This window comes from Peptoniphilus gorbachii (assembly GCF_016908115.1).
GTDB lineage: Bacteria > Bacillota > Clostridia > Tissierellales > Peptoniphilaceae > Peptoniphilus_A > Peptoniphilus_A gorbachii.
The window spans coordinates 1-115,343 of record NZ_JAFBDH010000006.1; the positions used below are offsets into that span (position 1 = coordinate 1).

A 115,343-nucleotide genomic window follows, 5' to 3' on the forward strand; every position below is an offset into this window, starting at 1 on the left:
TACAACTGTACACATTCTTTTTTAAATTCATAACTATATTTCATAAAAAATACCCTCCTTACTGGTTTGTCCAGTAAAGAGGGTACATATCATTTTGTTACTTACAGCTTTCTTTTATTTTAAAAATTCTCTTAGATCTTTATTATTTTTTTGTCTTATTTTATTTATCTCTCTTCTACTTTCGTATCCGTCAATTACTTTTTTCTCTTCAAGACTTTCCCCAATAATTCCAGGAATTTTTCCTGGCTCAGTACCCTTACACTTAAAAGTCAAAAAGCAAAAGGCAGCCACTTCTTTTTCACCTGTCATTGGAGCTTCCTTGGTAAACTTTGTAAAAACTTCAACGGAAGAATTGCCAACGCCAGAAATAAAAGTTGTTGCAGTTAAAAAGTCTCCTTGATTTATTGGCTTTAAAAAAGTAAAACTGTCACAAGAAATTGTTGCAACTCTTCCCCTAGTGTGTCTAATGGCGCAAGTTCCTGAACTGTGGTCAGCAATTTCAAAGAGCCTTGGTCCATACATAGTGCCACCAGTATTTAAATCTGTTGGCATTACTCCATAGGTAAAAATTACTTTGGATTCAGAAACTTTTTTTGTCTTAGTAAAGGTATTTTGCAACTTCAGCACCTAATCTTGCATTATTTTTTACAAGGGCAATATTTGCTTCAAGAGATTTTCCTTCAGTTACTTCAAGAACTTTAGAAAGTAAGAAAGGAGTTGTTTCTTTTCCGTGAATTCCCTTTTCATCAGCTTCAACTAAAGCTTTTTCAATTGCAGTATTGATTTTTTCTTCATCCATTGAATCACTTTCAGGAATTGGATTTGTAAGAAGGATTCCACCTTGAAGTCCTAATTCCCATTGAGTCTTAGCTGCTTCTGCTGCTTCCTTTGGATTTTTTATATTGTAATCAACTTTAAATTCGCTCTTTCTTGCGAAGAAAGCTGGCATATAATCTGTTTGATAACCAAATACTGGAACACCTTTAGTTTCAAGATATTCAAGAGTATGTCCAATGTCTAAGATTGACTTACAACCTGCACAAACTATCATGATGTCATTTGCTGCTAATTCTTCAAGGTCTCTTGATATATCAAATGTAGTTTCAGCATGTCTGTGAACGCCACCAAGTCCACCAGTTACGAAGATTTTAATTCCAGCAAGTCTTGATGCAATAATTGTTGATGCAACAGTTGTAGCACCATTTAAACCACGAGAAACTATATAAGCAAAGTCTCTTCTTGATGTTTTTATGATGTCCTTTGATGTTGCCATAAATTCTAATTCTTCATCAGAAAGACCAATTTTAATTTTTCCGCCGATAATAGCAGTTGTTGCAGGAACAGCACCCTTTTCTCTAATGATTTCTTCACAAGCTTTAGCTGTTTCAATATTTTGTGGATAAGGCATGCCATGAGAAATAATTGTAGATTCAAGAGCAACTACTGGTTTTCCTTCTTCCATAGCTTTTTTTACTTCATCGCTATATTCAACATACTTTTTTAACATTTCATTACTAATCATAAAATCTCTCCCTTTAAATTATTTTCATTCATATCTTTTGAACATGAGTTAACACTTTTTAGTGCAATTCTTGCTGCAGCTTCAGCTGCTTTCATTCTCTTATCTATTTCAAAATCCTTGTAAAGACCGTAGGCATAACCAGCCATAAAGGCATCTCCTGCTCCACTGGCATTTGCAACTTTAACAGCTTCTGGCTTTCTCATCATTTTAAAATCTTTTTCAAAATAGAAGGCGCCTTTTCCTCCACAAGTTATGACAAGACTTTCTAAACCTTTTGCTATTAAGTCTTCTCCAAGTCTATCGATGTTTTCTGTTTCAAGACCTGAAAGAGCTTGAGCCTCGTAAATATTTACCTTTAAGAAATAAATTTTATCTAATAAATTTCTTATTTTCATTACCTTTTTTGTGGAAACTCCATCAATTAAAAACTTGCCCTTTAAATTTTTTAGGACATAGTCTAAAGTTTTCTCTTCTAGATTTGTATCCATTATTGTAAATTCTGCATTTTCAATAATTTTCTTGTTTCTGTCAACATAATCTTTATCAATATTTTTTAAGAGATCCATGTCGCTAATTGCCACAAACATATCCTTGTCTTCATCTAAAATTGCAAGATAGTGAGGAGTTATGCCGTCAGCAAATAAAATTTTGGAAGTATCCACGTTAATTCTATTTAGTTCTTCTAAAATATTTTTGCCAGCGTCATCCTTTCCTAAAACCGAAAGAAAAGTTGTGTTGACATCAAGCCTTGCCAAATTTTCGCAAATATTTCTTCCAACGCCGCCGCTAGAATATTCAATTTTCCCTGGATTTGAATCTCTTTCCTTTAAGTTATCAAAGGAATAACCAGTGATGTCCATGTTGCAACCACCAAGAACTGCCACATAAGAATCTTCTCTAAGAATATATCCTCTACCCAAAATATATCCAGAAGTCATCAAATTATTGATGTGAGTGGATACACCAGATCTTGTGATATTTAATTCATCAGCAATTTCTTGTTGTGAGATTCCTGGATTTTTCTTCAAAAGATTTATAATTTCTTTCTCTCTTGGAGTCAAAAAAATCACCTCTAATCATTTAATTATATTTTAATCAAATGATTAGAGGCTGTCAATACTTTATAAAAATTTTTCTTGGTTTTCTTTTAATTTATCTTCATGAATAGCTTCCCTATAACATGATCTACATAGTGGTTCATATTCTTCTACTGCTCCAAGTTCCACTCTCTTGTCACTTTTAATTTTTCTGTGAGACACCCAGGCATCTGTGCCACATCTCTTGCAAACTGCGTGATGCTTGTTTAAATAATCAACCTTGGGCATTATTTCCTTAACAATTTCAAAAGGTTTAGCCATATAATCCATATCAAGACCAGCCATTACAACTGTTATTCCCATTTCAAGAATTTTTTCTAAATTTTTCTCAACTTCATCCGGTGAGTCCTTTAAAAATTGAACTTCATCAATTCCTATTACTTCAGGAGAATTTTTCTCAGCAAATTCTAAAATTTCAGCACTAGATTCTACCTCTATTGCCTCTAAAGAAATCTTATCATGAGTTACAATTTCTTTTCTTGAATATCTTTTATCAATCATAGGTTTAAAGGCAACAACCTTATAATTTGCTATAGAAAATCTCTTTAAATCCTTTTCTAGGGAGCTGGTCTTTCCTGAAAACATTGAACCAGTGTGTAAAATCATTCTTCCTTTATATTGATGCATAATTTATCCTTGGAAGTCTCTTACTATTGCTTCTTCAATTACAATGTCAAATACAGGTTTATCCATAAAGCCAACCTTTGCCTTTGCAATATCATCAACTACATCCATTCCTTCAAAAACTTGTCCAAAGACAGTGTGTTTGCCGTCAAGCCAGAAAGCTCCGCCAACTTTTTCATAGGCATCAACAATTTCTTCTGGATAGCCTCTATCTTCTCCTGCCTCTCTCATTTGTAATAAAATATCGTCACTTAGTTTATCCCCTTGGACAATAAAAAATTGTGAGCCATTTGTATTTGGTCCTGCATTTGCCATAGATAAAGCTCCCCTAAAATTTCTAAAATTTGGATTAAATTCGTCTTTAAAGGGTTTTTTCCACTTACTTTCGCCACCGCGACCAGTTCCAGATGGGTCTCCACCTTGAATCATAAAGTTTTCAATAACTCTATGGAATATTATTCCGTCATAATATTTATCTTCAATTAGTGAAATGAAATTTTCAACAGCAAGAGGTGCTGCTTCTTCAAATAATCTAATTTTTATTTCGCCCTTATTAGTTTTTAATACTGCAATTTTTTCTCCAAGTGCAGGTTTTTCAAATTGTTTTAACATGCTTTCTCCTTTCAAACATAAGTCTTAATATTTATTCTAAAGCCATCTGTCCTTTTACGCAAATATAAATAAATTAAAGATAAAAATATTCCCTTTAGGACTGAGGATAAACTCATGGCTATCCAAATCCCATTTGCTGCGAAAATTGGTATAAAAATAAATGCAAGTGGAATTCTTGATATATTTAGAATCATGGCATTTATGGCAGGATATTTTGTAAGTCCAAGACCATTTAACATACCTGTTGTTCCAATTTCAAGAGCCATAAAGTACTGTGAAATTGAAACAATTTTTAAATAGTCGATTCCCTTTATTATAGCTTCAGGATCTCTTGGAATAAAAAGAGTAAATAAATTTTTAGCAAAGAAAAATAATAAAAGTGAAGTGGAAATCCCAATTATATTTACTATTTTCATTGCCTCTCTTCTTCCATGGTGAAGTCTTTCATAGTTTTTTGCTCCAAAATTTTGACCAAAGAAGGCAGAAAATGCTACAGAAAATCCGTCAGCTGTCATCCATGAAATTGACTCTATTTGAGATCCTATAGAATAAACTGCAATGTAGAGAGCTCCAAAACTTGCAATGTATTTATTTAAAACCATGCCTACCATAGCGTGAATTAAAGATTGTAGTGAAGCTGGAAATCCTAAACTTAAAATTGACCTAAAATATTCTTTTTGAGGAATAGTAAAATAATTAGTCCTCACAAAAATTTCTCTATCTTTATATCCAACATATAAATATAAAAGTGTTGAAATCATTTGTGCAAATACAGTTGCTAGAGCTGCTCCCCTTATGCCAAGTTTTGGGAAAATAGAAAGTCCAAAAATTAAAAAGGGATCAAGTATTAAATTTACAAAAAGTGAAATTATTGAAATTTTAAAAGTAGTAATAGAATTTCCCTTAGAAAAAAATGCAGCTGATAAAACTGGATTTAAAAAAGTAAAAATTAAGCCTGCACTTACTATTAAAAGATAGTCTGCTGCCATTTTGTGGACTTCACTATCAAGATTATAAATACCAATTATTTTATTTCTCATAGAAATATATAAAATAGTTAAACTTAGGCAAAAAATTAAATTTAAAATAAATCCTGATACCCAAACCTCTTTTGCACTTTTACTATCTCCTCTTCCATAGGCTTGTGAAAGTCCAACGGAAATTCCTGTCTTTGCAATAAGAGTAATAGATTGGGCAATCCAAACAAGAAAGGAACAAGTACCTACAGCAGCAACAGCTCCTGTGGAAAGTCTCCCCAGCCACATTAAATCAACTAAGGAATAAGCCATTTGCACAAAGGCAGTGCCCATTAGGGGCAGAGCCATCTTTAGCAGTGCAGAAAAAATATCCCCCTTTAATAAATTGACTTCCCTCATTATCAACAATCGCCTTGATCAGTAATAATTATTGGTCCGTCCTTTGTTATGGCAAGTTGATGTTCATATTGTGCAGAAAGAGAGCCATCGAGAGTTCTAGCTGTCCAACCATTATCATCAATTGTAAGTTCCTTTTTTCCCATGTTAATCATTGGCTCAATAGTAAATACCATACCCTCTTGAAGTCTTAGTCCACGACCAGCCTTACCATAGTGAAGGACTTGTGGATCTTCGTGCATTTCTTGACCAATACCGTGACCAACAAATTCTCTTACAACAGAATAACCATTTTCTTCTGCGTGTTTTTGAACTGCTGCACCAATGTCTCCAAGTCTATTTCCAATTACTGCCTTTTCAATTCCCTTGTACATACATTCACGAGTTACGCGCAAAAGTTTTTTTGCTTCTTCTGAAACTTCTCCTACTTCATAAGACCATGCAGAGTCTGCAAGCCATCCATCAACATTAACAACCATATCAACAGTTATTATATCCCCATCTTTAAGCACATATTCAGAAGGAAAGCCGTGACAAATTTCATCATTTACTGAAGCACAAATTGAATAAGGATAACCTTCATATCCCTTTTGTTCAGGATAAGCCCCTCTTTCCTTTAAATAATTTTCTACAAATCTATCAATTTCAATAGTTTTTACACCAGGTTTAATAAAATCTCTAAGCTTGTGGTGCACATCAGATAAAACTTTACCTGCAACTTGCATCTTTTTTATTTCTTCTTCTGTTTTAATAATAATCATTTTAACTCCTTTACAATATCACATAAATCATTGTCCGTCTTTGCCCACTTATAGGCATCCTTATTTATTTCTATTGCTATTTTTAATTCTTCCTTTGCCCTTTTTTTATCATTTAATAAAGAAAAAGAGCAAGCTTTATTATAGTGTAGATTTACAGAATTTGGAAAATCCAAAAGTCCTCTATCTAAAATATTTATAGCAGATTTATAATTTTTTTCTTCAATATATACTGCAGACATATTTAAAAATAAAAAGGGGTCTTCAAATTTGTCAATTGCCTCATAATAATATTTTAAAGCCAAAGAATTGTCGCCCTTCTTTTTTGATAGAACGCCCATATTGTATAGGGCTCTGCCATAATCTGGATTTATCTCCAGAGATTTTTTTACAAATTTTTCTGCCAAAGCATTTTTGTTTTCTATTTCATAAATTGAACCTAAATCATTATAAGTTACAAAATCATATTCGTCTATAGCGAGAACTTTTTTAAATTCCTCTATAGCAAGATCTGTCTTTCCAATTTTATCGTAGGCATGGGCCAGATAATAATGGGCTCTGTCATAATTTTCATCAAGTTCAATTGCCCTTTTATAATTTTTTATAGAATAATCTATATCTCCCTTAGAAAAATCATTTGTAATGGCAAGACCATAATAGGCTCCCGCCATTTCTTTTAAGCTTAAAATTTTTTCAAAATAAATTTTTGCCTCATGGTAATTTTCTTTTTTTAGATATATGTCAGATAATTCAAAATAGACAGAAATTTTCTCGTCAATATCTTTTTCACATGTGAATTTTAAAGATTTAAGCAATAAATCCTTTGCTTTATCTAAGTCTTTATCTAATAAAAATTCTTCTGCTAAAATTAAATAATTTTTAAACTTTAAGTCCATATAAACCTCAATTCTTATTATATTATATAGTATTTTTAATAATTTCAAAGTCATGGAAATAATTTTTAAAAGAATATATAATATATTTGGTGATTTAATGAGAAGATTTTTATCCTTTAATGATTTTTTTCGTGAATATTTTTCTGGGAAAAGTGTAAAACTTTCTTTAGATGCTGGTTTTTCCTGTCCCAATAGAGATGGAACTTTATCTGATATTGGCTGTATTTTTTGCTCTGATGAGGGAAGTGGAGAATTTGCTGCATCTAAAAATTTATCCTTAGCTAATCAAATAGATTCTCAAAAAATTTTTTTGGAGAAAAAATGGAAGGCAAAAAATTATATTGCCTACTTTCAAAATTTTACCAACACCTATGCTTCTCTTGAATCTTTAAAAAATATTTACGATGAAATTGCTAATAGAGACGATATTTCTGCAATCTCAATTGCTACAAGATGCGATTGTCTCGACAAAGAAAAAATTAAATATTTAAAGGAAATTTCTTACAAAAAAACACTGTGGCTTGAACTTGGCATGCAAAGTGTAAATGAAAAAACTATTAAACTCATAAATCGAGGATATTCTCATAAAATTTTCAATGAAACTATAGAAAAATTAAAGGATGAAAATTTATTATTTTTAATTCACGCAATTATTGGCCTGCCCTTTGAAGATGAAATTGATTATAAAAAAACTGTTAAATATATAAAAGATCTTGTTCCCTTTGGAGTTAAATTTCACAATTTGTATATTTTAAAAGACAGCCCAATATATAACTTGTATCAAAATAAAAATTTTAAAATACTGTCAAAAAAAGAATACGTGGATTTTTTAATATATGCCATAGAAAATATAGATCCTAAAACTGTAATACATAGAATTACAGGTGATCCACCTAAGAAAAAACTTTTTGAACCGAAATGGTGTGCAGATAAACTTTCTGTTATTTCTGAAATTGAAAAAAACTTAAAAGATATTGATAGAAAAATTGTAAATAAAGATGACATTAGAGAAATTGTCTCCTATTGGAAGGATAAAGACAATGCATTTTCCTGTAAAAGTTAAATAATTTTATTCTCTAGTGTATAATATAAGTTAATTTATAGACCTATTGTGAGGAGAAAAATGAAAAATATTTCTAAAGATATACTAAAAAAATTAAATGTAAAGTTTGTAATTCTTGGCTCTGATGAAAATGCCTATGGTATTGCTCGTATATTAAATGATAATTACGATTTAATTTCCAATGTTTTCTGCCAAAAAGCTTTACCAGCCACTGACAATTCAAAAATTTTAAAGAGAAAAATCATTGAAAATTTTTCTGATGATAAAATTTTTGTAAAAGAAATGATAAATTTTGCAAAAGAAAATAAAGATGCAACTCTAATAACAATCCCTTGTGGAGATGAATATTCAAAGCTACTTTCTAACAATAAGGAAAAAATTAAAGAGTATTATAGATTCAACACACCTTCAACAGAATTAAATGAAAAATTAGAAAATAAAATTGATTTTTATAAGTCTTGCCAGGAGCTTGGCATTCCTTATCCAAAATTTGCCATCATAAATAATTCTAAAGAAATTGAGTGTCTTGATTTACAATTTCCACTAATACTAAAGCCCAATGATTCTATTTCTTATGTGAAATTATCTTTTCCTAATAAGTATAAAGTTTATACAATTCATAATTTTGAAGAACTAAAATCTGTTGTAGAAACAATTTATGACGATAACCATTATGAAGGCACAATGTTAGTCCAAGAATTTATACCAGGACCTGCATCAAATCAAGCATCTTTTAATGCTTATTGTGACAAAAATGGAAAAGTACGAATGATGGTTTATGGACAAATTCTTCTTGCAGACCCTCTTCCACTTAGAATTGGAAATAACGATGCAATATATACAAAATATATGCCTGAACTTTTTAAATTTTATAAGGAAAAACTTGAATCTATTCATTATACAGGTTTTTCAAATATTGATTTAAAGTTTGATCCAAGAGATAACACTTACAAGGCCTTTGAAATGAATTTAAGACTTCCACAAAGCCATTATTTTATGGCTGTAGGTGGAGTAAATGTTTTAGATTTTTATTTAAGAGACCTTTTAGATTTGGGTTTTGAAGAAGAAGTTTATTATCACAAAGATACTTCAAAAATTTGGATGAATGCTCATCCAAAACTTTTAAAAATGTATACAGATAAAAAATACCACAAGACAATTGATGAACTTTTAAAAAATGGTTATGAGTTTACAATTAATAACAATAAAGACTTCAGTGTAAGTAGAAAAATTACTTATCTAAAGAGAAAGTACGGATCAATTAAACATTACAAAATGTATTATAAGGACGAAAAATAATAAATTTAAGTAATAAAAAAAACCAGTTTACATAACTGGTTTTTGTCATCTTTAAATTTTTAAATTATTTTTTAATTAATCTCTTGATTGAATGATAAAAGCTGAGCCATAATTTATTTTTATTGTCGCCTTATCGCCAAGCATAACATTGCTTACAGCTCTACTTGAATTTAGGGAATTTATTTCAAGATCTTCGACTTCATAATAAAGACCCTTAGTAGTAAAACTCATTTTATCTCCTGCATTTATAAGAGAAAAATATTTTTTATCAGACTTTTCAAATTCATAGACGCCTTCTTCTGCATATATGACTTCATTGTAATCGTCAATGATTTTTGCAGAAACTCCTAATTTATAAAGCATTTTTAAGTTAAATAAATTTGCAAGTTCGTGGTCAAGCCTTGTGCCAAGTGCACCAATAATAACTATATCCTTATAGCCTTCCTCTAAAAGATAATCCACACAAAGTGCAGTGTCAGTAAAATCTTTTTTTGTAGGAAATTTCTTTATTTTAATATTATGCTCTTTTATATAAGTAATTGCTTCATCATCAATAGAGTCTAAGTCTCCAAGTAGAAGGTCTGCCCCTATTTTATACTTTTTTAAAAGCCTTGCTCCACCGTCAGCTACTATAATGAATCTATCTGTATATTTTTCAATTAATTCTTTTGAAACCTGTCTTCCAGCTGAAATTAAAAGTGCCTTTTTCATAATATTTCCTTAAAAGCCTTGATATTTTCTCTAGTTCTGCCCTTTTCAAAAATTCCTGAACCAGAAACTAAAATATCAGCGCCAGCATCTAAAACTTCTTTTGCATTACCAAGTTTAATTCCACCGTCAACTTCTATTAAAGTCTTTAAATTTCTTTTTTCAATTAATTTTTTTACATCACTAATTTTTCTAAGGGCAGATGGAATAAATTTTTGTCCACCAAAGCCTGGGTTGACACTCATAATTAAAACTAAATCAATATTTTCTATATTGTAATCAAGAATATCAAGACTATCTCCAGGATTTAGTGCAAGACCTGCCTTTTTGCCATAAGATTTTATAAGAGATAAAGTTCTATCAAGATGCTTTGTTGTACTTGGATGAATTGTAATTATATCTGAGCCTGCCTCAACAAAGTCTTCAATAAAATTTTCTGGTCTTTCAATCATTAGGTGTGTGTCAAAAAGAATATCAGTTAGAGGTCTAAGCTTTTTTACCACTCCTGGACCGTAGGAAATATTTGGCACGTAATTTCCATCCATAATATCAAGATGAATGAAGTCAACTTTTTCTTCATTCATAATTTTAAATTCCTTTTCTAAATTTGTAAAATCTGCTGAAAGCAAGGAAGGTGAAAGCATTAATATTCTCCTTTTTCTTTTAATTCATTATAAATATATAGATAATTTTCATATCTTGACTTTTCTATTTCGCCCCTACCTACTGCATCTTTAACAGCACATTTGGGCTCTTTTATGTGATTGCAATTATTAAATTTGCAATTGTTAAACTTTTTAAATTCTCTAAAATAATTTTTTAAATCATCAGCTTCTATTTTTAAAGATAAGGAAGAGAAGCCAGGAGTATCAAAAATATAAATATCATCATTATAGAGTATTTCTGTGTGTCTAGTGGTGTGTTTACCCCTCTTAGTTTTTTCAGAAACTCTTCCTACTTCTACTTCTTTATTTAAAATTCTAGATGTAATAGTAGACTTTCCTGCACCAGATACTCCACAAAGGGCAACTGTCTTTCCGTGAAGATAGTCTCTTAAATCTTCTATGTTATCATCCTTATTTGAAATCATAAAAGTTTTAAATCCAGAATTTTTATAGATTTTTGTAAGCTCTTCTGCGCTACTTCTATCTAAGTCTGATTTATTAATAATTATTGCAAGATCAATACCCTGATACTCAGCTTGAATAATGGTCTTATCTATTATTACAAGATTGTACTTTGGATCTAGCACTGGTATAACAATAAGAGCCAAATCTACATTGCTTACCTTTGGTCTTGTGAGCATATTTTTTCTGGGATATACTTTTTCAATATATCCCAGAGTTTTTTCTTCATATTTAAATTCTACATCATCACCTACAATGGGTTCTACTTTAGTATGTCTAAAATTTCCTCTAGCCCTACTTTCAAAAACTTTGTCGCCAGATTTTATATAGTAAAAACCACCTGTAAGTTTAATAATTTTTCCTATCATTATTTTATTTTCTCAGTTTTAACAAGATTTCCATCAACATAAATGTTATATTCGCCAGGACCAATTAATTCAACATTACTGACATCTCCGCCATCAACATTGTAATTCCAAACTGAAGTTGCACCAATTTTATTTCCACTTCCGTCTTTTACTCTTTCAGCTGAAACATTGTGTGTTGATCCATCATCTGGAACTTTAACTTTGACATGGTTTACTTTGTTATAACTATCATCATTTTGTTTATTATCATTTTCATCATTTTCTTCTTGGTCATTTTTTGAACCCTTAGAAATGAAAAGAGTAACTGTTGATCCCTTTTCTACACTTTGATTTGGCTTTGGATCCATGTCATAAACTTGACCTTCAGCAACTTTGTTGCTGTATCCATTTTCAATTACAACGGTAAAGCCAAAACTCTTTAATTGATTTACAACTACATCTTGGTCCATTCCCTTGTAGTCGCTTAAAACAACAGGAGTTTTATCAATTCCCTTTGAAACTATAATCTTTACTGCTGTGCCTCTTTTTACAGAATAACCACCGTCTGGATTTGAATAGATAACTTTTCCTTCCTCAACTTCTTCGTTGAATTCTTCTTCAACAGATCCAAGTTTTAGGGAATTATCTTCAAGAGTTTTTTGTGCTTCTTCTTTAGTTAGTCCTTTAAGAGGTGGAACTGGAACAGAATCAGGAAGCTCATTAATTTCTAGAGTAATAGTTGATCCTTTATCAACTGATGTTCCTTCTTCAGGCTTTTGACCAAGCACAACTCCATCAGGTTCATTTTCATTTTCAACTGTATTTACATCTAAAACTAGTCCCTGTGCTTCAATTAATTCTTTAGCTTCTTCTCTAGTTTTGCCAATGTAATTTTCAACAGCAATTTTTTCTACTACATCGCTATTTTTCATTCCCTTTATAGCTTTAGGAACAACGTAAATTAATAAAGCAATTATTACTATAGCGGAAAAAATTCCTAGTATAGCCGGCGCTGCCGATTTTTTCTTTTTCACAACTTTTTTAGGTTTTTGTCTATCATTATCTAAATTGTTGGAATGATTTCTATTTTGTTTTCTATTAACCACTGGAGTTACGACAGTCCTATCATCTTCTTCATAATCTCTTTTTACAGAAAAAGTTTTGGCTCCAATTGTATAATCTTTTATATCTTTAATTAAATCAAAGACATCTCTATATCTATCATCAGGATTCTTTTCTGTCATTTTTAAAACTAAAGCATCTACAGAAGGATCTATACTCTTAATAAAATCAGATGGCTTTGGCATTTGTGATTGAACTTGCATAAGGGCAACTGAAACAGGATTATCTGCATCAAAAGGAAGTCTTCCCGTTAGCATCTCAAAAAGAACTATTCCTAGAGAATAAATATCTGATCTGTTATCAACTTTTGCACCTCTAGCTTGTTCTGGAGAAAAATAATGGACTGATCCCATTACAGCATTTGTTGCAGTAACAGTTGTATTATCAGCAACTCTTGCAATACCAAAGTCTGTAACTTTAATCCTGTCATCACGAGTTACCATTATATTTTGAGATTTAATGTCTCTGTGAACAATATGTTTTGAGTGAGCAACCTTTAAAGCTTCTGCAATTTGAATGCAGTAGTTTAATGCTCTCTTTTCAGAAAGTCTTCCCTCATCATTTATTAAATCTTTTAAAGTTTTTCCATCAATATATTCCATGACAATGTAATGAACTTCTTTGTCTTCAATTATTTCTGTACCAACATCATAAATACTTACAATATTTGGATGAGAAATACTTGCTGCCGCAAGAGACTCTCTCTTAAATTTTCTAATAAAATTATTGTCTTCGTTGTATTCTAATTTTAAAACCTTAATGGCAACAATTCTATCAAGCTTTCTATCATGAGCTTTAAATACATTACCCATGCCGCCTGTGCCAATTTTTTCTAATATTTCATATCTATTTGCTAAAATTTTATTTATCATTGTGCACCTACTCATTAAATACTAAAATAAATGTAATATTATCCATGCCGCCATTTTCAAGGGCGAGATCCAAAAGTTTATCCTTTACAACTTCAGGAGTATTTTCTTTTACTATTTTGAAAATTTCTTCATCAGGAATCATATTCGTAAGTCCGTCTGAACAAAATAAAAATATGTCATTTTTTTCTATCTTCAAAGTGTTTACTGAAACATCTATATCCTCTGTTGTTCCCATAGCTTTTGTAAGCACATTTTTTTTGGGATGAACTTTTGCCTCTTCTTCAGTAATTTCTCCGATTTCCATTAAATAGTTTACAAAGGAATCATCTCTTGTTATTTGTTCCATATCTCTATTTATCTTGTAAATTCTTGAATCACCAATATTGGAATATACTAAAACATCGCCAAGGATTATTCCACAAGATAAGGTTGTACCCATGCCTCTGTAATCCTCATGCTCTTCAGAGCTTATAAAAATTTTGCGATTGGCATCTCTAATAGAAGATGATAAAATCTCAATAGCATCCTCAATCTTTTTAACTTCCCTGGCATTTTCAAAATCTGATGCGATTATTTCCGTTGCCATCTTCGAAGCCCTTTCACCAGCAAGATGTCCACCCATTCCATCAGCTAAAATATATAAATTTTTTGATTCATTTATTAAATAACTGTCCTCGTTATTTTTTCTGTAGTTTCCTACATTTGTTGCTGACACAACTTTCATTTATTTCACCTCAACCTTGCGCCTTAGTTGTCCACATGAAGCGCTGATGTCTCTTCCGAGTTCTCGTCTAATTGTAACATTAAAGCCCTTCTTCTCAAGTTTTTCTTTAAAAATATTTATTTCAGATTTAGAAGGTCTTTTTTCATCAAATTCATCAATTGGATTTAATGGTATTAAATTAATATGACACTTCATATTTTTTGCAAAATTATAAAGTTCGTCAATATTTTTTTTGCTATCATTTTGATTTTTAATTAAAGTGTATTCAAAGGTTATTCTGTTATTTGTTTTCTTTATATAATATTCCAAAGATTTTTTCAATTCATCTAAATTAAATTTTCTATTAATGGGCATTAAATCTGATCTATCATTGTCATTTGTTTGATGAAGGCTCACTGCAAGATTAATTGGAAGATTCATATCTGCAAGTTCATAAATCTTATCTGCCACGCCGCAAGTGGAAATTGTAATATTCCTATAACTTGTATTGTGTCCCTTTTCATCATGGAGTAATCTTATAAATCTAATAACTTCAGAAAAATTATCTAGTGGCTCACCACTTCCCATTAAAATAAAATTAGAAACCTTAATGCCTAAAGTGTTTTCAATCTCATAAACTTGACCTAACATTTCTGCCGCCGTAAGATTTCTCACCAGTCCAGATTTTGTTGAGGCACAAAAATTACATCCCATTCTACATCCAACTTGAGTTGATATACACTGAGAATAGCCATGCTTATATTCCATGAGAACACCCTCTATTAAATTATCATCTTTTAATTTAAATAGAAATTTTTTTGTCTCATCTAATTTTGAATCGAAAATTTTAAAAATTTCAACTTTATTTATTTCTTCTTTTTTTATTATGGAGATTGCTTTATCTGAAAGATTTGAGTTTTCAATATCATATCTCTTTTTATCATGAAAAAATGTAAAAAGTTGAGAGCCTCTAAAAGCTTTCTCATCCTTATTTACAAAAAATTCACGCAGCTCATCTTCATACATAGAATTTAATTCCATTAAACCACCTATTCATCTTTTCATTATACCATTAGACTACAACAATTAAAAATATAATTAAAAAAATAAATTAAAATTTAAAAGACTGTGAATAAATCACAGTCCAATTTTTTCAAAAAGAGTAATAGAAAAACCATCACTTCCATCTTCTGATGGAAATAGTTTTAAAACTTCTCTGTCTCTTAATTTTTTAATTTTAAAATTTTTATTATTTTCTAAAAATTTATTTACTACATTTTCGTTTTCTATTTTAGATAAAGAACAAGTTGAATATAAAAGATTTCCACCATCTTTTAAATATTTACTTGCCTTATCTAATATTTCAGTTTGGATTTTAGAAAGCTCCCTAATGTCTTCTATGTCCTTATTCCATTTTATGTCAGGTTTTTTTCTGTAAAGTCCAATTCCAGAACAAGGTGCATCTACTAAGACATAGTCAAATTTATTTATAAAGTCCTCATTTAAAATTGTGGCATCATTAACTAGAGTCTCAATATTTTTTACACCAAGCCTTTTTGCATTTTCTTCAATTAACTTTATTTTTCCTTTAGATTTATCGCAGGCAATAATTTTTCCACTATTATTCATAATTTCTGAAAGATGAGTGGATTTCCCACCTGGAGCTGCACATAAATCTAAGACATAGCTATTTTCTTTTGGATTTAAAAAGCTTGCGACTAAAATTGAGCCCAAATCCTGCACATAAAAATATCCCTCTTCAAAGTATTTTGTGTCAATTATACCCTTAGGGTTTAAAATATTTAGGGCATTATCATAAATAGTTTCTTCTATTTCAAAACCAAGTTCAGTTAAATTTTTAATTAAATCACTTCTTTTGGTCTTTAAAGTATTTACTCTAATTGTAAAAGGTGGCTTTTCATTGTTGGCTTTTAAAAGCCTTTTTGTAAAATCTTCTCCATAATTTTTATAAAAATATTCTGTATAAAATTTTGGATGAGAATAATATACTGACAAATTATCTATACTATCTTCAATTTTTACTTGTGGTGCATCTTTTTTCGAAATACTTCTAAGAATTCCATTGGTAAAGGAAATTGAACCTCTATTGCCATAAATCGTTGCAAGATTTACAGATTCATCTACAATTGAATAATCTGGAACCTTGTCCAAAAAATACATTTGATATATAGCCATCTCTAAAATAGTCAAAATAATTTTATGAATCCTTTTAATCTTTACGCTTGAATTTATTTTTATTACATAATCTAAATAGGACCTATTTCGAATTACACCAGTAGTTATTTCTTTTATAAAATTGTAGTCTCTATCGTCTATATTTGATTTTTTTAAAATTTCAAGACTTTCTTCTAAAAATGCCCCCTTGTAGAGGACATCGTTAATAATCTGTAATGCTTTTTCTCTAGTATTTTTCATTAATCTCTTCTTCCAAATATGCTAAGTAATCTCAAAAATTGTCCTATAGCAACTATTGTTGATGCTACATAAGTAAGTGCTGCTGCACTTAAAACTTTTCTTGTACCTGTTAAATCTTCATCAGAAATAATTCCATTGGCAAGCTCTTTTTTTGCTCTATTTGAGGCGTTAAACTCAACAGGAAGTGTAACAATTTGAAATAAAACTGCAAAGAAAAATAAGGCAATGCCCAGTTTTGTAAAAAATACTGAGAAGAAAAATCCAAGTATTATTAAAAAGAAGGAAATTTGTGTTCCCAAATTTGCAAGAGGAACTAAGGCTGCCCTTACTCTTAATGGCACATATTCTACTGAATCTTGAATTGCATGACCTACTTCGTGAGCAGCAATAGAAACTGATGCAATAGAATTTTTATAGTAGACATCGCGAGATAAATTTAGAGTTTTATCTCTAGGGTCATAGTGGTCCGAAAGCTTTCCATCAACCATATTTATTTTTACATAATTAAGTCCATTTCTATCTAAAATTTCTCTTGCAACTTCAGCTCCACTTAAATTAGTGGATGATCCAATTTTACTATACTTTTCATAGGCTGAACTTATCTTCGCCTGTGCATACAGTGCAAGAATTAAACCTGGAAGTATATAAATAAAATAAGTGTAATCAAAACCGTAATAATATGGATACATTATTTTCCTCCAATCACATAATATTCTTCAAATTTATTTCCTCGAAGAAAATCGTCAATTCCCATGGCACGCTTTCCTGGTGCTTGAATTTTTTTTACAGAAATAGCGCCTTCTAAGCTTTTAATAATTAATTCCTTATCTGATTTTAAAATTGTTCCTGGATTTTTATCTGATGAATAATCTATCTCTTCTGCATCAAAAATTTTATAGACCTTGTCATCATAAGTAAACTTTGCTCCATAATGTGGACTAAGACCTCTTATTTGATTTACAATATTTTCTGATTTGTCATAAAAGTTTAAAAGTAAATCTTCCTTTAAAATTTTCTTGGCATAAGTTTTTTTTGAATCATCTTGAGGAGTAAAATTAACTTTATCTTCTTCCACAGCTTTTATAAATTCTTCTATAAGATCTGAACCCATAATAGAAAGTTTATCTTCAAGCTCCCCTGCATTCATATCTTTTATTTCAATTTCTTTTACTGAAGAAACAGCGCCAGAATCAAGACCTTCTTCCACTCTCATTAGGCTAACTCCAGTTTTCTCTTTGCCTTCCATTATAACTCTATTTATTGGAGCCGCTCCTCTAAGGTCTGGAAGTAGTGATGCATGAACATTTACAATGTATTTTTTTGGAAGTTCAATTATTTCCCTCTTTAAAATTTGTCCATAGGCAACGACAACTATTATGTCTGCATTTACTTCTCTTAATTTTTCTACGGACTCATCTGAATTTACATCATGAGGTTGAAAAACTTCAAGACCAAGTTCTTCTGCTTTAACTTTTACTGGAGTTTTTGTGAATTTTTTGCCTCTTCCCTTTCTCTTATCTTCTTGGGAAACTACAAGGACAACTTCACCTAGTTTATGAAGTCTATCTAAAATAGGAACAGAAAACTCTGGTGTTCCCATAAAAATAAATCTCATTATTCTTCACTCTCCGCTTCATACATTTCAATTGCCTTGTCTGTGTATAAAACCCCGTCTAAGTGATCAACTTCGTGTTGAATAATTCTAGCTAAAAAGTCTTCAGCTTCCATAATTTTTTCTTCGCCATCTATATCATTGTATTTTACTTTTATATCTTTTGCTCTTTTTACAGTGCCTTGTTTTCCAGGAACAGAAAGGCAGCCTTCCATAGAAACTTCTTCCCCTTCTTTTTCAAAAATTTCAGGGTTAATCATGTAAAATCTCTTGCCATCTTCTTCATCTCTATTATCTATTACAATAAGTCTTTTCAAAATTCCAACTTGTGGTGCAGCAAGACCAACGCCATAAGCTACATCCATAGTTTCATACATATCGTCAATTAAAACCTTTAGTCTATCGTTAAAATTTGATACATTTTTTGATTTTTTTCTAAGTATTGGATCTCCATCTGTTCTAATTTTTCTAATTGCCATTTAATCACCTAAATTCTATATTTAAAAATACTTTATTATCTTCTTCTATCTTACTGTTAATAATTACCCTTTTAAGCCCATCTATTAACAAAGGTAAATCCTTTGGTCTCACCTTTACTGAAAATTTAGTTCTATTTATGTTTTTTATCTTTGGCAGCTTAATAAATTTTGTAAGCATTAAATCTAAGTTTTTTATGTCAAGAGACATTTGTCTTAAAAATTTTTCTGCCCAAACTTCAGTTAATTTTTCGTCAAAAGATGAAAATTCAAGCTCAATTAATTTTGTATAGGGTGGATACAGAAACAATTTTCTCTCTTCAATTTCATAATTGTAAAAATCTTCATAGTCACCGCTTGCAGAATATTTTATAATTTCGCTATCTGGACTATAAGTTTGAATAATTACCTGTCCTCTTTTTGATGCGCGACCAGCTCTACCAGAAACTTGAGTTATAAGTTGGAAGGTCCTTTCCTTGGCCTTGTAGTCGGAAATATATAAAGACATATCTGCTGCCACAATTCCAACTAGAGTTACATTTTCAAAGTCAAAGCCCTTGGAAACCATTTGAGTTCCAATAATTACATCAGCTTCTCTATTTTTCACAATCTCATAAAATTTATCATAGGAATCTTTTTTTGTTGTTGTATCTCTATCCATTCGAAGAACTCTCGCCTGTGGAAATAATTTTTTTACTTCTTCTTCAACTTTTTGTGTTCCTACTCCAAACTGCTTAATAAATTTCGAACCGCAACTTGGACAAACCTTTGGAAGGGCTTTTGTACTTCCACAGTAATGACAGATGAGCCTATTTTTTGCCTTATGATAGGTCATTGATATATCACATTCGTCACATTTTATAACTTCTCCACAAGATCTACAAGAAATAAAATTAGAAAAACCGCGACGATTTAAAAATAAAATTATCTGCTCTTTATTTTTTAATTTTTCTTCAATTGCACTTTTGAGCTCTCTACTAAAAATAGAAATATTTCCCATTATTAGCTCGTCTCTCATATCCACAATTTTTGTATCTGGAAGAAAGGCTCCCTTTTTTGCCCTATTTTTTAATTCACATAAATTATAAAAATCTTTTTTTGCATAAAAATAGGATTCAACAGATGGTGTTGCAGAACCAAGGACAACTTTTCCCTTATTCTTCATCCTATTTATTGCAACTTCAATGGTGTCGTATTTTAAATTATCGTGAAATTCATAGGATGAGTCATGAGCTTCGTCAATTATTATCATTTTTAGATTTTTAAATGGAACAAAAACTGCGCTTCTTACTCCTACAACAATTTTAACTTCGCCATTTAAGACTTTTCTGTACTCGTCATATCTTTCTCCTGAAGAAAGTTTTGAGTGAATTATTGCAACCCTATCGCCAAACCTTCCTTTAAACCTTTCAATCATTTGGGGAGTGAGACCAATTTCTGGTACAAGAACAATAACCTCTCCGCCTTCTTCAATTATTTTTGATGACAGATTAAGGTAGACTTCAGTCTTGCCGCTTCCAGTTAGTCCATGTAAAAGAGATACAACTTTTTTAGTATTGTTAATACTAGTAAGCGCATTTTGTTGTTCTTCGTTTAAGACCAATTTCTCTCCTGAAAAAATTTTTTCTACTGGATCTCTTTTTATTTCTTTTTTATATTCACAAATTAAATCTTTTTTTATTAAAGTTTTTATTGGGGAATAAGAAATTCCAAGAAGAGACATGACTTCAACACGAGAGACATCTTTTTTTTCTTTTATAAAATTAAAAACTTGAGCCTGCTTTTCACTTAAATCCTCTAAATTTTTTGGGTCAAAATTTTCTGAAACTTTAAGGAAATTTACAAGCTTTGGCTTTACAACAACTAATGAGTCGTAAATGTATTTAATAAAGCCCTTTGCCCTTAATTTTTTTATAATTCTCTTTTCATCTTCATTTAAATCTTCAAAATACTTATTAAGGTTAATAGAATTTAATTCTTCAAGTCCTTTTCCCTGAGGATATTTTTCTACAATAATTTTCTTTTTTATTTTTTGCAAATTTCCTGGCGGTAAAATTGGTGCAAAGGCTTTTGAATAACCAATTAAATATCTATTTTTCATCCAAAGGCCAAGTTCAATTAAATCATTTGAAATAATTGGCTCATCATCTAAGACAGAATGAATTTCTTTTAACTTATCTAAATGATCACCAGAATAATTTTTATGCAAAAAAAGGACGATACCAACTCGGTAAGACTTGCCAAAATTAACAAGAACTCTCATACCTCTCTTAACATCATCATTAACTATATAAGTATAAAGTTTATCTATTTTTTGAAAATTATTTTCTATAAAAATATCTGCGAACATTCTTCACCTACAAAAGAGCTAGATTTCTCTAGCTCATAAGTTTTTTTACTCTATCTAAAATTTCCTTTGCAAGTTCTGATTTACTCATAATTTCTAAATCATCAGTATTATTTTTGCTAATAATAGAAACTATATTGGTGTCAGTCCCAAAACCTGCTCCCTTTTTCTTAATATTATTTACAACAATCATGTCAAAATTCTTTTTTACAAGTTTTTCTTTGGCATATTCATAAATATTTGTTGACTCAGCAGCAAATCCTACAATGACTTGATTTTTTTTCAAACTTCCATAATGAGCAGCTATGTCTGGATTTTTTTCCATTTCAATTAAATTCATTTGACTGTCATTGCCCTTTTTAATCTTTTCTTCACTGTAAGATTTAGGTCTATAATCACTTGGTGCTGCAGCTTTTATTAAAACATCACAGTCATCAAAATATTTTCCTACAGCATCAAACATATCCCTTGTAGTTTTTACCCTAACAAAGTTATCAACTTTTGGAATATCAATTTTTGTTGGACCGGAAATAAGAGTGACCTTAGCCCCTCTTTTTTTTGCATTATCTGCCAAGGCATATCCCATTTTTCCTGAAGAATAATTTGAAATAAATCTAACTGGATCAAGAGGTTCAACAGTAGGACCAGCAGTTATAACTACATGTTTACCTTCTAAGTCCTTTTCCATTAGAGCCCTATCTATCTCGTCAACAATTTCACTTGGCTCTAACATTTTTCCGCTACCATAATCGTTACAAGCCAATAAATCTTCTTTAGTATCTAAAATAATTATTCCTCTTTTTCTTAGAGTTTCCATATTTTTTTGATTGGCTTCAGAATTTAACATAACAGTATTCATGCCAGGTGCAAGCATAACTTTTGACCTTGATGCCATTAAAACTGTAGTTAGCATATCATCAGCTATGCCATTTGCAAATTTGCCAATTAAATTAGCAGATGCTGGTGCTATAACTATTATATCTGCCCATTTAGCTAATGAAATGTGCTCCACATCCATGTTTAGTAATTGATTAAACATTTCTGTGTGGACTACGTTATTTGACATAGTTTGAAAAGTTAGAGGTCTAACGAATTCAGTTGCATTTTTTGTCATTACAACCTTAACTTCAGCTCCTAATTTTCTAAGCAAACTGCAAATTCCCGGAGATTTATAGGCTGCTATTCCACCTGTTACACCTAGAAGGATTTTTTTTCCTTTTAACATTTTATTCCTCTTCTAGATCTTCTGAATTTAATTCTTTTATTTTTTCTTGTTTAATTTTTTCAATTAACTCTTCTTTTTCCTCTGCAATTTTCTTTTCATATTGAGAGTCAGATAATTTATCGCCAAATTTAATTTTTCCAGCCATTATTTCTTCAATTGCAATTGTTACTGGTTTTTCACTATCTGTATCAATAAGTGGTGGGTTTCCGTCAATTAATTTTCTTGCTCTTTTTGAAACTAAAATTGCAAGTTCATATCTAGAATCTGCCACTTCTTTTAATTCTTTAAAAGATGGTATTATCATTTATTTCTCTCCTCTTCTGCTTGAACTTCTTTTTTTATATCCTTGTGCCTTTTTACCCTTAATTTTTCTGCTGCTATAATAGTTTCAATATCCTTAACGGCATTATCTATTACATCATTAATAACAAAATAATCATATTCGCCAACAAAGTCAAGTTCCTTAAAGGCATTTCTATACCTTGTTTCTATTTCATCTTCCGTTTCTGTGTCTCTCTTAACAAGACGTGATTTAAGCTCGTCCATAGTTGGAGGAATTAAGAATATAAAAACTGCTTCCTTATATTTCTTTTTTACCTGTAAAGCCCCTTGAACATCAATTTCAAGAAGAACAATCTCACCCTTTTCAATTTCATCAAATACAAACTTTTTTGGGGTTCCATAATAGTTCGTATGAACAAAGGCATGTTCTAAGAGCTCATCATTTTCTACCATTTCTTCAAACTCTTCTCTTGTGGCAAAAAAGTAATTCTCGCCATTAACTTCACCTGGTCTTGGTGTTCTTGTAGTCACAGAGGTAGAAAAAATTATATCGTCATTGTTTTTCATGAGAGCTTCACTTACAGTTCCCTTTCCAGAACCAGAAGGACCTGATAAAACTAATAAAAATCCGCCGTCCAAATCATCACCATCCTAATAATAACTATTCAACATTTTGCGCTTGTTCACGCAATTTTTCAATTTCAGATTTAAGCATTACAACCTTACTTGTAATTTCGATGTCATTTGATTTTGAACCAATTGTATTAGATTCTCTATTGATTTCCTGAATAAGAAAATCTAATTTCCTGCCTATGGCTCCCTTTGACTTTATTATATCATTAAAATTATCTATATGTATTTTTAATCTAGTAATTTCTTCGTCAATGGAAAGTCTATCTAGCATAATTGCAATTTCAGTCAAAATTCTATCTTCATCTATTTCCTTTGAGTCTAAATATTCAGAAACTCTATCCCTAAGTCTTTTCTCATTTTCTTTAAGAGAAATTGGAGCTCTCTTTTCAATAAATGCAGTTAAATTTCTTATTTCTTCTAGTTTAACTAGAAAGTCCTCTTTAATTTTTTCGCCTTCAATGCTTCTTGCTTCTATAAAATCTTTTGATGCCATTTCAACTACCTTTAGAAGTTCATCTTTTATAAAGTCTCCATCAAATTCTTGTTTCTGAGCTTTAAAAATATTTGAATCGTCCATTAATTTTGAAAAGGAAAGGTCATCTATAACTCCAAATTTTTCCTGTAAATCTTTACTTATACTAATATACTTATTTAAAAGCTCATAGTCAACATCAATTTTTACATCACTAGAATCTAAATATTCAAAATTTATAAATACATCTACTTTTCCTCTTTTGATTTTGCTTTTTATAAAAGACTTTACAGATTCTTCAGCATACATAATAGAATTTGGCATCCTAACATTTATGTCAAGGTATCTATTGTTTACTGATTTCATTTCCACCTTTATATAAAAATCCTCGCTTCTCTTTTCAAAAAGGCCGTAGCCAGTCATGCTATTCATAAAAACTCCTCATAAAGAATGAAAAGCACTGTGTAGTGCTTTTCATTTTATTTTACAACAATATTTACAATCTTATTTGGAATATAAATTTTCTTAACAATTTTCTTTCCTTCAATGTTTTTCGCAAAAAGTTCATCATTTTCTGCAACTTCAAAGACTTTATCTTGTGATGCATCTCTTTCAATTTTTATTGTATATCTAACTTTTCCATTAAATTGAACTGGAATTTCAATTTCATCGTCTATAGTCATTTTTTCATCATATTTAGGCCAAACTTGTTCTGAAAGAATGCCACCTAAATTGCAAACTTCCCACAATTCTTCAGTTATGTGAGGAGCAACTGGATTTAATAAAATTAAGAAAGTTCTAAAATCTTCTTTAGTAATTTTACCTTTAGAATTAAAATTATTTGAAAGTGTCATAAGTTGTGCAATGGCAGTATTTGCTTTTAAATTAGCATAATCTTCAGTAACTTTTTTAATAGTCTTGTGAATTTCAGAAGCTAAATCTTCTGTATACTTATCGCCATCAACAACTATATCTTGTAAATTCCAAACTCTTTCCAAAAATCTTCTACAGCCCTTTACACCATTTTCTGACCATGGAACTGGCTTTTCAAAATCACCAATAAACATTTCATAACATCTAAGTGTATCGGCACCATATTCTCTTACAATGTCATCTGGATTTACAACATTTCCTCTTGATTTTGACATTTTTTCGTTGTTACCACCAAGAATCATACCATGAGATGTTCTCTTTTGATAAGGTTCTTTAGTTGGAACTGCTCCAATGTCATAGAGGAATTTGTGCCAAAATCTTGAATATAATAAGTGAAGTGTAGTATGTTCCATTCCACCATTATACCAGTCTACTGGCATCCAATAATCAAGAGCCTCTTTACTTGCAAGTTCTTTATCATTATGTGGATCTGTGTATCTCAAGAAATACCAAGATGAACCAGCCCATTGTGGCATAGTATCAGTTTCCCTTTTTGCAGGTCCACCACATTTTGGACATCTTGTGTTAACCCAATCAGTCATCTTTGCAAGTGGTGATTCACCTGAATCAGTTGGTTCATAATTTTCAACTTCTGGAAGTAGAAGTGGAAGTTCTTCTTCTGGAAGAGCAACATAACCACATTTTTCGCAGTGAACTATTGGAATTGGTTCTCCCCAATATCTTTGTCTTGAGAAAACCCAGTCTCTAAGCTTATAATTTATTTTTCTATCGCCAAGATTATTTTCCTCTAGGTAATCTATCATCTTAGCAATAGCATCTTTTACTTCTAAGCCATTTAAAATACCAGAGTTAATCATTTTTCCACTAGCAGTTTCTGTGTTTGCCTCTTCACTTACATCTGAACCTTCGATTACTGGGATAATTTTTAATCCGAATTTCTTTGCAAAGGCATAATCACGATCATCATGAGCAGGAACTGCCATAATTGCACCAGTTCCGTAAGTCATAAGAACATAATCTGAAATCCAAATTGGTATTTCTTTATTTGTAAGAGGATTTATTGCTTTAATTCCCTTTATTTCCACACCAGTTTTGTCTTTTTCAAGTTCAGTTCTTTCAAACTCACTTTTCTTAGCACATTCTTCTTTGTAGGCATTTATTTCATCTAAATTTTCTATTTTATCTGCGTGTTTTTCTATTAAAGGATGTTCTGGCGCAATTACCATATAAGTTGCACCATAAATTGTATCAGGTCTAGTAGTAAAAACTTCAAGTTTTTCATCAAAATCTTTTAAGGAAAAGTTTATACTTGCCCCTTCACTTCTTCCAATCCAATTTTTTTGTTGAGTGACAACTCTATCTATAAAGTCTAAATCGTCAAGGTCATTAATAAGTCTATCTGCATATTCAGTAATTTTTAGCATCCATTGACTTTTAACACGTCTTACAACTTCTTCGCCACATCTTTCACATTTTCCACCAACAACTTCTTCGTTGGAAAGTCCTACTTTACAAGAAGGGCACCAGTTTATTGGCATTTCTTTTTTGTAAGCAAGTCCATGCTTATAAAGTTGAAGGAAAATCCATTGTGTCCATTTATAATATTCTGGATCTGTTGTATTAATTTCTCTTGACCAGTCAAAAGAAAATCCAATAGATTTTAGCTGTTCTTTAAAATGTGCAATATTATTTTTTGTAACTATAGCAGGATGAATTTTATTTTTTATTGCATAATTTTCTGTTGGAAGACCAAAGGCATCCCATCCCATTGGAAAAAGCACATTATAACCTTGCATTCTTTTCATTCTTGAAACAATATCAAGAGCTGTATAAGGTCTTGGATGTCCTACATGAAGTCCTTGTCCAGATGGATAAGGAAATTCAACAAGTCCGTAAAATTTTTCTTTTTCCGAATTATTTTCACAGACAAAGGATTGATGTTCATCCCAAAAGTCTTGCCACTTTTTTTCTATTTCACTTGGTGTATATTTATTCATATTAACTCCTAAAATTCAGCATTTCCTACTGTTCTTGGAAATGGTATTACATCTCTAATATTTTTCATTCCAGTTATATACATTACCGCTCTTTCAAATCCTAAGCCATAACCAGAGTGAACAACTGAACCATATCTTCTTAAATCAAGATACCAATCGTAAGTATCCATATTCATACCAATTTTTTTCATTTTATCTTCAAGAACTTCAAGTCTGTGTTCCCTTTGGCTTCCACCAATTATTTCCCCAACACCTGGTACTAAAAGATCCATTGCTGCAACAGTTTTTTTATCTTCATTTTCATACATGTAAAAAGCTTTGATTTCCTTTGGATAGTCTGTTACAAAAACTGGTTTTTTATAAACTTCTTCTGTGATATATCTTTCATGTTCAGTTTGCAGGTCAATTCCCCAGCTAACTGGATAATTAAATTCTCTATCTGCTTTTTCTAAGATTTCAATAGCTTCTGTATAAGTTATTCTTGCAAATTCATTATCAACAACATTTTGTAGTCTTTCTAAAAGACCCTTATCTATAAAGTTGTTGAAAAATTCCATTTCTTGTGGAGCATTTTCAAGAACATAGGAAATAATGTATTTTAACATTTCTTCTGAAACGTCCATATTTACATTTAAATCTGCAAAGGCCATTTCAGGTTCAATCATCCAAAATTCTGCAGCGTGTCTTTGTGTATTTGAATTTTCTGCTCTAAATGTAGGTCCAAAAGTGTAAATATTTTTGAAAGCTTCTGCAAAGGCTTCAGCTTCAAGTTGACCTGATACAGTTAAATGAGTTTTCTTGTTAAAGAAATCTTTTGAGTAATCAACTTCTGTTGGCTCTGACTTTGCAATCTTATCTATATCAAGAGTTGTTACTTGGAACATTTCTCCTGCACCTTCAGCATCTGATGTAGTAATTATTGGAGCGTGAACATATACAAATCCCTTTTCTTGGAAGAATTTGTGAATCGCATAAGCAATTAGTGATCTTACTCTAAAAACAGCATTAAATGTGTTTGCTCTAGGACGCAGATGAGCAATTGTCCTCAAATATTCCATTGTATGTCTCTTCTTTTGAAGTGGATAAGATGGATCAGATGAACAAATAGCAAGGATTTTATTTGCTTGAAGTTCAAAAGATTGATTCTTACCTGGAGATTTAACAATTTTTCCTGTAACTTCTAAAGAAGAAGAAATTGGATACTTTTCAACTTCATCAAAATTATCAAGTTCTTTTCCATAAACTACTTGAATTGGTTTAAAAACTGTTCCATCTGTAAGTTCGATAAAACCAAAATTCTTTGAAGCTCTACTTGTCTTTATCCAACCACTTAATACTATTTCTTTATCTAAAAAATCTTCTGGATTTTTAAAAATATCTCTAATGCTAATTGACATAATTCCTCCTAATTTGTATTCCTTACATAATGTTTAAGTATATAATTAAATCCCACATTTGTCAATTTAACTCACTTTAAAGAGTCAAGATAATTCCTTATATTTATTTCATAACCAATATTTTTAGGCTCATAATATTTATTGCCAATAAAATTATCTGGCATATACTTTTGCTCTACATAAGAACTATCATAATTATGAGGATTTAAATATTTTTCTTTAGTTTCATTTTGGGGATTGTTTTTATCTCTTATAATTTTTGGAATATTTATATTGTTTTCATTTTTTACATCTTCCAGAGCTTTATTTATTCCAAGATAAGATGCATTGGATTTTTCTGAAGAAGCGAGATAAGTTACCATTTGTGCCAAAATAATTCTAGCCTCAGGCATTCCAACAGTATTAATGCTGTTAAAACAAGCTGAAGCCATTATCATAGCCTGTGGATTTGCATTTCCCACATCTTCTGATGCAAAAATTATAAGTCTTCTTGCAATAAATTTTATATCTTCTCCACCTTCAAGCATCTTTGCAAGATAAATTAGTGCTGCATCAGGGTCAGCCCCTCTCATAGATTTTATAAAAGCAGAAATTGTATCATAATGCTCATTATTATTCTTATCATAATTTACATTTTTTATTAAAAGAGAATTTTTTATTACATTCTCATCTACAAAAATTTTCCCATCAACTTCATCAGTTGATAAAATAGCAATTTCTAAACTATTTAATAAATATCTTCCATCACCATTGGAATTTTTTATGAGTATATTTTTTGCAAGGTCTGTAATTTCAATATTTTTACTTCCAAAGCCTCTTTCCCTATCCTTTAATGCCATATCAAGCATTTTATAAAGATCTAAATCTTTAAGCGGAAGTAAATTTATAATTTGCATCCTAGATAAAAGGGCTCTATTAACTTCAAAATATGGATTTTCAGTTGTGGCTCCTATTAAAGTTATTACGCCTCTTTCCACAAAGGGCAAAAGTGCATCTTGTTGACTTTTATTAAATCTGTGGATTTCATCAATAAAAACTATTGTAGAAATATTGTGAAACTTCATAGAATCTTCAGCTTTTTTCAAAACTTCACGCAGTTCTTTTAAATTTGAAGTTACAGCAGAAAGTTTAATAAAATTTTTGTTTGTTGTCTTTGCAATTATTTCTGCCAAAGTTGTCTTGCCAACTCCTGGAGGTCCATAAAATAATATTGAACCCAGTCTGTCACTTTTAATTAACCTTGAAAGGTATTTTCCATCTCCAATTACATGATCTTGACCTGCAAATTCATTTAAATTTCTAGGTCTCATCCTGTCGGCAAGTGGAGATGACTTCATTAAATTTTTTTCCATGCTAAGTTCAAATAAATCCATTTTAATTCTTCTTTTTTACAAAATTTTCAAGCTCATCAACAAAAGATTGAAGGTCCTTAAATTCTCTATAAACTGATGCAAATCTTACATAAGAAACTTCATCTAAATCCTTTAATTCTTCCATTACCATATCTCCTATTTCAAGAGATGTAATTTCTCTTCTCATTGAGTTTTCAATTTTCTTTTCAATATTATTTACTGCTTCTTCTATTTCATCAGCAGAAACTGGTCTCTTTTCACAAGACTTTATCATTCCTCTAACTATTTTGTCGCGGTCAAAAGCTTGTCGATTCCCGTCTTTTTTAATAACCATTACTGGAGATTTTTCAATCTTTTCATAAGTTGTAAATCTTTTTTGACATTTTAAACATTCACGTCTTCTTCTAATTGTATAACCTTCATCTGTAGGTCTTGTATCTAAAACTTTTGAATCATCATATCCACAAAAAGGACATTTCATTGTCTTCACCTCATTTAAGTAGAGTCTCTAGGACTATTTAGATTTATGATATCACTTAAATTTTTAATAATCAATTAATGACTTTATAAAACAAAAATCTATTTTATTAGCTTTAAAATTTTTATATATAAATTTATTTTTAGAATTTTAAAAATATTTTTTTTAATTAATTTTAAGCAAAAAAAAATTAGCAACAATTAAGTTGCCAATTTCTTTTAATTATTTTCTATTAATTCTCAAGAAAGAAGGGATTTTAAGTTCTCCATTATCTTCTTCATCATTTTCTTCAAGTGATGCAATGGGATTTTTACCTGTAAGTTCAGTTTTGTTTTCCTTTTTATCTTTCTTTTCGTCTTTATATTGGTCAAATTCTGTAGCAATAACAGTGATTTTAACTTCATCTTTAAGTGATTCGTCAATTCCTGCACCGAAGATAATATTTGCATCTTCAGATACACAATCTCTAATTAAATCAGCTGCTTCATTAACTTCAAATATACCAAGGTCTGATCCTGCTGTAATGTTTAATAGAACAGATTTTGCTCCTTCAATAGAAGTTTCTAGTAGAGGAGAATTAATTGCAAGCTTAGCTGCTTCAGTAGCTCTGTCATCGCCAGACGCACGACCGATACCCATGTGAGCAACACCCTTATCATACATAATTGTTTTAACATCTGCAAAGTCAAGGTTAATTAAGTTTGGAACAGATATTAAATCTGAGATACCTTGAATACCTTGTTTTAATATATCGTCAGCCATTTCAAAAGCTTGAGAGAAACTTGTCTTTTTATCTGCAATACTTAGAAGTCTGTCATTTGGAATTATAACTAATGTATCAACTTTTCCTTTTAGAGCATTTATTCCTAATTCAGCAGATTTTGCTCTTTTTCTACCTTCAAAAGTAAATGGTTTAGTAACAACACCTACTGTAAGTAGACCTAATTCTTTTGCAACATCAGCAATAACAGGAGCTGCACCAGTACCAGTACCTCCGCCCATTCCAGCTGTGATAAATACCATGTCAGCACCTTCAAGAGCTTCTCTGATTTCATCAATTGATTCTTCTGCTGCTTGTTCTCCTACTTCAGGATTTGCACCTGCTCCAAGACCTTTAGTGATTTTTTCACCAAGTTGAATCTTATTTTCAGCAAGTGAATTTTTAAGTGCTTGTTTATCAGTATTGAAAACTAAAAATTCTACACCCTTTACACCTGCATCAATCATTCTATTAACAGCATTATTTCCGCCGCCACCAACGCCAACAACTTTAATTTTGGCAAATTCGTCTTGGTCCATATCGAATTCCAACATAAACATCCTCCTCGTATACTATATAATTGTTTTTATATTCATTACTATTATTTTATAGAAATACTCTTAAATAGTCAATATATAAAGGTCATTTGCTAACTTTTATTTACTCCTAATCAGTTTTTTCCTTTTCTATATAACTTTTTTCATTGTTTTCTTTATTATATTCTTTGTTTTTTTCCTTACTGCTCCTGTCACTATCCTCTTTTTCACCATCTGTTATAAGAATTGGGCTTTCCCCTTTTTCCATTTGAATAATTACAGCATTTTTATTTGTCTTTTTTATGTCATCTAAAATAAGAGATAACATTTTTAATTTGTAAGAAGAATTGCTATAAGATCCAAATTCAACTTTTATTCCATCAACTGTTGTAAAGGTGGCTATTGAATCCATAAGTTCAATTTCTCTAATATTTCCATGAAGAGAATAATCATCTTTTTTTAATTCAATAAGAAGGTCTCTTTTTTCTTGGTCTTCTGCATTAGATAAGATATAATTTCCAGCTTTAAGATTATCAACATTAAATCCAGTTAAATTAACTAAGTTATCATATTTTTTCTTGGAATTTTGTAAAATTCTAAATTCTTCATCTATTAAAAGGTATCCATTCGAATACATTTGATAATATGGAGTTCTTTCAGTTACATTAACTTTTACATTACCTAAGATGCTGTGAGAAATCTTCGCTTCTTTTATGTAAGGAAGAGACTTAATTCTTTTTAGTCTTTCCCTTTTTGAAATAAGAAAATATTTATTCCCTATCTTTAAATCAGAAACTTTTTTTATTGTAGCTCTGCTTATATTTTTATTCCCTTCAATTGTTACATTTTTAATGTTAAATAAATTAGAATTTTTTAGAGCAAAAATTATCAAAAAAATTAAGGAAAAAAATATAAAAAACCTAGTAAAGATTCTAAAATATTTCCTTTTCTTATTCAGTTTTCTTTTTTTCTTTTCCAATTTTTTCATAAAATCACTTTAAAATTATATCAACTATTTTAGAAACAGCTTCTGGACTTGCTAACTTTTTGGAGTTATCTGCCATAAGCTTTCTTTCTTCTTCATTCTCTAATATTTTATTTATTTCTCTAAGTAGAGATTCTCCATTTAAATCTTTTTCTTCAATTACTGCACTGGCACCCATATTACTGTAACTCATGGCATTATAATACTGATGATTTCCAGCTGTATAAGCCTTTGGAATTAGAACTGATGCTATTCCAATAGCAGAAATTTCTGCCAAGGTCATGGCAGATGATGATGCAATTACAAGGTCTGCACTGGAAAGATAATCATAGACTCTGTGTGTGTAGTCTAATATTTCTACATTTTCTGGAACTTCTTTTAGTTTTTCCATAAAATAGTCATAGTGTTCTCTACCAGTTACATGTGTTAATTTAAAAGGTAATTTTTCCTTTTTGTTTAGAATCTCTAGAATTGCATCGTTAGTAGACTCTTGTCCACCACTACCTCCAAAGGAAAATACAAATTTTTCATTATCCTTTATTTTTAATTCTTCTCTTGATTTTTTTCTATCAAGATGTGAAAAAACGTCTCTAATTGGATTTCCTGTAAAAATAATATTTTCATTGCTTAAATATTTTTTGGCTTCCATAAAGTTTATAAAGACATAGTCTGCTTTTTTTGCCAAAATTTTGTTAGTCTTTCCTGGATAAGCATTTTGTTCTTGGATTGCTGTCTTGATATTTTTTTGTTGTGCCTTAAAAACAATTGGAGCACAAACATATCCACCAGTTCCAATTACAATATCTGGCTTAAATTCATTTAAAATCTTTGTGCACTGTCTCAAACCTTTCATCAAATTATAGAAAGTTATAACTGTGTCTTTATTTAATTTTTTTCTAGGAAGTCCAGAAATATCTATACCTTGAAAATCAAAATTATATTTTTTTGCTAGTTCTTCCTCTAGTGAGTTTTTTTTGCCTACATATAAAATTTTTGCTTCTTTATCTTGTTTTTTTATTTCTTCTCCAATGGCTAAAGCTGGATAAATGTGTCCTCCAGTTCCGCCACCAGATAAAATATATTTCATATAGTGCCTTCTTTCGAAATTTTCAGTAAGATTGCTGTAGATGCAATTGCCATTACTAGTGCAGTTCCACCATAGGATATAAAGGGCAGTGTGATTCCCGTAACAGGAAGTAATTTTGCACATACACCCATGTTAAAAAATGCCTGAATACCAACATAAGTTGTCATACCAATTGCTGTAAATTTATCAAAATAATTTGTAGCCTTAAAAGCAATCATAAAACCTCTATAAATATAAATTATAAAAAGTAAAATAATTATTAAAGTTCCAATAAATCCAAATTCTTCTGCTATTACAGAGAAAATAAAATCTGTGTAAGCTTCTGGAAGATTTGTATATTTTTGACGAGATCTAAAAAGTCCAACGCCAGAATATCCTCCAAGGGCAAAGGCATAAAGAGACTGCCTAGCTTGATATAAACTTGATGATTGATAATTAGTAGAATCAGATACAAAACCTAAAATTCTCTTAATTCTAAACTCATTCTCTGGATCTTTTAGAATTAACCATATGAAGATAATACCCATTACCACTAAAAATAAAAATTGCTTTTTGTCAATTCCAGCTGCAAGAAGTATTGCAAATAATGCGACACCTATAACAACAGCAGTAGAAAAGTCCTTTATCATTATGGGAACAACAGATATACCCATTATAGCAACTGCAATTAAAAAAGTTTTAGCTTCTCTTAGTGAGTAAATATTTCTTGAAAGATATTTTGATAAGTATAGTATTGATGTTAATTTTAAAAGATCTGATGGTTGAAATTTTATAGGTATTACTCTAAAGTCAAGCCATCTTGCTTGCCCCTTTGTAGATGAACCGAGTGGAGTCCATAATAAGAGAATTAATACTACACTAAAGGGAAATAGCCAAGTAATATTTTTATAAATTACAGACCTTGGCACTCTCATTATAAAAATAAAGGCAATTATTCCTAAAATTAAAAATACTCCCTGCCTAATTAGATAATGAAAACTATTCAAATTGTATTTTTTTGCAGTGGGAAAAGATGCTGAGGTTACTGCTATTAAACCAATTACTATTAAAAGTATCATGGTAATTAAAAGCACTAAATCTACATCTTTAATATCCCTTTTTAATTTCATTTATACCAACTCTCTAACTAAATCTTTAAAATGTCTTCCTCTTGCTTCATAATTACTATACATATCCCAAGAAGCACAGGCTGGAGAAAGAAGTACATCTTCTCCTTTAACAGCTAATTTTTTTGCCAGCTCCACTGCCTTGTTTAAATCTTTTACAATGTAAAATTCTACATCTGATTTTTTGCAAGAATTAGAAATTTTGTCAGCAGTTTCACCTAATAAAATTACAGTTTTTAATTTATCCTTTGATTTTTCAATTAAATTATCAAAGTTTGAATTTTTATCATAACCACCTGCAATTAATATTACATCTCCATCCATTGCTGCTATTGCAACTTCTGTTGAGTCAGGATTTGTTCCCTTTGAGTCATTATAATATTTTACACCATTAAGTTCTCTAACAAATTCAATTCTATGTTCAACTCCAGTAAAAGAGCTAATGCTTCTTTTTATAGTATTAGAATCAATTCCAAAAAGTTTGGCTATTATAATAGCAGCCATTACATTTTTTATATTGTGAACTCCAGGAATTTTTAAATCTTTTACATCCAAAATCTCTTCAGTACTTTTGCCGTCATTATAATAAATTTTTCCATCTTCAAAATAAGATCCCCTTTCAGAAATCTTTTCCATAGAAAAATAATACTTTTGAGCCTTAATGTTGTGTTTTTTTGCAAGATTTCTGTCTTCATAATTTAAAATTGCAAAATCATCTTCATCTTGATTTGCAAAAATTTTAAACTTGGCATTTACGTAATTTTCCGTAGTTTTATGCCAATCTAAGTGATCACTTGTTACATAAGTTAAAAGTGCAATATGTGGTTTAAATTTTATTGTATCCTCTAATTGAAAGGATGATGCTTCTATTACAACAAAATCATCTTTTTTTGCTTCTTTAGTAATTTCTAAAATTCCCCTGCCAATATTTCCAACTACAAAGGTCTTTGCCTTTCTTTTTAAAATATCGCCAACAATTGTAGTTGTTGTTGTTTTTCCATTTGTGCCTGTTACCGCAACAACATTATCTGTTTTTAAATATCTGTAGCTAAGCTCAATATCAGAAATTATTTCAATATTTTTTTCTCTTGCCTTTACTAGAAGATCGTCGAAAGGATAAATTCCAGGGCTTTTTACAATTAAGTCAATTTTGTCTAAATCTTCATCTTTGAAAATAATAAAATCTTCATCTACTTTTAAACTTTGAAGATCAATTTTTTTGTCATAAATATAAATTTTTACTGGAAATTCCCTTAAAAATTTCAAGCTTGACTTACCCGTTACTCCAAAACCCATTATTAAGATATTTTTGTTTTCTAACATGTATATCACCTAAAATAAAATTAAATATGAAAGTATACAAAGTATAAGTTCGACTAAGGAAAATACTGCTACAACTTTTTTCTCATGCCAACCCTTTTGTTCAAAATGATGATGTAGGGGTGACATTAAAAATACTCTCTTACCTCTTGTTTTAAAACTTACAACTTGAATAATTACAGATAGAGTTTCTATAAAATATATTCCACCAGCTATAGGAAGAATTAAAGGTACATTTAAAAGAAGTGCTATTGCAGAAATAGCTCCACCAAGTGCAAGAGATCCTGTGTCTCCCATAAATACCTTGGCTGGATATTTGTTGAAAAATAAAAATCCAATTAAAGCTCCAGCAAGTACAAGTGAAAATGCTGCTATTTCATATCTTTGAAACTTTACAGCCACGACATTAAAAAATAATAGACAAATAATTGTAACGCTTGTTGAAAGCCCATCTAGACCATCAGTTAAATTAACAGAATTTACAGTTCCAACTATAACAAAAATTATAAAGGGAATATAAAAAACTCCAATAGATCTATAATCTTTTAAAAAAGGAATATATAAATCTGTGCCCATATGTTTAGAATTATATTGATAAATAATTAAGATTACAGCAGTTAAAATTTGTAAAAATAACTTCTGATAAGCACGGAGTCCTAAATTTCTTTTCATTACAACTTTTATATAGTCATCTACAAATCCAACTGCTCCAAAGGCTAATGTAGAAAAAAGTATCATGAATACAGAAACTTTAAAATTTCCTGTTAATAAAGTTGTAATTATTGCAGAAAATAAAAATATAAGTCCACCAATAGTTGGTGTTCCACTTTTAACCATGTGGCTCTTAGGTCCCTCTTCTCTTATACTTTGTCCTGCGTGCAATTTTTTTAATACTGGAATTAAAATCTTTCCTAAAATTAATGATAGAATTAATCCCAATCCTATATTTACTAAATAATTCATATTACTTCTGTCCTAGTCCTTTTTAATTTTTATCCTCTTTATTAGATTTTTTATTAATTGAATTTTCCTTTAAATTATTTTTATTATTTTTTAACAATTTTTTCTTTTTGTGAGAATTTTTTTCTTTTAAATTCTCATTATTTATAATTTTCTTATTATTTGTTTTTAAATTTCCTTCATTTAAAGATTCTTCTGAAGATTCTTCATAATGAGATTTTTGATAATTTATAGTAATTGTTTCATCGCCAGTTAATTTTTTTCCTGCCATAGGGCTTTGGCTTACAAAGTCGCCATTTCCTTTGATATTATACTCTATATTCATTGAATTTAAAATAGATTCAGTCTCTTTTCTAGTTTTTTTAGATAGATTTGGCATTATTAAAAGTCCGCTATCTTTATCATTAATTGCAAGATCAACTATAGTATCTTTTATTACATTAGATCCCTTAGATGGACTTTGGTTTATTACTACAGAATAATTTTCTACCTTTTCAGCATTTGTATTAAATCTTAAGCCTGCTTTTAATAAAATTTTTCCAGCATCTTCTAAAAGTAAACCTTCAACATCAGGAACTGATATAAAATCTTCCTTCTCATCCACTTCTTCAGTTTTTTGAATCTTCATATAGTTAAGTGATTTACTTAAAACTTCTTGAACTACTGGTGCTGCAACTGCTCCACCGAGGATTCCTCCCTTTGGATTATTTACAACAACTAAAACTGTCAATCTTGGATCATTTAAAGGTGCAACTCCAACAAAAGATGAATTGTAGGCTTCTAAGTATCCTGTTGGTGTTGCAATATTGGCAGTACCAGACTTACCTCCAACTTGATAGCCAGGAACTTGTGCAAGTTTACCAGTTCCCTTATCTACAACTCTTTTCATCATATATTTCATCTTTTCAGATGTTTCTTCTGAAATCACTCTTCTTCTAAGCTCAGTTTTCTTTTTTTCAATTACATTTCCATTGGCATCTACTAACTCTTTTACAAGAGTTGGCTTGTTTAAATATCCACCATTTGATATTGCACTAACTGCATTTATTAGTTGAAGTGGAGAAACTGCAATTGAATGTCCATAAGACATTGTGGCAAGTTTTACTTTACTAATATCCTTAGCTGATGATGGAATAAGTCCAGTTGATTCTCCATATAACTCAATACCTGTTTTTTTGCCAAAACCAAAAGCATTAATATATTTTAAGAATTTTTCAGCTCCTAAATCTCTTCCAACTTGAATCATTGTCATATTACAAGATTCTTCTATTGCCTTAGCAAGGCTCTTCTTTCCTCTAGTATGACTTGTACAAGATAATTTTCTATCGCCAATTTTCATACTACCTTGACAAGTATATTGTGAATCTGGCTGAGATGTATTTTCTTCTATTGCAGCTGCTGCTGTTATTAGTTTAAAAGTTGATCCTGGTTCATATTGATCATTTACATTAAAATCTCTCCAATTTTCATAGAGGACATCCATTTTCTCATCTTCATCAAGATTTTTCCATTCTTCTTCTTGTTTTTCATTAATCGGACCTCTTGGATCATTTAAATTGTAATCATCCTTAGTTGTCATAGCCAAAATTTCACCAGTCATAGTGTCTTGAACAATTACAGAAACTCTGTCGGCTTCATTTTCTTTTTTTGCATTTTCTGCAGCAGTTTCTGCAAATTGTTGGATATTTGAATCAATTGACAAAACTACTGAATAACCTTCTTTTGGAGCATAAGTTTCTTCATCTGTAAGCGGAATTTTATTTTGAGCATTGTCCTTTAAAGAAACACTTTTCCCTGATATACCAGAAAGTTCTTCATCATAACTTGCTTCTATTCCATATTGTCCTACGTTTTCGTCATTAGTAAAACCTATTATATAGGATGCCAGATTGTTAAAAGGATAAAGTCTTCTTGTAACATCATCAATTGAAATAGCCATTAAGTTATATTTTTTATTTTTCTTTTTACTTTGATTTTCTTTTATGATTTTTGTTCTAAAGTCCTTTAATTCATTCGCCTTATTACGGTCAATATTAGTTGCAACTCCTACAACTTTATCTCCTACCATTTTATCTCTAATTTCATCAAATTCTAAACCAGTTATATCAGAAATAATTTTGGCATCTTCATCATAAATTTCTTTTTTTCTATTTTTAAATTCGCTATCACTTTCATCTTTTGATTGTTTCAAGTAATCCATATTATAAAAAACATTGCATTTAGTTATATTAACTGCTAATTCTTTATTATTTCTGTCATAAATTATTCCACGATTGGAATTTATAACTTCTGTTCTTGTAAGCTGATTTAAAGCAGCTATAGTTAATTCTTGTGACTGAACAACTTGAATATATAAAAGCTTAAATATTAGTGCTACAAATAAAAAAGCTAGAAAGATAAAAAATATAAATATGAATTTATTGGCATTATAGGAGTGCCTTATAAATCCACCTTTCTTTTTTCTATCTCTAGCTTTAATTTTATTATTTTTCAATTATATCCTCCTAATCTCTTGTAAAGGATCTAAGGACTGAAACAATAGGACTCAAGAAAACATTGTAATTAATATCTGCAAGATTTTTTTCTTCTCCTGAATCTATATAAACTATTTGATCTTCTGATGGATAAACCATGCCAAGTTTATACATAGCTTCTTCAGCAATTTGTTCAGAAGATTTAATAGCTTTGATTTCTCCTACAAGAGTTATCTTAGTTTTATTTAATTCATCAATTTCAGCCTTTTGTTTTAAAATTTCTCTATCAAGACCTGCAATTTGTGAATACAAAATTAAAATCGCAACAAATACAATTGTAACAATTGCCACGGTGAAAATAAAAGGCTTATTATTTAAAATCTGATTCTTATATATATTATAACTTTTATTTGAAATTTTAGTTAGTTTTTTTGCCATTTTACACCTCTAATTTTTCGGCAATTCTTAGTTTTGCAGAGTGGGATCTATTGTTTTCTTTTAGTTCATCTTCACTTGCAGTAATAGGCTTTCTTGTAATAATTTTTATTTCTCTTTTTTTATCGCATGTGCAAATTGGAGAAGTTGGTGGACATATGCAGTCTTTTTCCAAATATTTAAAGGAATTTTTAACAATTCTATCTTCAAGAGAATGAAAAGTAATAATTGCAATCCTCCCACCAGGATTTAATCTCTTTACAAATTTATCAATAGAATTTTTCAAAACATCAAGTTCTTTATTTACTTCAATTCTTAAAGCTTGGAAGGTTCTCTTTGCAGGATGGGGACCATTTCTTCTTGCTGAAGCAGGAATTGCATTTTTTATTATTTCAACAAGATCAAAAGTTGTGTCAATGCTTTTGTTTTTCCTCTCTTCTACAATAAATTTAGAAATTCTCGAAGCCCACTTTTCTTCACCAAAATCCTTTATAATTTGTGTGATTTCACCTTCACTATATGTATTTACAATTTCTTTTGCAGAAATCTCAAAATTTTGGTCCATTCTCATATCTAGTGGTGCATCAAACCTGTATGAAAACCCTCTCTCTGGATTGTCAAATTGATAAGATGAAACTCCAATATCAAGTAGGACTCCGTCGATCTTATCTATGCCAAGTTCATCAAGAGCTTTTTCAAAATCTATGTAATTTAAATTAAAAAATTCTACATTTTTAAAATCAGAAAGTTTTTCTCTTGCAGCTTTAAGAGCTTCTTCATCTTGATCAATTCCTATTAAAAGTCCAGTTCCATCAAGCTTTTTTAGAATTTCATAACTATGGCCTGCGCCTCCAAGAGTTCCATCAAGATAAATTTTTCCCTTTCTAACATTTAGTCCTTCAATTGTTTCTTTTAAAAGAACACTTTTATGTGAAAAATCCATTATATTCCCAACTCCGACATCTTTTCAGCAAGCTCTTCATAAGAAAGTGCTTCTTCTTCATTGTATTTATTCCAATTTTCTTCAGACCAAACTTCTGCACGATTGGAAAGTCCAATAATTACGCATTTATCCTCAAGATTTGCGTAATCCCTTAAATTTTCTGTTATGAGAACTCTCCCCTGCTTATCTAAGACGCAATCAACTGCACCAGAGAAAAATGTTCTCACAAAGGAACGAACTGCTTTATTAGTCATTGGAAGTTCCTTTAATTTATTTTCAATTTTCTCCCATTGATCCTTTGGATATAAGAATAGGCAATCGTCTAGACCCTTTGTCATTACAAATATAGAAAGGTCATCTCTAAATTTTGATGGAATTGTAATTCGACCCTTTGGATCCAAGTTGTGTCTAAATTCACCTATTAACATTTAACTCTCCACTTTATTCCATTTATATGAATTATTACTCCACTTCGCTCCACTTAACATAATTTTACTACATAAACTATCTATTTTCTAGTCATATAAAAGCTTTTTGAAAATGAGGACTAATGGCATTATTTTTTATTTTTTATTAAATAATGTCTTATATTAAATACATTTTTTATTATTTTTTTAGAGCTAAGAATTTTTATTGAAAAAGAAATTACTTATAAACTTTTTAAATTTCTTGGAAAATAAAATATTAAATAAGAAAATGTTTCTTATTTTATAAAATTTAGGGCATAAAAAAATCGACTATTTCTAGTCGATTCTTAAAAATTATTTTCTATTTATTTGCAATGAAATAAAAATCCGATCCTTCATTTATTTTTGAATGAACTCCATATTTAAATCCGTGAAGATCCATAATAGTTTTTACGATATAAAGACCCAGTCCTGTTCCTATTTCTGGTCTAGTGTGATTATTCCTAACCCTATAAAACCTATCCCAAATTCCTTTTATATCTTCTTCTTTTATTCCTATTCCCTTGTCAATGCAGTGAAATTCAGTTTCCTTTTCATCTCCCCTAATAAGTATTTTAATATTTTTATTAACTGGAGAATAATTTATTGCATTATTAATAAGATTATAAATAACTTGATTTATTTTTGACCTATCTCCTAAAATTCTCGTGTCACCACTTGATTGAATTTCAAATTTATAATCAGAATAGTTTTTATTAATTTTAAATCTGTTAAGGACTTCATTAAGGGAATCCTCTAGGTCAAATTCTTCTTTTCTTATTTCATCAAGATTAGATTCAATTTTTGAAAGATCCAACAAATCATTTACAAGGTCTGTCAAATTATCTGCTTCACTTATTATTGTTTCAAGATGTTTATTTCGTAACTTTTCGTTTGAACCTGAAATATCTCTAATCATCTCTCCATAAGATTTTATAACAGTAAGTGGCGTCTTTAAATCATGACTTACATTTGCAACTAAATCCTTTCTCATTTCAATTGTCTTAGTTAATTCATTTTTTGCATAGTTAAGTGTGTTGGAAAGATCGTCAATTTCGGTGTATTCGCCCTTCCTAAACTGAACTTTATAATCTCCTTTGGCAAGTTCCTTTGCAGTGTTTGACATTCTTACAAGAGGTCTTGAAAGTCTTCTTGAAACAAAGTAAGCAGTAATAGATGCAAAAATAAGTGCCAAGAAAGAAATTATTAATAACATTCTTCTTATAACATCTACTGTGGCATCTACTGGTTTTAAAACAGAATTTATGTAAAGATAATAATCTTCACCATCAGTATTTCCAAGATATCCAGCATAAATAATTGAAGGGTCCTTTAAATTTTCATATCTAACTGTATAAATTTTATAAATCCTATTGTCTCTTTTTAAGGATCCAAAAAACTTGTCAAAATTTTCCCAAATCATTCTCGGTCTTTCCACAAATTCATCAAATAATCTCAAAGGAAAAACCCAGGCTCCTTTTTCATCAAGAACTTTTATCTCAAGACCTTTTGTATTTGCATAGTTTGAAAGTTTTGTCTCAAAATCTTGTGATTTATAATCATTTCTTAATTCGTTACCAACCTTTGTTACTTCACGAATTTTCATAGTTTCATAAAAGCTTGACAAAAAAACTGTTTGAAATAGCCAAATAGAAATTAAAATTAGTCCAGCAAAAAAGACAAAGGACTTCCATAGCTTAAAGAGGATGCTATTTTTGTCGATCTTAACTCTCCTAATTTCTTTAATTTCTTGTATCAAATTTATATCCCACTCCTCTTACAGTAATTATAAATTTTCTGTAGTCCTTAATTGAATTTCTTAGCATTTTTATATGGGTATCAACTGTTCTGTCTTCTCCATAAAAGTCATAACCCCAAACTTGATTTAAGAGTTTGTCTCTTGAAAGAGCTATGTTTTTATTTTTAACCATATAGACTAAAAGATCATATTCCTTTGGAGTTAAATCTACTATTTCATCATCGACAAATACAACTCTTCCGTCTAAATCAATTTTTAAGCCTTCAAATTCCATAGTATTATTTTCTTCAACCTTATTATTTCTATTTACTATAACATTTAATCTTGCCATTAATTCCTTTGGAGAAAAAGGCTTTGTAACATAATCGTCAATTCCAATTTCAAAGCCAAATAATTTATCATACTCCTCATCTCTCGCTGATAGCATTAAAACTGGAATGTTCTTTATTTTTTTTATTTCTTTGTAGGAAGAAAATCCATCTAGTTTTGGCATCATAATATCCATTACTATTACATCAAAATCTTCTTCACGAACTTTATCAATTGCTTCAAGGCCATCTCCTGCCTCCACAACTTCATGACCTTCAAATTCTGCATAAGTTCTAATTACTTCTCTTATGCTTTTTTCATCATCAACAACTAAAATTTTAAACATTTAATCACCTGCTTTATTATAATAAAAATTTGTGAATAATCAATGAAAGCTTTGTTAAGTATAATAAAAAGTATAATTTGTATTTTATTACATTATTATATCAATACTTTTAGGAATTTGAAAAAGAATTTATAATTTAAAAATTATATAAAAAAATAAGGTGCCATCTCGACACCTTTTTAAAAAATTATCTTTCCTTTAATTTTTTAACAAGCATTTCATTTGCAATCTTTGGATTTGCCTTTCCTCTTGATTTTTTCATTACTTGTCCAACTAAAAATCCTAGAGCCCTGTCCTTGCCTTCCTTGAAGTCAATGATTGACTGCTCATTTTCGTCTAGAACTTCATCTACAATTTTTTCAATTGCAGATACATCGGTCATTTGAACAAGACCGAGTCTTTCTATTATTTCTTTAGCTCCGTCGCCTGTTTCAAACATTTGACGAAGAACTTTTTTACCAGCATTGTTGCTAATTTTTTCGCTTTTAATTGAATTTAAAAGTTCAATAAATTCTTTATTTTCAAAAGGAAGCTTAAACTCTTCTTCATCAGAAATTTCAACTCTTCTTAAAATTTCTGTTTGAATCCAATTTGAAAGAAGTGTATAGTCTTTAAAATTCTTTGCAAGGTCTTCGAAGAATTTGGCTAGTTCTCTTGATGATGCAAGAACTTCAGCATCTTCTCTTGTTATGTCATAATCTTTTACAAATCTTTCAATCATTTGATCTGGAAGTTCTGGCATTTTATCTACAATTTCCTTTATCTCTTCGTCAGTAATATGAACTATGGGAAGATCTCCTTCAGGTGCAAATCTGTAGTCGCTTGCAGTGTATTTAACTCTCATTAAAATAGTTTCATTTTTTGCATCGTCCCATCTTCTTGTAGTTCTAATTTCTTCTTCATTATTTTCAAGAAGTTTTATATGTCTTTCAACTTCAAAGTCAATTGCTTTTTCTACTCCTCTAAAGGAATTTAGGTTTTTAACTTCAGTGATGGCAGTTTTTTCTCCTGTCTCCATATCTTTAATGTTGACATTTACATCACATCTTAAAGAGCCTTCTTCCATTTTACAGTCAGAAATATTTAAAAATCTTAAAGTTGATTTTAATTTTTCAAGAAATACGCGGGCTTCTTTACCACTTGAAATATCTGGTTTAGTTACAATTTCAATTAGAGGAACACCACATCTGTTGTAGTCCATAAGTGTTTCATTTTCTTCTGTGTGAAGGCTCTTTGCAGTGTCTTCTTCCATTTGAATTTGGAAAAGTCCAATTTTTTTAGTTCCTTCATCACCTTCAATTTCAAGATAACCATCAGTACAAATCGCATTATCATTTTGTGTTATTTGAAATCCCTTTGTTAAATCTGGATAGAAATAATTTTTTCTGTCAAATTTTGATTTATTGTTAATTTTGCAGTTAAAGGCAGTACCAGCCATTACAGTGTAATTTACTACATTTCTATTTAAAACTGGCATACCACCAGGTAGTGCCAAGCAAACTGGGCACACATTTGTATTTGGTTCATCTCCAAAGGAGTTCTTGCATGAACAAAAAGCCTTTGTCTCTGTGGAAAGTTCGACGTGAATTTCCAAACCTACAATTGTTTTATATTTCATTTATTTAAACTCCTTTCAAAAGCAAATGACGCTTGAAGTAAATCTTTATCCTTAAATCTCTTTGCACTAAATTCAATTCCAACAGAAAGTCCGTCATCTCCAGCTGGCATTGGAAGTGAAATTGATGGTGATCCAACCATATTTGCAGGAATTGTAAATAAATCTGCTTGATACATTTCTATTGGACTCATGTCATCATCAATTTTAAAAGGAAGAACTGGGAAAGTTGGACAAATCATAAAGTCGTAATCCTTAAACATCCTGTCCATGTCTCTCTTTATAAGTCCCCTAACCTTTAGGGCCTTATAATAAAATTCATCGGCATTTTCCATGGAAAGTATGTGAGTTCCAATCATTATTCTTCTCTTAACTTCTTCGCCAAAGCCTTCTTGTCTTGATGCACGATACATTTCTTCAACTGTATCAAATTTTTTGTCTGTCCTATGACCGTAACGAATGGAATCAAATCTAGCCAAGTTAGATGCAATTTCGCCATTTACTAAAATATTATAAGTTTCAATAGTGTGATTAAGTGAATCAATATCGTAGGCTTCTACTTTTGCTCCATTGTCCTTTAAAATTTCAATTGCCTTATCAAGTTCTCCTCTTACTCTTTTATTTAAATCCATATCTAAATAAGTTTGAGGTATAGCAAATTTTTTGCCCTCAAGATTTTTTATTGCATCTTCAGAAAAATCAAAATCAAATTTTAGTCCAGGATTACCAACAGAAGTTGCATCTTTTTCGTCACGGCCTTCTATAACATTAAACATCATAGCAAGATCTCTTACATCATTGGCAATAACACCTGCTTGGTCAAAAGTATTTGCCATTGATGCCACGCCAAATCTTGAAATAGAACCATAAGTTGGTTTCATACCAACAGTTTTACAAAAACTTGAAGGTTGTCTAACTGATCCACCTGTATCTGTTCCTATAGAAATTGCTGCCATATTTGCACTAACTGAAGCTGCAGATCCACCTGATGATCCTCCAGAAACTCTTCTAGTATCAAGTGGGTTTTTTGTAACTCCAAAATAAGAAGTTCTAGTTGTTGCACCCATGGCAAATTCGTCCATGTTTACCTTGCCAAGGATTACTCCATCCTTATTTTTTATTTTTTTTACTAAAGTTGCATCATAGGGTGAAATATAATTTTCTAACATTCTTGATGCACAAGTCATCTTTACATCCTTAACAGAAATATTGTCCTTTATAGAAATTGGAATTCCAGCAAGGGGAGATACTTCTTCTCTGTTGTGAAATTTTTCATCAACTTCTTTAGCCTTTTTCATTGCCATTTCTTCAGTAACAGTGATGTAGGCATTTATTTCGTCATCTTTTTCTTTTATATTATCTAAAAATTCTCTAGTAACTTCCTCACAAGAGAAATCTTTATTTCTATATCCTTGGGCAATTTCCCAGGCTCTTAAATTGCTAAAAGTCATGAGTCCCTCCTAATCAACAAACTTAATAAGTTTAAAATAACCGTATTTTTTAGTAGCGGCATTTTCAAGTGCCTCTTCCTGTGAAAGAGACTCTCCAGTTTTATCTTCACGAATATTATTTTCTGTTCCATTGACTTGAAAAACTTTTTCAACACCTTCTGTGTCAATTTCTTTAATTTTATTTACAAGTTCAATATTTTCATCAAAGCTTGGTGCAAATTTGTCAAGCTCTTCATCAGTAAAATCAATTTGAGCAATATCTGCAATATGCTTTATATCTTCCTTATTCATTTAAACCTCCTACTAATTTATAAAGTTCATCTAAACTTAAAATTTTTATATCTAGGGACTTAGCCTTGTCATACTTTGATCCAGGATTTTCGCCAGCAACTACATAGTCTGTCTTTTTGCTGACAGATCCTGTTACTTTAGCTCCAAGAGAAATTAATTTCTCTTCCAATTCTTTTCTCGGTATATCTAGGCTGCCAGTTATAACAATAGTCTTGTCAAGAAGTGGCTTTGGAATGTCTTTATCATCTTCATAATAAGGACTTACACCTAATTCAAAAAGTTCATCTACAGCTCCAACAATTCTTTCATCATTAAAAAATTGAACAATTTCTTCTGCCGTTATATTTCCAATATCACCAATTGAAATTAATTCTTCTTCCTTAGAATTTTTTAACTTTTCAAAATCTTTAAAGTGATTCGCTAAATCTCTTGCAGTTTTTATTCCTACATTGGGAATCCCAAGTGCATAAATAAAATTTGAAAGATGAACATTTTTTGAAGCTTCAATTGCTTTTAAAAGATTATTTGTCCTCTTTTCCTTAAATCCCTCAATTTTTATAATGTCCTCATACTTTAATTTATAGATGTCAGGGATTTCTTTTAAATCAACGGTTTCCATTAATTTTTCAATTGTCTTTTCGCTAAAGCCATCTATATTCATAGCATCTCTCGATGCAAAATGAGTAAGCCTTGAAACAAGTTGCGGCACACAAGAAAGTGTGTTGGGGCAAAAGATGTGAACACCATTTTGATAAAGGTGTGACCCACAATAGGGGCAAGTCTTTGGCTTTTCAATTTCATGAGTTTTATTTTCTGATGGAAGTGTTCCAAGTATTTCGGGAATTACATCATTGGATCTCCTAATTAAAACTCTTGAACCAATTTTAACCTTTTTTCTCAAAATGTCATCGTAATTATTTAAGGTTGCCCTCTTTACTGTTACTCCGCCAATATCTACAGGTTCAAGTATTGCCGATGGTGTAACCTTGGCGGTTCTTCCAACATTCCAAACAACATCTAAAAGAGTTGTTGAAATTTCTTCTGCCTCAAATTTATAGGCAACAGCCCATCTTGGAAATTTATTAGTGTAGCCCAAGGCTTTTCTCGTCTCAATATCATTTACCTTAATAGTAACTCCGTCAATTAAAATATCAAGCTTATCTCTATTATCTCCTATTTCATGAATCTTATCTATGATTTCCTGATATTTTTTTACTTTAAAATTATATTTGGAAACTTTAAAATTATTTTCTCTTAAGAAATTTTTTATGTCATCGTCAGATTTAAATAAGTCCTCTTCAGTATAGCCTACATTGTAAAAGAAAGCTGTAAGATGTCTTTTCTTGGTAACTTTTGGATCTAAATTTCTAAGGGCACCTGCTGCTGCATTTCTAGCATTTTTTAATTTTTCTTCATTATTTTCATTGTATTTTTTAAGTTCAGATAAAGGCATTAAACCTTCACCTTGCACTTCAATTTTACCCTTATAAGAAATTCTAAGAGGAACAGAATAAATAGTTTTAACTTGCTCCAAAATTTCTTCTCCAATTATTCCATTTCCCCTTGTAGATGCCATTACAAGATTACCATTTTCATAAGTTAAATTAATTGTAAGTCCATCAAATTTTAATTCCACAATAAATTCCGGTTCTGGAAGTTTATTTACATGATCTAAATTGTAATCTCTCACAAATTTTTCTATTCTATTATACCAAGCGAGAAGTGCATCATCCCCTTGTGCCTTATCCATGGAATAAAGCCTTGCAAGATGAGTGTGTTTTACAAATTTATCTAAAATTGCCCCGCCAACTCTTGTAGTAGGAGAATAAGATAAAACTGTTCCACTTTCATTTTCAAGCTTTACTAGTCTATCGTATAATTTGTCGTACTCCCCGTCAGATAAAAGTGGATCATCTAAGGTATAATAATGGTAATTTAATTTGTCGATTTCAGCAATTAAACTATCCATTTCTTTTATTTTATCATCCATAATTTTTCACCTAGTCAACTAATTTAATTGGAGCAACAGAAAGCATAAGTCTTTTTAGACCCTTTTTATCAAAGGAAATTACAACTTCATAATCGCCATTTTTTTCCTTCTTTTGCACTACCATACCCTTGCCAAATATTTTGTGCTTAACCTTATCGCCAACATTAATATTTTTATCATCACTTGATTTTTTACTTGTTTCAACTTTTTTATCAATGCCAAAGAATTTTTTAGGTCTAGTTACTGATCTATTTCCCTCATTATAATCTAGAACTTTAAGTAATTCTCTACTTTTATCTTCAATAATTTCTATTTTGTCGCCCATTTCTTCAATAAATCTACTTCTCTTTGCAGGAGTTAATTTTCCATACATGGATCGAGTTCTTGAAGATGAAATAAATAAATTGTTGCAAGCACGAGTTACGCCTACATAGCAAAGTCTTCTTTCCTCTTCAACTTCTTCATCACTTTCTAGAGCTCTACTTGTTGGGAAAAGTCCTTCCTCTAATCCAACTAAAAATACTGTTCCAAATTCAAGTCCCTTGGCAGCGTGCATAGTCATAAGGTTTACTCCACTGTCTTCAGAAGTTTTATCAACATCTGATAAAAGAGAAAGGGTATTTAAATATTCAGCAAGTTCAACTCCCTCTCTGTCATATTCCATAATATTTGAGTGGAGTTCTTCAATATTTTCAAGTCTAGTCTTTGCTTCAATAGTATTTTGATTTTTTAAGTCGTTTACATAGCCACTTTCATATAAAACCTCTTCAAAAAGTTTTCCAATAGAAAGATTTTCTGCCCTCTCCTTTAAGATTTTTAAAATACTTCCAAAATCTTTAATGTTTTTTCTCGCTCTAAGATTTAAGTCTTCAAATTTATCTATATTTGTGACAACATCATAAAGAGAAAGTCCTTCTTTATCTGCATAGTCCAAAAGATCAGATAGAGATGTTTCTCCAATTCCCCTCTTAGGCCTATTTATAATCCTTGCAAGGCTTACATTGTCATCAGTGTTATTTAAAATTCTTAAATATGCCAAGACATCTTTAACTTCCATTCTGTCATAGAATTTTAGTCCGCCAACTATTTTATAGGGGATTCTTTCTCTAACAAGGGCTTCTTCAAAACCTCTTGATTGAGCATTTGTCCTATAAAGAATTGCCATATCCTTAAATTCTTCACCCTTATAATTTAGGGCAATAATTTTATTTACAACGCCATATTCCTCTTCATTTGAGTGAGGAAACTCTCTATAAATTACATTTTTTCCTTCATCTCTTGCAGTCCAAAGATTTTTTTCAATTCTCGTAGTGTTATATCCAATAACCTCATTTGCAACATCAAGGATTTTTTGCGTTGAACGATAATTTTGCTCAAGCTTTACAATTCTTGCACCTGGAAAATCCTTGTGGAAGTTTAAAATATTGTTTATATCTGCTCCACGCCATTTATAAATAGATTGGTCATTGTCTCCAACTACAGTGAGGTTAGGATTTTTGCCTGCAATTAACTTTATGAGCTCGTACTGAATTTTATTGGTATCTTGGTATTCATCAACAAAAATATACTGAAACTTATCTCTATAAAAATCTCTAACATCATCTTCAGACTTTAAAATATCCACAGTTTTTATTAAAAGATCGTCAAAGTCTAAAGCATTATTTTTTCTAAGTTTTTTCTCGTATAAATCATAAATTTTGCCAAGATTTTCCTTGAAAAAATTGTCCTTATTAGTTTCTATGTATTCAATTGGACTTATGCCTTCGCCCTTAATATTTGAAATATCATTTACAATTGACCTAGGCTTATACATATCCTTATCAAGTGTTATTTCTGCAATAGCTTCCTTAACAACAGTTATCTGATCATCTCTGTCGTAAATAGTAAAGCTAGAATTATAGCCAATTCTTTCGATATTTTTTCTTAATATTCTCACACAAATTGAGTGAAAAGTTCCTATCCACATTGAGGAGATGTCTCTATCAATTAGCTTTTGAACTCTGTCCTTCATTTCTTTTGCAGCCTTATTAGTAAAAGTTATAGCCAAAATTTTCCATGAAGGAACATTTAATTCTTCCATTAAGTATGCAATTTTTGAAGTTACAACTTTTGTCTTTCCTGATCCTGCTCCTGCTAATATTAAAACTGGACCTTCTGTTGTCAAAAGTGCTTCTCTTTGTTTATCGTTTAATGTATTTATATCCATGACTTCTCCTTACTGCTAATTATTATATGTTTTTTTGGCTATCATTTCAACTTTTTAAGATATCAGAGATCACGTAGGATGCTAAAACCATGCCACAAACAGGTGGCACAAAAGAAATTGAACCTGGAGTCCTATCTCCTGTCTTTATTGGGATTTCTTTTGAGCAAACTACCTTTAATTTTTTTATATTCATTTCTTTTAATTTTTTTCTCATAATCCTTGCCACTGGATCATTTTTCGTCTTTTCAATGTCTAGGACTTCAAATTTTGTCGGATCAAGGCGATTGCCTGCTCCCATGGCAGAAATTATTTTTATATTTTTTTCATGTGCTGCCTTTATTATTAAAAGTTTTGATGTAATAGTGTCAATGGCATCGACAACATAATCATAGTTTTCAAAATCAATATCTTTTATATTTTCTTCTGTAATAAATAAATCGTATTTTTTAATTTTAACTTCTGGATTAATTTCCAAAAGTCTTCCTTGACAAGCGTCTACTTTTCTCATGCCAATAGTTTTTGTAGTCGCAAAAACTTGTCTATTCACATTTGTAATTTCGTATTCATCGCCATCTACAATTCCTACTTTTCCTATACCAGAACGAACAAGTGATTCAACCGAGGAACCACCTACTCCTCCAAGTCCAAAAACCAAGACAGCTTTTGAATTAATTTTTTTTATATCATCAGATGAAATCATTCTTTCAGTTCTACTTAAAAATTCCAATTTTCCTCCAATTTGAAAGGGCCGTTATAAAACAGCCCTTAATCATCACTTTAATTTTATATTTGTTAAACTATTTTCGCCAAAAATTCCAGACCCCTCAACAATATCATTTTTATTGTGATTTCTAAAAGTATTGACTGTTATAATATTTCCTGGCGTAAATTTATTTGAGTCAGACTCAGTTATTTCTACTCTAATATATTTAACTTTTCCACCATCAATTACTTCAATAACTTTACCCTTAAAATTAACTGTAAAATACTCTTCAGCAGGCTTTAATTCTTCTCTTATTTCTGTATCTTTTTTATTTTCAAAAATTAAATTATTATTTTCATTGTTGTTATTATTATTGTTGTTTTGATTATCTAAATTATTTACTTCATTATTTTTTTCTTCTGTATTATTTATTAAAAGATCATTAGCTTCAGTAGGATTTACTTGATTTTTTATTTTATCTTTATTAAGTTCTACATAAGAAAGACCTTTTGAAGTTATAACAGCAATTTCACTTCTTCTAATGGCAAGATTTCCGTTAAATTTACCATCAGAACCTGTACTTGTAAAAATATTATAATTTACAAGATTTGGAAGATACTCTAAAGTATGAGAATTAATATTATTTAAGTCCTTGTATTTTAAATTTGATAGGTCAGTATTTTTTTCAATTTTAAAGGCTCTAGCAAAATAAACTGCAATAGTATTTCTATTTGGATAAACTTTGTTTTCCAAAAATCCTTTTTCACTGGCGACTTTTAGAGTTTTTTCAGTAATTGTTCCTTGATAAAGATTGTAACATACTGCATCTTTCGCCCAATCAAGAACTCCATTTGAATTTACAAGTTCAAGATAAGTATCCTTTGCTGCTTTTATTTCATCTTGACTAGGATTTAAAACAGTTTTTAGAATTTGCATAATTTCCAAAAAGCTTACTGGCTTATTGGGTTTAAAACTTCCATCTTCGTAACCCTTTAAGATGTTTTTATTTGACAATTCATCAACATAATTATATGCCCAAGCACTTTTACCATTTTTACTTAAATCTTTAAAAGATTTTGCAAAAAGACTAGCTGGTGCTAATAAAATAATTAAAACTAAATTTATTGCTATAATTTTTTTCTTCATTTCATCACTCCGAAATGTATTATAACATAAATTTGGGCAAAAAAAATAGAAACCACTAAGGGTTTCTACTTAAAATTATTAATTAAAATGATTAAGATTGCTTAATCCTTCACCATTTCTATTATTATAGTAACTATTATTATTCAAGAAATATTTATAGTCTTCAAAATCGCTTTTTCTTGTAGTTCTATTAGCATAATTTAAATATTGTCTAGGATTTCCAAGAATTCTATTATTTGAATCAGAAATTATTTCTCCATCATTATTCAAGTAACCATCAAAGGATAAAACATCGTATAAATCTAGATTTTGACTTGTTTGGAAATAAAGAGTTTTTCCAGGTTTTAATCTTTCATTATCAGATTGGATAACTCTAAGTCCTATTTTATAGATATTATAATTATATCCAACATTTTCTTTGCTTACAACTTGGAACATTCCACTAAATTCTAAATTTGAATCAATTAAAGTAATAGTTTCAACTTCTTGAGATTTGTTGAATGTCAAGATTACATTTTTGCCCCTTAAATAGCTTTCAGTAACTTGACTTTGTCTAAATCCATCATAAGTTTTTATATCAAATTTATAAGCAAGATAATACTTATTGCGATATCCATCTTTATTTATAATTTCAATGTAGCGATTCTTATCTGAAAAAGATGATTCGTTTCCACTATAGGCAACAACTTCTCCAGATACATCTCCATTTTTATTATAGTTAGATGAAAGACCCATTACAACTTTATAGTTAACATAAATATTTACATTGTCATTTAAAGTAATTCTATCTAAATCCTTAGTTTCGCTTGTGATATAAAATTCGTAATCTTTATTGTCTTTAAGTCTAATCTTTAAATAAGCTTTATCCTTATTTGAAGTGTCAAGAGAAATAATTTTACCACTTATTTGAGCTTCTTTAGGGAATACTGTCATTTCTGTTATTTTGCTGTCAGAATTTGTCTTAAATTCAACTAAATCATCAACTTTTATATCTTCAAGTTTTAAATCTTTGCCATAAGCTTTGATTTTAACATTTGAATCAAGTGTGAAAGTCTTTGTGTCAGATGTTGAAATTTTTGAAGTTGTTCTAAAGTTTAAAGAATCTGTTTTATCTCTATATCTAAGAGTAATTTCATTAGTTCCTTTAGAATTTACATATCCAACCATATCAAGCATTGCATTTGTAACATTGATTGTCTTTGCAGTGCCTTCTCTGTCATTGGAATTGCTCTTAAAATATTCAATTTCTACTTCTTGACCTGCTTTAATATCTTCTAATTTAATATCTTTGTCTTTTATTTTATATTTTGTATTGTTATTAATATCAAAAGAATATTTTTGATTATTTGCTTCGATTATAATTACATTTACATTGTTTAACTTAGAAGAAAGGATTACAGTACCTTTTTTCTTTTCAGTTTTAGCATTTAAATTATTCTTTTCAAGATAATCAAAAGATGCCTTAGTAATTATTGCAGTTTCAGCACGAGTAATAGCTCTTTCACTTTTAAAGTAACCATCAGATCCAGTTGATGTAAAAATACCTGCATCTACAAGAGAAGCTAAATAGCCCTTTAAAGTATCACTCAATTTATTTCGATCTTTATGTTTTAATAAACTTGTGTCACCATTTGCCTTTAAATTAAGAGCTCTTGCAAAGAAAATTGCAATATCTCCTCTGCTTGGATATTCTCTTGAAGAAGTTTTGAAAAATCCCTTTTCAGAAGCTTTCTTTAATGCAGCTTCATCTAAATAATTTCTATCAAGAGCTAAACAAACTGCATCTTCCGCCCATGAGTTAACACCATTTTCCTTTGCCATCTTAGAATATTTATCACGTGCAGCTTTTAATTCATCAGCACTTGGATTTAAAACTTGTTTTATTAATTGTAAAAGTTCTTCAAGAGATACTGAATTTCCTGGTTTAAATTCTCCATCAGGATGCCCGCTAATTACATGCTTATCACTTAATACATCGATTGCATTGTAAGCCCAAGAGTATTTATTGTCTTTTTTAACATCTTTAAACTCTTTAGCAAAAGTTGCACTTGGTGCAAGCATAATTGTAGCAAGGCCAAGAGCAGCTACTCTTCTTAAATTTTTAGATTTCATTATAAAACCTCCATTTTTATAAGCTTCTTTATAGCTTCTTTATCCTATTATAACATATATTATACCCATATAATTTTAGAAATATTAAAATTATATTAAATTACTTATTAAAAGTTGCAAATAAATCAATAATCTGCTTAAAAAACCTAATATTTGGTATAATTAATTTAAACGTTACATATTATTGTAAGAAAATTTAATATAAAGGAGTGATATTATGCGTTACCTTCCAGTAAGTGTTGACACTTATGAAAAGAAGATTTTAATTTTAGGTGGCGGCTATCTTGCCCTTTCTGCACTTAAATCTGTAATTGATACAGAGGCAGAAATATATATGATTGCAGATAGTTTTACAAAAGATATAGAAAAAAAGTCTGAAGAATCTCATGGCAAAATAAAATTAAAAGAACACAAAATTGAAAAAGATTTTAAATTTATGGGATTTGATTATGTACTTATAGCTACAGAAGAATTTGAACTAAATGAAGCTCTAGAAAAAAGAGCAAATTCAAGGAATATGATTTATCAAAGATTCGACATTTTCTCAAAATCCTTGATGTCAATTAATAAATCCATTGAACATGGACCACTAACATTTTCCTTAAATAGTTCAAGACTTAATCCAACTATTACAGACATAATTTTCGAAGACTTGAAAAAATTCTGTCAAAAATATAATTTGGAAAAATTAAATATTTTAAGTGAAATAAGATCTGAACTTGTTCGCAAAAATTCACAAAACATAGATGAAATTATTCGAAAACTTTATGAAAGTGAAACAATAAATCTATCAACTTTCTTAGAAGAAATGCCTGAATATAAAATTGAAGATTTAAAATCTTCCGAGGATTTAATTAATCACATTGAAAAAGGTAGCGAAATTAATTTAGAAAAAGAAAGTAGCTTAGAAGATGATCAAATCATCAAAAAAAATTTAGATGATGCAAGAGACTTATCAAGAGATAAAGATCTTAGTAATAAGGATTTAAACTTAGAAAGTTTTCATGATTTAGATAAATTTAAGAAATGAGGTAATTAAATGATCGGTTATGTAGGAAGTATGCCTGGAAAAGTTTTTAGTGAAAAAGAATTTACTCTAGTAAAAAAAGTTTTAGCTTCTGGTGAAACTATTGAAAAGCACAATCACCCTGGCTTTACTGTTCTTGTAACTATTGTAAAAGGTCAAATTAAGGTTATATTAAACGATGAAGAAGATAGAGAATTTGAACCAGGAAAAGTTTTAAAATTTGATGGTGAAAATTTCATAGCCATTGAAGCATTAAAATCAAGTGAATTTTTTGTTACTCTAATAAAAAAGGAAGATTAATTTGAAAATTAAAATAACAGATGACGCACTTAAATATCTATCTGAAAAAAATGCAAGTGAAGTTACTGTTGATTATGTTACATCAAACCAGTGTTGTGGAAGTGGTTTGCCATCTTCAGACACCTATGTTTCTAGTCCAAAAAGAAGCGAAAGACAATATGAAGTCTTTGAAAAAGGTGGTCTTAAAATAAATATAGATCAGTCACTAAAATTTAAAGATGATGTTTGTATTATAGATTTAGTTAATCTTATCTTTACTAAAAGCTTAGTTTCAAATTTTTTAGACTATAACAAATTAATTTAATTAAAATAACTTTATAAAAACTGTTGAAATTTATGTGCCAACTTTTGTACAAAATTCAACAGTTTTTTATTTTAAATATATTTATAAAAATATTTTTCTATAAATATGTTTTATAAATTTTTTATATATACTAAACAAATTTTCTTTTTTTCTCCTAAACAATTGTATTTTTCGCTCAAATGTTCTAAAATATAAGTGAATAAACTTGTGTTTAAATATATATTTTTTTAGGAGCTGCTTTATGAGTATTATTGATTATTCTTTGGAGCCAAAATCTGATATTGCTTTTGTTGATGTAAAATCTTTTTATGCCAGCGTGGAATGTGTAATGAGAAATCTTGATCCCCTAACTACTTCTCTATGCGTCATGAGTAGGTCTGATAATTCCAATGGGTTAATCCTTGCTAGTTCTCCCACTTTTAAAAGAGTTTTTGGGAAAAACAATGTTGGCCGTTCAAGAGACCTTCCCTTTGATGTTGAAACTAGAAAGTTTAGTTTTGAAAAGGCTAGAAGGCAAAATATTGAGATTACAAAAAATTACATATCTTATATAGAAAAATGGGCAAAGAATACTTTTATCGTTCCCCCAAGGATGGCTTTTTACATTAAAGAAAATTTAAAAATTCAAAAAATTTTCCAAAATTATGCATCAGATGAAGAAATTCTTCCCTACTCTATTGATGAAGGCTTTATCGATTTAACTAATAGCCTAAATTATTTCATACCCAACAAAAGTATTTCTCGCCGTGACAAGTTGGACTTAGTATCTTCTATGATTCAAAGAGAAATTTGGGAGTCCCTTGGTCTTTATTCTACTGTTGGTATGAGCAATGCCAATCCTCTTCTTGCAAAGCTTGCCCTTGACAATGAGGCGAAAAAAACTAGGACCATGCGTGCCAATTGGTCCTACGAAGATGTTGAAAATAAAGTTTGGGGCATTAATAATCTCACAGATTTTTGGGGCATTGGAAATAGAATGAAAAAGAGGTTAAATGATTTATATATTTTTTCTATCAAGGACCTTGCTAATTATAATCCCGATATTTTAAAAAAAGAGCTTGGCGTAATTGGTCTTCAACTTTGGTTTCATGCAAATGGTGTGGATGAGTCAAAAGTAACCCTTCCCTACAAACCTAAGTCCAAGGGTCTCGGCAATTCTCAAGTTCTTCCACGAGATTATGTAAGTCAATATGAAATTGAACTTGTTTTATCAGAAATTGCCGAGCAGGTTGCCATTAGAATCAGAAGAATTAAAAAGAAGGCTTCTGTAATTTCTATTCATGTTGGTTTTTCTTACCTGGAAAATAAAAAATCCATAAATGCAAGGAGAACTATTTCTCCAAGTCAGTCCACTCGAGTTTTATGTGGCGAGGTTTTAAAACTTTTTCGTGAAAGATATAAGGGCGGCGCTGTAAGAAATCTCGGCGTTACTTATGATAATTTAGTTGACGAGTCTTCTACGATTTTTAATTTTTTTGAGGGCTATAGAAAAATTGAGTGCGAGGAAAATCTCGACAAGGCAATTGATTCTATTCGCGATAGGTTTGGCTTTACTTCTATCCAAAGGGCGACTTGTCTAATGCAAGGCTCTCGCGTTATTGAAAGAAGCACTTTAATTGGTGGTCACTGTGGTGGCATGGACGATACTATTTAATTTGTGAGGTGTTATATGGTTAATAGAAACTATTTGCCCTTTAAATCTACAAGAGCTTATGTTGACAGAGGCATGGCAAAGTGGATGGGATTTTTTATTTCTGAACACACTTCTGCCCTTTCTCACATGGGAGATGTTATAGATGTAAGTGAAGAGATGAGCCGAGATGAAATTCTTCTTGCCCTTAGTCAGCTCTATGTAAATGGTCTTAATGTCATGGTCTACACAAGGCTTAGACTTGATCCTTTTGTTGGTAAAATAAACGATATTTTTCAGGACTCTTTTTATTTATGTGGTCATGACGCTCTTATTATTTCTTTTGAGGATATTATTAAGCTTGTTCTTTTGGAGGAATTATGAAGGATTTAGAAAAAAGTTGTATTCAGTTTGATTATTTTTCTAGCAATTATAAAAATTTCGAGGAAGATTTTTATAAATTTGCAACTATAAATATTCCCCTTACCTTTTTAACTGATGATCTCTTGCTACACATGGTTTCAACGGGACATAATTATTTTAGACTCAATGCAAAAAATTCTGTAGACGAGAAAGATCATTACTTTATTTTCAAAAAATTAAATAACAAAGATAATAAATATATCAGCCAATTTGAGTATCTTGGAAATCTATCTACTTTAGAATTTTTTAACTTGTATTTCAGTAAATAGATTTCAGCCTCTGGCTGATTTTTTTTGCAATCTTTTATTCTTCTTTTAATTTAATTTTAATAAAATTTTATACTCATAAATATTATTTTCTATTCAATGAATTTTACGTCTCTACCTAAAAATATCTGCTAGAGTTTTTTTCCAGCAGATATTTATTTTTATAAAAAAAATTTGGCTATATCCTTTGATATAGCCAAACTAAATATCCACACCGCTTTGGTATTATTGGTTAGCGGATTTTTCTTTAACTTCTCTAATTTTTGCCATAGATTCAATAATAGAATCTGCAAGAGCTTCCATGTCATTTTCGTTAGCTTTGTTAAGAGCAGAGTTAAGTGTAACTCTTTCAGGAAGAACGTCGAACATCTTAAGATTTTCGTCAATGTATTCTTCAATCTTATCGCCAACTGTACAAGCCCAAGTACCATTTTCAATGATACCAACTGTTCTGTTTTGAACATTAAGAGCTTCAAGATCCATTAAGAAGTTCTTCATTACAGGATAAATACCTAGATTGTAAGTTACTGATGCAATTACAATGTGAGAGTATTTAAATGTGTCTGCAATTAGATAAGACATGTGAGTGTTACTTACATCGTGAACTACTACATTAGTCATTCCCTTGTCACAAAGTCTTGATGCAAGGGCTTGTGCAGCTCTTTCAGTATTTCCATACATTGATGCGTAAACAATCATTACGCCTTCTTCTTCTGGTTCGTATCTTGACCATTTGTCATATTTTCCAATGAACCAACCAAGATTATCTCTCCAAACTGGTCCGTGAAGTGGACAAATCATTTTAATGTCAACAGTTGATGCTTTTTTAAGAACATCTTGTACGAATGGACCATATTTTCCTACGATATTAGTTAAATATCTTCTTGCACTGTCAAGCCAATCTCTTTCAAAATTAACTTCATCAGCAAATAATTTTCCATCTAGTGTTCCGAAAGTACCAAAGGCATCAGCTGCAAATAGTACTCCGTCTGTTGTATCAAAAGATACAAGAACTTCTGGCCAGTGAACCATTGGAGCTTCTAGGAATACAAATTCGTGTTTACCAAAGGAAATTGTATCTCCTTCTGCAACTATCATTGCTTGTTCTTCATTTACATGGAATCCATATTGACGCATGAATTCAAAACCTTGTTCACTTGCAATAACCTTAACATCAGGGTATCTTAAAGTGATTTCATCAATAGCAGCTGCATGGTCTGGTTCTAAGTGGTGGATTACAAGATAATCAAGATCTTCTCCATCAAGAACTTCAGATATGTTTTCTAGATAATCTTTTACAATTGACCAATCAACTGTATCAAATAATACATTTTTTTCGTCTTTTAATAAATATGAATTATATGTTACTCCTTCAGGAATAGGAAATATATTTTCAAATAATTCTAGTCTATGATCATTGCCACCAACATAGTAAAGATCATCTGTAACTTTTCTAACAGTATACATTATATCCTCCTTTATTTTCTATCAGCAGGGAAATCAGCTTCAATAAAGTTTTGCTTTTCTTCTTGACATTCTGGACAAGTCCAGTCATCTGGTAATTTATCGAAATCTGTACCAGGATCAATTTCGCCTTCTGGATCGCCATAGTTTGGATCATATTCATATCCACAACCTGGACATACCATTACTTTATAGTTTGGAGCTAGTTTTCTAGGTTTAGATCTTCTAACTTTCTTCATTGGAGGTGCTGGTTCTTTTTCGCCAGTTCCAAGAGCTTCTGCAAGAAGTGGCATAATTTCGAAAATATCTCCAACTATACCATAGTCACAGTTCTTGAAGATTGGAGCACCTGCATTTTTGTTGATTGCAACAATTGTTGATGCGTTTTTAATACCCTTTAAATGTTGGCTTGCTCCAGAAATACCACATGCAATGTATAGGTTGCCATTGAATTTTTGTCCAGACATACCAACATATCTTTCAAGAGGTACAAGCTTTAATGTTTCAGCAACTGGTCTTGAAGAACCAAGAGCAGCACCTGCAGCGTGAGCAAGTTCTCTAGCAATATCCATGTTTTCTTCTCCGCCGATTCCCTTACCAACTGAAACAACCCTTTCAGCATCGTAAACAGGAGTGTCTATATCAATTCCAACAGAGAAATCATATCCATCTTTCTTTAAGTTTTTAACTAAAATTTCAACAGCTTCTTCTGCTGTGTCAGCTTTAATTATTTCTCTCTTTCTATCTCCAGTGATAGGACCTGCTTTTTTATCAATTGCAGCAGCTCTACCCTTCTTCTTTGGAGCTTTACCAACAAGGTGACTTGCAACTACAACTCTTTGGATTTCAGAAGTACCTTCATAGATAGTAGTAATCTTAGCATCTCTGAAGAATCTTTCTACATCCATTCCCTTTAGATATCCATTACCTCCGTGGATTTGAAGAGCTTCATTTACAACCCACATAGCAACTTCAGATGCAACAGTTTTTGCCATTGCAGCTTCCATTGAATAATTTTCATGATTTTGTTTCATTTCAGCAGCTGAATAAATCATAAGTCTTGCAGCTCTAATCTTAGTAGCCATATCAGCAAGCTTAAATGCAACAGCTTGTTGTTGAGCAATTGGTCTACCAAATTGGATTCTTTCTTTTGCATAAGAAAGAGCAGCTTCAAAAGCACCTTGTGCAATACCAAGAGCTTGTGATGCAATACCAATTCTACCACCATCAAGAGTTTGCATTGCAATTCTAAATCCTTGACCTTCTTTACCAAGTAAGTTTTCCTTTGGAACCTTAACATTGTTGAATTGAAGTTCAGCAGTAGTTGAAGATCTAATACCTAATTTGTCATAGTGATCTCCAAAAGTAAATCCGTCCCAGCCTTTTTCTACGATGAAAGCTGAAATTCCGTGAGTACCAATTCCTGGTGTAGTAACTGCGTATACTACGTAAGTATCTGCAGCAGGAGCATTAGTAATAAAGATTTTATTACCATTTAAAATATAATAGTCACCATCAAGCACTGCAGTAGTTTCTGTACCGCCTGCATCAGAGCCTGCATTAGGTTCTGTTAAACCAAAAGCACCAAGTTTTTTACCTTGAGCAAGTGGTTTTAAATATTTTTCCTTTTGTTCTTTTGTACCAAAAGCTTGTATAGGATAAGAACCTAGTGATGTATGTGCTGATAAAACAACGCCGACACCTGCATCAACTCTTGATAATTCTTCAACAGCGATAGCATAAGAAATTACATCCTTACCTGCGCCGCCTTCTTCTTCAGGATAAGGTAAACCCATCCAACCGTTTTCGCCAATTTTCTTGATGATTTCTTCTGGAAATTCATTGTTTTGATCAAGTCCAAATGATAATGGCTTAATTTCTGCTTCTGCAAACTCTCTAATAGCTTTACGAAGAGCTTCATGTTCAGCAGTAGTCTTATACAAATTTGACATATTTTCCTCCTTTTTAAATTAAAGAATACTTGAAATATTTTTCACTGAAATTGTGAAAAATAAAAGATACACCAAAGCGGTATACAATAATTAAAGTATACATCAACTTATCTAAAGTGTCAAAACATTTTCATAAAATTTGAGTTAAATTTTTTAAAAATTTTTTCTCGCATTATTATATTCTTTGACTAAAGTATGTATACCCCTTTTTAGTAAATAAAACATGAAATTATATAATTTTAATAATTTATTTGTAAAATAATTTTTTTGCTATAAAATATAAAGTTAATAAGAAAAAAATTTATTTTAATGGAGGAAAAAATAAATTTACAAAATTTATTAGAATGGAGGAAAAAATGAATTTACAAAATTTATTAGAATGGAGACGAAGCTATAGGAAGTTTGACGAAAGTAGGTTAATTTCAAAGAATGATATTGATGAAATTTTAAATTCCATTAAATTTGCCTCTTGTGCCAACAACAGGCAGTATCTTAGATTTATTTCTGTTGAAAATAAAGATAAGGTTTTAGAAATTTTTGATAATACTAAATGGGCTGCTTCCCTTCCTAATAATATAGGACGTCCTAAAGAAGGAGAAAGACCAGTTTACTTTATTGCAATTTTAAGTGACGAAGCTAAAAAGCTTAGATTTAATGGACTTGATGAAGGTTTAGTTATTTCTAACTTAACTCTTACTGCTGCTGAGAAAGGCATTGGCTCTTGCATTATTGGAAGTGTGAATGATAAAAAGATGCGTGAAATTTTAAATTATAAAGATAATTATTCCTGTGAAGTTGTAATTGCCTTTGGATATCCAAAAGTTAAATCTACTATAAAAGAAATAGATTTAGAAGAAGATCAATCTTATTACCTAGACGAAGATGGCAACTACCTTGTGCCAAAATATAAAAAAGATGACATTGTTAGGAGAATATAATGACAGAAAAAAATTTTAATGAAATCGTAAAGAAGAAAGCAAAGTTATATTTTATTGACGCCCTTGGCGCCATGGCCTTTGGTCTTTTTGCCACCCTTCTTGTAGGAACTATTTTAAATACTATTGGAAAGAGTTTTAACATTTCCTTTTTGACAGATGTACTTTGGCCCTTGGCACAAAAAGCCACGGGACCAGCCATAGCAGTAGCTATTGCAACGGCAATGTCTGCACCAAGTCTTGTTGTCTATGCTGCAACTGTTGTTGGTATTGCTGGTAACGAACTTGGTGGACCAATGGGAGTTTACATTGCCACAATTTTTGCCGTTGAATTTGGAAAACTTGTCAGCAGAAAAACTAAAATTGACATTATAATTACACCTGCTGTTACAGTTTTAGTTGGTGTCTTTATAGCAAACTTCGTTGGACCATACATAGGTGCCTTTATGAATCTTCTTGGTGCAATTATTATTAATGCTACAGATAAGGCTCCATTTTTTATGGGAATTATTGTATCAGTTATTGTTGGAATAGTTTTAACCCTTCCAATTTCATCTGCTGCCCTCTGCATGATGCTTTCTCTTTCATCTCTTGCAGGTGGAGCTGCAACTATTGGCTGTTGTTGTCAAATGGTTGGCTTTGCAGTTATATCCTACAGGGATAATAAAATGGAAGGACTTGTGGCACAAGGTCTTGGAACCTCAATGCTACAAATGCCAAATATTGTAAGAAAACCAATAATAATTATTCCGCCAATTATTTCTTCAGCAATCTTAGGACCAGTTTCAACAATGGTTTTTAAACTTGAAAACACACCACTAGGTTCTGGCATGGGCACAAGTGGACTTGTGGGACAAATTTCTACTTTCACAGCAATGCCTGATGTGCCTTTTATGAAACTTCTCGGTATAGTTTTACTTATGCACATAATTTTGCCAGCTCTTGTAACCTTTGTTTTTTATGAAATATTTTATCGCAAGGGGCTAATTCAAGATGGCGACATGAAATTATATTTTAAATAAAAATGACGAGCTCAAGGCTCGTTTTTTTTGTGCAAAAAAATTGGCTCATCATCTTGATGAACCAAAATTTTATGAAATATAAAAATAAAAGGCAATAAAGTGAATTATTGACGCTGCTAGGACAAAGAAATGCCAAATTACGTGATTGTACTTAAACTTTTTCGATTTATAAAAATAAGTTCCTGCAGTGTAAACAACTCCACCTAAAACTAAAAGGAGCATAAACTTCCAAGTGGCTTGAGTTACAATTGGCTTAATTAAAAATACAGAAAGCCAACCCATGGCAATGTAAATAATAACAGAAATAGTTTTTAACTTGTCATAATTTTTGTATGTAGCAATCTTAAAAACTGTTCCAAAAATTGCTATTGCCCAGATTAAAACTATAAAAAACAATCTAAACTTTCCCTTTGTAAGTAAAAGTATTATGGGTGTAAAACTGCCTGCTATAAAATAATATATGGACACATGGTCAAAAATTCTAAGAATTTTTTTTGCTCCTTTGTGCTGAATTGCATGGTAAATTGTGCTCATTAAATACATAAATATAAAGCATCCACCGTATATAGAAAAGGCAATTGTCTTTAAAACCTCGCCATTTTTTGCACTTGGAATAATTAACATCAACAAAAAAATAATTCCAAGAATAACGCCAATACCATGGCTAATAGAATTTGCTATTTCAATTAAAATATATTCTTTTTTTGATTTAGACTTTTCTGCCATATTCTCACTTCCTTTTGCTAATTATACTCCTTTAAAGCGTAAGCGTAAATAATTTATTAAAAAAGATGGGCAATGTCTCACCCATCTCATTTTTAAGCTCTCACATCGTCAAAGTCACTAGATTCTAGTTTTTTGTGAACATAGGAGCAAGTTCCCTTTATTTTTTTATTTTCATTTCTTGCATCTTCTACAAGCTTTTTTACAAGCTCTCCTGCAAGGCCTTGACCACCGAACTCAGGTTTTACAATAGTGTGTGTTGCATCTATTACATCACCCTTTTCTTCGTAAGTCAAAATTCCCTTATAATTATTTTCATCTTCTCCTATATAGTAACAATTATTTCCTTTTTTAACTTCCATAATAACCTCCTTAAATTAGTCTTACTTTTGTAATACCCAATTTTTTGGATTTTTACCTTATTTTATTTTTTCAATTATTCTATATTTAGTATCAAAACCATCAGAAGTTCCTGTAAAAGATGAATCTTCTTTTGAAAGTTCAGACATTGTGTCTACAATTTCTTTAAATTCTGGCAGTTCTTCTGTCTTCTTATCTAATTCGTCAATTCCCTTTTGTTTAAATTCTTCTAATTTTTCTGCGAAAATTTTCATGTTATCGTCAATTAAATCTCCGCCATCTTTTAATTCAATAGCGCCAGAGTTTAAGTCTATAATTCCATTGTCTAGCTTTTTAATTCCATCTCTCATTGGAACTATGCCTTCAGTTTTTAATCTTGGAAAATCTTTAAATAATACAGATTTATCTCTGAATTCTAATAATCCATCAGTAAGTTCACTGGCACCAGAATTTAATTTTGGTGAATTTGAATCCAGTTCAGTTATTGCATCTGTAAATTTATTTACTGCTTCTTCACTTTGTTCTGTACCTTCTCTTAATTTTGATGATCCGTCCTTTAATTTTCCTGCTGCATCGTCAAGTTTTACAAGAGAATCTGATAGCTTCATAAGTTGTGAAGTATCAAGTTTTGATGCTGCTTGTGAGATAGCTTTTTCAAGTTCTGAATTAATTTGATTTGCTCCATTAGAAAGTTCTGTTGTTCCTGACTTTAATTGTTCAAGACCTGCAGGAAGTTGACTTGCTCCAGCGTTTATATTTTTTGATGCTGAGGCAAGTTGATTCATTCCGCCTTTTAATTGTTCTAAGCCTTGTAATTGCCCTGACATTCCAGTTAAAGCTTTTAATCCTTGGAAATCAGCTCCAACTTTTTTTGCTGATCCACCAATACTTTTTGCATCTCTTCCTAAATCGCCTGCACAATCTCCTAAAATTGCAATAGCTTGATTAATTTGTGGATTATTGTCAGCATTTGCTTCTTTTAGCATTTGAATTGCTTGTCCAATGTCTCTTGCTGATGCTCCAACTGATTGTGCACCTGCTCCAATATTTTGAAGATCTCCTTCAACATTTATATTTCCAAGTCCTGATAGATCTGGCACATTCATTGCTTGAACTTTTCCATTTAACATTTGGAAATTATTATTAAATTCACTTTCTCCTGCTGCAAGTTTATTTGCACCTTCATAAGCCTTACTTGCTCCTAGCTCAAGTTTTTGGGCGCCAGCAGAAAGCTGTCCTATTCCAGATTTTAATTCTGCCAACTTCTTTAAAGCTTCTTCCTTCATTTCGTCAATCTTACTTAATTTACTTGAACCTTCTCTAAGTTGTAGTGTTGCATCTTTTAATTTTCCAAGACCATTATCAAGTTCCACTGACCCATCATGAAGCTTTTTGGCACCATCTCTCATTTCGCCAGTTTTTTCATTCATCTTGCCCACTGCTGAAGTGTAGTCGCTAATTCCAGAAGTTAATTTGCTACCACCTTCAAACATTTCTTGTGCTGCACCTGGAATTGGCTCAACTTTTTCAATTACCTCATCTAGTTTATCTTCAAACTCTCCTGATTTATCGTAAAGTTCTTTAGATCCATCTTTAAGTTTAACAGTTCCATCGCCCAGTTCACTAATTCCATCATTTAATTTGCCTTGGGCATCAGATAATTTTGTAGAAGCATCAACTAATTTTTTTGAATTATCTTCAAGCTCTCTTACTCCATCACGAAGCTTGTCTATTGTTTCAAGGTCTGCCTCATTTTGGAATAATTCATTGGAAATAACAACATAGGCCTCCACGGGATCGTAATCTTTTACATCCATTTCCACAACTGCTTCACTTTTAAATTCTTCCATTTGTCTATCTTCTAAAATACTTTCAAAATTTTCTCTTAATCCTGGAGTTAAAACTGAAGTTACAATTTCATTTTTTCCATCTTTTGCGATTTTTGCATCATCAGATTCGATGTTTGATGCAACTTCTTGTGGGAAGGATAGGGCTGCTATAACTGTATAAGGTGCATAGACCTTAGTTTTTTTGCCGCCAATATTCTTTATAAGGTACTTATTGTTTTCAGTAGAAATAACTAATTTAAGGTGGCCAGACTTGCCCTTTAATTCACTATTTTCCATTTTTTCGCCGTCAAGATAATAATCAATTTTTACATCAATTGGAATATTTTCTTCGCTCTTTCCTTGGTAGTAAATATCCTTTACATTTTCATCCCAATAAATATAACCATTTTTATTTTCAACTTTTTCATCAGTCTTCAAGTTTTTAACATTTTTTAAATTGGACTTGTCCTTGCCCTTGATGTTTTCTTCTGAACTTAACCAAACTGAGACAGTTTTGTCTTTAATATCGTCATCCTTTTTTAATACATATACAGTTTCACTTTTATTTATGACTTCTGATGCAGCAAAAGCTGTGTTTGTCAAAATCATTGAAGATAATACAACTGTTATTACACCTTTTTGAACTTTTTTATTCATATTTTTCTCCTTAAAATAATATTAATCTAAACCCTTAGTAGTTTTCTTTATCAGTGGAAAACTTACAGAAATAATTGCTGGCAATAATAGTATGATTACGCACATACTTATAATTGCACCCCTAGCTAAAAATGTACAAATTGTCGATACAATTTCCATTTTTGAATAAATACCTACACCAATTGTGGCTGCCATAAAGGAAAGTGCAGATGCAACAATTGATTTAGAAGTTTCTTTTACAGACACTTTAAGAGAACCATCTACATCCTTTGACTTTTTATATTCTGCCAAAAATCTATCTGTCATTAAAATTGAGTAGTCAATTGTGGAACCAAGCTGGATTACCCCAATTATTATTGACGTGATAAATGGTATTGTGTGATTTAAATAAAATGGAACACCCATATTTATTTGAATTGCAAGTTCAATTGCGGCAATTAAAACTAGGGGAATACCAATAGACTTAAATACTATTGCAATTATTAAAAATACAACTGCAATAGAAATAATATTTACAATTTGAAAGTCTCTATCTGAAATAACTGTTAAATCATCTGTTAAAACTGCTTCTCCAGTTAAATATCCCTCATCGTCATATTTATTTATAAGACTTTTCATTTCACTAACTTGTTTTTTAACTTCAGGCGATGCAGTTTGATACTTAGAATTTGCCATAATCATCTGATAACCATTTTTTGAAAAGTTATCTTGAATTTTTTCAGGCAAAAATTCACTTGGAATAGTGTATCCAGTAACAGAACTTGCACTTAAAACAGAATTTATACCATCAAGAGCCTTTAAATCGCTTATAAGACCTTCCAAATCTGAATTTGAAAGATCATCTTTAACAACAATAAAATGAGTACTGGCCATATCATAATCTTTTTTCATTTTATTTAAGGCAACAATTGAATCTAAATCCTGTGGAAGGGACCTGTCCAAATTGTAATAAAGTTTTGTATTTACTGAACCATAAATTGCTGGAATAAAAATCAATACAAAAGCTAAAAACAAAGTCTTTTTGTGCTTTATAGTAAATTCAGACAATTTATTAAATTCCGGAAGCATGACTTTGTGATTGTATTTATTGACTAACTTTTCCACAACAAGTAACATTGCTGGAAGAACTGTAACTGTTGCTATTAAACCTATTAAAACTCCCTTACTCATTACAAGACCAATATCTTTTCCTAGACCAAGTCTCATAAAAATTAAAACTATAAAACCAGCAAAAGTTGTAAGTGATGATGCAAATAAGGAAGAAATAGTTTCTTGAACTGCCTTATCCATAGCATCATTTTTATTGTCAAAGTTTTTCTTTTCTTCAACATATCTGTGATACAAAAATATTGAATAGTCCATAGTAACAGCAAGTTGTAAAACAGCCGCTATAGCTTTTGTTATATAGGATATCTCACCTAAAAATACATTGGATCCAAAATTATACAAAACTGCATAACCAATAGTTAACATAAAGACAAAGGGTACAATAGTAGATTCATTTGTTAGAGATAAAATAATTAATCCCAAAGCTACGGCAAGAGCAACATAGATTGGTGTTTCTTTGTCGATTAAATCCTTCGTATCCTTTACAAGAGATGAAATTCCACTTAAATATTTTTGATTTGATTCTATTTTTCTAATTTCATCTATAGCATTCATTGTCTGTAAAGAAGATGATGAATCGCTAAACTTTACAATCATTAAAGTAGAGTCTTCTGCATAGAAAACATCTTTTATCTCGTCAGGCAAAAATTCACTTGGAATCATATCTCCAACAGTTGATGATTTAGAAATCACATCTTCTACTCCATCAATTTCTAGAATTTTCTCTCTCAAAACTTCTGCTTCATGGTCAGTTCCCTCAAGGATTAACATTCCTGTTGCAGCATTTTTAAAATCTTTATCCAAAATCTCTTGACCCTGAGTTGACTTTAAATCTTTAGGCAAATAAGACAAAATATCATAATTAACTTTAGTAAGTTTATAGCCTAGTAATGAAGGAATTAGAAGTAGGGTCATGACAAAAAGCACAAATTTTGGCTTGTGAGAAATAAATTTTGTAAATCTTTTCATCCAACCACTACCTAAATATCCTATCTACAATTTTATAAAGAACTGGTTTCATATCTTTTACACTTAGAATTGAATCTTCCATTAATGCCGATTCGCAAGTAGAAAGCACAATATTAATTGAAAGAGATAAAATAAATAATTTTTCTTGAGCAGATAAAATTGCTGGGAATAAATCTTCAAATTTATTTAAAATAAAATTAAGAGAATTTTCCGCCTCTTTAAATCTATTGTCATTTTCAACTTTTGCATAAAGAGCCCAATTTAAATTATTTGAAATAATTTTTAACTCTAATGGATTTTTTATTAAGTGATCAATTATATAATCAAAAAAGGAAATCAACCTCTTTTTAGAATCCTCACCTTTACACTTAGCTTCGGCACTAACAATTAATTCTGTCATAATATCTAAAACAATTTTTTCTTCAAGATCTTTTTTGTCCCTGAAGTAGAGATAAAAAGTTCCAAGTCCTAAATTCGTTCTATTCATTATGTCCCTAATTGAAGTTGCCTCAATTCCCTTTTCTTCAAAAGAAGAAAGAGCAGCAATAGTGATTTTATTTTCTTTTTCTTTTTTTCTTTCTTCAGACTTTATCATATATACTCCTTACTTTTGAACATTGTTCATCTTCGTAGAAATATGATAACTCTTTTGTGAACAAAGTTCAACTATTTTTTATTTTAATTTAAAAAAAGACTTTGCATTACACAAAGCCTAAAATTATAAATTTTATTTAATTTAAAAAATAATCAAAAGCAAAAATAAGAATTTAGCTTATTTTTCTTCACAAATAATTTCTTTATAAGATTTTTTATCAGTGTCTCCTTCTGTGGAAATACAAAGCACAACAGAATCTTTATCTAGACCAATTTTTTCTCTATAATCTTTTAAACTATTATCAGTCATAAGGCTATAAACAATGCCACTTGTTACAGCACCAGATTCCCCAGAAATAATTTTTTTATCATCAGAAATATTATTAGCAAAAAATCTCATCCCAATTTTAGTAAAAATATCATCAAAATTAAATTTATATTCATATAAGCCAATTTTCTCTCTTATAATATTAGCAATTGCATAACTAGCACCAAGAACCTTGAAAGCATTTAAGCCAAATCTATAAGACTCATCTTTTACAAAAAAACCTTTAAGTCCAATTTCTTTAGTCAAATTTTTGATCTACTAGGGAAGTTTTTTCATAATTGTCAAAGGACTCATGAAAATTATTTACAGTTTTGCCTATTCATAATCAAAATCAGAAATATTTGTATTAGACTTTTTATTTTTAATAAATGTTAAATTAATTTTTCCATAAAACACCTCTATAAAATATTTTAAATCTATCAATGGTTTAACATTTTAAAACAAAAAATGATATAAGATTCTAATTTTTTAAGTTTTAAGTCTTATTTTTACAAAAAATAAATCATATAATATAATCTAATATAGATTTAAAAATTGGAGGAAAAATGAAACTAAAAGCACTAATAATTCTTACTTCCTGTTTACTATTACTTACAGCTTGTAATAAGATTAATTTAAAAAATAGTTTTACAGCTCAAGAAAAAGAAGAAATTCAAATGTCTAACATGAATAGTGAAAAAACTTTATCTTTTGTTAAAGATTCATTAAAGGGGATAATTAAAGATGAAAACGCAGAGAAATTTATAGATCTCGTAAGAGATTATAATGATTCTATTTCTACAAATTTACTATCTTCTGATTTTTCAAATAACCTTCATCCTGATTACGACATAGGAAAAATAATAAAAAAAAGAGACAAGATAAATCACAAGTATCTCAATACAAATTGTAGAATTAACACTTTTCTTCTTTTAAAAGATAGTATAAGTTTAAAGAAAGATGTAGATATTGATGATTCTATACTTTTTATGGACACAGATATAATTGAAAAATTAAAGCTATTTAATGCAGATGAAACTAAAAAATTTAAGCAGCTTTTTAGCAGAGTAAAAACTATTAAAAGCAAAAATCCAAAGAAACATGCTAAAGTAATGTCTGACTTCTTGTCAAATTTTAATTTTCCAAAAAATTCAAAAATGATTTCTGTTGTAATTCATGATAATTTAGATGGAGATTATCTTTTTATTGGTCATGTTGGAGTCCTTCTTCCCATTGAGAAAGGCTATTTATTTTTAGAAAAAATTTCTTTTGAAGAGCCCTATCAGGCTATTAAATTTCCTGACAAAAAATCTTGCTACAAGTATTTAAAAGAAAAATTTAAGGACTATAAGGATCCCAATGTAGCAGAACCCTTTATTATGGAAAATGATGAATATGTAAATATTTAATATTAAGGATTTAAAAATTATTTTCTAAACTATAAATAAAATAATAAAAGCACAATCATAACCACCGGCTAAGCCGGTGGTTTGTTTTGCCCCTATAAGGGACTATTACCGGCAGCATTTCATGCTTTGAACTTTCTTTCTCGTGCACCAATTTTCACAGCTGGTGCTAAAGCACCTTATTTTTTGCTTTTGTTTACTTGCTCACCCGTAAACGGGTCTACAAATTCTTTAATGCTTATTTGATCTGCCATGTAATCTTCTTTTAATTGATTTTTTATATATTCTTGTATCTTTTTCACATTCTTTCCTGCTGTGTCTACATAATATCCTCTACACCAAAAGTGTCTATTTCCATATTTGTATTTTAAATTCGCATGGCCTATCAAATATTATTAGGCTACTTTTTCCTTTTGAATATCCCATTGTTTGAGATATGCTGTATTTTGGTGGGATTTCTAACAACATATGAATGTGGTCTGGACAGCATTCTGCTTCTATTATATTTATTCCTTTTCTATCACATAAATCTCTTAATATTTTTCCTATATCTTGTTTTAATCTTCCATAAATTACTTGTCTCCTATATTTGGGAGCAAATACTACGTGGTACTTACAATTCCAGGATGTATGTGATAAACTATTTTTATCCATTTTAGGATACCTCCCTTTTCTATTTATGCTACTGCCAGTAACATTAATAGTTTATCACGGGAGGTTTTTTGCTTGAAGCTAAAGCTTGTTTTCCTACCACCAGCATAGCTGGTGGTTTATTCATGCTAAAGCGTACAAAAATTGCCCCATACTGATATGGAGCAATTTTTCTATTGCTAATAATATTAAAAGATACAATGATAGATATAATCTAAAAAAAGCGAATCAATGTTGCTCTTTAATACATTTTTTAATAAACTTAGTAAATTATCAATAGAAAGTTTAACAGAAGAAAAGAAGAAAAAAAGAAAACTCCAGAATATAAAATAAGTGCTACCAGGGAATAGAAACAAATAAATAAATAAAGAACTAAGTTGTTATCATATAGAACAACATCCAGATTATTTGCTAGTAAACACGCTACAGAAAGAGAAATGCTAGAGCTTATGGAACTTTTTTATAATGAAAATCCTAATGGGAATAGGTAATTTTATAAACTTTTAATAATTTTATATAGTATAATGTATTTAGGAGGTGTTGTTTAATGGATGGTAAAAATAGTATTGGAAATAAGGTTATAGCAGCACTTATTATGATTACGGTTTGCTTTGTAGCACAATTTTTTATTCAGGGTGATGAATTAATAGTACTTATGATAATATTAGCTACGGTAATTTTAAAAGAATAATAACTATAAATCTACATTTAAATATTTTTTGTATCAATTGAGAATTCGAGATATATTGAGATAAACATTTATTTTAATCCTAATATAATTGTTTTGAAGAAATCATAATCATAAAGATATTTAGAACAAGAAAAATCAAAAATGCAGTGTCGCATGATGATTTAAAATCATCATGCGACACTGCATTTTTGAAGTAATTTTATATTAATATTCTTTAAAATAGATTTTTAAAGAACATTAATGAAACATCGCAGATCTAGATCTGAAAATATCAGCATTACCACTTATATCAATAGATGGACCAGACCAACTTACAGAAACTCCACCAAAATTAATTGTTGGATGAGCATATGCAAATGTTATTTCTACACCATCGACATAAGAATCATAACTTTTTAGTTGTAAGTAAGCTCTTCCTGAAAGAGCGACTTGACCATTGTCGGATAATCTAAAAGTACTAGAACATCCAGAGTTTGCAGATGAATCTGTTATATAGTTGAAAGTTTCATCTCTAATATATGTTCTAGTGTTTATATCACTTCTTTTCAATCTAACATTGTATCCAGTCCTTGTCATATTTTTCCCCCCATCCAAAAGCAATAGTATCATGTAAACCAGCAAGTACAGGAGCTTTATCCCATGACCAGTCATATATTACAAATCCTGAATTATTTGCGTCTAGGGTTCCGTCACGAGGAATTATAGTTAATGATGCAAACAAAGCCCTGTATTGTGTAGAAGTAGGGCTTATTTCATTAGTTGAAATTTTTCTTATTAGATTGATAGAATCTTCATTGTAACCCATATTTTGAAGTTTTAAATCGTCTAGTTTATTAAGTTCTCTAACTTTAGTATAAGCTAATTCATCTCTTGATAGTGTATAATCTTTAATTAAAGATTTAGAAATACTATCATTATGGTTAATAGATTTAATGGTAATGTTTTCATTTTCTTTATCCAAGTATATTTTTTCTGGTAAAGAATCATACTCATTTACAGTTATTGCTGCTGGATTTTTTGACATTTCCGAAAATGTTAAAATAGGTTCATTTAAAAATGCATCCATTCCTTCATCGGTTATTGCTTTCACAGGTAATGCTGAGAATAACATACAACTTGCAATAGTGATTACGCTAAATAATTTTTTCATACTAACCTCCTAAAATATATTATAAATAGTAATAGCTTACAATTAGAGGATAGCAATTAAAAAATCTAATTACAAGTCTATTAATTTTGGGAAAAATTTTATATACTAAAAGGTAATACAATAAATAGTGAATATATTTTCACTAAAAATTTTTTCTAAATAAGGTTGAGTATAAATAATTTTTTATTAAGTTAAATTTAATAAATATTATTTTCACTATATATTCAATTTACCTATATTATTTTAATAGAAAGAATTTAGTAATCCCTGATTTATTATCGGGATATCATTAAAAAGTTTTCTATTAATTTAGTAAATCAAAATTTGCACTAAAAAATTGCCCCTTTTGGAGCAATTTTTATTTTGCCTAAAATTATATTTTTATTCAGCTACTTTGTTTCCCTTATTTATCTTGTCTTCTCTCAATTTTAATCTGTTAGCTTCAAGTTCTCTCTTTCTTTCGAAAGCGTGAAGAATAAGTGCAAGAGTTACTACACCATAAGAGATAAATGTTCTGAAATATTCACCCATCATAGCATCTCCTGTTAAAACTCTTCCTGCTTGTGGAAGAACTATAAACATCAAGTGGAATAATGCAGTACCTAAAATTACATTTGGAATTGATGCCTTAGATACAGATGCACCACCTACAAGTATTGATGCTGCAGCGTAAAGTGCTGCTTGGTCTTGACCTGCATATGTTGCAAGTGTACCAATATTTTGAAGATAAATAATTTGACCATAGCAAGCAAGAACTGTTGACATTACTATTGATGCAATTCTAATTTTGTCAGAATTCATTCCTGCGTTAGAAGATACAAATTGATCCTGCCCTACTGCCTTCATATCGTGACCAAGTTTAGTATTTCTAAACCATACGATAAATAGACAAAGTAATGCAATAATACAAATTGTAACTACTGGCACGTCAAATAAAATTTGATGTTTTGCAGTTATAGGAATATTGATTCTGAACTTTAAAATATTATCAAAACCTTGAGCTGAAGCAAGAGTTATGGAGTTTTTAATACCATAACCAGCAGAAAGGACCATTGCTTTAGTCTTCATTGGAATTAAAGTTCCACAGAAATATAATAGGAAAAGCATGTACCAACCTAAGATAAAGAAGGCAAGCATCATTGATGTAATCATTTCTCTTCCTCTGGCTCTATTTAAAACTCTTCCTGAAAATTGTCCAAGTAAAACTGCAATTGGTGTACCAATAAGAGCAGCTATTAATAGTCCAGTAGCTCCAGTAAAGCCCCAATCTTGTGCAAAAATTATTCCAATTTGTCCCGCCATTGCTCCTAGTGGAATACCAAAGTTAATTCCCATACCAGCAATGATAGGTATGATTAGAGAAAGTACAAGGAATGTATTTCTTACCATTCTCTTGGAAAGTTCATTTGTTATATAAGATAGTGGTGGTTTTGCAATAATTAGTCCTGCCACAACTATAATTATAAACAAAATAGGAACCATAAATCTGTATAAAAATTCTTTTAAATTAAATTTCTTATTCATCTTTACTCCTCCTTGTTAGTGCGTAAATTATCATTCCATTTGTGATTATCATTCTTAGTATTTCTGAAATATCTATATTTAATGCACCATTTATTACAGTAGGAGTAAGAGTAATTACACCTTGGAATAAAAATGTACCAATTATTACATTTGGAATTGATGCCTTATTAATACTTGCACCACCAATTAATAGTGCAGCTACTGTTTGGAATGTAAAAGAAAGTGGCGCTTGGTAAAGTTGTATAAAACCATAGGATTGTTGATAAATAACAATTCCAATAGCAGCAATTACTGTTGAAAGAATTACAGATACAAGTCTTACTCTGTTAATATGAATACCAGAAGCTTTTGCATATTCTGAGTTAGATCCAACAGCTGTCATTGCAGTACCAGTCTTAGTCTTGAAAAATGCCCATACAATAAATGCCATAAGTGCAAATAATAAAAACATACCCATAGGAATTTGAACACCAAGTATATTAATACTTAAAAAGTTATTTAATACACCAACAGTTACCTTTGTTCCATCTTCCAAAATTTTTGACTTCATCCAATAATCTGCAACTGGAATTTGTTGGGATAGTCCCTTTCCTCCATAACTTAAAACAGAAACTGGATTCTTGTAAGGAAGAATTAAGTAGGCAATACACATAAAAGCTGTAAATGAATATCCAACATATGTTGCAATAAGCATTTCATCGCCCTTAATTCTATTTAAAAGTAGTCCGTAGAAAAATCCAAAAACAACTGCTATAAGAGATGCAAATAGCATTGCTATAAAAATCCCTTTAAAACCTGTAAAACCAAATTCAATTGAAGTTACCCCACCAAGAATTCCAGCTACAACTCCAATTGGGATACCAAAGTTAAGTCCACAACCAGATTGTACCATTGGCACAAGGGATAAAACTAAAACTGAAAACATACCAAATCTTGAAAGAACATTGTCAATAGAATCGACTAATGAAACGCCAGCCATTGGAGCTGCAATAAAGAGAATTAATAAGAAAACTCCAATGATAAGTCGTGGAATTCCAATTTTGTTAATTAAACTATTCTTTTTAGTCATTTACTGCCTCCACTTCTCCACTCATTAGAAGTCCAAATTCTGTTGCCTCAGCATCTGCTGGTAAAATACCTGCGATTTTTCCTTCGCAAATAACAGCAATTCTATTACATATACTTCTAAGTTCTTCAAGCTCTGATGAAACCATGACAATAGTTGTATTATCCTTTTCATTGCTTTCTTTCAAGGCATCAAGTACTAGTTCCTTTGCACCTATATCAATTCCTCTAGTAGGCTCAGAAACAAATAGAAGTTCTGGTTCCATGGCAAAAGCTTTGGCAAGACAAATCTTTTGTTGGTTACCACCAGATAAATTTCCTGCCTTTTGTTCTGGTCCCGTTGTCTTTATATGAAGAGATTCAATGTATTCATTAGATAGCTCTTTCATCTTAGCTTCATCTCTAAATTTAAATCCAAGAACTCTTTTTATAAATTTTTCTTGAACTTGCATTGCATTAAAAGCTATATTCCAGAAAATTGGCTCTTCCAATAAAAGACCTACTCCTCTTCTGTCTTCTGAAACAAAGGCAATTTTATTCTTTAAAATATCTAAAGTATCACCAAGTTTTAATTCCTTGCCATTATAAATTAGCTTGCCACCTACAGGATAAGTGCCCAAAATTCCATTTGGAATACCAAGCTTACCTTGACCAGCAAGACCAGCAATACCTAAAATTTCTCCTCTGATAACAGAAAGACTTACATCATAGACAGCTTCGCCAGGCATGTCAACCCAGAGATTTTCGATTTCAAGAATGTGGTCATTTTCATCTAAATCCTTATCCACCTTTTCTACAGCTATCTTCTTTGATTCATCATCTCTACCAACCATCCATTTAGCAATTTGTTCGATTGATAGATTTTCGTTCTTTTTGTCTTCAATTATTTCACCATCTCTAAGGACAACTACTTGATCACATACACTTATGATTTCACGGAGTCTATGAGTGATGAAAATTATAGATATACCAAGATCTGCAAGAGTTCTAAGAGAACTTATAAGGTTATTGGCCTCAGTCTCAGTAAGTACAGCAGTTGGTTCATCCATAATTATTAACTTAACATCTTTTCTTGTCATTTCCCTTGCAATTTCAATAAATTGCTTATGACCTACAGGCATTTCGGAAACAAGTGCACTAGTATCAATGCTAACTTCCAAAGTGTCAAGAGACTTGCCTGCAATTCTAATATTTTCCTTAGAATCAATACTCTCTAGTTTTTTACCAAAAATTTTAGATATTACAGAGGAATTCGTCTTCTCCATATCGAGAGTAATATTTTCTGCAACTGTAAATCCAGGGATTAAACTAAATTCTTGATGTACCATACCTATGCCTGCATTTAAGGCGTCAATTGGGTTTTTAAAGTCAATTAATTTTCCGTCAAAATAAATTTCACCGTTATAACCGCCAGTGTCTTTAATAACTTCCATACCGAAAATTATATTCATTAAAGTTGACTTACCGGCTCCATTTTCACCAACAAGTCCTAAAATTTCTCCCTTTTGAAGAGTGAAATTAACATCCTTTAAGACGGCATTATCGCCAAAACTCTTGCTGACATTCTTGACTTCAAGTAAACTGTTTGTCAACAAAATCCCTCCATCTTTTTAAAATAATAAAATTAAAATCAACGGTAACCCGTTGACTTTAATTTTTTTTTATAAAATAATTATTTAGCTTGTCCTTCAGCTTGTTCTTGAGCAGCTTCAATTGCATCTAAATCAACATTAAGATTCAAATACTTTTCAGGTACTTTTACTTTATCCATTCCTAGGTAACCTCTACCATATACATAAGTGTCTTGAGAAAGTAAGAAGTGATTTTCTTTAGTTTCTCCAGAAGCTCTATCTATATAGTTTTCAACCATCCATTTAGCACCTTCAGTGTATTTTTCAATAGAAGATACAATTTGTTCTTGGTTAAGAAGTTCGCCTTGTCCCTTTAAAGTGTCCATTACATGATCAAGAGCACCAAGAGTTAGTGAATAACCTAGTGAATAAGCCCAAGTACCCATTCTCTTGTCGCCGCCTTTTTCAATAACAGCTTTTTCAACAGCAGCGTTGATTGCTTGCCAATCTCCTGCCATATCTTTAATATCAACTGAGAATGCCTTTGGATAACCCATGATTGGAGATGGTAAATCTTGTTCTACAAAGATAGCTCCACCAGCTGCAACACCTCTAAGAAGTGGTTCAGTATGTGCATCATTTGTACAGAAGAAAGCAGTATCCTTACCATACTTATCAATCCAAGGTTGAATATTTTCAGCTACATATTGTTGCGCTCCTGGAATACCAATATCAGTTGTAGGATCAGGTGCATTTAATGAAATAAATTCAAGTCCTAGGTCTTTACAAGCTTCTTCCATGATTGCACGTCTAAGAGCTAAAAGTTCAATGGACATATGTCTTGGGAATGTGATGTGAGCAAATTTTTTAGCTCCCATTTCTTTAGCAGCAGCTATAATTCTGTAACCTCTGGAAACATTATCTGCATCCATTACTAGGTCAGCTGCTTTTTCAACCATTACTGTATCTTCTTGTGCAACTAAGTTTACAAGAATGATATCAGGTCTTTTTTCTCTAATTTGATTAAAGGCTGCTACAGTTCCTGGAACTGATTGATTTACAATTACAGCTTTCATTAGAGGGTCATCTGCCATAGCTACAATCTTTGAAATTGTAGTTTCTTGTTCAGCTTCAAATCTGTCTGGATAAGTATCGTGTTTAATAACTCCACCTTGATCAGCAGAACCATAAAGTTCAATAGCTTTTTGTGCAGCACGGAACTCATCTTCGCCTTGTGATACTGTACCAGTTATAATTCCAACGTGGAATTCTTCGCCATCTTTTAATGTTTCGAATTGTGCTTTTACGCCATCTTCTTTAACATCGGCTGAAGCAGTTGTTTCTTTGCTATCTGCTTTTTTAGCACCATTGTCTACTTTTTGACAACTAGTGAAAGCCATAACTGCTAAAAACAGTATCATAATACCCATAAACCTTTTAAATTTTACTTTCATTTTTTACACCTCTTCTAATTTATTTATTATTGGTTTATAAATTATAGTGATTTTATCACATTAAACAGTAAAGGTCAATAAAATTCTCAATATATGAGCATATATATGAATTTTTAAATACAAAATTTTTACCTAATATTTACAGAAAGTAAAATTTAATTTTGATATATTTTTGAAAATTAATTTTCTTGTAATATACAAATTATATAAGATTTTTTTCAACAATTTAAAAGGAGCTTTTTTTTAAATAAAAAGTATTAATAATATAAATAATATTACTAAAAGAATAATACTTTTTTTATTTTCTACTTTATATAAGTAAATTATTGTAAAATAAAAAAGGCTGAACAAATATTGCTAAGCCCTTGAAATAACATAAAATAATAAGATTTTTAAAATATAAATTAAAATAGTAGATACAAATTCTCATTAACAATGAATAAAATCCACGACATATATTTAGGGATACTATACTAAACTTACTATCATTAATTATTTTTACTTATAATAACTAAAAATAATTTAAAGTGAAATTTAAAACGATTTCATAGTCCATACTAAAGAATAAAAACTTAAATATAGCAAAATTCTTTTCTTATGTAAAATTTTAAAAAAATTACTATTCATAGCAAATTATTTTTAAAAACTATTTTTCTCTATCTTCAAAAAATAAAATTATAAAAGAAATTGTAAGAAAAGCCGCTGCAATTAAAATTGACTTTATGCCAAAATAATCTGATGTAATGTAGCCAAGAGCTGCACCCATGCCAAAAATAAAAATTACAGTATAATATTTTTTTGAATTTTCTAGATACTTTCTATCCTTAGTTATGTGATACTTTGAAAGATTTTCTGTTGCACTTCTTAGATTTCCTATGCACATTGTAGTTGCAAAGTTAAGACCATAAATTTTTTTAAAGGCATAAACTTGCATGGCACAAGAAAAAGATAGTAGTGCATTGGCAAGATTATTTAAGTTTTCAGGAATTATTGAAACTACAATCATAATTATTATTTCAAAGGCAACTATATATTGGCGCCAATGTAGGATTTTTTTCTCAATGGCATCTTCAAAACGCACAGCCACATATACACCAAAGGCAAAGGATAGGACTGGTATTAAATATGATAGAGATGCCTTAAAATTTAAATCAACAATATTTTTAAAGAGCAGCACAATATTTCCCGTCTGTGCATTTGCAAAGACTTTTCCCCTCATTAGATATGAATAGGCATCTTGAAATCCACCTGCAATTGTTATAAATACTAAAACTAAAAAGGTTTCGTGTAAATTTTCATAGGTTTTTATCTTCAAATTAATCACCACTTATAGTTTAATACAAATAAAATTTTCTGCAATATAAAAGATGCTATGAATTTTTATCACAGCATCTTAATTAATTTAATTTTATTTAGTGCCAATGTCTTTTCTAAAATAAGCTCCATCAAATTTTATTTTTTCTACATTTGCATAAGCTTTTTCTCGAGCTTCCTCTAAATTTTTACCTAGAGCTGTAACTGATAGGACTCTTCCACCATTTGTGTAAAGAGCATCAGATTTTTTTGTTCCATTGTGGAAAACTATTATGTCCTTATCCACATTTTCTAATCCAGTAATTTTCTTTCCCTTTTCATAGGATCCTGGATAGCCGCCTGAACACATAATAACTGTAAGACAAGTTTCATCTTTCCACTTTATGTCTTCTTTCTTTAATTTTCCATCAATAGTTTTATTTAAAAGATCAAATAAATCACAGTCAAGTCTTGGCATTAAAACTTCTGTCTCTGGATCGCCAAAGCGAACATTAAATTCCAAAACCTTTGGCTTATCTTCTTCAATCATGAAGCCAATAAATAAAATTCCCGAATAAGATAATTTTTCCCCATCAAGCCCATCTTCAATTTGTCTATAAATTTTTTCAAGATTTTTTTCCAGTTCAGGGCTTGCTGCTACTGGTGAATAAGTTCCTACACCGCCAGTATTTGGACCCTTATCGCCATCAAAAATTTGCTTGTGGTCCTTTGCCCTTTCTAGTGGAAATAATTTATTATTTGATACAAGACAAAGTACAGAAGCTTCTTCGCCTCTTAAAAATTCTTCTATGACAACAGTACTACCTTCGTCTCCAAAAATTTTATCCTTAAATATTTTATGAAGAGCGTCTTTTGCTTCCTCTATATTTTGACAAATGATTACGCCCTTTCCTAGACAAAGTCCATCAGCTTTTACTACAAGTGGATAGGAAAATTCAGATAATCCCTTTATAGCGTCGTCATAATTTTCAAAACTTCTATATTTTGCAGTTGGAATAGAATATTTTTCCAAAAACTTTTTTGTAAATTCCTTTGATTTTTCAAATCTTGCACAAGCTTTGTTAGGACCAAAAACTTTTAAGCCATTTTCATTAAAGGCATCTACTATTCCCATGCAAAGTGGATCTTCTGGACCAACTACTGTTAAATCAATCTTTTCTTCACTGGCAAATTTTAAAAGTCCATGAATATCCTTGGGATCAATGTCAAGATTTTCACAAAAATCTTCTGTGCCACCGTTTCCTCTTGCCATGAATATTTTATCAACGCTTTTACTTTCACTAAGTTTCCATGCAAGGGCATGTTCTCTTCCGCCATTTCCAATAACAAGTACCTTCATTTGTCCTCCTAGTGTCTGAAATGTCTTATATTAGTAAAGACAAGACAAATATCATGCTCATTTGCATAGTCTATAACTTCTTGATCTTTAACAGAACCGCCTGGCTGAACTATTACATCAATGCCAGCCTTATCGAGAAGTTCAATTGTGTCTCTAAAGAAAAATCCATCAGATGCAAGAACAGCTCCCTTAGCTTTTTCTCCAGCTCTATCAATTGCTTCTTCAACAGCCCAAGATCTTTTTGTTTCACCTTGACCAAGAGCAAGTGTGCCGCCATCTTTAGCAATTACAACTGAATTTGAGAAAGTTGTCTTGCAGCAAGTAAAGGCAAATTTTAATTCTTCTAATTCTTTTTCATTAGGTTTTCTATTAGAAACAAAGGAAAGTTTATCATCATCCCAAACTAAATCATCTGAATCTTGTATGATGATGCCATTTAAAACTTGCTTAAATCTCTTTCCAGCTTCATAAAGTCTTTGGAATTCAGGAATTTCAACAAGTCTTATATTTTTCTTTTGACTTAAAATATCAAAGGCTTCCTTAGAAAAACTTGGTGCAACAACAATTTCAAGGAAAATTTTTGAAAGATGTTCTGCAATTTTTTTGTCAACTTCCCTATTAAGGGCAATGATTCCACCAAAAATTGATTCATCATCACATTCATAGGCTTTGATGAAAGCTTCTTCAAGATTTTCCCCTGTTCCAATTCCACAAGGATCAGTATGTTTAATAGCAACTGCAGCTGGTTTTTCAAAATTTACAACTGCATTAAGGGCAGAATACATATCATTTAAGTTGTTATAGGAAATTTGTTTTCCATGAAGAACCTTGTATTCAATTTTGTCTGGAGAATAAGAGTCCTCGTAAAAAGCTGCCTTTTGATGTGGATTTTCTCCATATCTCAATTCTTCTGAAAGTTTGTAGCTCTTGTTAATATATTTAGGAAATTCTTCAGGAAGTCTCTTTAAGAAATAATTTGAAATGACAGCATCATAGTGAGCTGTGTAGTTAAAGGCCTTTTTTGCAAGATATTCTTTAAATTCTAAATTATCTCCCTCTAAATTATTAAGTACATCTTTATAATCACTTGGATCAGTTACAATAAAAACATCTCTGTAATTTTTAGCAGCAGCCCTAATCATAGAAGGACCACCAATATCAATGTTTTCAATCATTGTTTCGTGATCTGCTTTATCAAGTAATTTTTCTTCAAAGGGATAAAGATTATTTACAACCATATCAATTGCATCTATTCCCTCATCCTTTAAAGTTTCCATGTGTTCTTTTATGTCGCGTCTGGCTAAAATGCCACCGTGAATTTTTGGATTTAGGGTTTTAACTCTTCCATCTAAAATTTCTGGAAAACCTGTTACAGAATCCACAGAAATTACATCAATTCCTGCATCTTTTAATTTTTTAAAAGTTCCGCCAGTAGAAATGATTTCCCAATTTCTATTTGCAAGTTCCTTTGCAAAATCTACAATTCCTTCTTTGTCAAAAACTGAAATAAGTGCTCTCATACTAACCTCCGATCACAACTTTTCCATTAAGGACTTTTAATTTATCTTCACAAAAATATTTTACAGAAAGAGGCAAAATTTCATGCTCAATCTTTAAAACTTTTTTTTGAAGTTCTTCAGGAGTTTCATCTCCCACTTCAGTAATTTTTTGCATGATAATAGGACCCTCATCTGCACCCTCATTTACAAAATGAGTAGTGGCACCAGTGTATTTTACACCTTTTTTGATGACGGCCTCATGTACTTTTAATCCATAATAACCCCTGCCACAAAAGGCAGGGATTAAAGATGGATGTATATTTATTATTTTGTTTTCAAAAATTTTGGTAATTTTTTCTGGCAAGATTTTTAAATATCCCGCAAGAACAATTAAATCTATTTTATTTTCAGATAAAGTGCTTATAAGTTTTTCGTCGTCTTTTATTACTACAGCCTTTATGCCTGCATTTTTTGCACGAGTAAGCCCATAAGCATCTTCTCTATTAGAAATGACAATTTTAATATTTCCATTGATATAATTATTTTTTGTATTGTCAATGATGGCTTGAAGATTTGTGCCACCACCTGAAATTAAAACTGCAATATTTTTAGAAGCTAAGTTCAATTTTATCTTCTCCAGTTACAACTTTTCCAAGCTCATAAAGCTTCAAGTCGCTATTTTTAAAGAAATTAGTAACTTTATCTCTATCTTCTTCTTTAACTACAAAAGTAAGTCCAACTCCCATATTAAAAGTAGAATACATATCTTTATCTTTAAGATCTGCCCACTTCTTTAGAAGTTTAAAAATTTCTGGAGTTTCTACAACAGATGCGTCAACTTTTGCACAAAGCCCATCTGGAATCATTCTTGGAATGTTTTCGTAAAAACCACCACCAGTAATATGGCTCATACCCTTGATGTCAACAAGCTTTAGTAGTTCAAGAATTTCTTTTACATAAATTCTTGTTGGTTTTAAAAGTTCTTCACCTAAAGTGCAACCTAGCTCATCAAATTTTTCACTTAAATCAAAGTTGCAGTGATCAAAGACAATTTTTCTAACTAGAGAATAACCATTAGAGTGAATTCCATTAGAAGAAAGTCCAAAAATTAGGTCTCCTTCTTTAATGTCTGAACCGTCAATAATTTTATCCTTATCAACAATACCAACAGCAAAACCAGCAAGATCATATTGATCTTCTTGATAAACTCCTGGCATTTCAGCAGTTTCTCCACCAATAAGTGATGCAGAAGACTGAATACATCCTTCAGCAACTCCCTTAACAATTTCTTCCATTTTTTCTGGTACTAATTTGCCAGTAGCAATGTAGTCCAAGAAGAAAAGAGGTTTTGCCCCTTGACACAAAATGTCATTTACACACATTGCAACGCAGTCGATACCAATAGTATCGTGTTTGTTTAACTTGTGAGCCAAAATAACTTTTGTACCAACTCCGTCAGTTCCACTAACAAGAACTGGATTTTTAATTTCACTTAAATCTAAATTAAATAGACCTGAAAAACCGCCAAGGGATGATAAAACATCCTTTGACTGAGTTTTTGCAACAATACTTTTAATTAATTCAACTTCTCTTTGACCGGCATCAACATCTACGCCTGCGTCTTTATAATTAATTGCCATCTCCGCTCCTTTTATCCTTCGTAAACATAATCGGTGTTTGCAATTTTTTCTGACATGTCAGATCTAAATTTCTTTAACTTTTCCTTTAAATTATCATCAGAAACAGCTAAAATTTCTGCTGCTAAAATTGCAGCATTTTCTCCACCATTTATGGCAACAGTAGCAACTGGTACTCCGCTTGGCATTTGAACAGTGGAAAGAAGGGCATCAAGTCCGTCAAGAGTTGAACTCTTAACAGGAACTCCAATGACTGGTCTAGTTGTAAGAGCTGCAATTACACCACCAAGGTGAGCAGCTTTTCCTGCAATTGAAATGAAAACTTGGCTTTCATCTTCTGCATTTTTTACATAATCTTGCAATTGATTTAAGGCTCTGTGAGCAGAAATTACTTTGGCGTCATACTCAATTCCAAATTCCATTAATTTTGCAACAATTTTATCTGCAATTTCTCTGTCAGAAATTGAACCCATTATAATTGATACTCTCATTTTTTCTCCTTAAATATTTAAATATTTTGAAACATCAAGTGGTTTTACATATTCGCCATCTTTATAAGCTCTCATGTTTCCACCACTTACTTCGTCAATTAATACGATTTCGTCAGAACCTTCAAGTTTACCATATTCAAATTTGATATCGTAAAGGTCAAGTCCACTTTCAGCTAAAATATCTTTAACAACATTAGCAATTTTTTTATTCATTTCAACAATCTTATCATATTCTTCAGTTTTTAGAATACCTAGAACAGCAAGACCTTCTCTTGTAATTAGAGGATCGTCTCTTCCATCATCTTTTAAAGTTATTTCAGTATATTCAGGAAGTTCTTGACCTTCTTCAACATAAAGACCATATCTTCTGTAGAAAGAACCTACTGCTTTAAATCTTGTAATAACTTCAAGACCCTTGCCAAAAACCTTTGCTCTTTTTACTTCCATTAAATTATTATCAACATCTGCAGAAATGTAGTGAGTATTAATTCCAGCTTCGTTAATTTTTTCGAAGAAGTATTTAGTAACTTTTAAGCACTCTTTTCCTGCACCTTCAACACTACCAGCTACTTGGTTTCCACCAGTATCAAAAACTCCGTCAGTTCCTGTCATATCATCCTTAAATTTAAGGTAACATCTTCCATCTTCTTCTAAAACATTCTTAGTTTTTCCTTGGTAAATAGTCTTCATAATTTCCTCCAGTAAAATAAAATAAAGCCCAAAGAGGCAGATTTTTGTAAAACCTACCCCTCTGGGCTTTTTTCCCTAAGGTGTGATACTTAAAAAAAGTACCCGTACCGCTCGGTCCTTGGCAAAGCCCGGATCCCTAGGCACACTTTCACTCAAAATATGAGCTCTCATACAAATAGATATTAACAATTTTATTTTTAATTGTCAATAGTTTTTCAAAACTAATTAAACCACTCATACAAAAGGATGCAACAAATAGGATTGCCTTAATTGTAGTGAAAAACTGTATTTTTAATATTAAATTTTAGTAAATATAAAGTAAAAAAACTTTTTTAACCTTTAAATTTTTTGTTAAATATTTTTTATACTTACTGATCTTTCACTAGAATCCCACTCAATATTTTGATCTATTCCATCTTCTGTATTTCCATTTGTAAGACCGAAGGCCTTAGAAATATTTGTAATAGGAAGAAATATTCTATTATTTTCGATTTTTACCTTTGAATATAAATTTTCTCTCACTCCATTTATTTCTATTTCAGAAGAATCAATTTGTACTTTTACAAGTCTACCTTCCTTAGTAAAGCTTGCAAGTCTCTTATCTTCATCCCACTTGACATCAAGGCCCAAGATTTCTGCAATAAGTCTCATAGGTAAAAGAGTCCTATTATTTTCAATCATTGGAGCTACATCAACTTTCACTTTTTTACTTTCGCCCATATTTAGAACTTCATAATAGCTTTTTCCTATATAAAAGTTACAAGTCTTTTCTTCTCTTTCTTGCACCTTTTTATTTTCTATTCCTTTTTCCCTGTCATTTTTTTCATCCTTGCCAGAATAATTTACAAATACAGGATAAGTCTTTTCTATATTATCTCTATGTGTTAAAGAGTCGTAATTATTTTCATATACGTCAACTATTTCAGCATTATCTTCTATATCTATCCAATGAATTTCACTATTCTTTTCATCTTCAGAATAATTAAATTCAATTACTTGAACTGTTCCTGAAACTTCATTTGCTACTAATACTAGAGGCTTTCCTGTTGGAGAGTCTTTTGCTTCTATGGCACACAAACCTTCTGGTCCAATATTTCCTCTTTTTTCAAGTCCAATTTCTTCTTTATCATTTACAGACTTAATAAAAATTCTGTTGTTAAAATAATCTTTATAAACTGGATTACTTGGATCAGTAATATCATAAATCATAATTCCTGAAATTCTTTCAAGACCAACTATGGCATAAGTCTTATCCTTTATATTTAATACAGCTATATTTTCAGCTTCAGGTCCTTTTTTATTTGATCTTGCATCTAATTTATCTGGACCTTTATCCTCGTCATAACTTGTATTAAAGAAATCAGGAAAAATTCTCGCTGTGATTTTTTCAAAGTCTGAGCCAGAATTGTAAACTCTTGTCAAATCACTTGCATCATAAATTGAAAAAGATCTGCCACCTAGAAGATAAATTTTATTTTCATCTAGTCCATCTGTCTTATCATTATCAAGGTATTCAGTTTTCTTGTTAGCTTTTTCGTCAAACTTTTTAGATTTTGTATTTTCGTATTTATTTTTCTTTTTGCCCCATTCCCTTGCATCGCCTTCATTGGCAGTTAATATATAATCTTTTCCATCCTTTGATAGAAAGGCAATACCATCTGGCATTGGAGTTCCAAAAAAATTGTCCCTCTTTATATCAATCTTGGCATTGTCACCCTTTCCTCTAACTGCATCAATTTCATTACCAGGTAAACTGTGATCAATAAAGCCAAGACCCTTTACATAATTTATTTTTCCACTTTCAATATCAATTGAAGCTATGGCATTATTTTCTTGAAGTGATACATAAGCAGTCTTATTATCATCAGAAATAGCAATATATTCTGGCTCAAGGTCTTCTACTGGATTTGAATCTTTCTTTAAAAGAAGACCGTCTTTTAAAGCTTTATCTCTATCAATATTAAATTCAACTTTATTTGTGCTTTTATCTTCAACATTAATAATTGTTACGCTGCCCTTGGGGTCCACTGCTCCCTTATCATAGCCTTCTCTTGGCTCACCTTCATCTGCTGATAAAATATACTTCCCGTCTTTTGTGAAAGTAACCATGTCAGGCTGTACTCCAGATTCATATGCTTCTACAAAATTTCCATCTTTATCTAAAATTACAATGTGACCATTATTTTTGTAATCTTCATCTTGCACTGCAACAGCAAGTAAATTTTTTTCATTGGAATAAGAAACTGAGGTCATATCTCCTACATTTATGTCTTGACCTTTTAAGGCATCTCCTATATTTATTCTTTTCTTACACTCTGTACTTCCATCACTATTAATTTTTACAAGGTCAATGCTTTGTGTCACGCCACTTACAAGATAAAAAACTTTGTCTTTTTTGTTGTAAGTCACAATTTCAGCAACTCCACCATTTGCATTTGCTCTTCCCACTGAATAAGAAGAAAGCTCTCTTACAAATCCTCTGTCGCTATCATTTTTTTGATAAGTTTCTGCAGCAAAGGCAGGTACAAATAAGGACATACATGTTACAGTGACAAGTCCTAACTTTAAAATAATTTTTTTCATAAGTGCCTCCAATACTATTTCTTAAATGTTATAAGGGAAATGTATAAAGTTTTATAAAAGATAGTAAATTATTGGTAAAAAAAACTTCTAGGTAATACCTAGAAGTCCAATATTAATTTATAGATTTTTTATTTTTTAAAAATTTTTAATAATTTGCCAAAGAAAGATTCTTCTTTCTTTTCTTTATTTACAACTTTTTCTTTTTCTTCAACTATTTTTTCGACCTTACTTTTTGCAGCAAAATTTTTCTCTTCAGCTTCCATTACAAAATATTTTTGAGATGAAAATTCTTCCTCATCTTTTTTTATCTTTTCGTATTCACCACTGCTATTCATAAGTCTTGCACTGACATTGTCCTTAATTTGAATTTCTAAATATTTTAAGATTCTTTCTTTAATTTCTGAATCTAATATTGGTGTTGCTATTTCCACTCTATTTTCTGTATTTCTAGTCATTAAGTCTGCAGAGGAAATATACATTACTGGGTCGTCTTTTCCAAAAACATATACCCTTGGATGTTCCAAAAATCTTCCCACAATAGATCTAATTCTAATATTTTCACTTTGATCTTTTATGCCTGGAAGTAGGCAAGAAATTCCTCTTATAATTAAATCAACCTTTACTCCCTTTTGTGAAGCTTCAATAAATTTTTCTATAAAGTCCTTATCAGTTAGTGAATTAAATTTACAAAGTATATATCCATTTTCTCCCTTTGCAATTTCATTTTCTAAGTGATGCATTAAGCCCGTTTTTAAAGTAGTTGGCGATTGCAATAGATGCATATATTTTCCATCTAAATTTCCTATAGACATATTTTTGAAAAAGTCTGTGGCATCAAGACCAATTTCTGGGCTTGCTGTCATAAGAGAAAAATCTGTGTATTGCTTTGCTGTTGACTCATTATAATTTCCAGTTCCAATTTGTGTAATGTAAGTCAAATTTTCTGTCTTTGGATTTCTAAAAGTTATTAAGCATATTTTAGAATGCATCTTGTACTTATTAAAGCCATAAATAATGTTACAGCCTTCTTCATAAAGTATGTTTGCATAATTTATATTAGATTCCTCATCAAACCTAGCTTTTAGTTCAACAAAAACTGTAACTTCTTTTCCATTTTGTGCAGCTTCTGTTAAATATCTTACAACTTTAGAATTTTTTGCAAGTCTATAAATTGTTATTTTTATTGATTTGCAATCTGGATCATTGGCTGCTTCCTTTAAAAGACTTATAAAGGTGTCCATGCTCTCATAAGGATAGGATAAAATTCTATCTTTATGTCTAACATCATCAATTACACTTTTACTAAAATCAGCTGGGTTATATTGAATTAAATCCCTATAAAGAAGTTTAGTTTTTATTGCATTTGGTATTTCATCAATTAAAGAAAAGACATATTTCATATTAAGAGGTGACTCAAGAGGAAAATAAGCATCTTGAGTTAATTCAATTTTTTCTAGTAAAAAGTTAAGTGCTTGTTTAGAAAGTTTGCCCTCTGATTCTAGTCTAACTACATTAAGTCTTTTTCTCTTCTTTAAGATGCTCTTCATGTATTCAGTATAATCATCAAATTCTTCCCAAGTGTCTCTATCATCGACAAAGTCAGTATTTCTTGTAACTTTTATAATGTTTTTTGATAATATTTTATATTCTTTAAAGATTTGATCTATTTGATTTAAAATAATTTCTTCCATCAGTATATATTCAACATTTTCACCTGGAAGAAGTAAATATTTTGGATAAGTATTTCTAACGGGAACTATACCAAATACTTTTTCTTTATCTTTTTCAAGATGTGCAAAAGCATATAATTTTGTGTTTTCTAAAAAAGGAAAGGGATGATTAATATCTACAATTTGAGGAGAAACCAATTGGTCAATTCTCTTCATATAAAAATCTTCCACAAATTTTTTTTGTTCCAAATTTAAATCGCTGTAATTTAGTTTTTTAATATTAGAATTTTCTAACTCTTCACTTACTTTTTTAAATATTTCGTCTTTTTCCCTATACATTTCTGGCAATGCTTTTAAAATTGCACTAATTTGCTCTTCTGCATTCATGCCAGTTTTATTATCCTTGACTTCTTTTTTTAGAGAAGAAAGATCATGAAGAGAACCAACTCTTACCATAAAAAATTCGTCTAAATTCGAAACAAAAATACTTACAAATTTTAATTTTTCAAGAGCTGGCACGCAATCTTCAGTTGCTTCCAATAATACTCTCTCATTAAATCTAAGCCATGACAATTCTCTATTTTGAAAATAAGATTTCATTATTACCTTCCAATACTTTATAAATTAAATAACCTTCTCTAAGACCATTATCAGAGACTTCAATTTCATCTATCCCAAATTTTTCCATTAAAATTTTTAAAATAATAATTCCAGGAACTATTGTGTGAATTCTAGCAGGATTAGTCCTTATAATTGACCTAATAGTCTCAGTATTTCTATCCTTAATAAGATTTAAGAGCTTGTAGATATCTTTAAGAGTAAATTTTTTCTCATCTTCATTCCATAAATCTGCTATAACTTTTCCCGTAGTTCTTATTGTTCCACCAATGCCAATTAATTTATTTTCTTTGCTTGAAAAATGTGAAGAATTTAATTCTCTAATAACTGATTTTTCAATTGCACGAATTTCGCTTTTCTTTGGCAAAATTCTTGATACATTTTCTCCAAAAAGTAAAAGTGAACCCGTCTTTAAATTAATATATTCGCGAGGCCCATCTTCTTCAAAATAAACTACTTCTGTACTGGCACCACCAATATCAACTGATATACCACTGTCTACTTTGATCTCACTTCTAATTCCAACATTTCCAAGGAAAGCTTCTTCAACTTGTTCTAATACATCAATGTCGATGTCAAGATCCTTTTTTACTTCTTCTAGCACTTCTTCTGTATTTTCTAAATTTCTTAGTGATGCTGTTGCAAAGGGCGAAAAAGTATCAACATTTAATTCAATAACAATGTTTTTTATACTAGAAAGGGTCTTAATAAGTTTTTTTATTCCCTTGCCAGAAAGTTCGCCATCATGCACATAAGTAATAAGTCCAGCAGTGTACTTCTTGTTTAAAACTTTTTTAAAATTTTTTTTGTTTTCATTAATATCAAATACAATTAATCTAATTGTATTTGAACCTATATCTACTATTGCGTGTCTCATAAATCCCCTCACCAACATCTTAAACTTTAAATGTAAATTTTTTGTAAAATCATTTTGTAAAATCCGTAAATTTTATTATTTTATTTATATCCAATTTTAGAATTTTAAATAAAAAACACGGCATAAACCGTGTTTAAACTAATAAATAAATCTTTTCAATTCTTCTACTGCAGCCTTATTGCCGCAAATTATGCCTCCTTGTCTCTCACATTTTACTTCTTCTCCATGCATATTAACTACAAGACCACCTGCTTCTCTTACAATTAATGTTCCAGCAGCATAGTCCCAAAGATTAAGTGCGTCATCTATAAAAGCATCATATCTGCCACAAGAAGCGTAACACATTTCCAGGGCAGCAGATCCAATTCTTCTTAATCCATTGGTATTGTCAAAGATAAATCTTAAGATCTCAAAAGTTTCATCTGAACGATTAACTCTTCCCCCACCTGTACCTGCTCCAATTAAGGTATCAGAAAATTTTTTGTCAGGAGAAACACTTATGTCACGTCCATTTAATTTTGCCCCTTCATTTTTTATTGCAGAGAAAAATTCATCTCTAAAGGGATCGTAAATTGCTCCAAGAACAATTTCAGATTTTTCTAAAAGTGCAAGACTTATTACAGAGTGATTAAAGCCATGAACTAAATTTGTTGTGCCATCAACTGGATCTAAAACCCAAGTATATTCCTTTAAATCTTCTTTAGACTTGCCCTTTTCTTCTGCCAAGAGATTGGAGCCACTTATTAATTTTAAAAGATTTTCCTCTAAAAATTCTTGAACCTTAAAATCAACTTCTGTAACAAAATCATTTCTGCCCTTCATCTCAAAATTATTTTTTGGATCCAGGTCAAAGAAAATTTTTGAGGCTTCTTTCATTAATTTTTCAACTTTTTCTAGTATTTCATGATAATTAATAATAAAACCTCCAACTATTTAATTGATTTGATTTCTTTAAATAGACTTGCATCTTCTCTAATTATACTTTCACTGCCAAAGGCTGCTAAATAATTTTTCTTCATGGCCTCATCAAATACTTTTCCATAAGAATTTAATTTTTCCACATTAGTTTCCAAGGCTTCTTTCTTAGATTTTTCTATATCTTCTGCTGTAAGTCCAGTTATAAATCTTGATAAATTAATATCTCCAATTTGTTCTGGCGATAAAAGTGGATCAAAGGCATTCATAGATCCAATAATAAAGTCTTTTAAATCTTTATCAGAAATTTTTAAATTTTCAACAAAATTTCCAATATTGTCATAAACATCAACAGTATTTTTTAAATTTGGATCCCTGTAAGAATAAGTTGCCATGTCACCATTTCTTCCAATAGTAATTCCTGCACCGTAGGCACCACCCTTGGCTCTTATTTCATTGTGAAGATAAGATGAATTTAAAATATTTGCAAGAACTGTAAGGTCTCCTGTGTATTTTATTCCAAGTTTTTCAAGGTCATATCCCTTAGAAACATAAACTACATTTGAAGTCGTGTAAAGCCCTTCATTTTTATTGTCACTAGAAAATTCATAAGCACTTCTTTTTATATTTTTAACTTCTAATTTTTCTATATAATTTTCAAATTCATCCTTAATATTATTTAAGTCAGAAATATTTCCTGTTGTTGAAATAATTAAATTATCCCTTACAAATAATTTTTCATAAATTTTTTCTGCTGCTTTCTCAAAGTCTTCCCATTTATCTTCAAAGTTTTCCACTAAATCTATCATAAATTCATAATAATCTAGTCCACCAAGCTGAGATTGAAGCTCTGCAACTTTAGAATAGTAGGATTTTAAAATTGAAATTATAAATTGATGTCCATTTTGTAACATTGTGGACTCAACTCTTGATTTTAAAATATTTAAAAGTTCTTTAACTCTTTTCTTTGAATCAATAAGAGAATTATACATAATTTCATCAACTATTTCTAAGCCTCTTTTTAGGTTTTCTGCAGTGGATTTCATTTTCACATTCATTCTAAGTGAATATTTTTCCTTATCCTTTGAATCAACATAAAGAGTTGGATTAAAAGTTATGCCGCCAGTTGCCTTATAAATTTCGTTATTTAATTCTTCATAGGAATAATTTTTTGTGTCAAGAAGTCCAATTAGTGAAAGAAGAAGGGACATTGTCTCAATTTCATCTTTTTCAATAAAAGATATGTCGTGAGAAATTGTTGTGTAGACTATGCCATTTGTCTCTTGATTTGACTTTAGATAAATTACACCACGAATTTTATCCTTTTCCAATTCATAATCTGTAACCTTTTTTTCTATGTCAGAAAGTTCAAGAGAAGGAATAGTTTTTTTTGCTTCAAGAGAATCTTCTTGGGTTTGATATTTTTCCAGTTCAAGACTTTTTTTAATTATTTCTTCTCTTTCTTCATGAGACATTTTTTCCTTTAGGGCTCTTAATTCTTCTCTTAACTCTTTTTCTTCTTTTTCATTTTTATCAAGAAGAGGTCTTGCAGATAAATTTACAGAATAATTATTGTCAATTAATTTTTCTTTAATATAATTTTCTACAAAATTATCATCAATTTTTTCCTTAACTTCACTTAATACATCATTATAATATAGAGCATCAAGTGGAGACTCGTCATAAAGCCATGAATTTAGGGCCCTTATATAATAAATAATTGCCTTTTGTGTGCCGCCACCTTCTCTAAAAATAAATTCAAATTTATTTAAAGTTGCTTCAAGTAAATCTCTATCGATTCCATTTTTTACTAAGTCTCTTAAAGTTTTATCTAAAATTTTTAAAAATTCATCTTTTTTATCTGCGTCAGTATTTTTTAAGACAATAGAAAGGTCTAGCGGTAGTGAAGATGAAGTTTCTGAATAGACATCTTCAGCAAGTCCTGATTCAAGAATTGCCTTTTTAAGTGGTCCAGCCTGTGCATCAATTAAAAGTTCAGCTAATAGATCACGCATAAAGACATCCATCTTTGAATCAGCATAGCCAATAGTCCAACCCTTAGATAAATAATCTATTTTTTCCTTCATCTCTTCCTTTGAAGCAGAAAAAGTAATTTCAACATTTTTAGTTTCTTTAATTTCATCATTTAAAATTATTTTTGAATTAATTTCTTGTCTATCAAAGTCAGCTAAATAATTTTTATCTATAAAATCTAGAGCTTCTTCCATATTTTGATTCCCGTAGAGATAGATGTAAGAATTTGATGGATGATAATAAGTTTTGTGATAATTTTTAAATTCTTCATAGGACAAACTTGGAATTAATTTTGGATCTCCACCAGAATCAACTCCATAAGATGAGTTTTCATGAAGATTAAAAATCATGGCATCAGAGACAATATTTTCTGAAGAAGAATAAACTCCCTTCATTTCATTGTAAACAACGCCATTGTATTTTAATTCGTCATCCTCATTTTTTAAATCGTAATGCCAACCTTCTTGAAGAAATATTTTTTCTTCTTCATAAATACTTGGATATAAAACTGCATCTAAATAGACATCCATTAAGTTGTAAAAATCTTTTTCATTTCGACTTGATATTGGATAAATAGTCTTGTCTGGAAAAGTCATGGCATTTAAAAAAGTTTGCAGTGATGACTTAATTAAATCCATAAAAGGCTCCTTAGTTTTATATTTTCGTGAGCCAGAAAGTACACAGTGCTCAACAATATGGCAAACTCCATTGCCCTTTTCAGGTGGAGTTCTAAAGCCAATGCCAAAGGCCTTGTTTTCGTCATTATTTTCTAGTGTTAAAACTTTTGCGCTAGTTTTTATATGAGAATAGACTTTGCAATTTGATGCAACTTCGTCTATATATTTTTCTTCGATTAATTTATAATTTTTCAAGTTAATCCCTCCATTCCTTATTATACTTGTAATAAAACAATTTAACAAATTGAATTAAGTCTTGTAAAAATTGGGTAAAACTAAATCGAGGTGAGATTATGTCAAGAAAAGATGACATCAAAAAATTAGCTATTGCAGCTGCAACAATTTCTGCTGCTATTTTTGCTGCAAAAAAAGTTTCTGACGATGAAGTTAAAATTTTAATGCCTAATCGTGACGAAAACTCAAAAGCTTACTTACTTGGCGATGGCTTTGGAAATTTATCCCTTGCCTATGCCCTAATAAATCACGCAAATTTAGATCCAATTAATATAAATATTTACACGAAAAACTTTAACGAATTTATAAAAATTAGTGAAAATGAAAATAATTACGAGACCTTTGACAATAGATTTTCAGAATTTAATTTTAAAAACACCTATGAAATGCTAAAAAATATTTTAGATGAAGATGAATTAAATAAAATCTCTGAAAAAATTGCAAAAAAAGAAAATCCAGTAATCTTGGATCTATCTTTAAATCAATTTTCTAAAGTTAGTGAAATAGATGAAAGTAGCAAAAAGAAATTATATAAACTCCTTTTATCTCCCATGGACTTTGACGAAAAAAATTCCCTTGAACAATATTTTTTGTTCACTGACTTTTTAAACTCAAATTTATTTTATTACTTGGCTAGCATTTATAACTTGAAATCAACTTCTCCTGTCCTTGAATTAAAGGAAGCCCTAATGGATTTTATGGGTTCAGAATCTTATTTTGACCTTGATGCAAATGCAATTTACAAATTTTTAAGAGATTATTTAATTGAGCTTGGCGTAAATTTTTATGATGATTACAAATTTATCGACTTTAGCTCTCATGAAAATTATGTAGACAAATTAACTTTTGAAAAAAATGAGCAAATTGAGGAAATTTTCACTGATTTAAAGGATATTATTTCCATTGAATCGCCAACTTATTTGACAAATTTGGCACTTGGAAATACTACAAAGATTCCTGAAAAAATATTAAATACTTATTATTCAAAAAATAATTTTACTTCTCAAAATATTTACAAGGAAATTGAAGGAAAAACCACTGATTCATCAATTTTATTTGTAAGTTTAGAATTTTCTGACGATTCTTTTATAAATAAGCTAAAAGAAAATTTGCAAGACAAGGACTTTTTCATTTTTAAAGTAAAGTCTGGCATTTCTGCAAAAGTTGTTGACAATAAAGTAATTTTAAAAATTTTAAATCCTAATAAAAATTCTATTTTTGTCGGCGATGCCTTTAAAGCCTTAAATGGCGAGGGCTTTTTCTTTGAGCTAATTAAATTATTTAATCTTGAGGAAAAGTATGCAGATCTTAGATTTAATTTAAAAAATGTAGGCATTTCAGTTTTTGAAAACTATAAAAAAATCCCTGGAGAAAGTTACAAGAAAAGCGTAAATAACATTTGCAATTTATTCTTCATCTCTTCTAAAAATTCTGACTTTGGAGAACTTTATTCTGTTGAAAAACTTGTCCAAGAGGGTATAAAAAATGCCCACGACATCATGGGCATTGACCACTTAGAAGTTTTTGAAAATAATCTTTCTAAAATGGAAATTTTAAAATTTATAAATAATTTATAAAAGGTGCAGGGATGCACTTTTTATTTTTTTGAAATTTACTTTAAGCCTAAATTTGGATTTGCAAAATTTTCTTCGTCAACTTTTCCTGCCCTGTACTCATAATAGGCAGCTGATGCAATCATGGCTGCATTATCTGTGCAAAGTTTAAGTTCAGGATAGAAAATTTTTATATTTTCTTTAGATCCCCTTTCTTCAAAGGCCTCTCTAATTCTTGAATTTGCAGAAACTCCACCACAGAGAACAATTTTATCCATATTCTTTTCACTTGCAAGTCTAAAGGATTTTTCAAGAAGGACATCAACTACTGCCTCTTGGAAGGACTTACACACATCTTCAACGACAATTTCTTCTCCACGAAGTCTTGTACTATTTAAATAATTTAAAACTGCAGTCTTTAAACCGCTAAAGGAAAAATTATAATTATCTTCCTTTATCATTACTCTTGGAAATTCAATTGTTTCCTTTCCTTTTTTTGCTAAAGCATCAACTACTGGTCCACCTGGATAGGATAGACCAAGAGATCTTGCTACTTTATCAAAAGCTTCACCAACTGCATCGTCAACAGTTCTTCCATGAAGTGTAAAGTCAACATAATCCTTAACTTCAATTAAATAAGTGTGACCACCAGAGATAATTAGCCCAATAAAGGGTGGCTCTAAATCTTTAAAGGAAATATAATTTGCACAAACATGACCAACTATGTGATTTACTCCAACAAAGGGCTTGCCTGTAGCAAGTGCAAGAGCCTTTCCTGCACTAAGCCCAACTAAAAGTGCCCCAATAAGTCCCGGTCCCTTTGTGGCTGCAATAATATCTATGTCACTTAATTTTACGCCTGCCTGGTCAAGTCCTTCCTTTAAAACCGTATTTATAGCCTCAACGTGTTGTCTCGATGCAATTTCAGGCACAACACCTCCAAATTTTTTGTGAGTGTCAATTTGTGATGCAATTACATTTGAATAAACTTCTCGACCATTTTCAACAACAGCAACTGAAGTTTCATCACAGGATGATTCTACTGCCAAAACTTTCATCTTTTCACTCCCTCCACATTATATAGGCATCTCTGTCAATGCCGTAATAATTATTTCTTTTTCCTGAGATTTTAAAATTATATTTTCTATATAAATTAATTGCAATTTTATTTTTCTCAGCAACTTCTAAAGTTATTTTTAATTTTTCCTCATCTGCTTTTTTTGTCAAAAAATCAAAAAGATTAAGAGAAATTTTTTGCCCACGAAATTCTCTTTTTACTGCAACATTTGCTATGTGAATCTCATCAAAAACTATCATATAAGAAATGTAGCCTACAAGAGTTCCATCAACTTCAGTAATTACTATGTCTTGCAAGTCATCATTAATAATGGAATTTTCTATGGAATTTTTTGACCAAGGAAATTCAAAGTTTGCTGCTTCGATTTCATAAATTCCATCTATATCATTTTTATTTGCTAGTCTCGTTATTCTTTTCATATTGTGCTTCTGCCTGAGAAATTTTTAAATAATTTGGCACTAAATTAAAGACGTCCATGGGACCATTCTTTTTGTAATCTATTAAACCAAGCCTTGCTATATTTGAGCCTCTCATTGATTTATTTTTTGATAATTTGCCATTATCAATTTCTCCAATAAATTTTTCGCCATCAAGTCCTGCAATAGTTATATCATGATATTTTTTTACTTCATCCTTGAATTTTTCAAAGGGTAAAATTTCATCTTCAAATAAAACTTCTGGCTCATCAGAATTTTTTATTATTGATGCATAGACATTGCCACGTCTTGCATCAACTATTGTAGAAACAAGACCATAATCAGACATAGAATTTGCAACAAGAGATGAAACTCCAATAACATCAACATCGAGGGCAAAAGCCATAACCTTTGCAATTGTTATACCAATACGAAGTCCTGTAAAAGAGCCTGGTCCTATGCCAACTGCAATTAAATCTATGTCTTCTAATCCAAATTCAAATTTTTCAAAAATTTCATGAATCATATCTGTAACAGATTCTGAATGAGCCACTCGTCCTGTTAAATTGTAATCACAAAGGACTTCATCGTCTTCAATAAGTCCTATAGCTGTTGTTTTTGTTGAAGTGTCAATTCCCAAAACTTTCATTTATTTTCTCCTTCAGCTTTTCAAATCTATTGCCAATAAAATTAATTTCAAGTTCTCTATTATCTCCCCTTGATGAAATATTTATCTCAATGTATTCTTCTGGAAGAGCCTCTTTAATTTTATCTGCCCACTCAACAATTGTCACTCCATCAGAATAAAAATACTCATCAAAGCCAAGATAATCTACATCAACTTTGTCGTCAAGGCGATAGGTGTCAATGTGATATAAATTTGTCTTGCCGTAATATTCATTAACTATGGTAAAAGTTGGACTTGTAACATAATCATCTATGCTAAGCCCAAGGGCAATGCTTTTTGTTAAAGTTGTCTTGCCTGCTCCTAAGTCTCCATTTAGGCAAAGTACATCTCCTGGATTTAGATTTTCTCCCAAAAACCTTCCAAATTTTTCCGTTTCTTCTAAATTATTTAAGCTTATCATGTAAATCCTCAAATACATTTTCAGAATATTCAAAGGGAATTTTTTCTGATTTTTCTTCTGCAGGATGACCTATGCCGATTATACATTCCACATCAAACTTGTCTTCTAAATCAAAAAATTTATGCAAAAATTCTTGAGCAGAAATTCCAGATTCATGCCTTGCATCAACTACATTTGCCCAAGTCGCACCAAGATCTAAGTCAGCTGCGGCAAGTAAAATAAAAGTTGCAGCAATAGATGCATCTTGGTGGTTGGTATTTGGTGCAATTTCTGTGTCTGTTACGACAGCAATGGCAAGATCTGCACTTGCAAGAAACTTAGCCGAATTTTTCTTAAAGTTAGAAAGTTCTTCTAGTCTTTTTTTATCTCTAATTACAATATACCTTACTGGATTTCTATTTTTTGCCGTTGGGGCATGAAGTGCAATAGTTAAAATTTCCCTTAAGTCTTCATCAGAAACTTTTTCGTCAGTAAATTTTCTTATACTTCTTCTCTTTTCAACTAATTCTAAAAGCATATTATCACCTCAAAACATTATAACACATGTTAAAATCAAATTTAAAATTTTGCAAGAAAAAAGAGGGACTCGCCCCCTTTTTATAATTTTCTAATATTTTCTAATATCTTTATCTTAATAATTAAAGTCTAAAGCTTCCTTTTCTTCAGTTACAAGATCCTTATACCAAGTTGGAAAATCAGTAGCATTATCATATACCATTTTTTGCCAATCTTCGTCAGTTAGCCTTTCCTTATTTAAAAATTCGTAGTAAGAGAAAGTTGCGCCTCTACCCATATAAAGTTTTCCTTCATGAGGATAGATTACAAAAATTTCCATAGGCTTACCTGTTCCAATGCTAAATATTTCATCCTTAGGAAGGCCTACGCTATTTTCTACAACTCTCATTAAGTCAACTACTACTGGCATCCTCCTGTCAGTTGCATTTTGTATTTCATACCAGCTAGTAATTTCATTTTCATCAGATGACTGAACGAAATCAACCATTAACATTTCCATTTCTCCACCAATACATAACAAGTCGAATATTTCATCATCTGAAAGTGGCTCATTTTGAAGTTCCTTTATAGAAAGGTCTCTAAACTTCACTACCATAGCTTGGAACTTATTTATTTTTTCTTCATACTTGGAGCTTAGCATGTCACGATTTTTTAAATTGACCTTTGTAAATTCAAGTAGCCAGTTTAATTTTTCGTATAGCTCAACATTTGGTTCAACATAGGATTTTGGAATTTCTATATCTCCTCCGCCACCCATTTCTGCCATGACTGCTTTTCCATAAAGGACTGTGTCGTGTTTTAATTCTGCAAAGGAACCTAGAGCTGATACTAAATCCTTTCTTTCCCAGGCATCATTTCTCATAAACATTGGATAGCCTTCGCCAAATTTTTGGTCATAGGACTTTAGCATCCATAGCCAGCCACGATACATATTTTTTTGCCAGTCAAGATCTTTCATTTTTTTAACAGTAGAAATATTTTCGTCAGTTCTCTCTTCATATTTATCCCAGTGAGAATTATAAGGATCTTCATTTTGAATTTCCAATGCCTTTTCATTACCAAAGGAAGTCATAAGGTCAAGACCAGAATAAATTGGTCTATCAGATGGCTTGTCATCCCTTGCTATGTCAACTACATTTTGCATTAGTACGCTATCCATAACAGCTCTTTGTGGCATAAATCTAAAGGACTTGCCCATAAATCCAGCAACTTGTGGGTCTGGATATTTTTTCAAAACTACATAGGCATTTTTTAAATTTTTCTCATCATCTAACTTATTAATGTCAAAATCTTTTCCATAAATTCCATAAAGTGTCCTTGCATACTCTCTAATAGAAAGGTCGTCAGCAGATTCTACTAAAAAGTCAATTGGCTCAACTAAATCTTCCCAAGTCTCTAGAATTTCAGGATTTTTATAAATTGAGTGTGTTAAAAGTAATCCCTGCAAGATACTGTCTTCATCAGGCTTATCATCCTTATCAATAAATAGTCCAACTTGACCAAAATACATTGTTCCTTTGAAATATTTTTTTAATTCCTCGCTGCGAGTGTAATGGCCTCTTGGTTTAAGTTGTGAATAGTCAATGTCCCTTCCACTTATAACAGATTTTGAAACTCCCTCTTGGGATACATTTTTCATTTCTTCATCAAGAAGAGTCTTTGCTTCTTCTGGCAAATTTTCTGGCTCAATTCCTAAGAGTTTTAGTCCACTTGCTATAAAGGCAATATTTTTTATTTGTAGGTCTTTTAATCTTTCATTTTGTAAGTCATCATAAAGACTTATGTTTTCAGCAAGCAATTTTTTATTTAAGTCAATAGATTTTGGATAAAGCTCATCCTTTTCCAAGTTTCTCAAAAATCCATCATAGAAAATGTGGAAGATGTGAGTTACTGAATCAGTGGTAACAAAGCTTGCTAAGTTTTTATACTCGTTGTCTTCATAAATTTGATGAATTTGGTCAAATTCATAATTCCAAGGCTCTTCCATGTATTCATTATCTTCTAAGTTTTTTGGCTTAGTGATTACAAAGCCATTTTTTAGAAGCATTTCTTTTTGCTTATCTGTAAAATTTCCATATTTAGAAAAATTAACTACATTGGAAAAATCTTCTGCAATTTTATAATCTTTCACACTTGGTGTAAACTGAGAAAGCTTGTAGTCAATGTAGGTAGTTTTATTTTCCATTTCATCTAAAAATTTTGTGTCCTGCATTTCAATTTTTGCTTCTTCCTTTGGACTTTCTTCTACTTTATCTTTTTTACAAGCAGTTAGAAGTGAAAGCCCTATAAGTGAAGCAATAAGTATTTTTTTCCTTACTTCCATTTAATTTCATCTCCTTCTAAATATAATTCTCTCTCGCTACCAGCTATTTCAACTTTTTTCTCCTTATCTAAAAACTTTGGCTCATCCTTTAAAATTATGCTGCCGTGGTTTCTTTGAAAGGCAAAATTAGTCCAGTCATAAACTCCAAATAAATAATTTCCATCAATATTTTTTTCGATTGAAATAATTTCGTCGTAAGAGTCGCCATCAATATCACACAAATTAAAATCCATAATAGGATTATATAATCTTGAAATTCTAAGCTTAGGTTTTAATTTTTTATTTTTAAAATCAATATTATATAAAAAACATCTCCTATTGTATTTTGGATCAAAAGGCGTCTTTTTATATACACCAAGGGCAAGCTCAATTTCACCTCCGTCTACATTACAAAAATCAACTTTCCAAGCTTTAAGGTCCTCAACATCAATATCAAATTCCTTCTCCTTAGATTTAATTTTTAAATCATACCCAAATTTTTTGTCCTGTGAAATAATTTCTGCACTTATATTATTTGCAGAAGCTGAATCAATGAGAGTATCCTTTGCGCATGCCGTCAATAAAACTAATAATAAAAATATGTACTTCATGTCTTTATTATACCACAGTAAATAATTATTTAATAAATAATTACTGGTCTTGATTAGTTTATCCTAATGCCTTAAAATAAATCGAGAGGTGTAAAATGAAATTATTAGAAGATAGAATTATAAATGATGGAAGAATTTTAGATGGAAATATTGTAAAGGTAGATTCATTTTTAAATCACCAATTAGATATAAAATTTTTAGATAAACTTGCTGAAGAAATGGCAAATTACTTTAAAGGTAAGAAGATTAATAAAATACTTACAATTGAAGCAAGTGGCATTGCTCTTGCCACAGTTGCATCAAAGCATTTTGACGATGCCATGGTAGTCTTTTGCAAAAAACAAAAAACTTTAAACATAGGCGATGATGTCTATGAATCAAAAGTTGAATCCTTTACCACTAAGAAAAATTATACAATTACAGTTTCAAAAAGATTTTTATCTCCTGAAGACAATTTACTTATAATAGACGACTTTCTTGCAGAAGGAAATGCTCTTAAAGGATTAATTGATGTTGCAAATCAAGCAGGGGCAACTATATCCGGAGTATCTGTTGCCATTGAAAAGGGCTTCCAAGATGGTGGAAAAATTATAAGAGACATGGGCTACGATTTACTTTCTCTTGCCATTATTGATTCAATTGAAGAAGGAAAAATTAGCTTTAGATAAATTTTAGAATATAAAAAATATTTTATGACAAAAAATTGCCGAGAAGATATCTTCTCGGCTTTTGTCATTTTATTAAGTTTTTTAAATTCTAAATTATTTATTTGCAATTTCTATTAGTGAAGACTTTAAGTTTTCTTCAATCTTTCTTAGTTCAAGTGATGCTTCTTCACGCTTCTTGTGTCCTTCAATTTGAATTTGACGAACATCATTTAGAGCTGATATAAGTTGGTCATTTGTGTGTTTTATTGTTTCTATATCAACTATTCCCCTTTCAGAAAGCCTTGCAGTATCAACTGTAGTTTGCTTTAGAGTCTCTGCATTTTTCTTCAAAAGTTTATTAGTTAAATCAGTTACTTCCTTGGTGCTTTTGGCAGCTGCCTTTGAGTGATTTGCACCTAGGGCAATTACCATTTGAGACTTCCAAAGAGGAATTGTATTTACAATTGTGGATTGAATTTTTTCAACCATAACTGTATTTGACGATTGCACCATTCTAATTTGTGGCGCCATTTGAATTGAAACCATTCTTGTTAAGTCCAAATCGTGAAGCTTCTTTTCAAACCTACTAATCATATTTACATAATCATTTGCCACTTGTGCATCTACAGGTAGGTTTGTCTCCTGTGCCTTTGCTTGAAGTTTTGGAAGTTCAACATTTGTAGCTTCTTCCAGTTTTTTTCTGCCAGCAAGTATGTACATACTTAGTTCCTTGTAATAATTTTCATTTAGTTCATACATCTGGTCAAGCATGGCGATATCTTTCATCAAAGTGACTTGATGATCTTCTAGAGTTTTTATAATATTGTTGACATTTTTTTCTGCAGAATCATATTTTGTTTTAAGAGAAGTTACTCCATTTAATTGTTTTTTGAAAAAACCAACTAATTTGTTGTCCTCTTCATCTATATCAAAGCTTTTAAGTTCATTTACAACTCCAGATAATAAATTTCCAACTTCGCCAAGATCTTTAGTCTTAACACTTTCAAGAGTTTTTTCTGAAAAATTAGAAATTTTTCTCTGTGCACCAATACCATATTGTAAAACTATATTTGAATTTGTGATATCAATAGTCTTTGCAAATTCTTCAACTTGTTTTTCTTCTTCAGGACTTAATTTCACTTCATTTTTTTCGTCAACTAATTTTATTTCATGCACTTCATTGTCTTTATTTAGATCTTCGAAATCATCTGTTAAGGATAATTTTATTTCTTTATCCATTTTATTTTCCTCCTAAATTAAAATTATCTTGGTCTAAAAGTCCTTCTTGTCTAAGCATTGATTTTAAAACGCTCATGTCACTAGATAGATCCATGATTTTTTCTTGGTAAATATTATCTAACATTTTCATAAATCCATCATTTACTAAATCCATAGTTTGCTCCATAGATTTTAAAGACGATTTTACTGAATCTGTTGGTTTTTCACTAAGCTGGATGTAATTATCCATGAGCTTTACTGTAGTTGGCAGGTAAAAATTTATGACCTTATCTAAATCCTTTGCTGTATTTGGATTTTCCTTTAAAAGTTCAAAAATCTTTCCAACTATTTGTAAAAATTCACTTATCTTAGCTTTCATTGGTTCTCTAAGTTTTGGAAGCATTTCTGTTAAAGTTGTGACATCTTTTTTGGCCTTAGCTGAATATTCTTCTACAAGAGCATTGTTTTCCTTTTCCTCTAGCTCCTCATACCTTTCTTTGGGGTCGCGAAGCATTTCTTCCTTGTAGAGCTTATAGGTATTGGAATCTAATATAAAAAGTTCTCCATTTTCTACAATGCGAGCTTGTCTATAATAATCTTTTTCAATCATATTTAAGAGGTCATTTATTGTAAAATCAATTGGCTTTGCAGTTATAGCAGCAAGGTCAGCTGTTGGTATAACTGTGTTATTTCCAATTTCACGATTGTACTTTCTAAACCTAATTATTTGGTCTTTAGCTTTTTTTACTTTGTAATTTAGATAAAAAGAAATTACAAGGGCAGGTAGAACCCAGAAAATTAAAGCTGGGAGATCTTCTCTTACAGACCCGTAAGTATCAAACATATCCATGAGAAAACCAAATAAAGCAAAAAGATGTCCCACTATTGAGACTTTTGCGACAAAGCCCCAAGTCTTCACTCTTTTAACAGTTTTTGGGTTTTGGTTTATTATTCTGTCATCATTTTGCACGCTATAGGGCAAATTTCTCTTGTTTTTATTTATAAATTTGCTAATAGAAGACTTAGTCACATCAATAGCCGTGTCAATTCCCTCGCCTATTAAATCGCCTATTTCCTTAAAATTTTCTTCTCTAAAAGCAGTATTAATTTTTTCTTCAAAATTTTTTTCATTTTCGCTTTTTCTCATAATTCACCTCAAAAACCTATGACAATACCTCCAATGTCTGCGTAACCAGAGGAAAGCCCATTAGTATGTCTCACGTGAACTATTACACCTTGGTATAGTTCTTCAATTTTATCTTTAATTTGCTCTGCACGCTCTTTGTTTTTGACATAGGAAATTGTAATAAGATTTGGTGTGCCTACTTTGCATTCACTTCCAATTGCCTTAATCATCTTATCAAGGGATTTTTTTATACCACGATTGATTTCAAATAGTTCAATATCTCCATCCTTTGAAATCATAATAGGCCTAATATTTAAGACATCGGCAATGAGACCAGCAGACTTTTTTATTCTTCCATTTTTTATTAAATTTTTCATGCTTTCAAGGACAAACATAGTTGTAGAATTGTTAACTTCACTTTCAATGGCAGGCACAACTTCTTCAAAACTTTTATCTTTAACTAAATCTAAAAGTTTTAAGACAATTCTTGTGTGTCCAGCTGAAGCAGCTTTTGTGTCGATTACATGAATTTTTATGTTCTTAAACTTTTCCCTTGCTTCCTGTTCTGCAATTTTGGCAGAATTATAAGAGCCAGATAATTTTGATGAAATTGTAATTAGATAAAGATCCTTGTCGGAATTTTCTTCAATAATTTTTAAATAATCATATGGTGATGGACAAGCTGTCTTTATTGCATTTTCTGTCTTTTCCATTTTGTCCAAATATTCTTCAATATTTAAATTGTCATCATCTTCATACTCAACGCCATCAATGGAAATTTTAAAGGGTACATATTCAATTCCCAATTCTTTTATTTCTTCTTTTGATAAATCACAACTTGTATCTGATATTATTTTGTACATTATATGCTCCTAATTCAATTTTTCTTCAATAATTTTTACCAGTTTATCAGCATCTTGTGAAAGTTTATAAGTGTCTTCGCCTTCTATCATAACACGAACAAGAGCTTCTGTACCAGATGGTCTAATTACAACTCTTCCACTTCCGTGATAAGCTTTTTCCACTTCTTTTATTGCCTTAATTATATCAGGAAATTCTTCATATCTATTTTTTAAATCATCACGAACACTTGCATTTTTTAAAACTTGAGGATAATCCTTCATCAGTCCATTTAATTCTGATAATTTTTTGCCAGTTTTTTTCATAATTTCTAAGAGATGTATTCCTGTTGCAAGTCCATCTCCAGTAGTATTGTAATCAAGGAAAATTACATGACCAGATTGTTCTGCACCAATTACATAATCATCCTTTAACATCTTTTCCAAAATATACCTATCTCCAACTTTTGTTTCTATAAAATCAACATCAATTGTTTCAAGATATTTTTTTAGTCCCATATTTGACATAATAGTACCAACAGCTGCATTATTTTTAAGTTTATTATTTTCTTTTAAATAAGTTGCAGCAATTGCCAAGATGTGATCTCCATTTACAACTTTACCCATTTCGTCAACGGCAATAATTCTATCGGCATCACCGTCAAAACTCATGCCAATATTTGATTTTTCTTTTTTTACAAGTTCTTCAATTAATTTTGGATTTGTAGAACCACAATTGTCATTTATATTTTTGCCATTTGGCTCATTATTTATAATTTTTACACTTGCCCCATATGACCTTAAAACTTCTTCAGCAATAAAGGATTGAGCTCCATTACCTGCATCGATAGCAACTTCAAGGCCATCAAACCTCTCATCTGTTAAACCCTTTAAGTAAGAAATATATTTTTCAGTGAACTTATTAGATCTATTTACTCTTCCAAGTTCATCACCTATTACATCTTTATAAATTTTTGTAGTGGAAAGAACTTTTTCTTCAATGTCATCTTCAACCTTGTCATCAAGTTTAAGTCCCTCACTTGAGAAAAATTTTATGCCATTATATTCAAAGGGATTGTGTGATGCAGAAATTGAAACTCCACAAAGGTAGTCCCCAGTTCTTGTTAAGTATGCAACTCCTGGTGTAGGAATTACTCCAGCCACATCTACATCAAGACCAATGCTCATAAAACCTGCAATTAGAGAAGATTCTACCAAATCTCCTGAAAGCCTTGTATCTCTTCCAACTAAAACTTTTCCCTTTTTATTTTTTGTAAGGACAAAAGCTGCTGCCCTTCCAATATCGTAACATAATTTTGGAGTTAATTTTTGATTGGCAATGCCACGAACTCCATCTGTCCCAAATAATCTTGTCATTTTATCACCTATAATTTTTATTTATATATTCTAGTAAGTAATCTTTTTTGTTTTTCTCTGGGTCATCTAAAACTAAATTTTCAAGATCTTTTAAAATTTTTCCAATAATCTTTCCCTCATTAAAACCCAAAGCTTTTATGTCATTTCCATCTATTTCTAAAAACTTTTCAGTTTTCATCTCTTTTTCGTCTAATAATTCTTTTACCCTATTTTTCCTATTTATAATAAAGCTTGCATCGCGATCTATTCTTGTGCACTTGCAGTCGGCTATAAGTAAGTCGTAGAGATCTAATACATTTTCTCTTCCCACTCTTTTTATTTGCCTTCTCAGTGCCTTATCTGTCATTTCGCTATGGACCTTCATGTGGTCTAAAATTAAAATTTTAACTTTATCTATAATTTTATTAGAAACCCTTAATCTTTTTAAAATTTCAGAAACTAAATCTGCCCCTAAAATTTCGTGACCGTAAAAGTGTCCCCTTCCATCTTCTCCAATGGATAATGTATCAACTTTTGATATGTCATGAAAAAGTGCAGCAAGTCTAAGAGCTAAATCTGGCTTTACTTCATCCATTACACAAATTAAGTGGTCAAAGAGTGTTTTGTCGTGGTAGGGAGAAAATTGTGAAAATCCTACTGTCCTTTTTAATTCAGGAAAAATTACATCGAGAACTCCTGTCTCTTCCATAAGTAAAAGATAATAAGAAGGTCGATCTGATGTAATCATCTTAGAAAATTCATCAAAAATTCTCTCAGGAGAAATTTTTTTGAGAAGTTTTCTTTCAAAGGAAATTGCATCAAAAAGTTCATCGTCAATGTATAAATTTAACCTTCCTGCAAATCTAATTGCCCTTAAAATCCTTATGGCGTCTTCTTTTAATCTTTCATTAGGTCTTCCAACAGCTCTTAAAACTTTATCCTCTAAATCATTTTTTCCGCCAAAAGGATCGTAAAGTTCTCCCTTAGAATCCATTGCCATGGCATTAATAGTAAAGTCACGTCTTTTTAAATCTTCTACTAAATTTTTTGAAAAAATTACATTTTCTGGTTTTCTAAAATTTTTATACTTGCCATCAATTCTAAAAGTAGTAACTTCGTAAAGAGTTTCATCAATAAGAATGCCAATTGTACCAAATTCTTCGCCAATTAAAATAGTTTTAAAATCTTTAAAAACCCTTTTGATTTCTTGAGGCTCTGCAGAAGTTGTGATGTCATAATCGTGAGGAATAAGACCTAGAAGTTTATCTCTCACACATCCACCTACAATGTAAGCTTCGAAACCTACTTCATTTAATTTATTTAAAATAAATAGCACTTCTTTTGGCATTCTATCACCCTTTTTATTATATCATATTGTACTTAATTTAAAATTATATAATTATTCTTCATCTTATTTATGATATAATGAAGAAAATTGGAGGTATTGTATGAAAAAAATATTTATTGTTTTAATATCTTTATCTTTAGCACTTAGCTTAGTAGGATGCGGCAAAAAAAGTGCTAAAAGTGAAAAAAGTAACAATGCAAAAGTTTCTTCTGCTGCAGTAGAAAAAGAAGCTGATGAAGAAGAAATTACTACATCAAATTTTGATAAGGAATCTGTAAATGAATTAATTAAAAATTCCGACTATATTTCAAGAATTAGGGTTTCAACTTCTACTGCTGAAGGTATGAATACATCTTTCTTAAAAGATTATAAGGGCGACCTTTCACAAATTGAAATAAGTTTTCCAAAAACTTTAAGTCCAAATAAGGAATATATTGTTTTTTATAAGGATGATGAAAAGGGCGAAGTTTCTCCTACTGAAAGAGATGGATCTTTTATTGAGCTACAAGGCGACAAAGATTCTAACTTAATTTATATTGAAAAACAATTTGACCCAAATTCTTATACATCTTCATTAAAAAGTAAATAAAAGAGGAGAGTAAAAAATGAAAAAAGTAAAATCAATTTTATTTTCACTGATCTTATTAATTTTTATAAGTTCAAATGCAATTGCTGCTAAAAGTCCAGAAATTCAATACAATGGAAAAATAGTTAAATCTGATGTTGCTCCTTTTATAAGAGATAACAGAACTCTTGTGCCAATAAGATTTATTTCAGAAACTTTGGGATATGAGGTTTCATGGGATAATAATGAAAGACTTGTAAGTGTTAAGGGCAAAGATACTAAAATTGAATTAAAAATCGATTCAAAAAAAGCAAAAGTAAAGGGTAGCGATGTTGAACTTGATGCTCCTGCTCTTATAAAAGACAATCGTACTTTTGTTCCCCTAAGATTTGTTGCTGAAAATTTAAAAGCAGAAGTTAAATGGGATAAGGAAAATTTTAAAGTTATTATTAATGACACTACAAAGACTTCTTTAAATTTAAAAACTGACGAAGAAACATATGTAAAAGAAATTAAAAATTTGCAAAATGATTTAACTAAGTCTATTGCAACTTTAAAATCTAGCTTTTTTGAAAATGCAGCAAATCTTTCTGATCAAGATTTAAATGCTGCCTACGAAAAAGCAGATTCAGAAATTAGAAATATTGTTGATAAAATCAAAAACACTAGTGTGCCAGAAAAATTTAAAAATTCTCACAATTACACTTTAAAGGCAAGTGAAAAGGCTTTAGAAATTTTACCAGGTCTTAAAGAATCTATTATCACTAAAAATGAAGATTCTGCCAAAAAACTTATTGTTGAACTAAATGATTTCCAAGTGAAAATGCAAGAAGCAAAAGACTCCTTTGAAGCTGCAATAAAGGGAGAAGATTATAAGGTGCAAAAGGACATCCAAGTTTACAATGACGAAATAGAAAAGAAAGATAGGACAGATAATTTATTGCAAGATGAAACTTTTAAAAATATTTTTAAGAAATTTTAAAATCAAAAAATCATAAAAAATCCCCTCATCTCTGAGGGGAAATTTTTTGTCTTTTTTTACTTTTATCAATTTAAAAACTTAGTGTTTTAAACTTGCTGCCTTTTTTAAGTAGCCTCTATTGTATTTGTTTTCTCCTTCTTCCATATTTCTCTTTGCTTGTGAAAGCATTAATTTTATTCTGTTAAATTGATTTACTTCAGAAGCTGAAGCATCATAATCTATTGGAATAATATTTGCTCTATCGTAGGAATTTCTTATTGCCTTTATTACACCCTTGCCTGTTATATGATTTGGAAGGCATCCAAAAGGTTGTACGCAGACAATATTTTCTACCCCTGACTCAATCAATTCTACCATTTCGCCAGTTAAAAGCCAACCTTCTCCATATTGATTGCCAAGGTCAACATATTTTTCTGCATATTCAATAATATCTTCAATTTTTTCTGGAACAATAAATCTTGTAGGTTCAAGAGCCATTCTAATATATTTTCTATAGGATTCAATGTAAGAAATTCCCATTTCACAAATAAAAGCTGTAAGTCTTGATTTAGAAAGTTTCTCAGCCTTTGCCCTTGCATTTTTAAAGGAATACATCATAAAATCTGTAAGATCTGGTATTACAACTTCAGCTCCTTCTTTTTCAAGAAGTTCTGCCACATGATTATTGGCAGCTGGGTCATACTTAACTAAAATTTCTCCAACAATTCCAACTTTTGGCTTCTTTTCATTTGTTATTTCAAGTCTATTAAATTCTCCAATCATTTTATTTATATTGGATATAAAAGTTTTTTTGCTGTAATTTAAATTTTCTGATGTAGTAATGTCAATCCATCTGTCACGCAAAATATTAGCTGAACCCTTTATAACTTCGTAAGGTCTTGTTGCTTGAGTAAGTCTCATAATAAGATCGGCATAAAGCATTCCTTGAATTAATTTTCTGCCAAGCCTTACCAATTGTTTTTTATCAAATTCAAAACCTGTGTGCTTTTCAATTCCTTGGAAGGATAAACCAATTACTGGCACATGACCATAGCCTGCATCCTTTAGGGCCTTTCTAATAAATCCAACATAGTTTGAAGCTCTGCAAGCTCCACCAGTTTGACTCATAAGAAGTGCCAAGCGATTTGTGTCATATTTTCCAGATTTTACTGCATCTATAAATTGTCCAACTACAAAAATTGATGGATAACAAGCATCGTTATTTACATATTTTAATCCTTCATTTACAACTTTGTGACCAGAATCTTCTAGAAGTTCAATATTTATTCCCTCTTGTCTTAAAATTGGTTCAAAAATACTAAAATGAAGTGGAGCCATTTGTGGCATTAAAATTGTATAATCTTTCTTCATTTCCTTTGTAAACATTACTGGATTGTCATCTAAAAGTCCTTCTAATTCTGCATCAATTTTTTCAAATTCTCTTTTTTCTGCTGCTTCAATTAAAGATCTAATTCTGATTTTTATGGCACCTAAATTTGAAACTTCATCAATTTTTAAAACTGTATAAATTTTATTATAGGCCTCTAAAATATGTTGTACTTGGTCTGTTGTAACTGCATCAATTCCACAACCAAAGGAATTAAGTTGAACAAGCTCTAAATTTTCATGTTCACCAACAAATTTTGCGGCTCTATAAAGTCTAGAGTGATAATTCCATTGATCTAGAACTCTTAGTTTTGAATCAATTTCAACATTTCTTGCAATTCCATCTTCAGAAATTACAGCAAGACCAAGGCTTGTAATAAGTTCAGGGATGCCATGATTTATTTCTGGATCAATATGATAAGGTCTACCTGATAAAACTATTGCCCTTTGATTTTTCTTATTAACTTCTTCTAGAATTCTATTTCCTTCATTTAAAATGTCAAGTCTATATCTATCTTGTTCTTCATAAGCTGCACGCACAGCTTTTTTTACTTCATCTTTTGGTATAAAGTGGAAGACTTCAGAAAGTCTCTTTTCAAGTTTTTTTCTGTCATCAAAGGATATAAAAGGATTCATGAATTTTACTTTGCCATCAATTATTGCATCGACATTATTTTTTATTACTTCAGAATAACCTGCAACTACAGGGCAGTTTAAAGTGTTATCGGCATTTTTAAATTGCTTTTCTTCATAAAATACAGCTGGATAAAATATAAAATCTATTCCCTTTTCTATTAAATCTTCTATATGACCATGAGAAATTTTGGCAGGATAGCAGGCAGTTTCACTAGTAATAGTTTCTATCCCCTTTTCATAAATTTCTCTTGATGATTTACTTGAAAGGACTACAGAATATCCAAGTTCTGTTAAAAATGTGTGCCAGAAGGGATAATTTTCATAGATATTTAAAACTCTAGGAATACCAACTATACCACGTTTTGCTTCTTTTTCTGGAAGAGATTTATAATCAAAAACTCTTTCATATTTATAGCGATACATGTTTGGAAGTTCATCTTCCTTATTTCTTACGCGACCTGCTCCCTTTTCACACCTATTTCCTATAATATACCTCTTTCCATTTGGAAAAATATTTACAGAAAGGGCACAATTATTTGTACATTGTCTACAATTTGTAGAAATTGATTTGTATTCAAATTTTTCTAATTCTTCTTCAGAAATTAAATTAGATTTACCTGTGGATTTTTCTTTAGAGATTAGTGCCATGCCAAGGGCGCCCATAAGTCCTGCAATATCTGGTCTTGTTACATCAACACCAGTTAAATTTTCAAAGGCCCTTAAAACTGCATCAGACAAAAATGTTCCGCCTTGAACTACTATGTGTTCTCCTAATTCCTTTGGATCTCTAATTTTTATTACTTTTTGTATTGCATTTCTAATTACAGAATAGGCAAGTCCTGCAGAAATATCTGGAACTGATGCCCCTTCTTTTTGTGCTTGTTTTACATTTGAATTCATAAAAACTGTGCAGCGTGAACCTAAATCCACTGGCTCTCTTGATAATGTGGCTTCCTTTGAAAATTCTTCTGCACTCATACTTACTGAATGGGCAAAAGTTTCAAGAAAAGAACCACAGCCAGCAGAGCAAGCTT

Annotated in this window: 102 protein-coding genes and 1 pseudogene (1 of these 103 running past the window's edge); 16 read left to right on the forward strand and 87 right to left on the reverse strand. The window is 30.6% G+C overall.

From position 1 onward, the window contains the following. Nucleotides 1–114: 114 nt before the first annotated feature. From JOD41_RS06375 to JOD41_RS06410, 8 genes are read right to left on the reverse strand one after another with little or no spacing between them, the layout of a single operon-like run. On the reverse strand, nucleotides 115–618 hold the full coding sequence (locus JOD41_RS06375) for an acyl-CoA thioesterase (RefSeq protein ID WP_205052086.1): 504 nt from the start codon (nucleotides 616–618) through the stop codon (nucleotides 115–117). Continuing rightward, entirely contained in the window at nucleotides 599–1,522 is a 924-nt protein-coding gene (locus JOD41_RS06380; RefSeq protein WP_205052087.1) for a pseudouridine-5'-phosphate glycosidase, read from the reverse strand. Before JOD41_RS06380 ends, JOD41_RS06375 begins: the two co-directional genes overlap by 20 nt. Next, nucleotides 1,519–2,583 (reverse strand): carbohydrate kinase, encoded by a 1,065-nt coding sequence (locus JOD41_RS06385; protein ID WP_205052088.1) that lies wholly within the window; start codon nucleotides 2,581–2,583, stop codon nucleotides 1,519–1,521. Before JOD41_RS06385 ends, JOD41_RS06380 begins: the two co-directional genes overlap by 4 nt. A 60-nt stretch (nucleotides 2,584–2,643) precedes the next feature. Further along, nucleotides 2,644–3,246, reverse strand: coding sequence for a thymidine kinase (locus JOD41_RS06390; RefSeq protein WP_205052089.1), 603 nt, complete (start codon nucleotides 3,244–3,246; stop codon nucleotides 2,644–2,646). 3 nt (nucleotides 3,247–3,249) lie between these two features. Then, on the reverse strand, nucleotides 3,250–3,855 hold the full coding sequence (locus JOD41_RS06395) for a peptidylprolyl isomerase (RefSeq protein WP_205052090.1): 606 nt from the start codon (nucleotides 3,853–3,855) through the stop codon (nucleotides 3,250–3,252). Nucleotides 3,856–3,866: 11 nt separating this feature from the next. After that, nucleotides 3,867–5,231 (reverse strand): MATE family efflux transporter, encoded by a 1,365-nt coding sequence (locus tag JOD41_RS06400; RefSeq protein ID WP_205052091.1) that lies wholly within the window; start codon nucleotides 5,229–5,231, stop codon nucleotides 3,867–3,869. Between the two features lie 2 nt (nucleotides 5,232–5,233). After that, nucleotides 5,234–5,989: a type I methionyl aminopeptidase gene (gene map, locus JOD41_RS06405; RefSeq protein WP_205052092.1), complete on the reverse strand. Its 756-nt coding sequence runs from the start codon at nucleotides 5,987–5,989 to the stop codon at nucleotides 5,234–5,236. After that, nucleotides 5,986–6,882, reverse strand: a complete 897-nt coding sequence (locus JOD41_RS06410; RefSeq protein ID WP_205052093.1) for a tetratricopeptide repeat protein — start codon at nucleotides 6,880–6,882, stop codon at nucleotides 5,986–5,988. The genes map and JOD41_RS06410 overlap by 4 nt, the downstream gene beginning before the upstream one ends. Before the next feature lie 97 nt (nucleotides 6,883–6,979). Here JOD41_RS06410 and mnmL point away from each other — a divergent pair, with 97 nt between their 5' ends. After that, on the forward strand, nucleotides 6,980–7,945 hold the full coding sequence (mnmL, locus tag JOD41_RS06415; protein WP_205052094.1) for a tRNA modification radical SAM protein MnmL/YtqA: 966 nt from the start codon (nucleotides 6,980–6,982) through the stop codon (nucleotides 7,943–7,945). Between the two features lie 60 nt (nucleotides 7,946–8,005). Further along, a complete protein-coding gene (locus JOD41_RS06420; protein ID WP_205052095.1) occupies nucleotides 8,006–9,244 on the forward strand; it encodes a carboxylate--amine ligase in 1,239 nt (412 codons plus the stop codon). Between the two features lie 75 nt (nucleotides 9,245–9,319). Here the strand turns inward: JOD41_RS06420 and JOD41_RS06425 are convergent, their stop codons facing one another. From JOD41_RS06425 to JOD41_RS06615, 39 genes are all read right to left on the reverse strand, one after another. Then, nucleotides 9,320–9,955, reverse strand: a complete 636-nt coding sequence (locus JOD41_RS06425; protein ID WP_205052096.1) for a thiamine diphosphokinase — start codon at nucleotides 9,953–9,955, stop codon at nucleotides 9,320–9,322. Further along, nucleotides 9,952–10,596, reverse strand: coding sequence for a ribulose-phosphate 3-epimerase (rpe, locus tag JOD41_RS06430; RefSeq protein WP_205052097.1), 645 nt, complete (start codon nucleotides 10,594–10,596; stop codon nucleotides 9,952–9,954). Before rpe ends, JOD41_RS06425 begins: the two co-directional genes overlap by 4 nt. Then, on the reverse strand, nucleotides 10,596–11,447 hold the full coding sequence (gene rsgA / locus JOD41_RS06435) for a ribosome small subunit-dependent GTPase A (RefSeq protein WP_205052098.1): 852 nt from the start codon (nucleotides 11,445–11,447) through the stop codon (nucleotides 10,596–10,598). Before rsgA ends, rpe begins: the two co-directional genes overlap by 1 nt. After that, nucleotides 11,447–13,420, reverse strand: a complete 1,974-nt coding sequence (gene pknB / locus JOD41_RS06440; RefSeq protein WP_205052099.1) for a Stk1 family PASTA domain-containing Ser/Thr kinase — start codon at nucleotides 13,418–13,420, stop codon at nucleotides 11,447–11,449. The genes rsgA and pknB overlap by 1 nt, the downstream gene beginning before the upstream one ends. A gap of 7 nt (nucleotides 13,421–13,427) precedes the next feature. Beyond that, nucleotides 13,428–14,144 (reverse strand): Stp1/IreP family PP2C-type Ser/Thr phosphatase, encoded by a 717-nt coding sequence (locus tag JOD41_RS06445; protein ID WP_205052100.1) that lies wholly within the window; start codon nucleotides 14,142–14,144, stop codon nucleotides 13,428–13,430. Continuing rightward, nucleotides 14,145–15,164, reverse strand: a complete 1,020-nt coding sequence (rlmN, locus tag JOD41_RS06450) for a dual-specificity RNA methyltransferase RlmN (protein ID WP_205052101.1) — start codon at nucleotides 15,162–15,164, stop codon at nucleotides 14,145–14,147. It abuts the gene before it with no gap. 96 nt (nucleotides 15,165–15,260) lie between these two features. Continuing rightward, nucleotides 15,261–16,559, reverse strand: a complete 1,299-nt coding sequence (rsmB, locus tag JOD41_RS06455; protein ID WP_205052102.1) for a 16S rRNA (cytosine(967)-C(5))-methyltransferase RsmB — start codon at nucleotides 16,557–16,559, stop codon at nucleotides 15,261–15,263. Continuing rightward, a complete protein-coding gene (locus JOD41_RS06460) occupies nucleotides 16,559–17,251 on the reverse strand; it encodes a zinc metallopeptidase (protein ID WP_420825473.1) in 693 nt (230 codons plus the stop codon). The genes rsmB and JOD41_RS06460 overlap by 1 nt, the downstream gene beginning before the upstream one ends. Continuing rightward, nucleotides 17,248–18,174 (reverse strand): methionyl-tRNA formyltransferase, encoded by a 927-nt coding sequence (gene fmt / locus JOD41_RS06465; protein ID WP_205052104.1) that lies wholly within the window; start codon nucleotides 18,172–18,174, stop codon nucleotides 17,248–17,250. The genes JOD41_RS06460 and fmt overlap by 4 nt, the downstream gene beginning before the upstream one ends. Further along, entirely contained in the window at nucleotides 18,174–18,650 is a 477-nt protein-coding gene (gene def / locus JOD41_RS06470) for a peptide deformylase (RefSeq protein WP_205052105.1), read from the reverse strand. Before def ends, fmt begins: the two co-directional genes overlap by 1 nt. Before the next feature lie 4 nt (nucleotides 18,651–18,654). Next, entirely contained in the window at nucleotides 18,655–20,997 is a 2,343-nt protein-coding gene (gene priA, locus JOD41_RS06475; RefSeq protein WP_205052106.1) for a primosomal protein N', read from the reverse strand. A 28-nt stretch (nucleotides 20,998–21,025) separates the two neighbouring features. Further along, nucleotides 21,026–22,219, reverse strand: coding sequence for a bifunctional phosphopantothenoylcysteine decarboxylase/phosphopantothenate--cysteine ligase CoaBC (gene coaBC, locus JOD41_RS06480; protein ID WP_205052107.1), 1,194 nt, complete (start codon nucleotides 22,217–22,219; stop codon nucleotides 21,026–21,028). Between the two features lies 1 nt (nucleotide 22,220). Then, complete coding sequence (rpoZ, locus tag JOD41_RS06485; RefSeq protein ID WP_205052108.1) at nucleotides 22,221–22,523, reverse strand: DNA-directed RNA polymerase subunit omega; 303 nt, start codon at nucleotides 22,521–22,523, stop codon at nucleotides 22,221–22,223. Next, nucleotides 22,520–23,140, reverse strand: coding sequence for a guanylate kinase (gmk, locus tag JOD41_RS06490; RefSeq protein WP_205052109.1), 621 nt, complete (start codon nucleotides 23,138–23,140; stop codon nucleotides 22,520–22,522). Before gmk ends, rpoZ begins: the two co-directional genes overlap by 4 nt. A 22-nt stretch (nucleotides 23,141–23,162) precedes the next feature. Beyond that, nucleotides 23,163–24,038, reverse strand: coding sequence for a YicC/YloC family endoribonuclease (locus JOD41_RS06495; RefSeq protein ID WP_156700087.1), 876 nt, complete (start codon nucleotides 24,036–24,038; stop codon nucleotides 23,163–23,165). 47 nt (nucleotides 24,039–24,085) lie between these two features. Next, complete coding sequence (gene leuS, locus JOD41_RS06500; protein WP_205052110.1) at nucleotides 24,086–26,497, reverse strand: leucine--tRNA ligase; 2,412 nt, start codon at nucleotides 26,495–26,497, stop codon at nucleotides 24,086–24,088. An 8-nt stretch (nucleotides 26,498–26,505) separates the two neighbouring features. Then, a complete protein-coding gene (asnS, locus tag JOD41_RS06505; RefSeq protein WP_239541109.1) occupies nucleotides 26,506–27,894 on the reverse strand; it encodes an asparagine--tRNA ligase in 1,389 nt (462 codons plus the stop codon). Between the two features lie 71 nt (nucleotides 27,895–27,965). Next, a complete protein-coding gene (locus tag JOD41_RS06510; protein ID WP_205052111.1) occupies nucleotides 27,966–29,267 on the reverse strand; it encodes a replication-associated recombination protein A in 1,302 nt (433 codons plus the stop codon). A gap of 1 nt (nucleotide 29,268) precedes the next feature. Continuing rightward, entirely contained in the window at nucleotides 29,269–29,727 is a 459-nt protein-coding gene (nrdR, locus tag JOD41_RS06515; protein ID WP_205052112.1) for a transcriptional regulator NrdR, read from the reverse strand. Between the two features lie 219 nt (nucleotides 29,728–29,946). Further along, entirely contained in the window at nucleotides 29,947–31,038 is a 1,092-nt protein-coding gene (ftsZ, locus tag JOD41_RS06520) for a cell division protein FtsZ (RefSeq protein ID WP_205052113.1), read from the reverse strand. 112 nt (nucleotides 31,039–31,150) lie between these two features. After that, on the reverse strand, nucleotides 31,151–32,008 hold the full coding sequence (locus JOD41_RS06525) for a cell division protein FtsQ/DivIB (RefSeq protein WP_205052114.1): 858 nt from the start codon (nucleotides 32,006–32,008) through the stop codon (nucleotides 31,151–31,153). Nucleotides 32,009–32,012: 4 nt separating this feature from the next. Beyond that, nucleotides 32,013–33,092 (reverse strand): undecaprenyldiphospho-muramoylpentapeptide beta-N-acetylglucosaminyltransferase, encoded by a 1,080-nt coding sequence (gene murG / locus JOD41_RS06530; RefSeq protein WP_205052115.1) that lies wholly within the window; start codon nucleotides 33,090–33,092, stop codon nucleotides 32,013–32,015. Beyond that, nucleotides 33,089–34,201 carry an FtsW/RodA/SpoVE family cell cycle protein gene (locus JOD41_RS06535; protein ID WP_205052116.1) on the reverse strand — a complete coding sequence of 371 codons (1,113 nt, stop codon included), beginning with the start codon at nucleotides 34,199–34,201 and terminating at the stop codon, nucleotides 33,089–33,091. The genes murG and JOD41_RS06535 overlap by 4 nt, the downstream gene beginning before the upstream one ends. Continuing rightward, nucleotides 34,202–35,521 (reverse strand): UDP-N-acetylmuramoyl-L-alanine--D-glutamate ligase, encoded by a 1,320-nt coding sequence (gene murD, locus JOD41_RS06540; RefSeq protein WP_205052117.1) that lies wholly within the window; start codon nucleotides 35,519–35,521, stop codon nucleotides 34,202–34,204. Nucleotides 35,522–35,530: 9 nt separating this feature from the next. Continuing rightward, a complete protein-coding gene (gene mraY / locus JOD41_RS06545; RefSeq protein ID WP_205052118.1) occupies nucleotides 35,531–36,481 on the reverse strand; it encodes a phospho-N-acetylmuramoyl-pentapeptide-transferase in 951 nt (316 codons plus the stop codon). A 22-nt stretch (nucleotides 36,482–36,503) separates the two neighbouring features. Continuing rightward, on the reverse strand, nucleotides 36,504–38,972 hold the full coding sequence (locus JOD41_RS06550; protein ID WP_205052119.1) for a penicillin-binding transpeptidase domain-containing protein: 2,469 nt from the start codon (nucleotides 38,970–38,972) through the stop codon (nucleotides 36,504–36,506). A gap of 10 nt (nucleotides 38,973–38,982) precedes the next feature. Next, on the reverse strand, nucleotides 38,983–39,390 hold the full coding sequence (locus tag JOD41_RS06555; protein ID WP_205052120.1) for an FtsB family cell division protein: 408 nt from the start codon (nucleotides 39,388–39,390) through the stop codon (nucleotides 38,983–38,985). A gap of 1 nt (nucleotide 39,391) precedes the next feature. Continuing rightward, the gene (gene rsmH / locus JOD41_RS06560; protein WP_205052121.1) at nucleotides 39,392–40,330 is read right to left on the reverse strand and encodes a 16S rRNA (cytosine(1402)-N(4))-methyltransferase RsmH; all 939 of its coding nucleotides are present in this window, start codon (nucleotides 40,328–40,330) and stop codon (nucleotides 39,392–39,394) included. Further along, nucleotides 40,330–40,758 (reverse strand): division/cell wall cluster transcriptional repressor MraZ, encoded by a 429-nt coding sequence (gene mraZ / locus JOD41_RS06565; RefSeq protein ID WP_156700058.1) that lies wholly within the window; start codon nucleotides 40,756–40,758, stop codon nucleotides 40,330–40,332. The genes rsmH and mraZ overlap by 1 nt, the downstream gene beginning before the upstream one ends. Before the next feature lie 340 nt (nucleotides 40,759–41,098). Continuing rightward, a complete protein-coding gene (locus tag JOD41_RS06570; protein ID WP_205052122.1) occupies nucleotides 41,099–42,535 on the reverse strand; it encodes a sensor histidine kinase in 1,437 nt (478 codons plus the stop codon). Continuing rightward, nucleotides 42,519–43,190, reverse strand: a complete 672-nt coding sequence (locus JOD41_RS06575) for a response regulator transcription factor (protein ID WP_205052123.1) — start codon at nucleotides 43,188–43,190, stop codon at nucleotides 42,519–42,521. Before JOD41_RS06575 ends, JOD41_RS06570 begins: the two co-directional genes overlap by 17 nt. A gap of 187 nt (nucleotides 43,191–43,377) precedes the next feature. Next, on the reverse strand, nucleotides 43,378–44,808 hold the full coding sequence (gene gatB / locus JOD41_RS06580) for an Asp-tRNA(Asn)/Glu-tRNA(Gln) amidotransferase subunit GatB (protein ID WP_205052124.1): 1,431 nt from the start codon (nucleotides 44,806–44,808) through the stop codon (nucleotides 43,378–43,380). Continuing rightward, nucleotides 44,805–46,256, reverse strand: coding sequence for an Asp-tRNA(Asn)/Glu-tRNA(Gln) amidotransferase subunit GatA (gene gatA / locus JOD41_RS06585; RefSeq protein WP_205052125.1), 1,452 nt, complete (start codon nucleotides 46,254–46,256; stop codon nucleotides 44,805–44,807). Before gatA ends, gatB begins: the two co-directional genes overlap by 4 nt. 9 nt (nucleotides 46,257–46,265) lie before the next feature. Next, the gene (gatC, locus tag JOD41_RS06590; protein WP_156700048.1) at nucleotides 46,266–46,547 is read right to left on the reverse strand and encodes an Asp-tRNA(Asn)/Glu-tRNA(Gln) amidotransferase subunit GatC; all 282 of its coding nucleotides are present in this window, start codon (nucleotides 46,545–46,547) and stop codon (nucleotides 46,266–46,268) included. Beyond that, nucleotides 46,540–48,537, reverse strand: a complete 1,998-nt coding sequence (gene ligA, locus JOD41_RS06595; protein ID WP_205052126.1) for an NAD-dependent DNA ligase LigA — start codon at nucleotides 48,535–48,537, stop codon at nucleotides 46,540–46,542. The genes gatC and ligA overlap by 8 nt, the downstream gene beginning before the upstream one ends. A 10-nt stretch (nucleotides 48,538–48,547) precedes the next feature. Then, nucleotides 48,548–50,743, reverse strand: a complete 2,196-nt coding sequence (locus JOD41_RS06600) for an ATP-dependent helicase (RefSeq protein ID WP_205052127.1) — start codon at nucleotides 50,741–50,743, stop codon at nucleotides 48,548–48,550. A 46-nt stretch (nucleotides 50,744–50,789) separates the two neighbouring features. Continuing rightward, nucleotides 50,790–51,470: a tRNA threonylcarbamoyladenosine dehydratase gene (locus tag JOD41_RS06605; protein ID WP_205052128.1), complete on the reverse strand. Its 681-nt coding sequence runs from the start codon at nucleotides 51,468–51,470 to the stop codon at nucleotides 50,790–50,792. 45 nt (nucleotides 51,471–51,515) lie between these two features. Next, nucleotides 51,516–52,592 carry an S-layer homology domain-containing protein gene (locus JOD41_RS06610; protein ID WP_205052129.1) on the reverse strand — a complete coding sequence of 359 codons (1,077 nt, stop codon included), beginning with the start codon at nucleotides 52,590–52,592 and terminating at the stop codon, nucleotides 51,516–51,518. Between the two features lie 78 nt (nucleotides 52,593–52,670). Further along, nucleotides 52,671–54,704: an S-layer homology domain-containing protein gene (locus JOD41_RS06615; RefSeq protein ID WP_205052130.1), complete on the reverse strand. Its 2,034-nt coding sequence runs from the start codon at nucleotides 54,702–54,704 to the stop codon at nucleotides 52,671–52,673. Nucleotides 54,705–54,921: 217 nt separating this feature from the next. On the opposite strand from JOD41_RS06615, the gene JOD41_RS06620 reads away from it, so the two are divergent. The 6 genes from JOD41_RS06620 (at nucleotide 54,922) to JOD41_RS06645 (ending at nucleotide 58,657) form a co-directional block, all read left to right on the forward strand. After that, entirely contained in the window at nucleotides 54,922–55,734 is an 813-nt protein-coding gene (locus JOD41_RS06620; RefSeq protein WP_205052131.1) for a precorrin-2 dehydrogenase/sirohydrochlorin ferrochelatase family protein, read from the forward strand. 9 nt (nucleotides 55,735–55,743) lie between these two features. Continuing rightward, on the forward strand, nucleotides 55,744–56,031 hold the full coding sequence (locus JOD41_RS06625; protein WP_156700034.1) for a DUF1637 domain-containing protein: 288 nt from the start codon (nucleotides 55,744–55,746) through the stop codon (nucleotides 56,029–56,031). A 1-nt stretch (nucleotide 56,032) separates the two neighbouring features. After that, nucleotides 56,033–56,335: a CC/Se motif family (seleno)protein gene (locus JOD41_RS06630; RefSeq protein WP_205052132.1), complete on the forward strand. Its 303-nt coding sequence runs from the start codon at nucleotides 56,033–56,035 to the stop codon at nucleotides 56,333–56,335. A 241-nt stretch (nucleotides 56,336–56,576) separates the two neighbouring features. Further along, nucleotides 56,577–57,989: a Y-family DNA polymerase gene (locus JOD41_RS06635; RefSeq protein WP_205052133.1), complete on the forward strand. Its 1,413-nt coding sequence runs from the start codon at nucleotides 56,577–56,579 to the stop codon at nucleotides 57,987–57,989. Nucleotides 57,990–58,004: 15 nt separating this feature from the next. Continuing rightward, a complete protein-coding gene (locus JOD41_RS06640) occupies nucleotides 58,005–58,349 on the forward strand; it encodes a hypothetical protein (RefSeq protein WP_205052134.1) in 345 nt (114 codons plus the stop codon). Beyond that, entirely contained in the window at nucleotides 58,346–58,657 is a 312-nt protein-coding gene (locus JOD41_RS06645; RefSeq protein WP_205052135.1) for a DUF5960 family protein, read from the forward strand. Before JOD41_RS06640 ends, JOD41_RS06645 begins: the two co-directional genes overlap by 4 nt. 222 nt (nucleotides 58,658–58,879) lie before the next feature. Here JOD41_RS06645 and JOD41_RS06650 read toward each other — a convergent pair whose 3' ends face one another. Together JOD41_RS06650 and JOD41_RS06655 are read right to left on the reverse strand one after the other, a co-directional pair. Beyond that, a complete protein-coding gene (locus JOD41_RS06650) occupies nucleotides 58,880–60,121 on the reverse strand; it encodes an FprA family A-type flavoprotein (protein WP_205052136.1) in 1,242 nt (413 codons plus the stop codon). 11 nt (nucleotides 60,122–60,132) lie between these two features. Beyond that, nucleotides 60,133–62,070, reverse strand: a complete 1,938-nt coding sequence (locus tag JOD41_RS06655; RefSeq protein WP_205052137.1) for an acyl-CoA dehydrogenase family protein — start codon at nucleotides 62,068–62,070, stop codon at nucleotides 60,133–60,135. Between the two features lie 356 nt (nucleotides 62,071–62,426). On the opposite strand from JOD41_RS06655, the gene JOD41_RS06660 reads away from it, so the two are divergent. After that, complete coding sequence (locus JOD41_RS06660) at nucleotides 62,427–63,008, forward strand: nitroreductase family protein (protein ID WP_205052138.1); 582 nt, start codon at nucleotides 62,427–62,429, stop codon at nucleotides 63,006–63,008. Continuing rightward, nucleotides 63,008–64,027, forward strand: a complete 1,020-nt coding sequence (locus tag JOD41_RS06665; protein WP_205052139.1) for a PTS sugar transporter subunit IIC — start codon at nucleotides 63,008–63,010, stop codon at nucleotides 64,025–64,027. Before JOD41_RS06660 ends, JOD41_RS06665 begins: the two co-directional genes overlap by 1 nt. Nucleotides 64,028–64,096: 69 nt before the next feature. Here JOD41_RS06665 and trhA read toward each other — a convergent pair whose 3' ends face one another. The 6 genes from trhA to JOD41_RS06695 form a co-directional block, all read right to left on the reverse strand. Continuing rightward, nucleotides 64,097–64,753, reverse strand: coding sequence for a PAQR family membrane homeostasis protein TrhA (gene trhA, locus JOD41_RS06670; protein ID WP_205052140.1), 657 nt, complete (start codon nucleotides 64,751–64,753; stop codon nucleotides 64,097–64,099). A 92-nt stretch (nucleotides 64,754–64,845) separates the two neighbouring features. Continuing rightward, nucleotides 64,846–65,112 (reverse strand): GNAT family N-acetyltransferase, encoded by a 267-nt coding sequence (locus JOD41_RS06675; RefSeq protein ID WP_205052141.1) that lies wholly within the window; start codon nucleotides 65,110–65,112, stop codon nucleotides 64,846–64,848. Nucleotides 65,113–65,169: 57 nt separating this feature from the next. Next, nucleotides 65,170–67,596, reverse strand: a complete 2,427-nt coding sequence (locus tag JOD41_RS06680) for a methyl-accepting chemotaxis protein (protein WP_205052142.1) — start codon at nucleotides 67,594–67,596, stop codon at nucleotides 65,170–65,172. Between the two features lie 21 nt (nucleotides 67,597–67,617). Beyond that, nucleotides 67,618–69,672 carry an efflux RND transporter permease subunit gene (locus tag JOD41_RS06685; RefSeq protein ID WP_205052143.1) on the reverse strand — a complete coding sequence of 685 codons (2,055 nt, stop codon included), beginning with the start codon at nucleotides 69,670–69,672 and terminating at the stop codon, nucleotides 67,618–67,620. 7 nt (nucleotides 69,673–69,679) lie between these two features. Further along, nucleotides 69,680–70,267 (reverse strand): TetR/AcrR family transcriptional regulator, encoded by a 588-nt coding sequence (locus JOD41_RS06690; protein WP_205052144.1) that lies wholly within the window; start codon nucleotides 70,265–70,267, stop codon nucleotides 69,680–69,682. A gap of 177 nt (nucleotides 70,268–70,444) precedes the next feature. Next, the gene (locus tag JOD41_RS06695) at nucleotides 70,445–70,840 is read right to left on the reverse strand and encodes a hypothetical protein (RefSeq protein WP_205052145.1); all 396 of its coding nucleotides are present in this window, start codon (nucleotides 70,838–70,840) and stop codon (nucleotides 70,445–70,447) included. Between the two features lie 299 nt (nucleotides 70,841–71,139). Here JOD41_RS06695 and JOD41_RS06700 point away from each other — a divergent pair, with 299 nt between their 5' ends. Continuing rightward, the gene (locus tag JOD41_RS06700; RefSeq protein WP_205052146.1) at nucleotides 71,140–71,982 is read left to right on the forward strand and encodes a DUF4300 family protein; all 843 of its coding nucleotides are present in this window, start codon (nucleotides 71,140–71,142) and stop codon (nucleotides 71,980–71,982) included. Between the two features lie 176 nt (nucleotides 71,983–72,158). Here JOD41_RS06700 and tnpA read toward each other — a convergent pair. Next, nucleotides 72,159–72,633, reverse strand: a pseudogene (gene tnpA / locus JOD41_RS06705) (IS200/IS605 family transposase). A 544-nt stretch (nucleotides 72,634–73,177) separates the two neighbouring features. Between tnpA and JOD41_RS06710 the strand changes: the two are divergent. Next, the gene (locus JOD41_RS06710) at nucleotides 73,178–73,321 is read left to right on the forward strand and encodes a hypothetical protein (protein WP_205052147.1); all 144 of its coding nucleotides are present in this window, start codon (nucleotides 73,178–73,180) and stop codon (nucleotides 73,319–73,321) included. Nucleotides 73,322–73,558: 237 nt separating this feature from the next. On the opposite strand, the gene JOD41_RS06715 is transcribed toward JOD41_RS06710, so the two are convergent. From JOD41_RS06715 to JOD41_RS06800, 18 genes are all read right to left on the reverse strand, one after another. Beyond that, nucleotides 73,559–73,897, reverse strand: coding sequence for a hypothetical protein (locus tag JOD41_RS06715; RefSeq protein WP_205052148.1), 339 nt, complete (start codon nucleotides 73,895–73,897; stop codon nucleotides 73,559–73,561). Continuing rightward, on the reverse strand, nucleotides 73,872–74,471 hold the full coding sequence (locus JOD41_RS06720; RefSeq protein ID WP_205052149.1) for a hypothetical protein: 600 nt from the start codon (nucleotides 74,469–74,471) through the stop codon (nucleotides 73,872–73,874). The genes JOD41_RS06715 and JOD41_RS06720 overlap by 26 nt, the downstream gene beginning before the upstream one ends. Nucleotides 74,472–74,852: 381 nt before the next feature. Further along, on the reverse strand, nucleotides 74,853–75,995 hold the full coding sequence (locus JOD41_RS06725; protein WP_205052150.1) for an ABC transporter permease subunit: 1,143 nt from the start codon (nucleotides 75,993–75,995) through the stop codon (nucleotides 74,853–74,855). Next, nucleotides 75,988–77,064, reverse strand: coding sequence for an ABC transporter permease subunit (locus JOD41_RS06730; protein ID WP_205052151.1), 1,077 nt, complete (start codon nucleotides 77,062–77,064; stop codon nucleotides 75,988–75,990). Before JOD41_RS06730 ends, JOD41_RS06725 begins: the two co-directional genes overlap by 8 nt. Next, entirely contained in the window at nucleotides 77,057–78,652 is a 1,596-nt protein-coding gene (locus tag JOD41_RS06735; RefSeq protein ID WP_205052152.1) for a sugar ABC transporter ATP-binding protein, read from the reverse strand. Before JOD41_RS06735 ends, JOD41_RS06730 begins: the two co-directional genes overlap by 8 nt. 80 nt (nucleotides 78,653–78,732) lie before the next feature. Beyond that, complete coding sequence (locus JOD41_RS06740; RefSeq protein ID WP_205052153.1) at nucleotides 78,733–80,085, reverse strand: DUF3798 domain-containing protein; 1,353 nt, start codon at nucleotides 80,083–80,085, stop codon at nucleotides 78,733–78,735. A 646-nt stretch (nucleotides 80,086–80,731) separates the two neighbouring features. Continuing rightward, nucleotides 80,732–81,409 carry a YoaK family protein gene (locus tag JOD41_RS06745; RefSeq protein WP_338046853.1) on the reverse strand — a complete coding sequence of 226 codons (678 nt, stop codon included), beginning with the start codon at nucleotides 81,407–81,409 and terminating at the stop codon, nucleotides 80,732–80,734. Between the two features lie 84 nt (nucleotides 81,410–81,493). Further along, entirely contained in the window at nucleotides 81,494–82,738 is a 1,245-nt protein-coding gene (purD, locus tag JOD41_RS06750; protein WP_205052155.1) for a phosphoribosylamine--glycine ligase, read from the reverse strand. Nucleotides 82,739–82,746: 8 nt separating this feature from the next. Continuing rightward, on the reverse strand, nucleotides 82,747–84,258 hold the full coding sequence (gene purH, locus JOD41_RS06755) for a bifunctional phosphoribosylaminoimidazolecarboxamide formyltransferase/IMP cyclohydrolase (RefSeq protein ID WP_205052156.1): 1,512 nt from the start codon (nucleotides 84,256–84,258) through the stop codon (nucleotides 82,747–82,749). 1 nt (nucleotide 84,259) lies between these two features. Beyond that, nucleotides 84,260–84,862, reverse strand: coding sequence for a phosphoribosylglycinamide formyltransferase (purN, locus tag JOD41_RS06760; protein ID WP_205052157.1), 603 nt, complete (start codon nucleotides 84,860–84,862; stop codon nucleotides 84,260–84,262). Continuing rightward, nucleotides 84,846–85,877 (reverse strand): phosphoribosylformylglycinamidine cyclo-ligase, encoded by a 1,032-nt coding sequence (gene purM / locus JOD41_RS06765; protein ID WP_205052158.1) that lies wholly within the window; start codon nucleotides 85,875–85,877, stop codon nucleotides 84,846–84,848. The genes purN and purM overlap by 17 nt, the downstream gene beginning before the upstream one ends. Nucleotides 85,878–85,888: 11 nt before the next feature. Continuing rightward, the gene (purE, locus tag JOD41_RS06770; RefSeq protein ID WP_205052159.1) at nucleotides 85,889–86,365 is read right to left on the reverse strand and encodes a 5-(carboxyamino)imidazole ribonucleotide mutase; all 477 of its coding nucleotides are present in this window, start codon (nucleotides 86,363–86,365) and stop codon (nucleotides 85,889–85,891) included. Between the two features lie 9 nt (nucleotides 86,366–86,374). Beyond that, nucleotides 86,375–87,055: a phosphoribosylaminoimidazolesuccinocarboxamide synthase gene (locus JOD41_RS06775; RefSeq protein WP_205052160.1), complete on the reverse strand. Its 681-nt coding sequence runs from the start codon at nucleotides 87,053–87,055 to the stop codon at nucleotides 86,375–86,377. Nucleotides 87,056–87,406: 351 nt separating this feature from the next. Further along, nucleotides 87,407–89,638: a choice-of-anchor I family protein gene (locus JOD41_RS06780; protein WP_205052161.1), complete on the reverse strand. Its 2,232-nt coding sequence runs from the start codon at nucleotides 89,636–89,638 to the stop codon at nucleotides 87,407–87,409. 128 nt (nucleotides 89,639–89,766) lie between these two features. Beyond that, the gene (gene ppk1 / locus JOD41_RS06785) at nucleotides 89,767–91,908 is read right to left on the reverse strand and encodes a polyphosphate kinase 1 (protein ID WP_205052162.1); all 2,142 of its coding nucleotides are present in this window, start codon (nucleotides 91,906–91,908) and stop codon (nucleotides 89,767–89,769) included. Continuing rightward, nucleotides 91,886–92,803 (reverse strand): Ppx/GppA phosphatase family protein, encoded by a 918-nt coding sequence (locus JOD41_RS06790; RefSeq protein ID WP_205052163.1) that lies wholly within the window; start codon nucleotides 92,801–92,803, stop codon nucleotides 91,886–91,888. Before JOD41_RS06790 ends, ppk1 begins: the two co-directional genes overlap by 23 nt. Nucleotides 92,804–92,941: 138 nt before the next feature. Further along, nucleotides 92,942–93,679: an inositol monophosphatase family protein gene (locus tag JOD41_RS06795; protein ID WP_239541112.1), complete on the reverse strand. Its 738-nt coding sequence runs from the start codon at nucleotides 93,677–93,679 to the stop codon at nucleotides 92,942–92,944. A gap of 53 nt (nucleotides 93,680–93,732) precedes the next feature. Then, nucleotides 93,733–96,624, reverse strand: coding sequence for an insulinase family protein (locus tag JOD41_RS06800; protein WP_205052164.1), 2,892 nt, complete (start codon nucleotides 96,622–96,624; stop codon nucleotides 93,733–93,735). Between the two features lie 98 nt (nucleotides 96,625–96,722). Between JOD41_RS06800 and JOD41_RS06805 the strand changes: the two genes are divergently transcribed. Continuing rightward, nucleotides 96,723–98,240, forward strand: coding sequence for an oleate hydratase (locus JOD41_RS06805; RefSeq protein ID WP_205052165.1), 1,518 nt, complete (start codon nucleotides 96,723–96,725; stop codon nucleotides 98,238–98,240). A gap of 35 nt (nucleotides 98,241–98,275) precedes the next feature. Here the strand turns inward: JOD41_RS06805 and tsaD are convergent, their stop codons facing one another. The 7 genes from tsaD to JOD41_RS06840 all read right to left on the reverse strand — a co-directional run bounded on the left by tsaD (nucleotide 98,276) and on the right by JOD41_RS06840 (nucleotide 104,227). Continuing rightward, nucleotides 98,276–99,274 (reverse strand): tRNA (adenosine(37)-N6)-threonylcarbamoyltransferase complex transferase subunit TsaD, encoded by a 999-nt coding sequence (gene tsaD, locus JOD41_RS06810; protein WP_205052166.1) that lies wholly within the window; start codon nucleotides 99,272–99,274, stop codon nucleotides 98,276–98,278. 4 nt (nucleotides 99,275–99,278) lie between these two features. Continuing rightward, a complete protein-coding gene (rimI, locus tag JOD41_RS06815; protein WP_205052167.1) occupies nucleotides 99,279–99,713 on the reverse strand; it encodes a ribosomal protein S18-alanine N-acetyltransferase in 435 nt (144 codons plus the stop codon). Further along, nucleotides 99,685–100,359, reverse strand: coding sequence for a tRNA (adenosine(37)-N6)-threonylcarbamoyltransferase complex dimerization subunit type 1 TsaB (gene tsaB, locus JOD41_RS06820; RefSeq protein ID WP_205052168.1), 675 nt, complete (start codon nucleotides 100,357–100,359; stop codon nucleotides 99,685–99,687). Before tsaB ends, rimI begins: the two co-directional genes overlap by 29 nt. Further along, nucleotides 100,340–100,798 carry a tRNA (adenosine(37)-N6)-threonylcarbamoyltransferase complex ATPase subunit type 1 TsaE gene (gene tsaE / locus JOD41_RS06825; RefSeq protein ID WP_205052169.1) on the reverse strand — a complete coding sequence of 153 codons (459 nt, stop codon included), beginning with the start codon at nucleotides 100,796–100,798 and terminating at the stop codon, nucleotides 100,340–100,342. Before tsaE ends, tsaB begins: the two co-directional genes overlap by 20 nt. Beyond that, the gene (locus JOD41_RS06830; protein ID WP_205052170.1) at nucleotides 100,782–101,315 is read right to left on the reverse strand and encodes a nitroreductase family protein; all 534 of its coding nucleotides are present in this window, start codon (nucleotides 101,313–101,315) and stop codon (nucleotides 100,782–100,784) included. The genes tsaE and JOD41_RS06830 overlap by 17 nt, the downstream gene beginning before the upstream one ends. 114 nt (nucleotides 101,316–101,429) lie before the next feature. Then, a complete protein-coding gene (locus tag JOD41_RS06835) occupies nucleotides 101,430–103,637 on the reverse strand; it encodes a DUF3160 domain-containing protein (RefSeq protein ID WP_205052171.1) in 2,208 nt (735 codons plus the stop codon). Next, the gene (locus tag JOD41_RS06840; RefSeq protein WP_205052172.1) at nucleotides 103,628–104,227 is read right to left on the reverse strand and encodes a hypothetical protein; all 600 of its coding nucleotides are present in this window, start codon (nucleotides 104,225–104,227) and stop codon (nucleotides 103,628–103,630) included. The genes JOD41_RS06835 and JOD41_RS06840 overlap by 10 nt, the downstream gene beginning before the upstream one ends. 95 nt (nucleotides 104,228–104,322) lie before the next feature. On the opposite strand from JOD41_RS06840, the gene JOD41_RS06845 reads away from it, so the two are divergent. Then, nucleotides 104,323–104,895: a xanthine phosphoribosyltransferase gene (locus tag JOD41_RS06845; protein ID WP_205052173.1), complete on the forward strand. Its 573-nt coding sequence runs from the start codon at nucleotides 104,323–104,325 to the stop codon at nucleotides 104,893–104,895. Between the two features lie 93 nt (nucleotides 104,896–104,988). Here JOD41_RS06845 and JOD41_RS06850 read toward each other — a convergent pair whose 3' ends face one another. From JOD41_RS06850 to JOD41_RS06870, 5 genes are read right to left on the reverse strand one after another with little or no spacing between them, the layout of a single operon-like run. Next, on the reverse strand, nucleotides 104,989–106,113 hold the full coding sequence (locus tag JOD41_RS06850) for a toxic anion resistance protein (RefSeq protein ID WP_205052174.1): 1,125 nt from the start codon (nucleotides 106,111–106,113) through the stop codon (nucleotides 104,989–104,991). Nucleotide 106,114: 1 nt separating this feature from the next. Further along, nucleotides 106,115–107,239, reverse strand: a complete 1,125-nt coding sequence (locus JOD41_RS06855) for a 5-bromo-4-chloroindolyl phosphate hydrolysis family protein (RefSeq protein ID WP_205052175.1) — start codon at nucleotides 107,237–107,239, stop codon at nucleotides 106,115–106,117. Between the two features lie 8 nt (nucleotides 107,240–107,247). After that, nucleotides 107,248–108,081 (reverse strand): DegV family protein, encoded by an 834-nt coding sequence (locus JOD41_RS06860; RefSeq protein ID WP_205052176.1) that lies wholly within the window; start codon nucleotides 108,079–108,081, stop codon nucleotides 107,248–107,250. Nucleotides 108,082–108,090: 9 nt separating this feature from the next. After that, nucleotides 108,091–109,434: a phosphoglucosamine mutase gene (glmM, locus tag JOD41_RS06865; protein ID WP_205052177.1), complete on the reverse strand. Its 1,344-nt coding sequence runs from the start codon at nucleotides 109,432–109,434 to the stop codon at nucleotides 108,091–108,093. 4 nt (nucleotides 109,435–109,438) lie between these two features. Continuing rightward, nucleotides 109,439–110,761, reverse strand: coding sequence for a CCA tRNA nucleotidyltransferase (locus tag JOD41_RS06870; RefSeq protein WP_205052178.1), 1,323 nt, complete (start codon nucleotides 110,759–110,761; stop codon nucleotides 109,439–109,441). 100 nt (nucleotides 110,762–110,861) lie between these two features. Between JOD41_RS06870 and JOD41_RS06875 the strand changes: the two genes are divergently transcribed. Further along, complete coding sequence (locus tag JOD41_RS06875) at nucleotides 110,862–111,350, forward strand: hypothetical protein (RefSeq protein WP_205052179.1); 489 nt, start codon at nucleotides 110,862–110,864, stop codon at nucleotides 111,348–111,350. Between the two features lie 16 nt (nucleotides 111,351–111,366). Then, nucleotides 111,367–112,308: a copper amine oxidase N-terminal domain-containing protein gene (locus JOD41_RS06880; RefSeq protein ID WP_205052180.1), complete on the forward strand. Its 942-nt coding sequence runs from the start codon at nucleotides 111,367–111,369 to the stop codon at nucleotides 112,306–112,308. A 78-nt stretch (nucleotides 112,309–112,386) separates the two neighbouring features. Here JOD41_RS06880 and JOD41_RS06885 read toward each other — a convergent pair whose 3' ends face one another. Further along, a protein-coding gene (locus JOD41_RS06885; protein ID WP_205052181.1) for a 2-hydroxyacyl-CoA dehydratase crosses the window boundary here: on the reverse strand, nucleotides 112,387–115,343 show its 3' portion. Its footprint extends 1,321 nt past the window's final position; 2,957 of the gene's 4,278 nt are visible here — the last part of the coding sequence; its start codon lies off the right edge, out of view; the stop codon is at nucleotides 112,387–112,389.

What these genes read in the sequence shown, in the direction of transcription:
- JOD41_RS06795 (WP_239541112.1), bottom strand. Translation starts at nt 93,679, where the DNA reads ATGAAAGAAGCCTCAAAAATTTTCTTTGACCTGGATCCAAAAAATAAT.
- nrdR (WP_205052112.1), bottom strand. Translation starts at nt 29,727, where the DNA reads ATGAAATGTCCTTTTTGTGGATATGATGATTCAAAAGTTTTAGATACA.
- purE (WP_205052159.1), bottom strand. Translation starts at nt 86,365, where the DNA reads ATGAGAGTATCAATTATAATGGGTTCAATTTCTGACAGAGAAATTGCA.
- rsmH (WP_205052121.1), bottom strand. Translation starts at nt 40,330, where the DNA reads ATGGATTTTTCACATAAAAGTGTTCTTTTAAAAGAAACAATTGAAGGA.
- gatA (WP_205052125.1), bottom strand. Translation starts at nt 46,256, where the DNA reads ATGACTTTTAGCAATTTAAGAGCCTGGGAAATTGCCCAAGGATATAGA.
- JOD41_RS06845 (WP_205052173.1), top strand. Translation starts at nt 104,323, where the DNA reads ATGAAATTATTAGAAGATAGAATTATAAATGATGGAAGAATTTTAGAT.
- JOD41_RS06620 (WP_205052131.1), top strand. Translation starts at nt 54,922, where the DNA reads ATGCGTTACCTTCCAGTAAGTGTTGACACTTATGAAAAGAAGATTTTA.
- JOD41_RS06525 (WP_205052114.1), bottom strand. Translation starts at nt 32,008, where the DNA reads ATGAAAAAATTGGAAAAGAAAAAAAGAAAACTGAATAAGAAAAGGAAA.
- JOD41_RS06740 (WP_205052153.1), bottom strand. Translation starts at nt 80,085, where the DNA reads ATGAAAGTAAAATTTAAAAGGTTTATGGGTATTATGATACTGTTTTTA.
- tsaE (WP_205052169.1), bottom strand. Translation starts at nt 100,798, where the DNA reads ATGATAAGCTTAAATAATTTAGAAGAAACGGAAAAATTTGGAAGGTTT.
- JOD41_RS06720 (WP_205052149.1), bottom strand. Translation starts at nt 74,471, where the DNA reads ATGAAAAAATTATTTAGCGTAATCACTATTGCAAGTTGTATGTTATTC.
- JOD41_RS06675 (WP_205052141.1), bottom strand. Translation starts at nt 65,112, where the DNA reads ATGGAAGTTAAAAAAGGAAATAATTGTTACTATATAGGAGAAGATGAA.
- JOD41_RS06690 (WP_205052144.1), bottom strand. Translation starts at nt 70,267, where the DNA reads ATGATAAAGTCTGAAGAAAGAAAAAAAGAAAAAGAAAATAAAATCACT.
- JOD41_RS06390 (WP_205052089.1), bottom strand. Translation starts at nt 3,246, where the DNA reads ATGCATCAATATAAAGGAAGAATGATTTTACACACTGGTTCAATGTTT.
- fmt (WP_205052104.1), bottom strand. Translation starts at nt 18,174, where the DNA reads ATGAGATTTATTTTTATGGGAACACCAGAGTTTTCTGTTCCTATTTTA.
- JOD41_RS06710 (WP_205052147.1), top strand. Translation starts at nt 73,178, where the DNA reads ATGGATGGTAAAAATAGTATTGGAAATAAGGTTATAGCAGCACTTATT.
- tsaB (WP_205052168.1), bottom strand. Translation starts at nt 100,359, where the DNA reads ATGAAAGTTTTGGGAATTGACACTTCAACAAAAACAACAGCTATAGGA.
- JOD41_RS06830 (WP_205052170.1), bottom strand. Translation starts at nt 101,315, where the DNA reads ATGCTTTTAGAATTAGTTGAAAAGAGAAGAAGTATAAGAAAATTTACT.
- JOD41_RS06650 (WP_205052136.1), bottom strand. Translation starts at nt 60,121, where the DNA reads ATGTATACTGTTAGAAAAGTTACAGATGATCTTTACTATGTTGGTGGC.
- JOD41_RS06805 (WP_205052165.1), top strand. Translation starts at nt 96,723, where the DNA reads ATGTCAAGAAAAGATGACATCAAAAAATTAGCTATTGCAGCTGCAACA.
- rpoZ (WP_205052108.1), bottom strand. Translation starts at nt 22,523, where the DNA reads ATGATAATACCATCTTTTAAAGAATTAAAAGAAGTGGCAGATTCTAGA.
- JOD41_RS06575 (WP_205052123.1), bottom strand. Translation starts at nt 43,190, where the DNA reads ATGTTTAAAATTTTAGTTGTTGATGATGAAAAAAGCATAAGAGAAGTA.
- JOD41_RS06665 (WP_205052139.1), top strand. Translation starts at nt 63,008, where the DNA reads ATGACAGAAAAAAATTTTAATGAAATCGTAAAGAAGAAAGCAAAGTTA.
- JOD41_RS06395 (WP_205052090.1), bottom strand. Translation starts at nt 3,855, where the DNA reads ATGTTAAAACAATTTGAAAAACCTGCACTTGGAGAAAAAATTGCAGTA.
- JOD41_RS06535 (WP_205052116.1), bottom strand. Translation starts at nt 34,201, where the DNA reads ATGAAATTAAAAAGGGATATTAAAGATGTAGATTTAGTGCTTTTAATT.
- JOD41_RS06495 (WP_156700087.1), bottom strand. Translation starts at nt 24,038, where the DNA reads ATGAATAGCATGACTGGCTACGGCCTTTTTGAAAAGAGAAGCGAGGAT.
- def (WP_205052105.1), bottom strand. Translation starts at nt 18,650, where the DNA reads ATGGCAATTAGAAAAATTAGAACAGATGGAGATCCAATACTTAGAAAA.
- mraZ (WP_156700058.1), bottom strand. Translation starts at nt 40,758, where the DNA reads ATGTTAATAGGTGAATTTAGACACAACTTGGATCCAAAGGGTCGAATT.
- JOD41_RS06645 (WP_205052135.1), top strand. Translation starts at nt 58,346, where the DNA reads ATGAAGGATTTAGAAAAAAGTTGTATTCAGTTTGATTATTTTTCTAGC.
- JOD41_RS06615 (WP_205052130.1), bottom strand. Translation starts at nt 54,704, where the DNA reads ATGAAATCTAAAAATTTAAGAAGAGTAGCTGCTCTTGGCCTTGCTACA.
- JOD41_RS06445 (WP_205052100.1), bottom strand. Translation starts at nt 14,144, where the DNA reads ATGAAAGTTGTGTCAGCAACAAATGTAGGAAACTACAGAAAAAATAAC.
- rsgA (WP_205052098.1), bottom strand. Translation starts at nt 11,447, where the DNA reads ATGATAGGAAAAATTATTAAACTTACAGGTGGTTTTTACTATATAAAA.
- purH (WP_205052156.1), bottom strand. Translation starts at nt 84,258, where the DNA reads ATGAGAGCACTTATTTCAGTTTTTGACAAAGAAGGAATTGTAGATTTT.
- JOD41_RS06855 (WP_205052175.1), bottom strand. Translation starts at nt 107,239, where the DNA reads ATGAGAAAAAGCGAAAATGAAAAAAATTTTGAAGAAAAAATTAATACT.
- JOD41_RS06880 (WP_205052180.1), top strand. Translation starts at nt 111,367, where the DNA reads ATGAAAAAAGTAAAATCAATTTTATTTTCACTGATCTTATTAATTTTT.
- JOD41_RS06420 (WP_205052095.1), top strand. Translation starts at nt 8,006, where the DNA reads ATGAAAAATATTTCTAAAGATATACTAAAAAAATTAAATGTAAAGTTT.
- JOD41_RS06660 (WP_205052138.1), top strand. Translation starts at nt 62,427, where the DNA reads ATGAATTTACAAAATTTATTAGAATGGAGACGAAGCTATAGGAAGTTT.
- JOD41_RS06600 (WP_205052127.1), bottom strand. Translation starts at nt 50,743, where the DNA reads ATGGATATAAATACATTAAACGATAAACAAAGAGAAGCACTTTTGACA.
- map (WP_205052092.1), bottom strand. Translation starts at nt 5,989, where the DNA reads ATGATTATTATTAAAACAGAAGAAGAAATAAAAAAGATGCAAGTTGCA.
- coaBC (WP_205052107.1), bottom strand. Translation starts at nt 22,219, where the DNA reads ATGTTAAAAGGAAAAAAAATCCTTCTAGGTGTAACAGGTGGAATAGCA.
- JOD41_RS06510 (WP_205052111.1), bottom strand. Translation starts at nt 29,267, where the DNA reads ATGGATTTATTTGAACTTAGCATGGAAAAAAATTTAATGAAGTCATCT.
- JOD41_RS06715 (WP_205052148.1), bottom strand. Translation starts at nt 73,897, where the DNA reads ATGACAAGGACTGGATACAATGTTAGATTGAAAAGAAGTGATATAAAC.
- JOD41_RS06555 (WP_205052120.1), bottom strand. Translation starts at nt 39,390, where the DNA reads ATGGCAAAAAAACTAACTAAAATTTCAAATAAAAGTTATAATATATAT.
- JOD41_RS06725 (WP_205052150.1), bottom strand. Translation starts at nt 75,995, where the DNA reads ATGAATAAGAAATTTAATTTAAAAGAATTTTTATACAGATTTATGGTT.
- ppk1 (WP_205052162.1), bottom strand. Translation starts at nt 91,908, where the DNA reads ATGAAATCTTATTTTCAAAATAGAGAATTGTCATGGCTTAGATTTAAT.
- trhA (WP_205052140.1), bottom strand. Translation starts at nt 64,753, where the DNA reads ATGGCAGAAAAGTCTAAATCAAAAAAAGAATATATTTTAATTGAAATA.
- pknB (WP_205052099.1), bottom strand. Translation starts at nt 13,420, where the DNA reads ATGATAAATAAAATTTTAGCAAATAGATATGAAATATTAGAAAAAATT.
- glmM (WP_205052177.1), bottom strand. Translation starts at nt 109,434, where the DNA reads ATGACAAGATTATTTGGGACAGATGGAGTTCGTGGCATTGCCAATCAA.
- priA (WP_205052106.1), bottom strand. Translation starts at nt 20,997, where the DNA reads ATGTTCGCAGATATTTTTATAGAAAATAATTTTCAAAAAATAGATAAA.
- JOD41_RS06775 (WP_205052160.1), bottom strand. Translation starts at nt 87,055, where the DNA reads ATGAAGACTATTTACCAAGGAAAAACTAAGAATGTTTTAGAAGAAGAT.
- JOD41_RS06840 (WP_205052172.1), bottom strand. Translation starts at nt 104,227, where the DNA reads ATGAAGTACATATTTTTATTATTAGTTTTATTGACGGCATGCGCAAAG.
- leuS (WP_205052110.1), bottom strand. Translation starts at nt 26,497, where the DNA reads ATGAATAAATATACACCAAGTGAAATAGAAAAAAAGTGGCAAGACTTT.
- JOD41_RS06655 (WP_205052137.1), bottom strand. Translation starts at nt 62,070, where the DNA reads ATGTCAAATTTGTATAAGACTACTGCTGAACATGAAGCTCTTCGTAAA.
- gatB (WP_205052124.1), bottom strand. Translation starts at nt 44,808, where the DNA reads ATGAAATATAAAACAATTGTAGGTTTGGAAATTCACGTCGAACTTTCC.
- purD (WP_205052155.1), bottom strand. Translation starts at nt 82,738, where the DNA reads ATGAAGGTACTTGTTATTGGAAATGGCGGAAGAGAACATGCCCTTGCA.
- rsmB (WP_205052102.1), bottom strand. Translation starts at nt 16,559, where the DNA reads ATGAAAAATACTAGAGAAAAAGCATTACAGATTATTAACGATGTCCTC.
- JOD41_RS06610 (WP_205052129.1), bottom strand. Translation starts at nt 52,592, where the DNA reads ATGAAGAAAAAAATTATAGCAATAAATTTAGTTTTAATTATTTTATTA.
- JOD41_RS06790 (WP_205052163.1), bottom strand. Translation starts at nt 92,803, where the DNA reads ATGAGACACGCAATAGTAGATATAGGTTCAAATACAATTAGATTAATT.
- JOD41_RS06425 (WP_205052096.1), bottom strand. Translation starts at nt 9,955, where the DNA reads ATGAAAAAGGCACTTTTAATTTCAGCTGGAAGACAGGTTTCAAAAGAA.
- JOD41_RS06860 (WP_205052176.1), bottom strand. Translation starts at nt 108,081, where the DNA reads ATGTACAAAATAATATCAGATACAAGTTGTGATTTATCAAAAGAAGAA.
- tsaD (WP_205052166.1), bottom strand. Translation starts at nt 99,274, where the DNA reads ATGAAAGTTTTGGCAGTAGAATCATCCTGTGATGAAACTTCAGTTGCT.
- JOD41_RS06850 (WP_205052174.1), bottom strand. Translation starts at nt 106,113, where the DNA reads ATGGATAAAGAAATAAAATTATCCTTAACAGATGATTTCGAAGATCTA.
- JOD41_RS06380 (WP_205052087.1), bottom strand. Translation starts at nt 1,522, where the DNA reads ATGATTAGTAATGAAATGTTAAAAAAGTATGTTGAATATAGCGATGAA.
- JOD41_RS06730 (WP_205052151.1), bottom strand. Translation starts at nt 77,064, where the DNA reads ATGACTAAAAAGAATAGTTTAATTAACAAAATTGGAATTCCACGACTT.
- JOD41_RS06685 (WP_205052143.1), bottom strand. Translation starts at nt 69,672, where the DNA reads ATGAAAAGATTTACAAAATTTATTTCTCACAAGCCAAAATTTGTGCTT.
- purM (WP_205052158.1), bottom strand. Translation starts at nt 85,877, where the DNA reads ATGGCAATTAATTATAAAGACGCAGGCGTAGATGTTGATGCCGGTCAA.
- rpe (WP_205052097.1), bottom strand. Translation starts at nt 10,596, where the DNA reads ATGCTTTCACCTTCCTTGCTTTCAGCAGATTTTACAAATTTAGAAAAG.
- JOD41_RS06625 (WP_156700034.1), top strand. Translation starts at nt 55,744, where the DNA reads ATGATCGGTTATGTAGGAAGTATGCCTGGAAAAGTTTTTAGTGAAAAA.
- asnS (WP_239541109.1), bottom strand. Translation starts at nt 27,894, where the DNA reads ATGTCAATTAGCATTAGAGATATTTTTAAAAATCCAGAAGATTTTTTA.
- JOD41_RS06400 (WP_205052091.1), bottom strand. Translation starts at nt 5,231, where the DNA reads ATGAGGGAAGTCAATTTATTAAAGGGGGATATTTTTTCTGCACTGCTA.
- JOD41_RS06640 (WP_205052134.1), top strand. Translation starts at nt 58,005, where the DNA reads ATGGTTAATAGAAACTATTTGCCCTTTAAATCTACAAGAGCTTATGTT.
- JOD41_RS06680 (WP_205052142.1), bottom strand. Translation starts at nt 67,596, where the DNA reads ATGAATAAAAAAGTTCAAAAAGGTGTAATAACAGTTGTATTATCTTCA.
- JOD41_RS06700 (WP_205052146.1), top strand. Translation starts at nt 71,140, where the DNA reads ATGAAACTAAAAGCACTAATAATTCTTACTTCCTGTTTACTATTACTT.
- ligA (WP_205052126.1), bottom strand. Translation starts at nt 48,537, where the DNA reads ATGGATGATAAAATAAAAGAAATGGATAGTTTAATTGCTGAAATCGAC.
- JOD41_RS06870 (WP_205052178.1), bottom strand. Translation starts at nt 110,761, where the DNA reads ATGCCAAAAGAAGTGCTATTTATTTTAAATAAATTAAATGAAGTAGGT.
- JOD41_RS06835 (WP_205052171.1), bottom strand. Translation starts at nt 103,637, where the DNA reads ATGGAAGTAAGGAAAAAAATACTTATTGCTTCACTTATAGGGCTTTCA.
- ftsZ (WP_205052113.1), bottom strand. Translation starts at nt 31,038, where the DNA reads ATGTTGGAATTCGATATGGACCAAGACGAATTTGCCAAAATTAAAGTT.
- gatC (WP_156700048.1), bottom strand. Translation starts at nt 46,547, where the DNA reads ATGAATAAGGAAGATATAAAGCATATTGCAGATATTGCTCAAATTGAT.
- murG (WP_205052115.1), bottom strand. Translation starts at nt 33,092, where the DNA reads ATGAAATATATTTTATCTGGTGGCGGAACTGGAGGACACATTTATCCA.
- JOD41_RS06410 (WP_205052093.1), bottom strand. Translation starts at nt 6,882, where the DNA reads ATGGACTTAAAGTTTAAAAATTATTTAATTTTAGCAGAAGAATTTTTA.
- JOD41_RS06780 (WP_205052161.1), bottom strand. Translation starts at nt 89,638, where the DNA reads ATGAAAAAAATTATTTTAAAGTTAGGACTTGTCACTGTAACATGTATG.
- JOD41_RS06875 (WP_205052179.1), top strand. Translation starts at nt 110,862, where the DNA reads ATGAAAAAAATATTTATTGTTTTAATATCTTTATCTTTAGCACTTAGC.
- mnmL (WP_205052094.1), top strand. Translation starts at nt 6,980, where the DNA reads ATGAGAAGATTTTTATCCTTTAATGATTTTTTTCGTGAATATTTTTCT.
- JOD41_RS06635 (WP_205052133.1), top strand. Translation starts at nt 56,577, where the DNA reads ATGAGTATTATTGATTATTCTTTGGAGCCAAAATCTGATATTGCTTTT.
- murD (WP_205052117.1), bottom strand. Translation starts at nt 35,521, where the DNA reads ATGTTAGAAAACAAAAATATCTTAATAATGGGTTTTGGAGTAACGGGT.
- rimI (WP_205052167.1), bottom strand. Translation starts at nt 99,713, where the DNA reads ATGAAAAGAATAACGAGACTAGCAAATAAAAATGATATAGATGGAATT.
- mraY (WP_205052118.1), bottom strand. Translation starts at nt 36,481, where the DNA reads ATGAATTATTTAGTAAATATAGGATTGGGATTAATTCTATCATTAATT.
- rlmN (WP_205052101.1), bottom strand. Translation starts at nt 15,164, where the DNA reads ATGGAATTAAATTCTATGTATGAAGATGAGCTGCGTGAATTTTTTGTA.